Origin of the sequence: Acrocarpospora corrugata (assembly GCF_009687845.1) — a bacterium.
Lineage (GTDB): Bacteria > Actinomycetota > Actinomycetes > Streptosporangiales > Streptosporangiaceae > Acrocarpospora > Acrocarpospora corrugata.
Genome location: NZ_BLAD01000069.1, coordinates 1 through 97195, shown reverse-complemented (window position 1 = coordinate 97195; position 97195 = coordinate 1). Strand labels below are relative to the sequence as shown.

The 97195-nt window shown below is 69.3% G+C and carries 90 protein-coding genes; 56 read left to right on the top strand and 34 right to left on the bottom strand.

Annotation, left to right across the window (positions count from 1 at the left end; translation table 11 throughout):
• Positions 1-410: 410 nt before the first annotated feature.
• The 3 genes from Acor_RS27675 to Acor_RS27665 are packed head-to-tail and all read left to right on the top strand — an operon-like array spanning position 411 to position 2019.
• Complete coding sequence (locus Acor_RS27675) at positions 411-842, top strand: hypothetical protein (protein WP_155339691.1); 432 nt, start codon at positions 411-413, stop codon at positions 840-842.
• Positions 836-1069, top strand: a complete 234-nt coding sequence (locus Acor_RS27670; RefSeq protein WP_155339690.1) for a helix-turn-helix transcriptional regulator — start codon at positions 836-838, stop codon at positions 1067-1069. Before Acor_RS27675 ends, Acor_RS27670 begins: the two co-directional genes overlap by 7 nt.
• Entirely contained in the window at positions 1066-2019 is a 954-nt protein-coding gene (locus Acor_RS27665; RefSeq protein WP_155339689.1) for an NAD(P)-dependent alcohol dehydrogenase, read from the top strand. The genes Acor_RS27670 and Acor_RS27665 overlap by 4 nt, the downstream gene beginning before the upstream one ends.
• A gap of 142 nt (positions 2020-2161) precedes the next feature.
• On the opposite strand, the gene Acor_RS27660 is transcribed toward Acor_RS27665, so the two are convergent.
• Positions 2162-2506, bottom strand: a complete 345-nt coding sequence (locus Acor_RS27660; RefSeq protein ID WP_155339688.1) for a DUF1801 domain-containing protein — start codon at positions 2504-2506, stop codon at positions 2162-2164.
• 163 nt (positions 2507-2669) lie between these two features.
• Between Acor_RS27660 and Acor_RS27655 the strand changes: the two genes are divergently transcribed.
• The 6 genes from Acor_RS27655 (at position 2670) to Acor_RS27630 (ending at position 12119) form a co-directional block, all read left to right on the top strand.
• A complete protein-coding gene (locus Acor_RS27655) occupies positions 2670-3146 on the top strand; it encodes a hypothetical protein (RefSeq protein ID WP_155339687.1) in 477 nt (158 codons plus the stop codon).
• An 89-nt stretch (positions 3147-3235) separates the two neighbouring features.
• Positions 3236-3724, top strand: a complete 489-nt coding sequence (locus Acor_RS27650; protein ID WP_155339686.1) for a GNAT family N-acetyltransferase — start codon at positions 3236-3238, stop codon at positions 3722-3724.
• Positions 3725-3938: 214 nt separating this feature from the next.
• Positions 3939-6002 (top strand): cellulase family glycosylhydrolase, encoded by a 2064-nt coding sequence (locus tag Acor_RS27645; protein ID WP_155339685.1) that lies wholly within the window; start codon positions 3939-3941, stop codon positions 6000-6002.
• 232 nt (positions 6003-6234) lie between these two features.
• Positions 6235-7722, top strand: coding sequence for a condensation domain-containing protein (locus Acor_RS27640; RefSeq protein ID WP_155339684.1), 1488 nt, complete (start codon positions 6235-6237; stop codon positions 7720-7722).
• Between the two features lie 5 nt (positions 7723-7727).
• Positions 7728-8984 carry a condensation domain-containing protein gene (locus Acor_RS27635; protein ID WP_155339683.1) on the top strand — a complete coding sequence of 419 codons (1257 nt, stop codon included), beginning with the start codon at positions 7728-7730 and terminating at the stop codon, positions 8982-8984.
• A 27-nt stretch (positions 8985-9011) separates the two neighbouring features.
• On the top strand, positions 9012-12119 hold the full coding sequence (locus Acor_RS27630; protein WP_155339682.1) for a non-ribosomal peptide synthetase: 3108 nt from the start codon (positions 9012-9014) through the stop codon (positions 12117-12119).
• Positions 12120-12146: 27 nt separating this feature from the next.
• On the opposite strand, the gene Acor_RS27625 is transcribed toward Acor_RS27630, so the two are convergent.
• Together Acor_RS27625 and Acor_RS27620 are read right to left on the bottom strand one after the other, a co-directional pair.
• Entirely contained in the window at positions 12147-13064 is a 918-nt protein-coding gene (locus Acor_RS27625) for a glycosyltransferase (RefSeq protein WP_218034520.1), read from the bottom strand.
• Positions 13065-13170: 106 nt separating this feature from the next.
• Complete coding sequence (locus tag Acor_RS27620) at positions 13171-13701, bottom strand: YbhB/YbcL family Raf kinase inhibitor-like protein (RefSeq protein WP_170317110.1); 531 nt, start codon at positions 13699-13701, stop codon at positions 13171-13173.
• Positions 13702-14167: 466 nt separating this feature from the next.
• Here Acor_RS27620 and Acor_RS27615 point away from each other — a divergent pair, with 466 nt between their 5' ends.
• The gene (locus Acor_RS27615) at positions 14168-14527 is read left to right on the top strand and encodes a YciI family protein (protein WP_155339679.1); all 360 of its coding nucleotides are present in this window, start codon (positions 14168-14170) and stop codon (positions 14525-14527) included.
• Positions 14528-14548: 21 nt separating this feature from the next.
• Here Acor_RS27615 and Acor_RS27610 read toward each other — a convergent pair whose 3' ends face one another.
• The 5 genes from Acor_RS27610 to Acor_RS27590 all read right to left on the bottom strand — a co-directional run bounded on the left by Acor_RS27610 (position 14549) and on the right by Acor_RS27590 (position 18872).
• Positions 14549-15757 carry an RNA polymerase sigma factor gene (locus Acor_RS27610; protein ID WP_155339678.1) on the bottom strand — a complete coding sequence of 403 codons (1209 nt, stop codon included), beginning with the start codon at positions 15755-15757 and terminating at the stop codon, positions 14549-14551.
• 192 nt (positions 15758-15949) lie between these two features.
• Positions 15950-16711 (bottom strand): tetratricopeptide repeat protein, encoded by a 762-nt coding sequence (locus tag Acor_RS27605; protein WP_155339677.1) that lies wholly within the window; start codon positions 16709-16711, stop codon positions 15950-15952.
• Positions 16712-17087: 376 nt separating this feature from the next.
• Complete coding sequence (locus Acor_RS27600) at positions 17088-17435, bottom strand: hypothetical protein (protein WP_155339676.1); 348 nt, start codon at positions 17433-17435, stop codon at positions 17088-17090.
• Positions 17435-17767 (bottom strand): hypothetical protein, encoded by a 333-nt coding sequence (locus Acor_RS27595; protein WP_155339675.1) that lies wholly within the window; start codon positions 17765-17767, stop codon positions 17435-17437. The genes Acor_RS27600 and Acor_RS27595 overlap by 1 nt, the downstream gene beginning before the upstream one ends.
• A 91-nt stretch (positions 17768-17858) precedes the next feature.
• Positions 17859-18872: a questin oxidase family protein gene (locus Acor_RS27590; protein WP_155339674.1), complete on the bottom strand. Its 1014-nt coding sequence runs from the start codon at positions 18870-18872 to the stop codon at positions 17859-17861.
• 51 nt (positions 18873-18923) lie between these two features.
• Between Acor_RS27590 and Acor_RS27585 the strand changes: the two genes are divergently transcribed.
• Positions 18924-19211, top strand: a complete 288-nt coding sequence (locus Acor_RS27585; RefSeq protein WP_155339696.1) for an ArsR/SmtB family transcription factor — start codon at positions 18924-18926, stop codon at positions 19209-19211.
• Between the two features lie 51 nt (positions 19212-19262).
• On the opposite strand, the gene Acor_RS27580 is transcribed toward Acor_RS27585, so the two are convergent.
• The gene (locus tag Acor_RS27580) at positions 19263-19670 is read right to left on the bottom strand and encodes a nuclear transport factor 2 family protein (protein WP_155339673.1); all 408 of its coding nucleotides are present in this window, start codon (positions 19668-19670) and stop codon (positions 19263-19265) included.
• Between the two features lie 106 nt (positions 19671-19776).
• Positions 19777-20934: an erythromycin esterase family protein gene (locus Acor_RS27575; RefSeq protein WP_155339672.1), complete on the bottom strand. Its 1158-nt coding sequence runs from the start codon at positions 20932-20934 to the stop codon at positions 19777-19779.
• Positions 20935-21024: 90 nt separating this feature from the next.
• Here Acor_RS27575 and Acor_RS27570 point away from each other — a divergent pair, with 90 nt between their 5' ends.
• Complete coding sequence (locus Acor_RS27570) at positions 21025-21708, top strand: TioE family transcriptional regulator (protein WP_155339671.1); 684 nt, start codon at positions 21025-21027, stop codon at positions 21706-21708.
• A gap of 22 nt (positions 21709-21730) precedes the next feature.
• Here the strand turns inward: Acor_RS27570 and Acor_RS27565 are convergent, their stop codons facing one another.
• Positions 21731-22924, bottom strand: coding sequence for an FAD-dependent monooxygenase (locus Acor_RS27565; RefSeq protein ID WP_155339670.1), 1194 nt, complete (start codon positions 22922-22924; stop codon positions 21731-21733).
• 84 nt (positions 22925-23008) lie between these two features.
• Between Acor_RS27565 and Acor_RS27560 the strand changes: the two genes are divergently transcribed.
• The gene (locus Acor_RS27560; RefSeq protein ID WP_155339669.1) at positions 23009-23629 is read left to right on the top strand and encodes a TetR/AcrR family transcriptional regulator; all 621 of its coding nucleotides are present in this window, start codon (positions 23009-23011) and stop codon (positions 23627-23629) included.
• Here the strand turns inward: Acor_RS27560 and Acor_RS27555 are convergent.
• The 5 genes from Acor_RS27555 to Acor_RS27535 all read right to left on the bottom strand — a co-directional run bounded on the left by Acor_RS27555 (position 23591) and on the right by Acor_RS27535 (position 27499).
• Positions 23591-23728, bottom strand: coding sequence for a hypothetical protein (locus tag Acor_RS27555; protein WP_155339668.1), 138 nt, complete (start codon positions 23726-23728; stop codon positions 23591-23593). The two genes, Acor_RS27560 and Acor_RS27555, sit on opposite strands and share 39 nt — an antisense overlap.
• The gene (locus Acor_RS27550; protein WP_155339667.1) at positions 23725-24453 is read right to left on the bottom strand and encodes a hypothetical protein; all 729 of its coding nucleotides are present in this window, start codon (positions 24451-24453) and stop codon (positions 23725-23727) included. Before Acor_RS27550 ends, Acor_RS27555 begins: the two co-directional genes overlap by 4 nt.
• A gap of 96 nt (positions 24454-24549) precedes the next feature.
• Positions 24550-26670, bottom strand: coding sequence for a hypothetical protein (locus Acor_RS27545; protein WP_155339666.1), 2121 nt, complete (start codon positions 26668-26670; stop codon positions 24550-24552).
• A gap of 89 nt (positions 26671-26759) precedes the next feature.
• On the bottom strand, positions 26760-27173 hold the full coding sequence (locus tag Acor_RS27540; RefSeq protein WP_155339665.1) for an SRPBCC domain-containing protein: 414 nt from the start codon (positions 27171-27173) through the stop codon (positions 26760-26762).
• Positions 27174-27202: 29 nt separating this feature from the next.
• Positions 27203-27499 carry a hypothetical protein gene (locus tag Acor_RS27535; RefSeq protein WP_155339664.1) on the bottom strand — a complete coding sequence of 99 codons (297 nt, stop codon included), beginning with the start codon at positions 27497-27499 and terminating at the stop codon, positions 27203-27205.
• 103 nt (positions 27500-27602) lie between these two features.
• Between Acor_RS27535 and Acor_RS27530 the strand changes: the two genes are divergently transcribed.
• A complete protein-coding gene (locus tag Acor_RS27530; protein ID WP_155339663.1) occupies positions 27603-28277 on the top strand; it encodes a winged helix-turn-helix transcriptional regulator in 675 nt (224 codons plus the stop codon).
• An 11-nt stretch (positions 28278-28288) separates the two neighbouring features.
• Here Acor_RS27530 and Acor_RS27525 read toward each other — a convergent pair whose 3' ends face one another.
• A complete protein-coding gene (locus tag Acor_RS27525; RefSeq protein ID WP_170317109.1) occupies positions 28289-31252 on the bottom strand; it encodes a hypothetical protein in 2964 nt (987 codons plus the stop codon).
• The gene (locus Acor_RS27520) at positions 31249-31389 is read right to left on the bottom strand and encodes a hypothetical protein (RefSeq protein WP_155339661.1); all 141 of its coding nucleotides are present in this window, start codon (positions 31387-31389) and stop codon (positions 31249-31251) included. The genes Acor_RS27525 and Acor_RS27520 overlap by 4 nt, the downstream gene beginning before the upstream one ends.
• Before the next feature lie 153 nt (positions 31390-31542).
• On the opposite strand from Acor_RS27520, the gene Acor_RS27515 reads away from it, so the two are divergent.
• The gene (locus Acor_RS27515; RefSeq protein ID WP_155339660.1) at positions 31543-32136 is read left to right on the top strand and encodes a neutral zinc metallopeptidase; all 594 of its coding nucleotides are present in this window, start codon (positions 31543-31545) and stop codon (positions 32134-32136) included.
• 73 nt (positions 32137-32209) lie between these two features.
• Here the strand turns inward: Acor_RS27515 and Acor_RS27510 are convergent, their stop codons facing one another.
• The 4 genes from Acor_RS27510 to Acor_RS27495 all read right to left on the bottom strand — a co-directional run bounded on the left by Acor_RS27510 (position 32210) and on the right by Acor_RS27495 (position 37586).
• On the bottom strand, positions 32210-34342 hold the full coding sequence (locus tag Acor_RS27510) for an NACHT domain-containing protein (RefSeq protein ID WP_170317108.1): 2133 nt from the start codon (positions 34340-34342) through the stop codon (positions 32210-32212).
• 112 nt (positions 34343-34454) lie between these two features.
• Positions 34455-35891 (bottom strand): YcaO-like family protein, encoded by a 1437-nt coding sequence (locus Acor_RS27505; protein WP_170317107.1) that lies wholly within the window; start codon positions 35889-35891, stop codon positions 34455-34457.
• 517 nt (positions 35892-36408) lie between these two features.
• Positions 36409-36885, bottom strand: a complete 477-nt coding sequence (locus Acor_RS27500; protein ID WP_155339657.1) for a cupin domain-containing protein — start codon at positions 36883-36885, stop codon at positions 36409-36411.
• Positions 36886-36989: 104 nt separating this feature from the next.
• Positions 36990-37586 carry a CGNR zinc finger domain-containing protein gene (locus tag Acor_RS27495; RefSeq protein WP_155339656.1) on the bottom strand — a complete coding sequence of 199 codons (597 nt, stop codon included), beginning with the start codon at positions 37584-37586 and terminating at the stop codon, positions 36990-36992.
• 630 nt (positions 37587-38216) lie between these two features.
• Here Acor_RS27495 and Acor_RS27490 point away from each other — a divergent pair.
• The 5 genes from Acor_RS27490 to Acor_RS27470 all read left to right on the top strand — a co-directional run bounded on the left by Acor_RS27490 (position 38217) and on the right by Acor_RS27470 (position 41519).
• Positions 38217-38510, top strand: a complete 294-nt coding sequence (locus Acor_RS27490) for an ABC transporter substrate-binding protein (RefSeq protein ID WP_155339695.1) — start codon at positions 38217-38219, stop codon at positions 38508-38510.
• Between the two features lie 160 nt (positions 38511-38670).
• On the top strand, positions 38671-39372 hold the full coding sequence (locus tag Acor_RS27485; protein WP_218034517.1) for an ABC transporter permease: 702 nt from the start codon (positions 38671-38673) through the stop codon (positions 39370-39372).
• A gap of 87 nt (positions 39373-39459) precedes the next feature.
• The gene (locus Acor_RS27480) at positions 39460-40077 is read left to right on the top strand and encodes an ABC transporter ATP-binding protein (RefSeq protein WP_308805693.1); all 618 of its coding nucleotides are present in this window, start codon (positions 39460-39462) and stop codon (positions 40075-40077) included.
• Positions 40047-40976, top strand: a complete 930-nt coding sequence (locus tag Acor_RS27475; RefSeq protein ID WP_155339655.1) for an LLM class flavin-dependent oxidoreductase — start codon at positions 40047-40049, stop codon at positions 40974-40976. The genes Acor_RS27480 and Acor_RS27475 overlap by 31 nt, the downstream gene beginning before the upstream one ends.
• Positions 40977-41051: 75 nt before the next feature.
• A complete protein-coding gene (locus Acor_RS27470) occupies positions 41052-41519 on the top strand; it encodes a YdeI/OmpD-associated family protein (RefSeq protein ID WP_218034516.1) in 468 nt (155 codons plus the stop codon).
• Between the two features lie 93 nt (positions 41520-41612).
• Here the strand turns inward: Acor_RS27470 and Acor_RS27465 are convergent, their stop codons facing one another.
• Together Acor_RS27465 and Acor_RS27460 are read right to left on the bottom strand one after the other, a co-directional pair.
• Complete coding sequence (locus Acor_RS27465; RefSeq protein ID WP_218034515.1) at positions 41613-42596, bottom strand: LLM class flavin-dependent oxidoreductase; 984 nt, start codon at positions 42594-42596, stop codon at positions 41613-41615.
• 75 nt (positions 42597-42671) lie between these two features.
• Positions 42672-43835 carry an FAD-dependent monooxygenase gene (locus Acor_RS27460; protein WP_155339653.1) on the bottom strand — a complete coding sequence of 388 codons (1164 nt, stop codon included), beginning with the start codon at positions 43833-43835 and terminating at the stop codon, positions 42672-42674.
• A gap of 51 nt (positions 43836-43886) precedes the next feature.
• On the opposite strand from Acor_RS27460, the gene Acor_RS27455 reads away from it, so the two are divergent.
• A complete protein-coding gene (locus Acor_RS27455) occupies positions 43887-44573 on the top strand; it encodes a TetR/AcrR family transcriptional regulator (protein WP_155339652.1) in 687 nt (228 codons plus the stop codon).
• Here Acor_RS27455 and Acor_RS27450 read toward each other — a convergent pair.
• The gene (locus Acor_RS27450; RefSeq protein ID WP_155339651.1) at positions 44543-45058 is read right to left on the bottom strand and encodes a hypothetical protein; all 516 of its coding nucleotides are present in this window, start codon (positions 45056-45058) and stop codon (positions 44543-44545) included. The two genes, Acor_RS27455 and Acor_RS27450, sit on opposite strands and share 31 nt — an antisense overlap.
• Before the next feature lie 57 nt (positions 45059-45115).
• On the opposite strand from Acor_RS27450, the gene tnpC reads away from it, so the two are divergent.
• On the top strand, positions 45116-46564 hold the full coding sequence (gene tnpC / locus Acor_RS27445) for an IS66 family transposase (protein WP_155339650.1): 1449 nt from the start codon (positions 45116-45118) through the stop codon (positions 46562-46564).
• Positions 46565-46661: 97 nt separating this feature from the next.
• Here the strand turns inward: tnpC and Acor_RS27440 are convergent, their stop codons facing one another.
• Positions 46662-47792 carry an NAD(P)/FAD-dependent oxidoreductase gene (locus Acor_RS27440; protein ID WP_155339649.1) on the bottom strand — a complete coding sequence of 377 codons (1131 nt, stop codon included), beginning with the start codon at positions 47790-47792 and terminating at the stop codon, positions 46662-46664.
• Between the two features lie 166 nt (positions 47793-47958).
• On the opposite strand from Acor_RS27440, the gene Acor_RS27435 reads away from it, so the two are divergent.
• The 23 genes from Acor_RS27435 to Acor_RS27330 all read left to right on the top strand — a co-directional run bounded on the left by Acor_RS27435 (position 47959) and on the right by Acor_RS27330 (position 71003).
• Positions 47959-48747 carry a S1C family serine protease gene (locus Acor_RS27435; RefSeq protein ID WP_218034514.1) on the top strand — a complete coding sequence of 263 codons (789 nt, stop codon included), beginning with the start codon at positions 47959-47961 and terminating at the stop codon, positions 48745-48747.
• A gap of 20 nt (positions 48748-48767) precedes the next feature.
• Positions 48768-49751, top strand: coding sequence for an AAA family ATPase (locus tag Acor_RS27430; protein ID WP_155339648.1), 984 nt, complete (start codon positions 48768-48770; stop codon positions 49749-49751).
• Between the two features lie 4 nt (positions 49752-49755).
• Positions 49756-50637: a DUF58 domain-containing protein gene (locus tag Acor_RS27425; protein WP_155339647.1), complete on the top strand. Its 882-nt coding sequence runs from the start codon at positions 49756-49758 to the stop codon at positions 50635-50637.
• Positions 50634-51575 (top strand): VWA domain-containing protein, encoded by a 942-nt coding sequence (locus Acor_RS27420; protein ID WP_155339646.1) that lies wholly within the window; start codon positions 50634-50636, stop codon positions 51573-51575. The genes Acor_RS27425 and Acor_RS27420 overlap by 4 nt, the downstream gene beginning before the upstream one ends.
• Positions 51576-52643: a VWA domain-containing protein gene (locus tag Acor_RS27415; RefSeq protein ID WP_155339645.1), complete on the top strand. Its 1068-nt coding sequence runs from the start codon at positions 51576-51578 to the stop codon at positions 52641-52643. It begins immediately after the preceding gene.
• A gap of 189 nt (positions 52644-52832) precedes the next feature.
• Positions 52833-53066 carry a hypothetical protein gene (locus Acor_RS27410; protein WP_155339644.1) on the top strand — a complete coding sequence of 78 codons (234 nt, stop codon included), beginning with the start codon at positions 52833-52835 and terminating at the stop codon, positions 53064-53066.
• A 79-nt stretch (positions 53067-53145) separates the two neighbouring features.
• Positions 53146-54363 carry an acyltransferase family protein gene (locus tag Acor_RS27405; protein ID WP_155339643.1) on the top strand — a complete coding sequence of 406 codons (1218 nt, stop codon included), beginning with the start codon at positions 53146-53148 and terminating at the stop codon, positions 54361-54363.
• 179 nt (positions 54364-54542) lie between these two features.
• Complete coding sequence (locus Acor_RS27400) at positions 54543-56336, top strand: ATP-binding protein (protein ID WP_155339642.1); 1794 nt, start codon at positions 54543-54545, stop codon at positions 56334-56336.
• On the top strand, positions 56336-56917 hold the full coding sequence (locus Acor_RS27395; RefSeq protein ID WP_155339641.1) for a Pvc16 family protein: 582 nt from the start codon (positions 56336-56338) through the stop codon (positions 56915-56917). The genes Acor_RS27400 and Acor_RS27395 overlap by 1 nt, the downstream gene beginning before the upstream one ends.
• Positions 56918-56934: 17 nt before the next feature.
• Positions 56935-58074 carry a phage tail sheath family protein gene (locus Acor_RS27390; protein ID WP_155339640.1) on the top strand — a complete coding sequence of 380 codons (1140 nt, stop codon included), beginning with the start codon at positions 56935-56937 and terminating at the stop codon, positions 58072-58074.
• 5 nt (positions 58075-58079) lie between these two features.
• The gene (locus Acor_RS27385) at positions 58080-58514 is read left to right on the top strand and encodes a phage tail protein (RefSeq protein ID WP_155339639.1); all 435 of its coding nucleotides are present in this window, start codon (positions 58080-58082) and stop codon (positions 58512-58514) included.
• Positions 58511-58879, top strand: coding sequence for a hypothetical protein (locus Acor_RS27380; RefSeq protein ID WP_218034513.1), 369 nt, complete (start codon positions 58511-58513; stop codon positions 58877-58879). The genes Acor_RS27385 and Acor_RS27380 overlap by 4 nt, the downstream gene beginning before the upstream one ends.
• On the top strand, positions 58876-59028 hold the full coding sequence (locus Acor_RS42375; RefSeq protein WP_170317106.1) for a DUF6760 family protein: 153 nt from the start codon (positions 58876-58878) through the stop codon (positions 59026-59028). The genes Acor_RS27380 and Acor_RS42375 overlap by 4 nt, the downstream gene beginning before the upstream one ends.
• Positions 59025-59936, top strand: coding sequence for an eCIS core domain-containing protein (locus tag Acor_RS27375; protein ID WP_155339638.1), 912 nt, complete (start codon positions 59025-59027; stop codon positions 59934-59936). Before Acor_RS42375 ends, Acor_RS27375 begins: the two co-directional genes overlap by 4 nt.
• 1 nt (position 59937) lies before the next feature.
• A complete protein-coding gene (locus Acor_RS27370; RefSeq protein ID WP_155339637.1) occupies positions 59938-60654 on the top strand; it encodes a CIS tube protein in 717 nt (238 codons plus the stop codon).
• The gene (locus tag Acor_RS27365) at positions 60651-62288 is read left to right on the top strand and encodes a phage baseplate assembly protein V (RefSeq protein ID WP_155339636.1); all 1638 of its coding nucleotides are present in this window, start codon (positions 60651-60653) and stop codon (positions 62286-62288) included. The genes Acor_RS27370 and Acor_RS27365 overlap by 4 nt, the downstream gene beginning before the upstream one ends.
• Complete coding sequence (locus Acor_RS27360; protein ID WP_155339635.1) at positions 62285-62632, top strand: hypothetical protein; 348 nt, start codon at positions 62285-62287, stop codon at positions 62630-62632. The genes Acor_RS27365 and Acor_RS27360 overlap by 4 nt, the downstream gene beginning before the upstream one ends.
• Positions 62629-63018 (top strand): GPW/gp25 family protein, encoded by a 390-nt coding sequence (locus Acor_RS27355; protein ID WP_155339634.1) that lies wholly within the window; start codon positions 62629-62631, stop codon positions 63016-63018. The genes Acor_RS27360 and Acor_RS27355 overlap by 4 nt, the downstream gene beginning before the upstream one ends.
• Positions 63015-65153, top strand: coding sequence for a putative baseplate assembly protein (locus tag Acor_RS27350; protein ID WP_155339633.1), 2139 nt, complete (start codon positions 63015-63017; stop codon positions 65151-65153). The genes Acor_RS27355 and Acor_RS27350 overlap by 4 nt, the downstream gene beginning before the upstream one ends.
• Entirely contained in the window at positions 65150-66781 is a 1632-nt protein-coding gene (locus tag Acor_RS27345) for a phage tail protein (protein WP_155339632.1), read from the top strand. Before Acor_RS27350 ends, Acor_RS27345 begins: the two co-directional genes overlap by 4 nt.
• A gap of 8 nt (positions 66782-66789) precedes the next feature.
• On the top strand, positions 66790-68790 hold the full coding sequence (locus tag Acor_RS27340; RefSeq protein WP_155339631.1) for an acyl-CoA synthetase family protein: 2001 nt from the start codon (positions 66790-66792) through the stop codon (positions 68788-68790).
• Complete coding sequence (locus Acor_RS27335; RefSeq protein ID WP_155339630.1) at positions 68783-68995, top strand: hypothetical protein; 213 nt, start codon at positions 68783-68785, stop codon at positions 68993-68995. The genes Acor_RS27340 and Acor_RS27335 overlap by 8 nt, the downstream gene beginning before the upstream one ends.
• A 7-nt stretch (positions 68996-69002) precedes the next feature.
• Positions 69003-71003, top strand: coding sequence for a DNA/RNA non-specific endonuclease (locus Acor_RS27330; protein WP_155339629.1), 2001 nt, complete (start codon positions 69003-69005; stop codon positions 71001-71003).
• 21 nt (positions 71004-71024) lie between these two features.
• Here Acor_RS27330 and Acor_RS27325 read toward each other — a convergent pair whose 3' ends face one another.
• From Acor_RS27325 to Acor_RS27310, 4 genes are all read right to left on the bottom strand, one after another.
• Complete coding sequence (locus Acor_RS27325; protein WP_155339628.1) at positions 71025-72041, bottom strand: DUF2515 family protein; 1017 nt, start codon at positions 72039-72041, stop codon at positions 71025-71027.
• Complete coding sequence (locus Acor_RS27320; protein ID WP_155339627.1) at positions 72031-72882, bottom strand: alpha/beta fold hydrolase; 852 nt, start codon at positions 72880-72882, stop codon at positions 72031-72033. The genes Acor_RS27325 and Acor_RS27320 overlap by 11 nt, the downstream gene beginning before the upstream one ends.
• Positions 72883-72919: 37 nt before the next feature.
• Entirely contained in the window at positions 72920-73375 is a 456-nt protein-coding gene (locus tag Acor_RS27315) for a nuclear transport factor 2 family protein (RefSeq protein WP_155339626.1), read from the bottom strand.
• Positions 73376-73457: 82 nt separating this feature from the next.
• Complete coding sequence (locus Acor_RS27310; RefSeq protein WP_170317105.1) at positions 73458-76223, bottom strand: ATP-binding protein; 2766 nt, start codon at positions 76221-76223, stop codon at positions 73458-73460.
• 672 nt (positions 76224-76895) lie between these two features.
• Here Acor_RS27310 and Acor_RS27305 point away from each other — a divergent pair.
• Both Acor_RS27305 and Acor_RS27300 read left to right on the top strand, forming a co-directional pair.
• A complete protein-coding gene (locus Acor_RS27305; protein WP_155339624.1) occupies positions 76896-77171 on the top strand; it encodes a hypothetical protein in 276 nt (91 codons plus the stop codon).
• Positions 77168-77596 (top strand): BRCT domain-containing protein, encoded by a 429-nt coding sequence (locus Acor_RS27300; RefSeq protein ID WP_155339623.1) that lies wholly within the window; start codon positions 77168-77170, stop codon positions 77594-77596. Before Acor_RS27305 ends, Acor_RS27300 begins: the two co-directional genes overlap by 4 nt.
• A 772-nt stretch (positions 77597-78368) precedes the next feature.
• On the opposite strand, the gene Acor_RS27295 is transcribed toward Acor_RS27300, so the two are convergent.
• The 3 genes from Acor_RS27295 to Acor_RS27285 all read right to left on the bottom strand — a co-directional run bounded on the left by Acor_RS27295 (position 78369) and on the right by Acor_RS27285 (position 82962).
• Entirely contained in the window at positions 78369-78785 is a 417-nt protein-coding gene (locus Acor_RS27295) for a hypothetical protein (protein WP_155339622.1), read from the bottom strand.
• A gap of 764 nt (positions 78786-79549) precedes the next feature.
• Entirely contained in the window at positions 79550-80098 is a 549-nt protein-coding gene (locus Acor_RS27290; RefSeq protein WP_155339621.1) for a GNAT family N-acetyltransferase, read from the bottom strand.
• 1538 nt (positions 80099-81636) lie between these two features.
• Positions 81637-82962, bottom strand: a complete 1326-nt coding sequence (locus Acor_RS27285) for an AfsR/SARP family transcriptional regulator (RefSeq protein WP_155339620.1) — start codon at positions 82960-82962, stop codon at positions 81637-81639.
• A 169-nt stretch (positions 82963-83131) separates the two neighbouring features.
• On the opposite strand from Acor_RS27285, the gene Acor_RS27280 reads away from it, so the two are divergent.
• The 9 genes from Acor_RS27280 to Acor_RS27240 all read left to right on the top strand — a co-directional run bounded on the left by Acor_RS27280 (position 83132) and on the right by Acor_RS27240 (position 96834).
• Positions 83132-83464, top strand: a complete 333-nt coding sequence (locus Acor_RS27280; RefSeq protein WP_155339619.1) for a CATRA system-associated protein — start codon at positions 83132-83134, stop codon at positions 83462-83464.
• On the top strand, positions 83454-83651 hold the full coding sequence (locus Acor_RS27275) for a hypothetical protein (protein ID WP_155339618.1): 198 nt from the start codon (positions 83454-83456) through the stop codon (positions 83649-83651). The genes Acor_RS27280 and Acor_RS27275 overlap by 11 nt, the downstream gene beginning before the upstream one ends.
• Positions 83652-83684: 33 nt before the next feature.
• Positions 83685-83948, top strand: a complete 264-nt coding sequence (locus Acor_RS27270) for a hypothetical protein (protein WP_155339617.1) — start codon at positions 83685-83687, stop codon at positions 83946-83948.
• A 3-nt stretch (positions 83949-83951) separates the two neighbouring features.
• Positions 83952-87575: a CHAT domain-containing protein gene (locus Acor_RS27265; protein ID WP_155339616.1), complete on the top strand. Its 3624-nt coding sequence runs from the start codon at positions 83952-83954 to the stop codon at positions 87573-87575.
• A gap of 117 nt (positions 87576-87692) precedes the next feature.
• Positions 87693-92450, top strand: a complete 4758-nt coding sequence (locus tag Acor_RS27260; protein WP_155339615.1) for a tetratricopeptide repeat protein — start codon at positions 87693-87695, stop codon at positions 92448-92450.
• Between the two features lie 16 nt (positions 92451-92466).
• Entirely contained in the window at positions 92467-92886 is a 420-nt protein-coding gene (locus Acor_RS27255; protein ID WP_155339614.1) for a J domain-containing protein, read from the top strand.
• 13 nt (positions 92887-92899) lie between these two features.
• Positions 92900-93424: a nucleotide exchange factor GrpE gene (grpE, locus tag Acor_RS27250; protein WP_155339613.1), complete on the top strand. Its 525-nt coding sequence runs from the start codon at positions 92900-92902 to the stop codon at positions 93422-93424.
• Positions 93348-95975: an Hsp70 family protein gene (locus tag Acor_RS27245; RefSeq protein WP_281353269.1), complete on the top strand. Its 2628-nt coding sequence runs from the start codon at positions 93348-93350 to the stop codon at positions 95973-95975. The genes grpE and Acor_RS27245 overlap by 77 nt, the downstream gene beginning before the upstream one ends.
• 1 nt (position 95976) lies before the next feature.
• Positions 95977-96834: an ATP-binding protein gene (locus tag Acor_RS27240; RefSeq protein ID WP_155339611.1), complete on the top strand. Its 858-nt coding sequence runs from the start codon at positions 95977-95979 to the stop codon at positions 96832-96834.
• Positions 96835-96936: 102 nt separating this feature from the next.
• Here Acor_RS27240 and Acor_RS27235 read toward each other — a convergent pair.
• Positions 96937-97195, bottom strand: a 259-nt coding sequence (locus tag Acor_RS27235; protein ID WP_155339610.1) for a CHAT domain-containing protein, incomplete at its 5' end; no start/stop codon positions are given.

Sequence of the window (97195 nt, the reverse complement as noted above, 5' to 3'; positions counted from 1 at the left end):
CACCCGCCGACGCGCTCGATTGCGCCTGCACCGTTCATCTCGCAGACCCAGCCGATCACGTTTAGTGACGCACTGAACCCTTCAAGGATCTCCGCGGCGCTGCACTAGCCCTCGCCAGGAGATACCGAAGCGAGCCATTCGGTTTCGGAGGGTAGGGCAACGTGTACTCGTTACCTTTCGTGCGGAACACGAACCTTCTCCTCTACGGGCTTGCGTTGTCGATTCTCGGGCTCGTCGGCTGTGGCGGTGCCGAGACAGCACCCGAACCTCCGCCTCAACCGTCGGCCGTCAAGACATCGCCCGAACGTCCGCCATGGCGTCGCCGACCATGTATGTAAATAAACTTTGACACAGTGTCTAGGGTGCTTTACATTGGTTGATGTCAGCTTTATTTTACATGGGGAGCGGGCATGGCCTTAGAGGAAAAGCGCGCCTGGGTGCTGATCGTGGTCTCCCTCGGCGCATACACGATCTACGTGGTGACCATCCTGGGCCGGGCCGGTGACGGCCCGCTCGCCGACGTCGCCTACGCGGGAGCTCTGCTGTGGACCATCGGTGGCGCCATCGTCGCCGCGATCGTGGCCCACATCGCGATGGCCATCGCGGGCGGCCACGGCGCCGACCGCACTGACGAGCGCGACCGTGAGATCAACCAGGTCACTGAGCGCATCGGGCAGTCGTTCGTCGTCATCGGCGCGCTCGCCGCACTGGTCATGGCCATCGCCGAGCTGCGCCACTTCTGGATCGCCAACGCCGTCTACCTGGCGTTCGTGCTGTCCTCGGTGCTCAGCTCGTTTGCCAAGATCGTGGCGTACCGCAGGGGCGGCTTCCAGACGTGGTGAAGCCGACACAGGTCACCAACGCGATCCGGGCTCTGCGGTTCGCGCACGACGAGATGACCCAGGCCGAGCTGGCCGACCGGATCGGCGTCACCCGCCAGACCATCATCGCGATCGAACAGGGTCGCTACTCCCCCTCGCTGGAGATGGCGTTCCGCATCGCCCGGGTGTTCAGGGTCGGACTCGACGACGTCTTCCAGTACCCCGGCACCGAAGGAGACCCCTTATGAGGGCGATCGTCCAGGACGAGTACGGCCCGCCGCACGTGCTGAGCCTCGGCGAGGTCCCGATCCCGACGCCCGGCGCCGACGATGTGCTGATCCGGGTGCACGCAGCCGGCGTCGACTACGGCGTGTGGCACGTCATGACCGGGCTGCCGCTCATCGCCCGCCTCGGCTTCGGCCTGCGCCGGCCCCGCAACCGCGTGCCGGGCATGGACGTGGCCGGCGTCGTGGAGTCCGTCGGCGCCAACGTGACCGCGTTTCGCCCCGGCGACGAGGTGTACGGCGAGGCGACCGGCGCGTACGCGCAGTTCGCGCTCGCCCGCCCGGGCAAGCTCGCCCGCAAGCCCGCCAACCTGAGCTTCACCGAAGCGGCGGCCGTACCCGTGTCAGGGGTGACCGCGTTACGGGCCGTCGGCCAGGTCACCGCCGGCGAGAAGGTGCTGGTCATCGGCGCCGGCGGCGGAGTGGGCAGCTTCGCGACGCAACGCGCGGTCGCCGGCGGCGCGCACGTCACCGCCGTGTGCAGCACAGCCAAGGCCGACCTCGTCCGGTCGCTGGGCGCCCAGGCCGTCATCGACTACACGCGCGAGCCGCTCACCGGGACGTACGACCTGATCGTCGACATCGCGGGCATCCGGCCGCTGGCCCTGCTGCGCGGGCTGCTCGCCGAGCGCGGCCGGCTCGTCATCGTCGGCGGCGAGGGCGGCGGTCGGTGGTTCGGCGGGCTCGGCCGCCTGCTGGCCGTCCGGCTGATCACCCCGTTCACGCGCCAGCGCCTGGACGCGCTGCTCTCGCTGACCCGCACCGCCGACCTGGACGCGCTGCGCGACCTCATCGAGGCCGGGGCCGTGCGACCGGCCGTCGGGCGCACGTACTCCCTGGCGGAGGCCTCCACCGCGGTGGGTGACCTGGCGGCGGGCAACGCGCCCGGAAAGCTCGTCATCACGGTTGATTAACCCCGGGGCGCCGGGAACGCACCGGTTGATACATGTACGACTACGCCAACAGCGCCTCCCCAGCATGGAACGCCCCGACGAACTGAACCCGGTGCCGGCGCATCACCCGCTCAGATCGTGCCCGTGCTTCACCCAGCCGCGATCACAGAGTGGCCGAGGTCTTTTCCAGGATGACTGCGAGCTCCCTGTAGTCGACTTCCTGCTCTTCTTTGATGTCGACGGTTTTGCGATCGCCGTTGCCCATCGCCCGGATGAATCCGGGCACCGCGGGAATGTCCGTCGCATTGAACACCATGAACGAGACCTTGGCCTTGGCGACCGCGACCACCGCCGCGTAGTGCCCGTTCTTGAGATAGTGCGGCTTGCCGTACTGAAAGCGTTCCTCGACGGTGGGAACGGTTTCCATGATCATCGCACGCAGCTTCTCGCAAACGGCGATCTGCCAGGGCTTCTTGCCGTTTATATATTGCGTCACTTCGTCGTTCACGTCATCCCCATGCGTCCGTGGACTTCCAATATATGGCTCCGCGAACCGGGGCCGCCCAGCTGGCAGATCTAGGCTCTCTCGCCCGAGCCATGCCGGTTAAGATCATTTCATGTCCCGCGCGAGGAGATCGACAGCGAGGGCCGAACCTTCTTCCCGGGCACGCGTGCGAATCGCCTTGTACGCGGTCGTGGTCCTTTGCAGCACGCTCGCCGGTTTCGCGCTGCTGGCACACGTCCTGGTCCCCAGGTGCTTGTTCGGTCAGGTCGTCAGGCGGGAGGTGCCGGTGCCGCCCGCCTCGGCCGGGCCGCGGGAGGTGGTGGGCGGCTACATCGAGGCCGTACTCGGCAAGGACGAGAGAACCGTGCGTGCCGTCTTGGTACCGGAGACCGATTTCGACAACGAGTTCACTAATTCGATCTATCCGTTCCAGGGCTGGATCTCGGCGAGCGGCCTCAGTATCGGCGAGCCGCGCACATCGACGATTGACTGCCCGGATGGGGTGAGGTGCCAGCGGATGACGGTCGTCATGGATCTCTGTGCGGTCGACAACGGGTCGTACCCCGACGGTGCCTTCGCTCAGAGTTTCGGGGTGCGGTATGTGAAGGACCGGTGGCTGGTGAGCGGGTTCGGGAGCGGCTGACCCTCGCTTTGGTGAACGAGGACGACGGCAGGACGCAGACGCCGGGAAATCGTTCGCGTCCCCGGCGGCCGCCTCGGCATACTGAGCGGATGCTGATCAGGGAAGCCGCCGTGGACGACTGGCCGGCCATCTGGCCGTTCTTCCGCGAGATCGTCGCCGCTGGTGAGACCTTCACCTATCCGCTCGATCTCGGACAGGAGGAGGGTCGCGGCTGGTGGCTGCTGTCGGCCCCGAACCGTACGGTCGTCGCGGTCGACGACGACGGTGTGATCCTCGGCACCGCGAAGATGAACAACAATCAGATGGGCAACGGCTCGCACGTCGCGAGCGCCAGTTACATGGTCGATCCTGCGCATTCCGGACGCGGTGTGGGCCGCGCGCTGTGCGAGTACACGATCGAGTGGGCCCGCGCGGCGGGTTTCCGCTCGATGCAGTTCAACGCGGTCGTGGAGACGAACGAGACGGCGGTGCGGTTGTACCGGCGGCTCGGATTCAAGGTGCTCGGCACCGTGCCGGAGGGCTTCCGGCACCCGGTGAAGGGCTACGTCGGACTGCACATCATGTACTGCGCTCTTTGACGGATTGGCGTCCGGACGCACAGTGAGCACTGAGGGCTGGCCTCCGACCTAGCGCGCCATTCACTCTTCGGGTAGCCGAGGGCGATGAACGATTCACGGGACGAGGAGCGTTTGCCGACGAAAATCCTTCGATCGGTGTGACCGCCTATACATCCCCCCGGCACAGGCGAACCCTGGGAGCGCTCCCACTTTCGAGCTCGCAGAGGAACCCCTGATGAGGACGATGAAACGGCTCCGCCAATGGCGGCGCACAGCGGTCGGGACCGCGGCGGTGTTACTCGCCGCGGCCGGTCTCATGGCCACCTCCACGGCGGCCGAGGCCGCGGTGGCCTGCTCCGTGACCTACACCAAGGCCTGGGACAACGGCAGCGGATTCGGCGCCAACGTCGCGATCACCAACCTCGGCGACCCGGTCAGCCCGTGGACGCTGCGCTACGCGTTCCCCGGCAACCAGCAGGTCAGCAACGGCTGGGGCGGCACCTGGTCGCAGTCCGGTCAGAACGTCACCGTGACCGCCCCCTCGTACGCCCCCAGCCTGGGCACCGGAGCGTCGACCACCATCGGGTTCAACGGCACCTACAGCGGGACGAACACCAGCCCCGCCAGCTTCTCGATCAACAACGTGGCCTGCACCGGCAGCTCCCCACCCCCCAACACGCCGCCCACGGTCTCCCTCACCGCGCCCGCCAGCGGGCAGACCTTCACCGCCCCCGCGACCATCGGCCTGGCGGCGACCGCGAGCGACTCCAACGGTTCCGTCACCAGCGTCGCGTTCCTCAACGGCGGCACCGTGCTCGGCACCGACACCACCTCGCCGTACACCTTCAGCTGGGCCAATGTCCCCGCCGGCAGCTACTCGCTGACCGCCAGGGCGACCGACAACGCGGGCGCGACCACGACCTCCGCGGCGGTCGGCGTCACCGTGGGCACCATCGTCGCCGACCCGCTCGTGCTGGTCAGCCCGGCGACCGTCAACGTGCCGGAAGGCGGCACCGCGACCATGTCCGTACGGCTCTCGCTGGCCCCAACCGCCAACACCACCGTGACCACCACACGGGTCAGCGGCGACACCGACCTCACGGTCACCTCCGGCGGCACGCTCACCTTCACCGCCGCCAGCTGGAACGCGCCGCAGAACGTCACGATCGCCGCCGCCGAGGACGCCGACACCACCAACGGCACGGCGACCTTCGGCTCGGTCTCGCCCAACTACCTGCCGGGCACATTCACCGCGACCGAACTCGACAACGACGGCGCCACCGGCGCCGCCCCGGCCCTGCACGTCTCCGGCAACCGCATCGTGACCAGCGGCGGCGCGACGTACCGCCTGCTCGGCGTCAACCGGTCCGGCGGCGAGTTCGCCTGCATCCAGGGCAACGGCATCTGGGACGGCCCGATGGACCAGGCCTCCATCACCGCGATGCGGACCTGGAAGATCCGGGTCGTCCGGGTGCCGCTGAACGAGCAGTGCTGGCTGGGCGTCGCGCCCGTGCAGGCGCAGTTCGGCGGGACCACGTACCAGAACGCGGTCAAGGCGTACGTGAACCTGCTGATCGCCAACGGCATCACCCCGATCCTGGAGATGCACTGGAGTTACGGCCAGTACACCGGCAACTCCTCCGCCTGCTCCGACGTCAACGCGACCTGCCAGAAGCCCATGCCGGACGCCCAGTACGCCCCGTCGTTCTGGACCGGCGTGGCCAACGCCTTCAAGGGCAACGACGCGGTGATCCTGGACCTGTTCAACGAGCCGTACCCGGAGCGGGCCACCGGCAGCGCGGCCACCGGCTGGGCCTGCTGGAAGAACGGCGGCACCTGCCCGGGCATCTCCTACCAGGTGGCCGGCTTCCAGTCGCTGGTCAGCACGGTACGGGCGACCGGCGCGACCAACATCATCATGATCGGCGGCCTGGCGTACTCCAACGACCTGACCCAGTGGCTGGCCAACAAGCCGGCCGACCCGCTGAACAATCTGGCGGCGTTCGCGCACATCTACAACTTCAACAGCTGCGCCAGCACGGCCTGCTACGACAGCCAGCTCGCCCCGGTCGCCGCCCAGGTGCCGCTGGCCCTCACCGAGATCGGTCAGAACGACTGCGCCCACGGCTTCATCGACACCCTGATGACCTGGGCGGACGCCCACGGCGTCGGCTACCTCGGCTGGACCTGGAACACCTGGCCGTGCACCAGCGGCCCGGCCCTGATCACCGACTACAACGGCACGGCCACGGCCTTCGGCCAGGGCCTGAAGACCCGCCTGGCCACCGTGTCCAACTGATCGCCACCTGGTGGCCACCGCTACGCGCGGCGGTGGCCACCCTAATGAACGACATTTGTCGCCATCGTCCCCTTTCTCGATCCGGCAACCTCACTCGACCCTGAGACAACCTTGACGATGGAGATCCCGGATCCTAACCTCTTGCCGTGGGAGCGTTCCCACGGCACGAGGGCGCAGGTGTTCTCGAAGCTCTGGTTCGGGCGATCCCCTCCCGTCCCGATGGAGGTTATGGATGCCCCGGAACCCCGCCTCACCTTTACAGCGGGGCATGTGGATCAACGAGCTGGCCGGATCCGGCACCGCCTACCAGATGCCGCTGGCGATCACTTTCGAGGGACCGCTCGATGTTCCCGCGCTGCTCGCCGCATGCAGGGCCGTACTGGACCGGCATGAGCTGCTCGGCGCCGCGTTCCAGGAGGACGACGGCGAGCTGCTGATCGTCCGGGCGGACGTCCCGCCGACCGTGACGCACGGCCCGGAGCAGCCGCTGGAGTTCGACGTCCGCTGGGGGCCGCTCGCCCGGTTCACCCTGACGGAGACCGGGCCGGACCGGCACCGCCTGCTGTTCGTCGCCCACCACCTGGTCTTCGACGGCATGTCGAAGGACATCCTGGTCCGGGATCTCGCCGATCTGTACGCCGGACGCCCGTCGTCTCCCGCCGCCCCGCCGTACGGCGAAGTGATCAGCGCGGAACGCGAGCGGGTCGAGCAGGCGCTCGGCGCGGCCGAGACCTTCTGGAAGGCCCGCTGGCACGACCGGTTCGAGGTCTTCACGCCGGGCGGGGAGACCATCGCGTCCCGGCGTCCCGGGCCGGGCGCGAGCGTGCCGGCGCTGACCGGCCTCCCCGACCCCGGCGACCTGGGCGTGACCACGTTCGAGCAGGTCCTGGCCGCGCTGCACGCGGTTCTGCACCGGTACGGCGCCGCCGAGCCGATCGTCTCGGTGGACCTGTCCACCCGCGGCCCGGACACCGCGGAGACGGTGGGCCTGCTGGTCAACGAGCTGCCCGTGGTCGTGCGACCCGTGCCGGGCGGCACCTTCCGCGAGCTCGCCCACCAGGTCCGCGAGGAGCTGCGCGCCGTCTACGCCTTCCGCGAGGTGCCGCTGGCGCGGGCGGTCGGCGGCCTGTCGCCGCGCGGCGCGCTCACCCCGGTCTCGGTGAGTTACCGGCGGCGCGGGCCCGACCCCGGCTTCCCCGGCCTGACGGTCGACGTGGACTACGCGATGTTCAACGGCGGCGCGCGCGGCGCGCTGCACCTGCAGGCCGTCGAAGGGCCGGGCACGCTCGACGCCTGGCTCCGCTACGACCCGAGGGTGCTCACCGGCGAGGACGCGGCGCTGGTCGCGGCCGACCTGCGGGCGGTGCTCGGCCAGCCGCCGGACACCCCCGTGTCGGAGCTCATCCTGCCGTCCTCGACGGCCCGCACCAGTCAGGTGCAGCAGGCGGGGCCCGCCGCCGTCGCCGCGACCGCGCCCCCGGAGATCGTCGAAGCCGTGACCAGGATCTGGTGCGACGTGCTCCGCCTCAAGCACGTCGGCCCGGACGAGGATCTGTTCGACCTGGGCGGCCACTCGATCTCGATCATCAGCATCATCGCCAGGATCAGCAAGCAGTATGACGTGGAGGTGCCCATGGACGTGTTCTTCGACAACCCGACCGTAGTGGGCGTGGCCGACGCCGTCGCCGTCGCCCAAGCCTCGATTCACTCGGTGGCCTGACCCGTATGCACGCCACGTTCGACACCGGCCAGGGCGAGTGGACCGGCCCGCTCGCCTGGGGCCAGCGCTCCATCTGGGAGGCGATCCGGCAGGTCGGCCCGGCCGGGGACCGGTACTTCAACTTCAGCAGGGTGGTGCCGGTTCCGCGCGGTGCTCCGGCCGCGGACGTGGCCACGGTGGTGGCGGCGCTCGGCGTCGTGGTGGCCCGGCATGACTCGCTACGCACGCGGGTACGGCAGGGCGCGGACGGCACGCCGTACCAGGTCGTGGCGGGTGACGGCGCGATACCGATCGAGATCGTCGAATCGGCCGCCGAGGAGGAGCGCCTGGTCGGGGTGCGGTTCGAGTTCAGCTCGGACTGGCCGCTCCGGGTGGCCCTGGTGGTGTCGGACGGCCGGGTGCGCGAAGTGGTGCTGGTCTTCGGCCACGTCGCCGCGGACGGGTACGCGGCCGATCTGGTCGTCAGGGACCTGCGCCTGACCCTGCTGCGCGGCGCCCCGCCCGGTGAGCCTGAGCAGCTTCGCGAGCTGGTCGGCGCGCAGTCGGGGCAGGACGTGTCCCGCAGCGAACGCGCCATGGAGTTCTGGGCGGCGCAGTCCCTCGGCGGGCCGCTGCTCGACCGGCGGCGCGAACCCTCGGAAGGACCGCGCTACCAGCGGGCGGTGCTCTTCTCCCCCGCCATGGACCGGGCCTCGCGGGTGCTGGCGCAGCGTTACGGCGTCAACGGGTCCACCATCCTGCTGGTGGCCGCCTGCGTGCTGGCGGGCCGGGCCGCCGGGCGGCCGAGGTCGGCGATGACGCCGCTGGTCAACAATCGTTTCCTGGCCAGGCACAGCGAGGTGGTGACCTCGCTCGCCCAGCTGGGCCTGCTCGTGGTCGACTCCGGCCTGACCGGCTTCAACGAGGTGATGGCGGGGGCGAGGGCCGCCACGCTGCGCGCGTACCGGCATGCCTACTACGACCAGGCGGCGCTCAACGCGCGGCTCGCCGGAGCCGACCCGCTGTGCTGCTTCAACGATCAGCGGGCGGCGGAGACCACCGGGGTGCCGGTGCCGGGCGGGGCCGAGCCGGGCGAGACCGTGGTGGAGAAGGAGAGCGGCCTGGATGAGCTCAACTGCCGGTTCTGCGTGCACGTGACCGGGAATCCGGGAGAGCTCAGGGTCATGGCCACCGCCGACACCCACTACCTCGGGGCCGGTGATCTGGAGACCCTGCTCCGCGAGATGGAGTCGCTCGTCGTGGCGGGCGCGGCAGCCGGCTAGACGTACGTTCAAGAAGGAGATCCGCCGATGTCCACGGACGCGCCCGCCGAGGTCAATCGGCTCCCGCTCTCCGCCGACCAGGAACGCCTCTGGTTCCTGCACCAGGTCGACCCCGCCGACCCGACCTTCCATCTCTCCCACACCGCCAGGCTCATCGGCCAGCTCGACGAGCCGGCGCTGGCCCGAGCGGTGGCGGAGATCGTCGCCCGGCACGAAGCGCTGCGCGCCAGGTTCCCGGTCGTGGACGGCGCTCCGGTGCAGGTCATCGACCCGCCCGGGAGCTTCGAGCTGGAGGTGCTCAGCGGCGAGGAACCGGTGCACGCGCTGGCCGCGCGGCCGTTCGACCTGGCTGGGGACCGGCTGCTCCGGGTCACCCTGATCAGGACCGGCCCGGAGGAGCACGTCCTGTCGGTGGTCGTGCATCACATCGTCGCTGACGGGCGCTCGATCGGCATCCTCCTGGGCGAACTGGCCGCCCTGTACTCCGCGTTCTGCAAGGGCGAGCCAGGACCGCTGCCGCCGTTGCCGGCGCGGTGGTCGGATTTCGTCCGCGCGGAAAGCGCGGAAGCCGCCGACGCGGAGGCGCTGGCGTACTGGCGGGACCAGCTGGCCGGCGCCCCGCCGCTGCGGTTGCCGACCGACCGTCCCCGGCCGGCCGTCGCGAGCGCCGACAGCGCCCTCGTCCGGCGCATCCTGCGCGGGCCGCTCGTGGCGCGCTTCTCGGCGGTCGCCGCCGCGGCGCGGTGCACGCCGTTCATGGCGCTCATGACCGCCTACCAGGCACTGCTGGCCGCGAAGAGCGGCCAGCACGACTTCTGCGTCGGCTTCCCGACGGCGGGCAGGGACGGCGGGGAAGACGACGAGCTGATCGGCTACTTCGCCAGCGTCTCGGCGCTGCGCGCGGATCTGTCCGGCGACCCGACGTTCCGGGAGCTGATGCACCGGACCAGGGCCCGGCTGCTGGCCGGCCGCCGGCACCGGAAGCTGCCCCTCGAAGGGCTGCTCACCGCGCTGGACATCGAACGCGACCTCAGCCGCCCGCCGTTGTTCCAGACCACGTTCGGGATGACCTACGACGCGAGCGACCAGGCCATCCGGCTGGCCGGGCTGCAGACCGACTGGCTCGAAGTCGGCTTCACCCACTCGCCGTACGAGGTGAAGCTCGACCTGTTCGAGCACGGCGGCGAGTGGCTGATGATGCTCGTCTACAACCGCGACCTGTTCGACGCGGACACCATCGAGCGCTTCGCCCGCGACTACGAAGCCCTGCTGTCCCGCGTCGCCGACGATCCGCTGGTACGGCTGTCGCAGCTCACGGCACCGTCCGGCGGCGAACGCGACCGGTTGATCCACGACTGGAATCGGGTGGCACCACCCGCGCGAGCCTTGTTCCCCGACCTCTTCCTGGAACAGGTCGGGCTCCGGCCGGACGCGATCGCGGTGAGCTGCGGGCCGGAGCGGCTGAGCTACGCCGCCCTCGACCGCCGCGCCGACGAACTGGCCGCCCGCCTGGACGTACGGCCCGGGGAGTGTGTGGCGGTGTGTCTCCCCCGGTCGGTGGAGGCGCTGGTGGCGCTGCTGGCCGTGCAGCGGACCGGCGCCGCGTACGTGCCGCTCGATCCGGCCTACCCGGCCGCGCGGCTGGAGTTCGTGCTGGCCGACTGCGGGGCCACCCTGGTGCTCGCGAGCCGCGAGACCGCCGCCGTCCTGCCCGCCCATAACGTGCGAACTGTACTGGTGGACGAACCGGCGAGCGCGCCGGAGTTCCGCCGGGTCCGGGTGCGCGGCGAGGACACCGCGTACGTGCTCTACACGTCCGGATCGACCGGCCGCCCCAAGGGCGTCGCGGTGCCGCATTCCGCGCTCGGCAACCTGCTCGCCGCGATGGCCGACCTGGTCGGTGCGACACCGCAGGACGTTTGGCTGGCGCTCACCTCCCTGTCGTTCGACATCTCCGCCCTGGAGCTCTACCTGCCGCTGGCCACCGGCGGCCGGGTGGAGATCGCCGACGCCGGCACCGCCGCCGACGCGTTCCGGCAGGTCCGGCTGATCCGGGAGGCCGGGGTCACGCACGTCCAGGCCACCCCGTCCGGCTGGCGTGTGCTGCTGGAGGGCGGGATCGGCGATCCGGCGCTGACCGCCCTGGTCGGCGGAGAGGCCCTCGGCGGCGAACTGGCGGGCCGGCTGCGGGCCGCCGTCGGCCGGCTGTTCAACGTGTACGGCCCGACCGAGACCACGATCTGGTCGACCGCCTGGCCGGTCCCTGCCGTCCCTGGCGAGGTGCGCATCGGCGGTCCGATCAGGGGAACCCAGGTGTACGTCGTCGGCGATCACCTCGAACTGGTCCGCCAGGGCGTGCCCGGCGAACTGGTCATCGGCGGCGCGGGAGTGGCGCACGGCTACCTGGCGCGGCCCGCCCTGACGGCCGAGCGATTCGTCCCCGATCCGTACGGCCCGCCCGGTGGCCGCCTGTACCGCACCGGAGACCGGGTGCGCTGGCGGGAGGACGGCCTGGAGTTCCTCGGCCGCGGCGACGGCCAGATCAAGCTGCGCGGCCACCGGATCGAGCTGGGCGAGGTGGAGTCGGCCTGCGAGTCCGTGCCCGGCGTGGTAGCGGCGGTCGCCGCCGTACACGAGGAGAATCTGGTCGCCTACCTCGTGGGGGACGCGGACCCGGACGACGTGCGCGCGGAGCTGGCCGGGCGCCTGCCCGCCTACCTGGTGCCCGCCTGGTTCATCCGGCTTCCCGCGCTGCCGCTGACCCCCAACGGCAAACTCGACCGGCGGGCGCTCCCGGCCCCGCACGCCCCCGAGACGAGGTTCGTCGCCCCGAGCGGGGACGCCGAGGAACTGGTCGCCCACATCTGGTGCGAGCTGCTCGGCCTGGAGCGGGTCAGCGCGGCGGACGACTTCTTCCGGCTCGGCGGGCACTCCCTGCTCGCCGTGCGGGTCGGCGCCCGGCTGTGGGCGACGACGGGGGTGGAGATCCCGATCCTCACCATATTCACCCGTCGCACGGTGGCCGGACTCGCCGCGGAACTGGAGGAGCGGCTGATGTCGGAACTATCGGAACTGTCCGAAGAGGAGGCCGAACGCCTCCTCAACCGCCCTAATAATTCTTCTGAAAAATCCTGAATTCGCCGTCCGTGGCTGAAAGTTTCATCACCGTGGCGCCGACTGCGCCGCCAGATAGTCGGCGCACCGCGGCAGCCCGCGCTCCCGGATCACGTCGTTGAGCGTGAAAAAGTCGAGATTCCCGTCGGCGTCCCCCACCGACAGCAGCAGCTCGATGATCGGCGTCTTGTACTTCTCCGCCATGTACTTGTAGTTCTCCGTCACCTGGACGAGATTGTCGTCGAAGTCCTTCTCGTGCGGGCAGTGCACGGCCGCGGCCTGCCGGTTCAGCACGAAGCGGGCGCCGTCCCGGTGCAGGCGGTAGCCGAGGTCGATGTCCTCGGCCCCCCAGCGCCGGAACTCCTCGTCGAACATCCCGACCGCGCGCAGCTGCTCGGTGCGGGCCGACACGTTGCAGGTCCAGAAGTTCAGCCAGGGGGCGGGCAGTGCGTCGATGTCGTCGCCGTACTTGCCGTAGAAGGTCTCGCGCACGTCCAGCCACAGCTTCCTGGCCTTCAGCTTCGCGATGGTGACGTCGGGATCGTCGTAGTCGATCACCTGGTTCATCAGCCTGGCGAAGTCGTTGTTCACGTGGAAGCAGTAGACGTACCCGCAGACGGCGAGCGGGACGTCGGAGCTCTCGTGGCTGCCGAGATGCGCCCGCAGCAGGTCGGAGTGGGCGAGCACCCCGCAGTCCAGCAGGACGCACACCTCACCCTCGGCGTTGGCGATGCCCAGGTTGCGGGCCTTCGCGACCTGGAAACCGTCACGCTCCTGGAAGAAGTAGCGCAGGTTGAGACTCCCCCGGAACGTCTCCACCATCTCGGCGGTGGCGTCGTCGGAACCGTCATCGGCGACCAGCACCTCGAACTGCTCCTTCGGCAGGCTCTGCCAGACGAGCGAGTTGAGCGTGTGCCGGAGCAATTCCACCCGGTTGTACGTCGGAATCACCACACTGCACTTCAACGAGCCATTCCCTTCCGCGGTCCCGTCTCCCCCGCCGGAATTCTGCACCAGAACTGATCAAGGCGGAACCCCGGGCCCGGTCCTGGGCGTTCGCCCGGCCCGCGAGTCAGTTCTTCCAGGTGCCGACGGTCTCGCCCGAGGTGATCGCCGCCTCCTTGAGCTGCTCGTGTACCGCTTTCGCGCTGCCATTCGGCGTGATCGGGCTCCGCAGGGCGTACACGATGAATTGATAGCGGTGCGCGTCGCCGGACGGGCAAGGGCCCGCATAGGCGGCCTTGCTGTTGGTGCCCGGCAGCACCTGGCCAGGGGGCTGGCCCTCGCTCGCACTCGTCGCGGAGACCGGGATGCCGGTAACCATCCAGTGAATGTACGACCCGCCGCGCGCGTCGGAATCGTTCACCACGATCGCCAGCTCACTCGCGGAGTCCGGCACACCGCTCCAGGTCAGCGGGGGCGAGACGTCCTGACCCTCCTGCTTGGCACACACGTACTTCTGCGGGATCGCGGCGCCTTCGGCGAACGCCGGACTGCTCACCTTCAGAGCATCCGTGGCCGCGCCGCCCTCAGCCGAGCACCCCGGCAGAACGTTCGCCAGAAACAGCACACCGCCGACAACACCAAGCTTGCCGATCTTCATGCGGACAGGATAAGCGGCTGGATATGTAATGGCGATGCCAGATATCGGCCCAACGTGATCTTCTGGCGGTGTCCCGATGGCGTGCCGGTAAGGGCGATCAACGCCGGGGAACCACGGGCAATCGCGGCGATGCTGTGCGGCCTCGGACATGCTCCCCACCACTTCACGCGATCAGGGGCCGAAGCTTCCCGACGACGCCATCCACGAGTCACTCGCTACCATCGCTGCTGCCTACCGAAACTCCGACCCGTACCCATCTTCGGAACGAACGGTAGCCACCGATCCGCGCTTGAGTCACGCGGTCGGCCAGGGGCTGCCGCAACAGAGGGACGCCCCGGATCCCCCGCCGCCTGGTAGTCCGTTGGCCGCCGGAAATTCGGCGAGAAACTCGGCGGGACCTGTCGAGGATCGGTGGCGGCCGTTCGTCACACGGATGACGTATCCCTTCCAACCACGAGGAGCAACGATGAAGTACGCGATGCTGATCTGCGGCGACGACCGTGAGTGGGCCGCGCTGTCCCCGGCCGACGAGCAGGACGTGATGAAGCAGGTCTACGCGTGGTTCGAGCGGTGGCAGCCGACTGGCAAGATCGCCGACGGCGGGGCCGAGTTGCAGCCCCGGGACACGGCGAAGACGGTGCGCGCCGGCGCGAACGGAGAGCCGGTGATCACCGACGGGCCGTACCTGGAGCTGAAGGAGGTCATCGGCGCGATCGTCATGCTGGAGTGCGACGACATCGACGAGGCCGCGCGGATCGCGGCCACCTGGCCGCTCGCCGCCGGGATGAGCGCGCTGGAGGTCCGTCCGGTGATGAGCCACGAATAGCGGTGACGCTGGGCGCCGGTCTCACAGCCGGCGCCTGAGCTCACCCACCCGACGCGACATCAGCTCCCGTTCGGCCGGGTTCGTCGCCAGCTCCAGAGCGCGCTCCGCCGCCGTCAGCGCCTCGGCCGGACGGTCGAGCGTGGCCAGCAGGTCGGCCTGGGCGGCGTGCCACAGGTGGTAGCCGGCAAGCCGGTCCCCGAGCGCGTCCACCTCATCCAGCGCCGGGGCCGGGCCCACCGCGAACCGCGTGGCCACTGCCCGGTTCAGCAGCACTACCGGCGACGGGTCCAACGCGTACAGCCGGTCGTACAGAGCCCGCACGTCGGCCCAGTTCGTGGCCTGGTACGAGGCGGCCAGGGCGTGTAGCGCGGCGATGCCGGCCTGCAGCTGGTACGGCCCGGGCCGGCCCTGGCGCACCGCCGCCCGCAGCCGCAGCGCCGCCTGTTCGATCGCCGCCTTGTCCCACAGCCGCCGGTCCTGCTGTTCGAGCAGGACGATGCGGCCCCACGAGTCGAACCGCGCGGCGGCGCGGGCGTGGTGCAGTTCGAGCAACGCGGCCAGGCCGGCGGCCTCCGGCTCATGGGGCAGCAGCGCGGCGAGCTGGCGTGCCAGCTCGACCCCCTCGCGGGCCAGTTCGCGCCGCTGGGCGGACCGGCCGCTGGACAGGTACCCCTCGTTGAACACGAGGTAGATCACCGCGAGCACGGCCGGTAGCCGGTCGGCGTACTCATGCGGCTGTGGCGCCTCGAACCGGATGCCGCGCTCCCGCAGCCGGCGCTTGGCCCGGGAAAGCCGCTGCGCCATCGTCGGCAGCGGCACCAGGAACGCGGCGGCGATCTCGGCCGTGCGCAGGCCGCTGGCGGCGTACAGCGTGAGCGCGACCAGGGCCGGCTCGGCGAGGTCTGGATGGCAGCACGCGAAAACCATGGCCAGCCGATCGTCCACGCCCGGTTCCTGCGGCGGTTCCGCGGCCACCTGTGCCACCTTCTTGCGGCCGACGGCGTCGCGGCGCAGCCGGTCCAGCGCCTTGCGCCAGCCCGTGGTGACCAGCCAACCGGTGGGGCTCTCCGGCACGCCCTCATCGGGCCAGCGCTTGAGCGCCTCGGCCAGCGCGTCCGACAGCGCCTCCTCGGCCCAGCCGAAGTCGCCGAGCCGCCGGCTGAGCGCGCCGAGCATGCCGGCCGCGTCCGTCCGCCAGATCCGGTCCAGCAGTTCCGCTACGTCATCCACCGCACCAGGGTGCAATACCTGCGGGACCGAGGCATCCCCTTCCGTTTCGCGCGAGCTCCGAGGCGGGCGGCCAATCCCAGCGTCTTCCCAGGTAGCCCCCTGAAAGCTAAGACTCGACCTCGGGAGGCAGTGCCTGAGCCAGTGAGCGGAGGTTGGCGGCCTCGCTGTCGCTGTCGCCGGCCTGCTTGAAGATCACGTCCGCCGCCCGGAACGCGGCACCGCCTCCTCGGCCCGGCCCAGCCGCGCGAGGGACAGGCCCAGGTGATTTAGGGCGTAGCCCTCATCTTCGGCACCGCGCAGAAGCTCTACGGCGTGGGCGAGGACGGCCGCCGCTTGGGCGTGGTCCTCCACCGTCATCAGCAGCACGCCCGCCTCCAAGGCGGCCGACGCCTCTTCCGCCTCCTCCCCGCAGGTATGGAACGCCTCCACGGCGGCTTGCAGGCAGCCGGCCGCCTCACGGGGCGCGCCGAGCTTCTTGTAGACGTAGGCGAGGTTGCGCAGGCTGTCGCCCTCGTCGTAGCGGCGGCCGAGCTCGCGCCGCAGCCGGACGGCGGTCCCGTACGCGTCGCGGGCCTGTTCGAAGCGTCCCAGGCTGCACAGCGTGTAGCCCATGTTGTGTAAGGCGAAGGACCGGCCCTGGCGGTCGCCCATGTCACCAAACATCGCCTCCGCCCGGCGCAAATACTTCAGGCTGTCCTTGAGGTGGCCCAGGTTGTCCATGACGTTGCCGAGCCCGATGAGCGCCACGGCCTGCCCGTGAACGTCGCCCAGCCGCTCCCGGATCTCCAGGTCGTCGCGGTGGGCGGCGGCGCTCTCCACGAAGCGTCCCAGGTCCCTCAGGGCAAAACCGAGATTGTTGTACGCGCGGGCCTGGGTGGGCAGGTCCCCCGCGTTCCCGCTGACCTGGATCGCCTGACCACAGACTTCGACCGACTCCTCGCCCCGGCGCAGCATCTGCAGGGCCAGGCCCCAGGTTGGTCAGGGCGCGGCCCTCGCCGACCCGGTCCGCCAGTCGTCGGGAGGCGTCGACCGCGTCGGCGCAGAGTGTGGCCAGCGCGGTGTAGCGGCGGCGGATCACCAGGTAGTTGACCAGCTTGCGGGCCAGATCCCGGGTGACCGGCAGCCGCTTGCCGCCGCGCACGGCGGCGTACAGGTTGGGATATTCGAGGTTCAGCCACGCCAGCGCAGCAGCCAGGTCGGGGAATCCCCCGGCGGCGGGGTCGGCGACCGTCGGGTCCAGGTGCTGGTTCGCACCCGAGGTTGCCTCCAGGTAGTGGTCCAGGATGTGGGTGGGCGCGGCCTCTTTGTCCGGGCCTTCGGAGATGGCGGATCAGGTCATGCATGCGCCAGCGGCCGTAGGCGCTGCCCGGCTCGACCAGGTGCGCGCGGGCAAGCGACTGCAGAGTGCGGCGAACCTGGGGCTCCGGCAGGCCCACCAGGGCGGCCGCCGCGGCCGTGGACAGCCCGGGACCCGGGTCGCCGACGCCGCGCCCGGGTCCCACAACCCCAGCAAGGCCCGCATGCCCTCCTGCCGGCCGACGAATCCGGGCGCCTCGGGCGGCAACCCGCTCAGCGCCGGCGGCACCTCGGCAGGCAACTGCACGGTGATGTCACGGCCCTGCACCACCGAGGCCAGGAACACCCCGCCCTGGATCTGGTTGCGGACCTGCTCGGCCATCACACGTCGCCGCCCAGGTCATGGCGGACCTGGCCGAATTCGCGGCCCTGGATCACCGGGCCGTGAAAGGTGCCGCCGCTGATCTCGTTGTGTACCCCGTCCCGCTGCTCGGGTTCCGCCGCGCCAGGCGTCTGCGCCTGTTCCCGGCTGGTACGGGAGACGATTGTCCCGTAACACGTCAATGCCAGCCCGACCAGGCCGAGGAACGCGCTCAGCACGCTGGCCCACTGGTCAGCCTCGGCCAGATCGACTTGGGTGAGGTAGAGCGCCATCCCGACTACGGCGACGACGAGAATGCCGACGCCCAGCCATTTCACAGCACGTCCTGACATGGTTCCATCATCCGTCATTGGAAGAGCACGCGCTGTGAATTCGGGCTACGCCCGGCGGGCGTTCCAGGTGTTCCTCAACCCCGGTACGCGTTTACGTGCCCAGGACTTCGATCGCGCGGGCCGCGACGTGAAGGAAGACCGGGTCTTCGGTGATGGCGTGCCGGCGGAGTGCCGCCTCGGTCAGCTTGATCGCGTGTTCCTCTCCCGTCTCCGCGGCCCGCCCGGCGAGTTCGTCGGGGGCGGGTGGGTCGGCCGAGGGTGGGGGCTCCACGGCGCCCTGGTAGGCGTAGCCGCTGTACAGGGCGGCCGACATCTGCCAGACCCGGTCGTAGGTGGGGCGCCATGTCTCCTGCGGGAGAAGGTGGAGGATCGAGGAGACGGCTACGGGCATGGTCACCGCGTGGGTGAAGGCGATCGGCGCGTGCCGGGCATGCGCGAGGAACACCCCGGAAAACACCCGCGACAGTTCGGACAGGTCGGCCTGGACGTCTGAGGGCGGACGTAACGCGGAGACGGCGTTCGCGAACTCCGGCAGGTCTTTCAGGTTGCCGAGATGGGCAACGATGCGGCCCTTGGGGGCCAGTTCCAGGATGGGCAGTACGGCGGCCGCCTGTTCCATCGTCCGCACTCCAGTGGTGAGCGGCCTGCCGGGAAGCTCGGCATAGGCGGCGGCCCAGTAGGCCAGGGCATGGGCCAGCTCCGCCTGTCTCGGGTCGGTCTCCTGGTCGGCGACGGCTCGTACCGCGTGTGCCGTACGGATCACGCCGTGGGTGGCGCCGGCCGCCAGCCCGGGGCTGAGCCGGGGCCACCACAGGGCCAGCACGTCACGCCAGGAGGATTCGGTCAGCGCGGCCGTGAAGTACGCGGTCCAGTCGCCGATCCTGCGCTTGTCACCGAGCGCGTCCCGCCAGTCGGTGATCCGATCCCGGGTGCCCGGTTGGTCGTCAAGCTTGGGCAGGTACGCGGAGATCCACCCTGGCACCATCTCCGGTGCGCCCAGCCGCACCAGGGCCTCGGCCACCATGGGGCCGTGGTTGGACAGTCCGCCGTCGAACTCGGGACCGGTTTCTGCCAGTCGTACGAGTGCTTCGTCCAAGTGATCCATATCGCCTCTTCGCTATATAGAAGACTCACTATATAGCGAAGAGGCGATATGATGTCCAGTGTGGAGATCGAGGTTCTGCGGGCGCTCGCCCATCCGGTACGGCTCGGCATCGTGCGCAAACTGGCCGTCGTGCCCGACATCTGCGCATGCGACTTCACCGACGAGTTCGAGGTGAGCCAGCCGACGATCTCGGCGCATCTCAAGGTGCTGCGCGAAGCGGGCCTGGTCACCACGAAACGGCGGGGCACCACCATCTGTTATTCACTGGTCCGCGAGCCGCTGGGCGCACTCGCCGCCGATCTGGGAGCACTGTCCGTCGGAGAAGGGGCCCTGGCCTGACACCGCTCCGCACCGAGATGTCGCGGACTCACCCACCGGGATCGGAAGGGCCTACTGGTCGCGGACCGGAATCGGCTCGGCCAGGGCAGCGCGGCCGGGAGGCGCGGGGAAGGGGTCGGCGAAGTACTGGGTCTCGTGGGTTACGAGGCCATCGGTGAACTCCATGACGCTGAGCGAGTAGGTGGGGACGCCGTCATAGGTCATCACGCACTCGCTCACCCAGAGGTCGCCGCCGCCCAGGATCCGGCGGATGGTGAAGTGGCGTTCGGCGGGGTGCCCGCCGCGTTGCGCCTGGATCCTTGAGCGGCCTTTGAAGCGCTCGCCCGACTGCGGGTAGTCCAGGATCGCGTGCGCAGCGTAGATCGCGTGCTCAGCGTCGACGTCCCCGCGTTCGGAGGCTTCCCAGTGACGCTGGAGCCGAGCCCGGGTATCGGCTTCAGGATCACTGGCGCTGTTCACTCGTTAGCCCCTCATGACCAGGAGGAATGTCGCTGACTCGCACGGCAGATGTTACCCGAGGGGTCTCCAGGCAGTTCTGAGGATTGATGCGTGCGCGTGTCGGCTGTCAATCCAGCCTGACAGCCTGCTTGAGGAAGACGACGCCATCGATCAGGTCGAGCTGGGCCGGGTCCAGCGGGAAATAGCGGAAATCCTGGGAGACGCGCGGGGCGGGCTTCGTGATGGCCTCGGCCAGGCGGCGGGCGTCGATGAGCGAGTGGTCCCACGGGAGTGCCGACAGAATGCCCTCGACGGTGTCCGGGGGCGGGACGTCGGCGCCGACCGTGCCGAGGGCCGAGGCCAGGAAGGCGTACCGGTCACCCAAATGCGTTCCGGTGATCGCCCCCGCGCTCCACCACTCCAGCGTCTGGTCGCCGAACCGCATGAAGCTCTGGTTCCGCTGCAGGTGGAGGTTGTGGGCGAAGACCAGGGCGGGGCCCTGCTCGGCGACGGCGCGCAGGTTGGCGGCCATCATCGCGTCCCGCTGGGCCGACAGCCGGGTCCACCGTGCCGGCGACGTGTCGGCCATCCAGGAGTGGTAGCGGAGCAGGCCGACGGCGGTACGCCCGTACAGTGCCGCCCGCTCACGGTCTTTCGCGCTCAGCCGCGGCGCCTGAGTGTCGAGCAGCGCCACCAGGTCGTCGGCGAGCAGCCGCAGCCGCTGGGCGTCGGCGGACTGGCCGATCGACTGGGACGGATCCATGGCCGTGGCCTCGTTCGCCCACCGGTCGTCCGGGCCGAGCAGTTCGTCGAGGGTTTCCCCGGTGCAGGGGAGCGGGCCGTCGAGGAAGGTGCAGAGGGCGGTGAGCGCCTGGCGCGGGCTCTCGGCCCAGTACTCCAGCGGGCCGTCGAAGCCGTAGAACCGGAGCTTTTCGTCATGTTCCTCGTTGTACGCGCGCATCCAGCGCACAAGCTCGCGGTTGCCCGGCGACGCGCCGAAGCCGTGGCTGAAGCCGCGTTCCATGACGTCATCGAGCGTGCCCGCGCCCATCGTGACGTAGTCGTCCACCACGACGCCCCGCAGACAGTCGCTCTCGACGGCGAACGACCGGTAGCCCTCGTGCTCGACCAGATGCCGGAAGATCTCGTTGCGCAACTCGCCCAGCTCCCCCACGAAGTGCCTGGCCTCGCCCAGGCCGAGCAGCAGAGGCTTGGCGGGAAGCGACCGGAGGAACGCCGAGACTCCCGCGCCATCGAGCTGCCGGGCCGTGTTCTTGATTTCCATACCTTCAACGGTATCGTTGAACTTTCGATGTAAACTTTGCCGTGAAATCCCTGCTTTTCTCGCGACAGACCTTCAATCGGTGGTGCATCCATGAGGCCGGTGGACCTGGCGCGCGAGCACGGCCTGTCCACTCAGGCGATCAGGAACTACGAGGAGGCCGGCATCCTGCCCGCCGCCGAACGCACCGTCCACGGCTATCGCACCTACACGCCGCTGCACGCGCAAGCCCTGCGCGCGTTCCTCGCCCTCCTGCCCGGGCACGGCCACCAGACGGCCACCTCGATCATGCAGGCGGTCAACCGGGGTGCCACCGAGGACGCGCTGCTGCTCATCGACGAGAGCCACGGCCAGCTCCTCGACGACCGCCGCATCCTCCAGGCCGTCGAAGCCGCGCTCCGCGATCTGGCGCCCGTGCCGCAGGAGCGCGGCGACACGTTCATCGGCCCCCTGGCCAGGAGGCTCGGCCTCCGCCCTGCCACCCTGCGCAAATGGGAGAACGCCGGGCTGGTCCGGCCGCGCCGCGATCCGCAGACGGGCTACCGGATCTACAGTTCGGCCGACGTACGGGATGTCCGGCTGGCCCATCAGCTCAGGCGGGGCGGCTACCTGCTGGAGCAGATCGCCCCGCTGATCGCTCAGGTCCGCTCCGCCGGAGGCGTCGCCCCGCTGGAGTCGACCCTGCGCGACTGGCAGACCCGCCTGTCCGGCCGGGGCCGCGCCATGCTCAAGGGCGCCGCCGACCTGGACGCGTATCTCCGAGCCCGCCAGCCCTGAGGCCGATTCTTGCCGGAGCTTCCTAGTAGTCCTTGAGCGTGATCGCGGTCGCGGCCTTGCGGATCGGCTCGGTGATCTGCTTGATCATTCTGTTCTTCCCCGGCAGATGCGGCATCAGTCGCAGCATGAACATCTGGAACCGGATCTGTCCCGCCGTTTTCAGCACCATGCCCTTGAGGTTGTTCGCGGCGAGCTTCTGGTTCTCCTCGACGAAGTGGCGCAGGTCGCTCTCGTACGCGGCGAACCCGGCCCGATGGTCGCCCCCCGCGGCGGCGAGGGAGCCCGCCAGGACGTAGGCGCCGACCAGAGCCAGGCTGGTGCCCTGGCCGGAGGCGGGTGAGGGCCCGTACGCGGCGTCACCGACGAGGACCACCCGGCCGGAGGACCAGCCATCCATGCGCACCTGGCTGATCGAGTCGAGATAGAAGTCCGGCGCGTCCGCCATGGCGTCGAGGAGCCTCGGGACCTCCCAGCCCTGGCCGGCGAACACCTCGGCGAGCAGCTTCTTCTGCTGGGCGACGTCCCGGCGGTCGTAAGCGAGCGGAGCCGAAGAGAAGAGGAACATCGCCTTGGCGTCGGCGCTCTGCCGGGTGCTGTACATCCCCATGCTCTTGCCCGGGGCCGGGTGCATCATCTCGGTACGGTCGAGACCGAGATGGTTCGGAACCGTGAAAATCGAGATGTAGTGCCCCAGGTCATGAATGAACGGGGACTCCTCACCGAAGGCCAGCGCCCGGACATTGGAGTGCAGCCCGTCGGCGCCCACCACGAGGTCGAACATCCGCGGGGGACTGTTCTCGAAGGTGACCCGTACCCCGTCGGCCGTCTCCTCCAGCGCGGTGATGGAGTCGTCGAAGACGTACTCGACGTCGTTCTTGGTCGCGTCATACAGGATCCGGGCCAGGTCCCCGCGCATGATCTCGACGTCGTCACCCTCACGGCCGCCGAACAGCTGGGCGCTCATGGTCCCCACCTGCTTGCCGTTCACGTCGACGAACCGCGCGATCCGCATGTCGGTGCCGCACCGCTCCACCTCGTCCCGAAGCCCCATGCGTTCGACGACCTCAAGGGCAGCCCCTCGAATGTCGATCTTGTAGCCGCCGTCCCTCAGTGCGGGCGCGCGCTCCACGACGGTCGGGTTGAACCCGTACTTCCGCAACCAGAAGGCCAGCGCCGGCCCGGCGACGCTCCCACCGGAGATCAGGATGTCTGCCATGCCACCGACTGTACAAACGTCTCAATCGTTTGTCTAGGACGTTTGTCCAAGACATTTGTACTGCTATCCGCTAGGCTTGTGAGCATGGGAAATCGGGAAGATCTGCTCGCCGGAGCGAAGCGCTGCCTGATGGAGAAGGGATACGCGGGAACCACCGCTCGCGATATCGCCGCCGCGTCGGGCACCAGCCTCGCCTCCATCGGCTACCACTTCAGATCGACGAAGGCGCTGCTCAACGCGGCCCTCATCGAGGCGATGGAGGAATGGGGCACGGAGATCGAGCGCGCCCTCGTCGCCGAGGCGCCACCCGGCGCGACCCCCCTGCAGCGGTTCGAGGCGACCTGGGCGCGGATCATCGAGTCCTACATCACGCTCAGACCCCTCTGGGCGATCCAGTTCGAGCTCATCGCGCAGATGGACCGCCTGCCGGAACTGCGCGAGTCCTTCGCGGGCGCGAACCGGCAGGCCCGGCTGGGGCTGGCGGCGCTCTTGGAGAACCTGGACCCGGCCGCCGACGAGAAGAAGGCGATGGCCGTCGGCGCGTTCTACCAGGCGCTACTGGGCGGGCTGGCAACCCAGTGGCTGGTCGATCCGGAAAACGCCCCTTCCGCCCAGGACCTCGTCCAGGCGCTGCACACGATCACGGCCGGGCGGGGGCCTGACGGTCTAAACGGCGGTCTTGGTCACGTAGGTGACGAAGATTAGGCGGGTCGTGCCAATTCGGCCGGTGACCTCCCAGCAGCCTTCCGCCGGGAAGTAGAGGCCGGTGGCGGGCACGTCCGCGCGCAGGTTCGGGCCCCTCATTTCTCTATCTTGCCGGGGGGCGGGGGAACCAGGTTGACCTGCTTTCCCCAGAACGTGAAGACGATCTCGCTGTTTCTATTGGTATAGCCCAGGTCGTTCTCGGGGTCGGCCAGTTTGGTGACCAGGAGGGTCGGCAGGCCGACTTTGTTCGTGTGCATCATCCAGTTGACGGTCAACTCGGCTTCTCGCGCGTCGGGCCGGTTGGCGGTGTCGCCTCGATAGGACGGCGACACGGCGTACAACTTGCCGAGAGAGATGGTGCCCCGGTAGACGCCGCTCTGGAAATGCGTGGTCGTCGCGAGCACAGCCTTGAGCGTGGCGGGTTCGACAATCATCATCTGGGTGAGGAATGGACTGCGGCGGCCCGGCTTACTGGCGGTTCGACGCCAAGTCTTACCTTTGGTGACAGCTCCCCCGGACTGATAAGCGTAAGGCCCGATGGCGATCGTACGGATCCGCCCTGCCTGCGGCCCCGACTTGACCCTGACCTCATATCCGGCGACGCCGCCACGGTTGAACTGGAGCACACCCTCGATCCAGTCAATGTGCCGGGACAACTTGTGGTCGATGTACGTCCACCGCCGCTCCACGACTTTGACGCCATGCCCGCTGACCAATTGTTTCTTGAGCGCCGCAACGGGATCCGGCCGTCGCTCCGTCGCCGAGGCGGCTGCCGGTGTCAATACGACCGACATGGCCGTGACCAGAGGGACGAGCCATCGCATGGCCAAATCTCCTTACCGACAAGGCGACAGAGCGCCCCACGGTGCCGTAGTGATCAACAAGCGAAGGAGGAGCCTATCCATCAGGCCCGCACGCGGCTAGCGCTTCGGCGTCACGACGTGCACGCGCCTTTCCTTGTTCAGGACCGTCGCGCAAGGCAGTGCCCCCAGCAGGATCGCCGCCTTCCCGCTGGCCACCGTGTCCTCGTCGGACCGCGGGTCCCAGCGAGTCCACCCCCCGCCCGCCGAGGACGTCACCCAGACCTGCTGGTCGTAGCCGATGACCGCGACCAGGCAACCGGCGGGGTCGGGCATGGTGCCGACGGCGTCGCGGATGCGGGCGTCGGCGGGACGGCCGAGCGCCGTCCACCGCGGCGCCGCCCCGGGTGTCCACCGCAGGCTCCACGCCTGCCCGCTGGGCGAGCCGACGGCCACGATGTCCAGCGCGGAAGAGCCGGGGAGGACGTCGACGCCGATCCCGGCGGCGATCCTCTCGTTGGCGGTCGGGGTGCCCAGGTCGGTCCACCGGAACAGGTCGCCGTCGGGGACGTTGACCCAGAGGTGGCCGTCTCCGGTGACGGCGGCTGCCACCGGCAGCCGGCCCGTCGGCAGTACGGCCGCGCCCAGAACCGCGAAGATCAGCTGGCCCGCCGGGGTCTCCCGGTCGGTCCAGCGCCACTCGCCTCCGACCCGGGAGCGCATCCAGAGCCGCCCGTCGTCGGCCAGCACGTGCACGATCGGCTCCTCCCCCCGGGCCGCGACCGGCGGCACGCCGGTCTTGATCGACCGGCCGGCCGGAGCGCCGTGGTCGACCCAGGTCCAGCCGCCCGCGGCAGCCGTACTCGCCCATAACCGCCCGTCGCTGCCGACCACGAACGCCCAGGCGGGCTGCCGGCTTCCCCCGCGAATGGTGTGCACCCCGACACCTTTGGCGCAGGTGACGCCCGGGGCGGGTATGCCGTGATAAATCCAGGAACTGGAGGTGTCGTAGAAGCCCTCGGCCGGGTTTCCCCACACCCGGCAGTGCCACAGCCCGCCGTGCTCGTCGATGACGTGCGCCGCGATCGGGAGGTCCCAGGTCTCAGGCTCGGGCGCGTCCGTGTAGGAGCCGACCACCGAGACCACTGCGCCGGGGCAGCCGTGAGCTTCCCACCGCACGCCGCCGCTGTCGGATTCGAAGGTCCACAGGTCGGAGTCCCACGACACGCCGGTGCTCCACACCCGTCGCTGGCCGTCCACGGCGATCTCGTACGCGGCGGTCGGGCTGACCACCGCCGCGTCGCCCGGCGTCGTGCCGAGATCCCTCCAGGCGCCGGTCAGCGCACGCGTCCAGATGTTGTGGCCACTGCGGGCCACGACGACGGGCTCGTCACCGGGCTGAGGGTCGGGGCTCTTGGCCGCGAGTACGGCGGCGCCGACTCCGCCAGAGCCGGGCGGCGCCCCGAGTTCGGCCCACCGCCAGTCACGCCCCGAGCCGATGACCATGCTGATGGTGGTCGGATCTCCCGTGCCCAGGATGGCGCACGCCTGAAGCCGCCCGCCGCCGTCGCGGAAGCCGCCCGCCGAGACGACGACGATGTTCTGGCCGTTGGGCGCCGGCCCGCCCGGATCGACCCAGGTCCAGACCGAGTTCTCCAGCACGCCGATCCGGAGCAGGTTCTGGAAGGTCTCCCGGTCCTGGACCCGGGCGAAGATGTGCTGCAGCGCCGCCGCCCCTGGCGCGACGGACGCGAACGCCGTGTCCAGTTCCAGCGCGATCCAGTCGTCGTCGGACGTGATCCGGAACCAGATGCCGTCGGGGTCCACGCCCTGGCGCATCCACGGCCGCCCGGCCGCGCTGCCGACCACGAGCGTGTGCCGGAGTTGGCCGTTGGTGCTCGCGACGATCTCGCCACCCGCCACGATGGGGGGCGCACCCGGCTCCGGGGCCGGGCCGGCCAGGCCGATCCACTCCCCCGTCCGGTACAGCCAGGCTTTCAGGTCGCCGCCGAGCACCACCGGAAAGAGACCCTCAGCGGTGGTGATCAGGGCCGCGTCGAGCACCTCCTCGGCGGTCGGCGTCGCGCCGACACGCTCCCACCGCCACCCTCCGTCCGTACGCCGGCGAAGATAAAGGTGGCCGCCGGCGGTGCCGACGGCGATGACGGTGGCGTCGCGGGTCGCCCCCGCCCACCGGACCTCACCAGGACTGCCGAGTCCGGTCCACGCGACGGCCGCCATCAGGATCCCCCTGCGTGCCGAGAATATGAGACCGCCCGAGCCTCCCACCCAAGCCCGAGGACATCAATGGGGCTGGCCCGCCACCGCGTCTATTCGGCTTGCCGCTTGAGCCCTTCGGCGAACTGGCGGAATGACGGGCCCAGGTCGGGAATCGATTTGAAGATCAGGCCGGCCAGTGGTCCGGTGTATTCCTCGCGCATGGTGAACCGGGTTCCCGCGCCCTCGGGCACGAGCGTGTACGTGCGCCGCCCCGTGAACAGGCCGAATGGCATGCCGCCGGCGAACACCATCCGCTCGGGCGCGGTCAGTTCCACCACTTTGACGGGAAACGCACGGCCGGGGTTGGCCTCAACCGCGATGGACAGTTTCTCCCCCAGCGCGAGTCGGCCGTCGACCTTCGTGACACCCGAGTCCCAGCCGGGCCAGGCGGCGATGTCGGTGAGCAGGGTCCAGACTTTCTCAGGCGTCGCTCCGATGAGGGAGCTCGCTTCGTACGAGCGCATGTCGATTCCTACGTCCCGACCGGACCGGCTCAGGAGGTCCACCCGTACGAACCGACGATAGTCGCCGGACTGGGCGCCGGCGGTTCGACGCACCGCTGGGCCAGGTCGCGCTGGAACTCGGCGAACTCGGGCAGCGCCGCGAGCGGGTTGTCGCCTCCCTCATGATGCGCGACGTGCACGAAGGTGACGTCGTCGGCGAGGCGGTAGGCCGTGTACCGGAAGTCACTCGGCGCGATCTTGGCGAGCGCGGTGAAGACCTCCTCGATCAGGCGAGCGTTCTCCTCGGCCGCGTCGGGCCGGGTTCGGTAGCGGACGACCACGTTCATATGCGATCTCACATCCCAGTCAGAGGTTCACACAAAATCTAGCAGTAGACTTGCGTTTCGCAAGGGAAATTGCCTTTGTTAAGCGCAATGTTATGATCGCAGCATGTCTTCGCACGTCACGATGGCGCGCAGCTACGCCCAGCTGTGCGGCATCGCCACCGCCCTCGACGTGGTCGGTGACCGCTGGACGCTGCTGGTCCTGCGCGACCTGCTGCTCGGCCCGCTGCGGTTCGGCCACCTCGCCGAGGGGCTGCCGGGCATCGGCACCAACACGCTGACGGCCCGCCTCAAGCATCTGGAGGCGTTGGGCGTCCTCCATCGGCGGCTGCTGCCCCTGCCGGACCGAGCTACGGTGTACGAACTCACCGCGTACGGCCGCGAGCTTGAGCCGATCCTGCTGGCGTTGGGCCGGTGGGGGACCAAGAGCATGGGCAGCCTGCCCCCCGACGTCGCCTCCCGCTCGCGCTGGCTCGTCTCCGGGATGCTCGCCTTCCACGACGACACCCAGCGGGTCGCCCGGCCGACGACATGGGAACTACGCCTGAGCGACGGCCCTTTCACGGTCCGGGCCGAGGGCACAAGCCTCGCCATCACCGCCGGCGCACCCGACCACGCCGACCTCGTCCTCACCACCGACGACGAAACCCTGCACCAGCTCCTGACGCGCCGCCTCACCCCCGCCGAGGCGGTCACGACCGGCGCGGTCACCCTCGATGGCGACGCCTCCGGGCTGCCGCGCCTGATCAGGCTGTTCGCCTTTCCCACGCTGGAGGCGTGACTGGACGCCCTTTACGCGTGCTCGACGGGTGGCCATGTCCGATGCGAAGCCGCCACGACCACGTAGTTGTCGCCGGTGCTGGCCACCCGAAAGTCCCAGGCTCCCCCGGCGTTCTGGACCACGCAGTACAGGAACGGCTGTTCGACCCGCCGGATCCGCTGCGCGCAGGCGGCTGGGGTCTCCGATGCCTCGGCGAGAGCCGAGGCGTTCTGGTGCAGTACGGTCCACACGCCAAGGCTGTACGCGTCGAATCCGGGCACCGGCAGGATCCCGCCGAGAAGGGCGGCCGCTTGACCGGCGTCACCCGCGTACGCCGCGTCGATGAGCATCTCGACCGCGCGGGCGGCCTGCAGTTCATGGTGGAGCGGCCCGCCGCTGTCAGGAGCCATCGCGATGGGCAGCCTGACGTGGGGTACCTGTTCCTGAGCGCAGTCCACCCCCTGGAACCGTCCCGGCTGGCCGGTGTAGGCGCCGTTGTAGTTGACCATCCGCAGCGTCAGGTCACCCGAATCGAGGGCATAGTAGAAGGACGCCACACGCGCTCCGGATGGTTTCGCGGGATTGGTGATCGTCGTCACGAGCAGCCGCCTCGTTCCATCCGAGACACACCCGGTGTGATGCGCGTCGTGCGCGGGCGGAATCCCGAAGACCCTGCCCTGGTTGTGGCCGTCGCCGTAACGGATCGCCTGCAGGGCGCCCTCGCGAGTGAGGCCCACCAGCACCGCCGCGCCGCCCATGTCGACGCTGACCTGCTGTCGCGGCGAATCGTCCAACCGTCTGACGGCCGCCGAGAGCCGGCCCGCCCCCGGCAGGGAAGGCGACGCCAGAGCCCAGGCGCGGATGCGCCCGTCGGCCAGGTACGCGGCTCCGCCCATCGGAGCGCCGGCGTCACTCCACAGGACCAGCCGCTCAGGGACACGATCACCGTCTAGATCAGCGTCCACGGGCAGCAGGCAGGCGGGGAGCCTCACCGCGTTCACGGGAAGCGCGGCACCAGACGCCGGCGGAACGCAAGTCCCCACCGGAAGCGCCGACGCCTCCTCCCCCGTCATATAACTCGGCCACGAGACATATGCCGGATACGAGCCGACCTTCGACAGGCGGACAAGGCTGATGACCATTTCGACCGAGTTCGACACCAAGCCCACCACCTGCGCCGCCAGGTCTATGTACCCGAGAACGGGCAGTTTCTTGAGATAGCCGAAGGTCCTGCGCAGCCACCTGACCGCGTCCGTCCCTCCGGTCACCAAGGACGGCAAGAAGACGACGACGAACTTGGCCAGCAACTCCGGGTTCGTCAGAATCGTTTTCGCCATGTTCACGACGAACTCCAGATCGTTGCCCTCCGCGGCCGAGACATGCCCCGCGAGCTGGTCGAGCAGCACCTGCTTTTCCGGGCTGTCGATCGAGGACAGGTCGAGAACGACGTCACGATTCAGGACCATGCCGAGGACCGGCAGAACGGCGTAATTGAGAAACGTCAGCGCGTGACTGTACGCCTCAGGTCTCCTGATATCGAGTCCCGCCGGGACACCCGCCGCATCGCCCCAGGCGACCGAGTAGTAGCGCGGTGGTCCGGTGAACTTCGCACCGCCTGGGCGGATGATCTCAAACAGCTTCGCGACCTGACTTTCGGTGAGCGCGTCGGGATTCTGGCACGGCGCGAAAGATATGCCGAACCAGCCGAGCACTGTGCAACCCACCGCCTTCACGCCGCGCACCACCAACCGGCCGACATCGACGAGGATGGCCAAGGCGATCTTTTCGAGATTCGGCACAGAAATGACCTCCCCCGGCACCGCACCGAGCGGCTTGGCCGGAGGTTTTCCGCTTTCGTAGAAGAACGCCACTGCGGGACTTCGATTGACGACCCTGTTGGTGACGCCGTCGGAACACACAATGAACGGTGAGGTCCCCGCCGGGTTCGTGTCATTGAACCGCCACATGGGGAGATCACACGCTTCGATATCCGGTTCCCTCGTCACGGAGTGCGTCGCGGCGTCGCGGTTCGGCTCGCTCAGGGCGCCTCCGCGCGACTGGATCGCCGGGCACTCGGTGCTGGTCCCGGTCGTCGCCGGTCGCTCCCCGGAGTCGATCGCGGCCCTGATGTCCGCCATCCGCCCATCCAGCGCGCAGAGGAGTTTGGCCTGGGCTCTGAGTTCGGCGGGGGGTGGCGGCGTGCCGTCGGCGTCTGGGTTCAGGGCGATGCGCGTACACAACCGTTCGGCATGGTCGAGCAGCACCGACGACGTGGGCTCACTACGGGCCAGCGTGTTGATGAAACTGACCGACAGCGCGTCCGGCCTGGCCGCCCAGGGACTCAGCAGCGTCTGACCGATACTGGCCGCACCACAGTCCGCGACGAAACTCTGCGGGGTGAGACCCGGCAGCGACCAGACCGGTACGGTGGCGAACGGATTACCGGACTGGGTGAGGATTACCGCGAGGCCCCCGGTGTTCTGGGCGATGTCGATGTCAGCCCACGGATGCCCCGACGTTCCGGCGGCAGGTTCGGTGGACAGATCCTCGACCACACCGCCGACCATGATTTTGGCCGCGTGCTTGGTGGCCTCCCCCAGGTCGATGATTATCCTCCGGCGTTCCGTGGGAACCGCCACCAAGCCGCCCACCGAGGCAGCCGGCCCAAGGCCGTTCGCGGAGACGTCATTCGTGGAATCGCCACCCCCGTCGTTCCCTACGACCACGCCGAGGCCCGCGATGACCGCGAGCCCAAGCACGACCACGAGGATCCCTTTCGACCGGCGCCACCGCCAATCCTCCTTTTGGGAAGGCGGGGCTGGCCGCAGGGTTTCAAGATCTACGGGAGACAGAGAAGGGTTTTTGCGGCCATTTCCAGAGCCACCCGCCAATCCTTCCAGATGAAGTACGACGGTGGCCTGTTCGGATAACCTGGTTCGCCTCTTCCTGCGCGGCGAATCCCGTCTCATACGCCACCCTCCCTGCACACGACTCACCACTCAAACGCGCCAAATCCGGAAACCGTTCCTGCAATTCTCACACCAAGCTGAATGAGCTGAGATTTCCAACGCGCGATAAAGACGATCACACCACAGACGGACATACCGTTGCCTGCCGGCGGCACGACCGTCACGCTATTCTCCGATCTCATGATCACGCGATTACTGGGCACCGCTGTGGCAGGCCTCGTCCTGGTCTCCGGCGCGGCCCACGCCTCTCCCGTCAAAGGCGCGCCCGAACTGACCCACAACAAGCTCTACAAGAAGGGCGTGCTACCCAAGGTCCGGTGCGACGCCGTCAAGAACCCACCAAGTCCTCGGCCGAGAAATACGTCAAGAAGCTCATCTCCTGCCTGAATTCGGCCTGGAAGGGCACGATCGACGACTTCCAGCCAGTGGCGGTCAAGTTCAAAACGGACAAGGAGTCCTGTGCCACCGGAGAGGAGATCGCCGGCTCCTTCGCCGAGATCTGCGGCCGGACCATCGAAGTACGGCTGGCCGCCGACTGGATCAAGTCCAAGACCGACCTGAAGGCGTTCGCGGCTGTCACGCGGGCGTGGAGCGGCCTCGTCCAGGGCCAGACGGGCATCGGCCAAGCCTGGTGGGCACTGCCCAACGACAGAACCGGCAACGACACGGAGGAGCAGACGCGCCGCTTCTACCTGCAGGCCGACTGCCTGGCCGGAGTCTCCGCCAAAAGCCTGGGACGGAAAATCAAGGACTTCACGCCGCTGATCGCCGGCATGGAGCCACGCGAGTACTCCAGGTTCAAGTGGAACGGCAAACCCGCCAACCGCCTGTACTGGACCAAGAAGGGCTACCAGGCCAGCAAGCCCGGCGCCTGCAACACCTGGACGGCGGCTTCGGCGAAGGTCGCCTAGTTTCCGGATAGTCCGAGCGGCTGACGCCGGCAGCGGGAAAGCGTCAGCCGCTCCAACTGCTTTCAGGCTGATCTCATGACGGCGGCCGTGGCTCCTCCCCGTGCGTCTCATAGCGCCCGCGCGCGAGATGGTGCTGCAACTCGATGTGCCGGAACTGGTAGTACGGCCCCTCGGTGCGCAGCAAGCCCAGGCGGTGTGCGTCGTCCAGGAAGTCCATCGCCCGCAGCGGCATCCTCCCCCTGGTGGCCAGGCGGGGGATCGTCAGCGTGTAGGCCAGCCAGGCGTGGTGGCGCCCCAGCATCAGCCCGAACAGCAGTCCCAGCAGCAGTCCGCCCACGATCGCCAGGCTCGGGCTGAGCTGTGCCTTCAGCCCGATGGCTCCCCCCATGAGCCCGACCACGAGCCCGCTGACGATCCGGATGACGGTCAGGTTCCGGTCGGCCTGCCAGGTCGAGCGCGGGGATCTCGCGGTCGCGGCGGTGGTGGGGCGCTCGACCCAGCGGATCAGGCTGAGCACGACGACGAACCCGACGCCGGACAGCAGGCCGATGTCCCTCGCGGCCTCCAGGCCGACCTTCGTGCCTCCCAGCGGGCTCGCCATGAGCCAGCCGACGATCGCACCCAGGGCTCCGACGATCAGCCCGTCCCTGAGGACGGGGAGGAGCTCGGTGAGCCTGCCGCGAAGCTGGAAGTCGGCGTGCCCCGGCGACTCGGTGAACCAGGATCCAATCATGATCATGACCACGAGCGCGGACAGCAGGCCGGTCCACACGCCGGCGAGCGGCATCCCGGTCAGCAGCGTGAAGGCCAGCCCGACCACGACCCCGATCGCGACGCTGGCCCACAGCCGGACCGGGCGGCAGGGCGTGTGCCGGGCCAGATGCCACCACGCCATGTCCCGGGGGTCCTCCACGCTGCGCGTGAGCTGTTGGGACAGGTACGTGAGCCAGCGGCCGACCTGTTCCGCGCTCCAGGCGTGCTGCGGCCGGAAGGGGTGGGCCTCGGCGGGCGGGCGCGCGCTGATCAGGGCGGGGATGAGCTGGTCGCACAGATGGTCGTGCAGCTCGGCCGCGCTGCCGCGCCCCAGCTCCAGCAGCGGCGTCGGATTCGCCCGCGGCGCGATATAGGTGGCGCGAACCAGCCAGAGCCCCAGGGATGTCGAAGTGACCTCGGACAGGGCCGGGACGGTGCCCGCGCGCAGCGCCTCCAGGACGCGGGGCCAGCGGGCGTGGGGCACGGGAGGCAGGCACGCCGTCAGGTAGTCGGCCGCCGCGGCGGGAGTCATGGGCTGCGGTTCGATGACCGCCGTCGCCGTCAGGACGTCGCTGATCTCCCGGACGGACTCGGCGAACTGCGCCGTACGGCAGGTGAGGATGAGCTGGTCGGTGTCGTACATCGACCGGTTCAGCCCGGCGAGCATGTCCGCGCGGGCGTGGGCGGGCAGCTCGTCCAGCCCGTCGATGACGGGCAGCACCTCGCCGCGGGCCACCAGCGTCTCCGGGATGTCGGGGCCGAGCCCCTCCGCGCGCAGCGCGGGATAGTCCATCGCCAGGCTCGCCGCCAGCCAGTCCTGCAACTGCGGACAGGTACGGTCGTCCCAGCGCGCGGCCGACACCAGCACCGGGACGGGCTCCTCCGGCTGCCGCGTCCGCAGCAGTTCGAGCACCAGCTGCACGGCCAGGGTCGTCTTCCCGGTGCCCGGCCCGCCCAGCACGACCAGCCGGCGGCAGCGGAGCGCGCGGAAGTTGTGCGCCATGTCCGCGATGTGCACGTCCAGGCCCGGGAAGGCCACCGTGCCCTTGGCGATGATCTCGGGATGATCGACGAGCTCGCGGCGCTCGGTCGAGCGCCAGGGCAGCGGCATGGGCTCGGGATCGCACAGCGAGCGCAGGATCGTCTCGTCGCGCCACTGCTGGGTCACCATGCCCGCGAGAATGTCCTTCGCTTTGCCGATATCGGCGGATGTCGGCGCGGGCGCGGGCGCGCCGCGCTTGCGCCACCAGGACAGAAACTGGATCAGGCTGTTCCCCAGCGCCATCGCGCTGCCCGCCGCCGCTACGAACGTGGCGGTTCCGACCGTTTTTCCCAGGCCCTGCTGCAATTGCGGAGCCACGATCAGGAACACGGTGGACAGGCCGAGGAGCAAAACCCCCAGCGCCACCGACGCCTTGGCCTTGCGATTCTGCCGCCAATATCGTGAAGACATGAGCCCATTGTGCGCATATTTCATATCAAAACAGGGCAGAGAATTCTAAATGCAAGGTCGGTAAATCGGAAAACTGGCCGCCTTATTGAAGGGGCCGCCAATTGGGTGGCATCTATTCGGAAACTCTCCCGGGCGCGGGCAAGGCGCGTGCCCGCCTGGCCGCGGCGGCCTGCCCTCTGCGACCGGGGACCACAAGGTTGCCGTCGGTGATCAGGATGAACCGCTCCAGGGCCGGCACGATCACATGCACGGCGGTGATTCCCCCGGGGAGGGCGCGCACTGTCCGGCCATAGGCCGTGTGCCCCCGCGCGGCCAGCATCGCGACCACCTTCCGCAACTGAGCGCCCGGGCGCCCGGCCGTCTTGGTCGTGTGCGGGAAGGGGATCACACACGCCTCGCGCAGGCGATCCGTGAGGTCGAACCGTCCGCAGGCGAGCAGCGCGGGATGCGCCGCCAGCCCGGTCAGATCACGGTGCGCCGGAGCTCCGGAGGGCGGCAGGCTCTCGCCGTGAGTGACCTGGACGAGCTCGGTGAGAGCGCGCCAGGCGGCGTAGGCCGGGCTCAGCGAGGTCCCCGCACCGCGCCGATGCGGATGACGCGATGTGGGGGCCGTGTACGCGAGCATGGTCGGCACCCCGATGCCACTGGTGATATCCAGCAGGTGCACCGATGATCCGGTCAGCTCTTCCGCCGTCGTGTACGCCCGCGCGAGGCCGGGCGGAAGCGTGTCCGGGTCGACCAGCCTAAGCTGGAACCCGCCTCCCCCCAGGTCCGGCTCGGTCAGCCTGGGCTGACCTCCACCCCTGCCCAGGCCCGGATCGATCAGCCTGGGCTGACCTCCATCCCCGCCCGGATCGGGATCGGTCAGCCTGAGCCGACCTCCTCCGTCGCCCAGGAAGGCTCGTATCAGGAGCAGGGACAGTGCGTCGCGCTCGATCGCCTCGTTGAGAGCATGCAGCAGCGCCTCTGCGGCGGTGACCCCGGCGGCCGAGCCGCTGTTGCAGCTGTAGCGCATCAGATGGGCGTAGTCGCAGTCGTCCCCAGCCAGGTCACGCAGCCGCGCGGCGCCGGTCTCGACGTACCAAGGGGCGGACAAGAACAGCGGAACCAGCACCTCCCGTCCCCCGCCGAGGGCGCGATAGCGCAGGCAGGCCATCCGTCGGCCGGGCATCCGGGCCAGCAGCAGCGCGTAGGCGTCCTCGCTCAGCGGCCCAGCGGCGATCCCGGCGGGCGGGGCATGCTCCACGGCGGCGGGGTCGAACCCGGCCGGGCCGGTGAGGTGGTGCTCGAGGGCCTCGAACAGGGCGCCCACGCGGGCCTCCTCCGGGCGCCCCTTCCCCATCCCGCACGCGACCGGCGAGGCGTCCCCCGCTCCGTCGTGCAGCCCGCACCACCAGGCGGTCGGATCGCGACCCCCGCCGACGTCCACGAGCTCCGCCCGCAGGCCCAGCGCGGCCACAGCCGTCTCCGCCCGCCTCCGGGCCTCGCCCACCGGCACCGTCCGCTCCACTTCACAGAACGCGCGGACCTCCTCCACCCGGCGCGGCACGCCCTGCGCATGAGGATGAGGATGAGGATGGTGAGCATCGGCACCCTCGGCATTGGAGCCCGAATCATCAGACCTGCCAGCGCTGGAGTCCCGAGCACGAGAGCCCTGCCCATGGGTGCTCGAGGCACCCCCCCAAGCCCACGACCGAGATTCCGGGCCTCTATCATCCCGATGCGGTCTACCGCGCGCCATCGTCGGTCTGCATGAACAACAGTTCATTCAGTCGCTCGAGCTCGGCCCGGGTCAGGCGTTGCGTCCGCCTGTCCAGCGACTCCGCCGAGACAAAGTCCACGTGATTTCCCACGACAACTCCCCCTTCGATTTGCCCCTAATTCTAGCGGCACCCCGATAAATAACAAGAAGAGCGGATTAATCGTCATTTGATGACATATTTGCATATTTAAGGGATTGGTGCCGAGTCCTTCGCGGGAGGAGATCGAGCTGCCACGATGGCGTCAGAGCCGTCGAATGCGCGCCGCGGCCGAAGGTCGTTCGTAGCCCTCGGTCAGTAAGTGTGTCAGCCACCGTGCGGGTCCGGCCGGGCGCTGGTGGCGACGGGGCCGATCCACCGCAGGTCGGGCAGGTTCACCACGATGGCTTCCTGGGTGGTACGGGCGATCACGACAACCGCCTCCTCGTCGGGGTCGGGATTCTCCTCGCGGTGAGGCACCCACGGAGGCACGTAGATGTAGTCGCCGGGGCCGGTGCGCAGGCGTCGCTCGACCGCTCCCTGCTCGGTCTCGTCGAGGAAGACGAACTCCGGGTGGCCGCTGACCACGTAGATCCCGGTCTCGGAGACGCCGTGGTGGTGGTTGGCGGAGCCCGTCGCCGCCTCGACATGGGTCTGGCCCATCCACAGGTTCGTCGAGCCGACCGTGCGGCCGGCGATCGCCTCCACCCGGCGCATGCCCTCGGTCTGGGCCGTGTGACCGGAGAGGCCGGCGGGGACGATGTGGTGCAGCCGCCGATGGAATCCATCGTCTGGAGTGGTCATGGACGCTCCTCTTGGTCGCCTTGGGTGGTCGCCTTGGGTGGTGGCCTTGGGTGGTGGCCTTGGGTGGTGGTGGCCTTGGTGGTGCCGGGACGGTGGCGGCCGTCTCAGCCGGTGGTCGGTGGGGTCACTTTCTCGGCGCGTCGCTGCCGATAACTGGCGGCGGCGACCATCTCGCCGCAGCCCTTCATGGCGCACCATCGCCGCCGCCCGGCGGGTGAACGGTCGTAGAAGAGCCGGCCGCATCCGGCGCGGGCGCATTCGCGCAGCCTTGTCGGGTTCGCGCCGGTGAGCAGTTGGATGGTGTCGCGGGCGATCACCGAGAGGGTGCCGAGGAGGTCGGCCTCTTCGACCAGCGCGCGCTGGCGACCGCCGGGGCGAAGCAGGAACACCGGCGTGCGGTGACCCGCGAAGGTGTTGACGCATCGGACGTCGTCGGCGTCGGCGTCCTCGCCGGCGACGCGGGCGCGGCTCGCCGCCTCCACCGAGGCTCGCAGCCGACGGGCCGCCTGGAGGTCCTCGCTCGTCAGCCCACCGGCCGGAGTGGGGAGGCCGGTGGCGGCGAGCCACGCGCCGAGCAGGTCCGGTGAGTCCAGCGCGTCGTCTTCTGCGTGAACAGCCACGAAATCGAGGCAGAGCGAGCCGGCGCCGGTGTGGGGCTTGTTCTCGCCGGCCGGCCCGTCGGCGAGGTCCGGGGTTCGCATGCGCCGCAGCGGGCGAGGGCCTGCGGCGAGGTCCGTACCGCCCTCCGGGGAGCCTGAACTGTTCGTGCTTCGTTGCCACGTCATGATCTTTACCCCTGACTCGTCGTCATGGCCTCAGGCTACTCTGCCGGGCCATGCACCGGGCTATCTGGGCTCACACATGTGAAGTTTATCCCAGAACCCATTTTTCCTACCTGTTGACTAGAATATTAAGTCAATAGATGATGGCATGACCGTATAGTTCAAGGAGTTCTCATGCTTCGCACCGTGTGCGGACGTTCGGTCGTCCGTGGGCTTGCCATGCTGGCCGCCCTTGTCGTCGGACTCGCCGCGTGCGGCTCAGTCGGTGAGGAGTCCCCGGCCCTTCCTCTGGGGCGGCGGACCTCTCAAGCGTGACGCTGAGGGTGGCCACCTATCCGGCCGCCATCGGCAGTGACGAGACCCTGCTCAAAGCGGCCGGGCTGGACAATCCGCCGTACCAGCTGAGCTTCCAGAGCTACCCGGACGCCGGTTCGCAGACCTCCGCCGTCAACTCGGGCGCGGCCGACCTCAGCCGGGGCAGCGGCGTCGGGAACGCGTTGCTGGCCGGCGGCGGCGCCAAGCAGAACTTCCTGTCAGCGCACGCTCAAAATCTCTCCCGGCCCGCAGCGTACGGTCGCGAAGCCCGGCCTCACCTCGGTGGCGCAGTTGCGAGGGCGGAAGGTCGCCTTCACCCCGAACACCACCTCGCAGTACTTCCTGCTCAAGCAGCTGGAGAGCACCGGTCTGACGTTCCGGGACATCGAGCCGGTGCCGCTGGCGCCCGCGGAGGGCCTGACCGCCCTCATCGGCGGCAGCGTCGACGCGCTCGCCGGCTTCGGGACGACCGTGCAGGTCGCCGAGTCGAAGGGTTTCCCGGTCCTGGCCGACGGGGCCCCATCCTGAAAGGCGCGCTCGTCGCTTCCTTCAACATCTCCACGGCGGCCCCGCGAAAGCGACGACGGATCACGTTCAGCGCGGCGGCCGGCGGGCCGCGCCGGCGGTTCCCGGTCCGAGTCCCCGGCGTGCTCCGGCGGTCTGCCGTGCCGCTGCTGCTCCTCATTCTTTGGCAGTCCGGCGGCTCAGCCGGCTGGTGGTCCACCGATGTCCTGCCCTCTCCGCTCTCGGTCGCCAAGCAGTTCCGGAACCTGACCTCGAACGGACAACTGGCCTCGAACCTCGGCGTCTCGCTACGGCGGGTGGTGACCGGAGCCGCCTCGGCCTCGGCACCGGCCTCCTGCTCGGCGTCGCCGTCGGGCTGTCCCGGCTGGTCGAGGAGGCCATCGACGCCACCCTCCAGATGATCCGGACGATTCCCTTCCTGATCACCCTGCCGCTGTTCGTGCTCTGGTTCGGAGTCGACGAACTACCCAAGATCCTGATCATCACGATCGGCACGGCACTGCCCATGTATCTCAACACCATGTCGGGCGTACGCTCCGTCGACCCAAGACTGATCGAGATGGGCGAACAGTTCGGGCTGAGCCGGGCGCGGCTGATCGGCACCGTGATCCTGCCCGGCGCGATGCCCGCCGTCCTGACCGGGCTGCGCTACTCGCTCGGCATCGGCTGGCTGGCGCTCATCGTCGCCGAGCAGATCAACGCCCAAGAAGGTCTCGGCCACCTGATCAGCAACGCGCAGGCGCTCTTCCAGACCGACACGATCATGGTGGTCGTGGTGGTGTACGCCACGCTCGGGCTCCTCACCGACGTGGTCGTCCGGCTCACCGAATCCCGCCTCCTGGCCTGGCGGAAGGTGCCGCGATGACGGCGGTGGGCGTGCGCGGGCTGAGCCGCGCCTTCGACTCCCACCTGGTCCTGGACAACCTGGCTCACCATCGGCGACGCCGAGTTCGTGGCCCTCGTCGGGCGCGGCGGCGGCGGCAAGACCACCCTGCTGCGCACACTCTCCGGCCTGGACTCCGTGACCGAAGGCTCGGTCGAAGTGCCGGAACGGCGCTCCATCGTCTTCCAGGAACCGCGCCTGCTGCCCTGGCGCCGAGTCTGGCAGAACGTCTCGGTCGGGCTGCCACGCCGGCAGCGCCACGCCCAAGCGCTCGCCATCCTCGGCGAGGTCAAGCTGGCCGGCCACGCGGACGCCTGGCCGCTGACCCTCTCCGGCGGCGAGGCCCAGCGCGTCGCCCTCGCCCGTGCCCTCGTCCGCGAACCCGAACTACTCCTGCTCGACGAGCCGTTCGGAGCTCTGGACGCCCTCACCCGCATCCACATGCACGAACTGGTACGCGAACTGCACCGCCGCCACCATCCGGCGGTCCTGCTGGTCACCCACGACGTCGACGAGGCCCTCGAACTGGCCGACCGGGTGGTCGTGCTTCGCGATGGCCGCCTCGACGAGCACCTGGAGACCCGCGAGATCGCCCATGACCGCCAGGACCCCCGCTTCTGGCGTGCCCGCGCCCACCTTCTCGGGCTGCTCGGCGTGTGCCACCCCACCACCTCATCGACCCGGTAGGAACCCTCCTGCCCGCACCACACCGCGACCTGACCTTCGGCACCTTCCTGTTCCCCAAGTCAAGCGAAGGCCCCGCCCTCCTCTCCCAGGCCCGAGTGGCGGAGGAACTCGGCTACGACCTGATCGGCGTGCCCGACCACCCCAACTGGGGTCACTACCTCGACCAGTGGAGCCTGATGTCCGCGATCATCGGGCACACCTCCCGCATCGAGGTGTTCTCCGCGGTGTCGTCGCTGGCGCTGCGCCAGCCCCCGGCCGTCTTGGCCAAGGCGGCGCTCACCCTGGACGCGCTGGCGCCCGGACGCTTCCATCTCGGCCTCGGCGTCGGCGCCGAACCTGGCATCGCCTCCATCGGGGGGCCGCAGTGGACGCCCGGGGAATCGGTGGACCGGATCCGTGAGGCCATCGAATTGACCCGAGTGTTCTGGTCCGGCCAATCCACCGGCAACTACCGGGGCGCCTACTACCAGCTGACTGAGGCGAGCCTGCCCCCCGCGCCCTCCCCCGGCCTCGACATCTGGATCGGCGCCATCAAGCCACGCCTGCGCCGCCTCACCGCGCACGCCGCCGACGGCTGGCTGCCCGGCATGCTCTCCATCGACCCCGACGTGATCAAGCCGGAAGTCGATCATCTCGACGCCGAAATACGGGCCGCCGGACGGCCGCCAGGTTCGGTACGCCGTATCTACAACACGATCGCCGAGAAGCTGCAACCCGAATCCGACGGTTTACTCATCGGCCCCGCCGACCAGTGGATCGACCAGCTCACCCACGTCGCCCTCGAGTTCGGCTTCGACACCTTCGTCTTTGGCGACCGCCAGACCACTGTCGAACACCTGCACCGTTTCGCCGAGGAGGTCATCCCCGGCGTCCGCGCCGATGTCGCCGCCGCCCGCTGACCCGTGCTGCGGCCAGCTACCGAACTCGCGGCAGGCCTGCTCGATCGCCGCGTGACGCCGTGACAGTATCGGGGAGTGCGGGAGCAGGAATACACCGTCGACAGCCGGTCGGGCGGGCGGGGACGCATGTTCGTCCCGGTGCCGTTCGATCCGGATGCGGTCTGGGCGCCCAAGCCTGTGCATCGGGTGACGGGCACGCTGAACGGGCTGGGTATCCGCGCGGTGATCACCGAACACGAAGGGCAGCGTGGTTTCCTGCTCGGTCCCGCCTGGCTGCGGTGCGGGCCGGAGCCGGGTGCGCGGGTGACCGTGGTGCTGGCGCCGGAAGGACCGCAGCGGGCGGACCTCGCCGAGGATATGGCCGCGGCGCTGGCGGCCAGCCCGGTGGGGGGCGATTTCTTCGACTCGCTCGCCCAGTTCTACCAGCGGGCCTATCTGCGCTGGATCGATGCCACCAAAGGCCGCCCCGAGAGGCGGGTGCAGCGGATCGCCGAAGTGGTCGCGCTGCTGGAGGCGGGGGTTAAACAGCGTCCCAGGACCTGAGTCCGTCGGCCGCGACACGGTAACGCAGGCGCTGGCCAGCTGAGGCCGAGCGGGTCTACAGAACGCCGGGATGCCAACCGAGTGCCGGCGGGTCTACAGGACGCCGGGGCGCCAACCGAGTGCCGGGCCGAGTTTGGTGGCGATGTCGGTGAGGATCTGCACGTAGTCGTCGTGGTCGAAGGTGAACGGCAGCGCGAACGCGACCTCGTCGATCTCCCGGAAAGCGGCGTGGGCGTAGAGCCGTTCGGCGATCTCATCGGAGGTTCCGACGAGATCGAGCGCGAACATCAGTCGCGCCGGGCCCTGAGGCGTCGCGGTACGCGGCGTGCGCTTCTCCGCGTACTCCTGGTATTTGGCGCGTTGCTCCGGAGTGGCGGTGTCGGTGGGGATGACGACGAGTCCCTGGGAGACGCGGGCGCGGTCGCCGTCCGGGTGGTGGGCGCGGAAGGCGCGGACGTGCGAGAGCTGGATCTCGGCGAAGTCCTCTGATTCCTCGGCCTTGACGACGCTGCTGGTGAGGAAGTTCATGGAGTGCTCGCCCGCCCACTCGGCCGAACGCAGGCTGGCGCCGCCGTACCAGAGGCGGCTGCCCAGACCGGGTGAATGCGGCTGGACCCGGTCGGAGAACACCTCGAAACCCTCGACGCCGCTGAAATCGGTGGCTGTTTCGCCGCGTACGAAATCCAGCAGGCGCCGTACCCGCTCGTAGCTGAAGTCTTCCGTGTCCGAGCTGGTGGGGTAGAGCGCGTCTTTGACCTGGTCGTAGTGGAGCGGGGGGCCGATGCTGACACCTGGGTTGAGGCGTCCTCCGGTCAGGATGTCCAGGGTCGCCAGGTCTTCGGCCAGGCGCAGCGGGTTCTCCCACCCCAGGGGGATGACGGCGGTGCCCAGCTCGATACGGCTGGTCCGCTGGGAGGCTGCCGCCAGGACGGCGACCGGGGAGGAGATGCCGTACTGCAGATGACGGTGCCGCACCCAGGCGCTGTCGAAACCCAGTCGTTCGCCCAGCTCGATGGTTTCAAGCGTTGACTCGTGACCCCGGCGAGGATCGGCCCCGTCGAACAGGCCGATGGTCAAGAAGCCCAGCTTTCGCAAAGGTTGCGAGGTCAGCGGCACAGCTACCCCCTACTCCGCACGGCAACACGGTCACCATCATTGCAGGGCCATGACCGGCTTGCCGACCGCGCGCCTCAATCGTGCGACGGCGGATACGGCAGGCCACAGGCGGGTGGCCAGGTTCCGCGCCAGGATGCCCCGTCGGGTCGCGGGGACGATGAGCGAGGCGGCCTGTCCGATGTTGCGCTGCTTGGGGTCCACCAGGCGCCGGTGCGCGATCTCGTACCGGTGGAAGGCCGCTTGGGGGTCGTGCGGGCTGGCGGCCAGTTCCTCGGCGAGGGTGAAGGCGCCCGCCATGGCCAGGGTGGAGCCGTCCCCGAACAGGGACACGCAGGACGCGGCGTCGCCGAGGAGCGCGACGCGGCCGTTCCACCAGCGGGGCAGGCGCACCTGGCTCACCGAGTCGAAGTAGAGGTCGTCGGCGGCGCGTACGTGGGCCAGCAGTTCGGGGGCCCGCCAGGACACGTCCGCGAACGCGCGGGTCAGCATGCGCTTGTGCTGCCCGGTGTCGCGGTGGTCGAAGCCGGGCTCTGCCTGGCTGCGGTAGAGGAAGAACGCCAGGTCGCCGCTGGGTGTGGGGCTGACGGCGACCGCTTTGCCCGGCGTGTTGTGCATGACGACGTCTCTGCCGGGCCGGGACGGGACGCCGAGCGGTGTGGTGGCGACGTAGAGGCCCATGTGGCTGACGAGCCCGGCTTCCGTCCCGAAGGCCAGCTTCCGCGTCACCGAGTGCAGGCCGTCCGCCCCGATCACCAGGTCGAAGCGGCGGGGCGCGGCGTTGAGGAAGGTGACCTCGACCCCGCGCTCGTCCTGGCCGAGGGTCACGATGGAGTCGTCGAAGAGGTACTCGGCGTGGTCGCGGCCGGCCTGGTACAGAATCGAGGCCAGGTCGCCGCGCGGCAGTTCGACCTCGCCCTGCCGCTGCGCGGCGCGCATGTCCATCCGGGCGACCCGCCGTCCCGCCGCGTCGACGAAGCTGAGCCCCGTGTTGCCGGTGGCGGCCTCGCGCAACCGGGGCAGGACCCCCATTCGCTCGGCGACGTTCACGGCGCTTCCCCTGACGTCCACCGGGTTCCCGCTGGAGCGCGGCGTCTCGGCGCGCTCGACGACCGTCACCTCGAAGCCGTGCCGGGCCAGCCAGTAGGCCAGGGTCGGACCGCCGACACCGGCTCCGGAGATCAGCACTGTCTGCTTGCTCATGACACCTCACTAACCGGACGAATTTCCTCCACTTATTGCACGGTACCCTAAGTGGAGGAAAATCGTCCAATTTCTTTGGGGGTGGCCGTGGACCAGGAGACGGCGGGGCTGCGGGCCGACGCGCGCCGCAACCGGGACCTGATCGTGGCGGCCGCCCAGAAGCTGTTCCTGGAACAGGGCATCGACGTGCCCCTGGAGGACGTGGCACGCCGGGCGGGCGTCGGTATCGGCACCCTGTACCGCCGCTTCCCCGATCGGGACGCGCTGCTCCGCGCCGTCGGCGAGGAGAGCCTGCGACGCCTGGCCGACATGGCGGAGACCGCCGAGCGCGAAGAGCCCGACGCCTGGCACGCGCTGTGCCGATTCCTGCGCGCCTGCACCGAACTACGCCTGGGCGTGCTCCCGGCCAAGCTCGAACCGCACCTGCACCAGCGACTCCGGGCGGGCCCCGACTTGCACGAGATACGGCAGCGGGTGATCGCCGCCGTCCTCCGGATGACCGAGACGGCGCACGCGGAAGGCGCGTTGCGCGGCGACATCGGCCCCGGTGACGTGGCTTTGCTGATGACCCTGCACGTCTACACGCCGCCGAGCATGCCCGACGAGCAGGCCAGGGCCCGGGTGGTGGAGATCATGCTGAACGGCCTGCGCGCGGGTTCTGGGTCCCCCCTTCCCGGCGCCCCGTACACCGCCGACGATCTGCACCGCTACACGGCCGTGGAGAAACCTCCCGCTTGATGGGAGTTCTCTTCCAGGCGGGAGACGATGGCTTCGGCGATGACGAGGTCCTGCCAGGACATGCCCGCGCTCTTGAACAGGACGGGCCGGTCCGGCGTGAGCCTCACCTCGCCGGAGACGACCGAACGCATCGGGATCAGCTGGTCCGGGGTGATGGCGTTCTCTTCGATGGCGTTCTCTTCGATGGCCATCACCACGTCGCCGCATTCGCGCAGCGCCGTCGTCACGTCTTCGACGATGATCTGCGCACGCTGGAACAGGGCCGCGTCGACCTCCCGGACGGTGGGCTCGTGGGAGCCCACGGCGATCACGATCGCGTCATCGCGTACCAGCGCCGAATCGAAAACGGGCGCGCGGAAGCTGGTGGCGCACACCACCACGTCCGCGTCGCGGACGGCGTTCGCGGCCTGGCGACCGCCGGTCGCCAGGACCGCGACGTCAGCGTGGCGTAGTGCGGCGTACGCCTTGGGATGGTAAGCATTCATCAGGGGTCGAGATCAGGTACGGCGTGAGCAGCCCGCCGCTCGTGGGATGATCTTCGGGTGCAGGCTGGGGATGGGCGTCCGTCGTATGACGAGCTTGCCGCCCTGGTCGTGGAGCAGGCGCGGGTCATCGCCGAGTTGCGGGCCGAGAACGAGAGACTTCACGGCGAAGTGGTGCGCTTGGAGGCCCGGGTGGCCGAGTTGGAGCGGCGACTGGGCCGCAACTCGGGGAACTCCTCACTGCCGCCGTCGGCCGATACCTTCACCCGGCCGGAGAAGAAGGCCACGCCCAAGAGCGGACGGCGGCGGGGAGGCCAGCCGGGATCGGCGGGTGGCGGGCTGGCCCTGGTCGAGCAGCCGGACTCGGTCGAGGCTCACCTGCCCGAGTCCTGCGCTGGGTGCGGGGCCGGGTTGGGACTGATCGACAGCGCCGGCTACGAGCGCCGCCAGGTGTGGGACATTCCCCTGGTCACCGTGTCGGTGATTGAGCACCGCGCGCACCGGTGCCGGTGCGCGTGCGGGGCGACGACCCGGGCGGCGATGCCCGCCACGGTGGCCGGTTCCGCGTCCTCCTATGGGCCGGACCTGCGCGCGCTGGCGGTCTATCTGCTGGTCTTCCAGCACATCCCGGTTGAGCGGACGGCTCGGTTGATCGCCGACCTGACCGGCGCGAACGTCTCGACCGGCTGGGTCTCAGGCGTGCTCGGCCAGGCCGCCGGCGCGGTGAGCGACAGCCTGAAGCTGATCCGTGCCCTGTTGACGCTGGGGCATGTGCTGCACGCCGATGAGACCACTACCCGGATCGGGAGCGGGCGGCGGTGGCTGCATGTGGCCTGCACCGAGCGGTTGACCCTGCTCGGGCTGGGGCCGCGTTCACGCCGGGGCGCCAACGCGCTGGGCGTGCTGCCGGACTTTCGTGGTGTGGTGGTCCATTCCCTCGCCTCGTATGACGGCTACCCGCAGGCTCGGCACCAACTGTGTGGGGCGCACTTGATCAGGGAGTTGACCGCCGCCGTCGAAGACCATCCCACCCAGCGCTGGCCGATCCAGGTGCGCTGGGCGTTGGCGGAGTTGAACAAGCAGGCCAAGAAGGCCGCCGGCCAAGGGCTGAGCGACATCCCGCCGGAGCGGGCGCTGGTCTACCTGGAGTCCTTCCACCACGGCGTGGCGGTCGGATTGTCGCTGCACCCTCGTGCCCCGGGCCGCAAGCAGAGCCCGGCCCGTAACCTGCTGGAGCGTTTACGCGACCGCAGTGGCGACGTGCTGCGCTTTGCCGACGGTCCCGGCCCGGTGCCCTTCACCAACAACACCGGGGAGCGTGCGCTGCGCCCGGTCAAGACCCAGGTGAAGATCTCCGGCTGCCACCAGTCCGAGACCGGGGCCGCTGCCTGGCTGGCCGTTCGCTCCTATCTCGACTCGGCCCGCAAACACGGCCTGAACGCCCTGGACGCGATCCGCCGTGCCTTCACCGGCAATCTCTGGATGCCTCCGGTCGCCCTGGCCGACTGACCAGCAGACATCACACGGCGTCACAGAGCTGATGAATGCTTACCCTGCTCGTGAGTCTTACGATGCGACGATCACACACTGCACCCGACGCCAGCGGTTATCTGTAGCTGGAGAAGCGCTCGAGACGTGGGTTGACATCGGGAAACGAGCCGTCGCCGAACAGGATCCGCGCCGCCAAGGCACGACCGGCACGAGCGCGTAGCAAGGTCACCGCCGCCTCTACCGCGGCGGGGGACCGGATGCCGGCGAACGCGCGGCGCAGCAACAGCCGGCCGCGGAACCGGGTCCGCAACGCGCTCCCGTCGTACTGGCGGAGCACGCGCTGGTCGCCGGTACACAGGTACCCGGCGACGACCGCCGCGGCCAGCTCGGACATGCGCAAACAGGGGTCCAAACCGCCGGCCGTCAGCGGCGACACCGCGCCGGCCGCGTCCCCGACCAGCAGCCCGGCAGGACACGCCAACCTCCGCAGCACACCGCCGACCGGGATCGGACCGCCTCGACGCTCGACCGGACCGGCCGGCGCCGCCCGACCGGGCGCGTCCGCGGCGAAGGCGTCCAGCAGGTGGCGGACGCCCGTGCGCATCGCGTCCGGATAACCCGCGACGCCCACATGCGCATGCCGGCCGTCGTTGATGACCCACCCCAGGTACCCCGGAGCGATCCGAGGGTCCAGCACGCAGTGGAACTCCGGGGCGGTCGTGCCCGGCACGATCGGGTGAACGATCTCGGCGCCGACGAGAAAACGCCGGTTGACATCAAGGCCGAGATCACGAGCCACCCGGGAGCGGGCTCCGTCCGCGCCGACGATGAACCGGGCCGTCACCGGCTCCGCACCATCGAACCGCACGAAACCCATCGACACGTCGACATACCGCACGCCCAAGAGGACCCGTGCCCCGGCCGACTCCGCGGCGCGGCGCGCGTGCTCGTACACAGCCGCCATGTCGGCCACGCGGTACTCGTCCCGGTCACTGGTGAGCCGGATCGGCGCCCGCCGCGACGGCGGATACAACAGCACGTCCCGGACGCCGGGCCCGAGCAGGTGGTCCGGCAGGTCGAAGTCATCGAGGGTGCGGCGAACGAAGATCCCCGTCGTGCGGATGCCCGCCGACAACGACCTGCGGCGGTCGACGACCATCACACTCAGGTCCCGTTGCGCCAGCAGGCGGGCGGTGTGCAGGCCAGCCAGGCCCGCACCCACGACCAGTACGTCCACTGTCTGCATACTCTGCGACGGTAGAGGCGATACCCCACCCGTACGGCGGTTTGCACGCTACCCGCACCGTACCTCCACAGCGCCGCCACACGATGACTTTCCGTACTCCACAGGCCCAAGCGGACAAGCGTGACTATTTAATCCTCTTTTCACCCAAGCCTTGTACGGTGAAGCCGTGGAACGCGAGCCCGAGAGGGCGAACGCTGATGGGTCGCGGCGGGTCATGGCCGGAGTCCCAGGTCGCCTGCTGATCGTAGGTGCGGTCGCCCTGATGGCGGCGCTCGCATTCCTGCTCGGCCGGACGACCAGCACGCAGAGCGCACCGTCTCCCACCCGGAGTCCCACCCCGACGGCGACCACCAGTCCCACCGTGTCGGAGATCTTCCAGCAGGTCGGGCCCTCCGTCGTCGTCATACGCACCGACGACGCGATCGGCACCGGCGTGATCGCAGCGGATAACGGAACCATCCTGACCGCGAACCACGTCATCGCCGGCGCCAAGGCCATCACCGTGATCTTCGCGGACGGCACCAAGGCGCAGGCACGGGTCGCATCAGCCGATCCGGACCAGGACATCGCACTGCTCACCCCGGCGTCGCTGCCCGAAATCCTCGTTCCCGCGGTTCTCGGCGGCGGCGCGGAAGTGGGCGCCCCGGTCGTCGCCATCGGCAATCCGCTGGGGCTGACCTTCAGCGTCTCCTCCGGCGTCGTCTCGGGCCTGAACCGGGCATCGAAATCCGACGGCGGCGACCTGGAGGGACTCATCCAGTTCGACGCGTCCGTCAACCCGGGCAGCTCCGGCGGCCCGCTTCTCGACGCGCGAGGGCTCGTCATCGGCATCGTCGTCTCGATCGCCGACCCGGGCAAAGACGAGGCCTTCGCCGGAATCGCCTTCGCGGTGCCCATCGGCACGGCTCTGTCCGGAGGAGACGGAGACGGAGACGGAAACGGACCACAGATCTGAGCGAAGAAGGAACCCCCCCGATGACCTTTCCCGCGAAGTCCACCAACCCGCTCGAACGGGTGCTGTTCGAGGTCAAGCGCACGATCGTCGGCCAGGATGTGCTGCTGGAACGCATGGCCGTCGCCCTGCTGTCCGGCGGCCATCTGCTCGTCGAGGGCGTACCCGGCCTGGCCAAGACGCTCGCCGTCAAGTCGCTCGCCGCCGCGATAGCGGGGCAGTTCCAGCGGATCCAGTTCACTCCCGACCTCGTCCCCGCCGACCTCATCGGCACCCGGATCTACCATCAGCACTCCGGCGAGTTCCGGACCGAGCTGGGGCCGGTCTTCGCGAACCTGCTGCTGGCCGACGAGATCAACCGCGCTCCGGCCAAGGTGCAGAGCGCGCTGCTCGAAGTGATGCAGGAGCACCAGGTCACCATCGGCCGCGAGACGTTCCGGGTGCCTGAGCCGTTCCTGGTCATGGCGACCGAGAACCCGATCGAGTCGGAGGGCACCTACCCGCTGCCCGAAGCGCAGGTGGACCGGTTCATGATGAAAGTCGTCGTCGACTACCCCGGCGGCGCCGAGGAGCACGCCATCGTCGACCGTGCGCTCAGGCCGCCGGATCCGACGCAGGCGATACTCAGCACCGACGATCTGATCGGGATGCAGGCCCGAGTGCGGGAGGTGTACGTCGACCCGTCCATCGTCGACTACGCCGTGCGCCTGGTCACCGTGACCCGCGCCCTGGGCAACGCCGGGCTCGGCCAGCTCGAACGATACGTCAACTACGGCGCCAGTCCCCGCGCCTCGATCGCGCTCGTGATCGGCGCACGCGCCCTCGCGTTCCTGCGCGGCCGTGGCTACGTGCTCCCCCACGACGTCACCGAACTCGCCCTCGACGTGCTGCGCCATCGGATCATGCTCTCCTACGAGGCTCTCGCCGACGACGTCGACGCCGACACGATCGTGACGAGCGTGCTCGGGGCCGTACGCGTACCGGCTGCCGTCCTTCAGGACCGCTGATCCGATGCGAGCCCCCGAGAAACTCCTGCTCCGCCTGGAATGGCGGGTCGTCCGCCGTCTCGACGGGCGGCTTCAGGGCGGCCACCGTACCGTGCACCGAGGGGCGGGGACCGACTTCGCCGGGCTGCGCGCCTACGTGGAGGGCGACGACGCGCGCCACATCGACTGGAACGTCACCGCCCGGCTGAACGAGCCGCACCTCAGGCAGTTCAACGAGGATCGCGAGATGACGGTCTGGCTCGTGCTCGACCGGTCGGCGTCGATGGCGGCGGGCCGGCCGGGACGCGGTAAGCACGAGGTCCTCGCGGAGCTCGCGCTCGTACTCGCCCGGCTGTTCTGCCGTGGCGGGAACCGCGTCGGCGCGCTGCTCTTCGACATGGGCGTGCCGCGGGTCGTGCCGCCCGGCGCGACCCGCAGGCACGTGCTGCGCATCGGCGCCGAGCTGGACCGCACCGCCGCCGCGGTCAGCGGCCAGACGACCGACCTGGCCGCGATGCTCGACGCGGTCGCGCGCCTGGCCCGGCGCCGCAGCCTGATCGTCGTCGTCTCCGACTTCATCGGCGAAGGCGACTGGGAACGCTCGCTGCTGGGCCTGGCGCGACGGCACGAGGTCGTCGCCCTCCGCGTAGTGGACACCACGGACGACGAGTTGCCGGAGGCCGGGCTCATCGTGGTGGAGGACGCGGAGACCGGCGAGCAGCTCATCGTCGATTCCGGCGATCCGCTGTTCCGGGTCCGCTTCCGTGCGGCCGTCGACGCGCGCGACGCCCGGCTGACGAACGGCATGCGCGAGGCGGGGGTGCCGGTCCACCGCGTCGACACCGATCGCGATCTCGCCGAGGCGCTCGTCGAGGTCGTCGCCCGGACCCGGGACCGGCGCACGTGAACCTCTATCTTCTCGCCCTCGGCCTGCTCGTCACCGCGGCGCTCGCCGCCGTGGCCGTCGTCTTCGCGCGCCGCCGGTCGGCCGAATGGGCCGCCGCCGGGATCACCGCGCCGAACCGCCGCCGTACCCAGCTCGGCACCGGGTTCACCATCGGCGGCCTCGCGGTTCTCGCGGTGGCCATCGCCGGTCCGACCGCGTCCGTGCCCGTGCCACGCGCCTCGGGTACGGTCATCCTGGCCATGGACGTCTCCGCGAGCATGGGCGCCGACGACATCGCTCCCAGCCGGCTCGCGGCCGCGCAGCAGGCGGCACGGTCGTTCATCCGGGCGCAGCCGGACAGCGTCGACATCGGCGTCGTCGCGTTCGAGCGGGGCGCCCTCACCACCGCGCGGCCGGACGCCGACCACTCCGCCGCCCTGGCGGCGATCGATCGGCTGAGGGTCACCGGCGGCACCTCGCTGGGGACCGCCATCCTCGCCTCGCTCTCCGCGATCACCGGCGAGAAGGTCGCCCTCGGACGCGACGGCGCCGCCCCCGACGTCGGGTACTGGCCTTCGGCGACCATCGTGATGTTCTCCGACGGCCAGGACCTGGGTGAGAACACCGAAAGCGCCGTGGCGGTGGCCGGGCAGGCGGGTGTGCGCGTCCACACCGTCGGCATCGGCACCACTGCGGGGACGGCGGTGAAGGTGGACGGATACAGCCTGCAGACCGCGCTCGACGAGGACGCGCTCGCATCGATCGCGGAGGCCACCCGCGGCACGTACTATCCCGGCTCCGACGCGGACCGGCTCGACGGGATCGCCTCGACGATCGACCTGCGGCTCACCGTCAGCGACGAGCCGCTTCCCCTCGCGGGCGCGTTCATCGCGGTCGCCCTCGCCCTGCTCACCGCGGGGTCGGCGCTCACCGTCTTCCGGACCGGACGGGTGGTCTGAATGTCCTTCACCTGGCCCTGGGCGCTCGCCGCCCTCCTGGCCGCCCCGCTGGTGTTCGCGATCTGGTGGCTGACGCGGCGGCGACGCCGGCGCGCCGCGATCCGGGTCACCTCCGTCGCGCTGGTACGGCTGGCGCTGCCCGGACGGGTCCGCTGGCGGCGCTGGATCCCCGCGGCGCTGCTGGCGGCGGGGCTCGTCGTGCTCGGTCTCGGCGCCGCGCGCCCGCAGGCGACCGTACCGGTCCCGATGGCCTCGGCGACGATCCTGCTCGCGCTCGACATCTCGGGCTCCATGTGCTCCACCGACGTGGACCCGAACCGCATCACCGCCGCCACGGAAGCCGCCGCGGACTTCATCCGCTCCCAGCAGGGCGGGCCGCGCATCGGCCTGGTCACCTTCGCGGGCACCGCCGGCCTCATCGTCCCCCCGACCGATGACACGCAGGCGCTGCTCGACGCGCTGGAGGGCCTGGTCACCTCCCGTGGCACCGTGATCGGCCAGGCCATCCTCACCTCGCTCGACGCCATCGCGGAGGTCGATCCCTCGGTCGCCCCGACCGGCGCCGAGCCCGCGGACCGTGGCCAGGGTTTTGCGAGCAGTGTGATCGTCGTGCTCACCGACGGCGCGAACACCCAAGGCGTCGACCCGCAGACCGCCGCCCAGGAAGCCGCTCTCCGCCGCGTACGGGTCTTCACCATCGGGTTCGGCACCACCACGCCCGTGCCCAGGGTGTGCGACAGCACGCAGTTCGACGGCGGCTTCGGCCCTCCCGGCCGCGGCGGCTTCGACCGGGGGCGCGGCCGGCTGGCCATCGACGAGAACGCGCTCCGGCAGGTCGCCGACACCACCGGCGGGTCGTACTACCGCGCGCAGAACGCCGACCAGCTCCAGGAGGCCCTGGGCAAGCTGTCAGGCACCTTCACCTTCGTGAACGAGCAGGCCGACATCGCCGCCTGGTTCGCCGGCGCCGGCGGGCTCCTCATCGCGGCCGCGGTCGCGCTCTCCCTCTGGTGGAACAACCGGCCCTCCGGGCGGCTCAGGAGCGGACGGGCGGCAGGCGGAGGATGATCGCTAAGCGGCGAGAAGACGATAGACCTCGCCCTTCAGTCCGGACGGGCAGACGCCGGGCGTATCGGATGCGTCTACCCTGACGGTCCGTACCCCTACGGCCCGCCCGGTGGTTACGTGGTTCTTACCGTGGCGAATCAGTGGTCGTCCCGGATGTCCTCAGCCCGGTGTCGGGCGCACAGTGAAGGCATGTTGACCACATCAGACCTGGCCCAGGTGTTGTTCACATCCCCGCTGCAGCCCTCAGACGACCTCTCGCCCGACAAGATCCGGACGGCCATCGACGACAGGCTGTGCTCCTGCGACGGCGACGCCGCGGGGTGTGCCGCCTTCGTCGCCCAGGAGGCCGGTGACCATCCCGAGTCTTTCGCCAGCCGCATGCGCTGGGCGCTCACCGCCGTGGCCACCGCCTACGGGCGGTGACATGCGCTGGTAGCAAGATCTGGCCGACAGCGCCGGGAAAGCTCAGACTGGGCTTGTCACACACCATGGCGGAGGCCAGATGACAGACGCGCACGTCGAGTCGGCTCACGTGGGCCGCCCGGAGCGGCGGACCGAACTGGACGCGATTCGTGCGCTCGTGGTGGTCGGGCTGGTGCTCTTCCATTCGGCGCTGGTGTTCGACGCGCACGACGACTACTACGTGAAGAACGCCGAGACCACCGACGCGACCATGATCGCGGCCGGGCTGGGCGCGGTGTGGGCGATGCCGACGCTCTTCCTCATCGCCGGCCTCGGCGCGTGGCACTCGCTGCGCAGGCGTGGCGCGGCCGGATTCGCGACGGAGCGGCTGCTGCGGCTCGGCGTCCCGCTGCTCTTCGCGACAGTCACGATCATCCCGGTGCCGCAGTGGCTCCGGCTGCGGGCCGACCCCGCCTACCACGAGTCGTACCTGCGGTTCCTGCCGCGATTCTTCGACGTTCGCCTGGAGCTGTCCAGCTTCCCGTTCATCGTGCAGGGCAAGCACTTCGAGAGCGGCCACCTGTGGTTCGTGGTGATGCTGCTCGCGTACGCGCTGCTGCTCGCCCTGGTGCTCCGCTGGCTGCCCCGCGACCGCGGTCGCCGGATCCGCGACCGGCTGGCCGTCGCCGTCCAGCGGCGCGGGGCGGTGCTGCTGCTGCCTGCCCTCCCGATCGCGCTGGTCACCGCGCTTCACGGCATGGAGGAGGCCTACGCGGGCTGGAGCCGCTGGGCGTACCTGCTCTTCTTCCTGTACGGATTCGTCCTCGCCGCCGACGAACGATTCCGGACGGCGATGCGCCGCGACGCGACCCTCGCCCTCGCCACCGCCGTGCTCCTCCTGGCCATCGGCATGCCGACCGCCCTGGCCATGAGCGGGACGCCGGGCGCGGATCCCTTCACCGACATGACCGCGCTCGCGATCGGCGTCCGCGTCCTGTACGGCGCGGCGGGATGGTGCTGCGTGGTCGCGATCCTGGGCCTGCTGGACCGCCGAGCGGCACGGACCCGAACACCGGATCCGCAGGGCGGCCTGGGGAAACGGCTGTACGGCTACCTAGCCCCCGCCGTGCTGCCGCTGTACATCCTGCACCAGCCGATCGTCGTCGGCGTCGCGTACGGCGTGGTCGGCTGGGACGCGCCGATGGTCGTCAAGTACCTCGCGATCGCCGGCGCCTCGCTCGCCCTGACCGTCGCCGCGTACGACCTGCTGGTGCGCCGCACCCGGCCGACCCGGTTCCTGTTCGGCATGCGTGACTAAAAGTCGTAGATATTTCCCTTGCTTGCTTAATTAAGGGAATAGGACGTTAGCGACAAATATTCGAGAAGTTCTTGAAGAGCTTGATATCTCCTTACCAGCGCTGGACAAGCGGCCCATTGACGGTTCCTGACCCGATTCTTACGATGGCGGGCACGGGGATGTTGAACACGGGGGCACACGTGTCGGATACCGCACCAGCTGTTCGATTTCCTCTTGCCGGTAGGGCCGTATTAGGTACGGCCACCGCCGAAGGCCGCAGCTGGCTGCGTGACACCTACGGCCTGTCCGACACCGAACTCGGAATCATCGCGCTGGCGCTCGAAGCCGAGTTCGGAGGCGAGCGACCGACCGTCGGCGACGCTCTCACCCGAATCCCCGGCGCCACCCGGTCAGATTTCCGCGTCCAAGGCCCGCTGCTGGCCGAGCGCCTTCTCGTGCTCGTCCAGGATCCCGGGGCGATCCGGCCGCCACTCGTCGCCCATCGCCTCGCGCTCGACGACCAGATCGTCGACGTCCTCCTCGGCGAAAGCGGTCTCGACCGGCGGCTGTCCGGCTGCTGCACGCTCACCGCGGCGTCCCCGAGATCCTGGGACGCCGTTCCGCTCGCCGAGGCGCGCCGCGTCGCCCTGCTGGACACCGTCCGCGCCGCCTGGCCGTACCGGCCGCTCGTCCTGCACTTCCACGGCCCGGCCGACTCGGGCCGTGGCACCACCGCCAGGGCTCTGGCGGCCGAGCTTGGCGCACCCCTGCTCACTCTGTACGACCTCCCGACCCCCGACACGATGGCCCGCGCCCTCCGCGAGGCCACCCTTCAGGGCGCGCTCCTCTACGTCACCGCCCCCGGCCCGCCGTTGACCGGACTCCCGGCCCATCCGGGCATCGTGATCCTCAGCGGCGCCGTCCCGTGGACGGCCCCGCCCGGAGCGCCCACGCTCGGCGTCCACGAGGTCTCCTTCACCCGTCCCGGCTACGAGGTCCGTCACCGCGTCTGGACCGCCCGCCTCTCCGAGGCGGGCCTTGACCCGGCCCACGCCCGGGAACTGGCCGCCCGCTTCACCTTCGGCCCCGGCCAGATCGCCGCGGCCGTCGCCGCCGTCGCCGCGTCCGACCCGGGCGTCGTGGTCCGGGACGGGCTGTTCGCCGCCGCCCGGGCACAGACCGGGCACGGGTTGGGCGCACTGGCGCGGCGGACGGAGCCGACCCGGACCTGGGACGACCTGGTGCTGCCCGATGACGCGCTGGCACAGCTGGAAGAGCTGTGCGATCACGTGATCCATCAGCGGAAGGTCTGGCAGGAATGGGGGTTCGCTGAGCGGATCGGCTACGGACGCGGCACCACCGCGCTGTTCAGCGGGCCGCCGGGAACGGGGAAGACCCTCGCCGCCGAGGTGGTCGCGGCACGGCTGGGACTCGATCTCTACACCGTCGAACTGTCCCGGATGCTCTCCAAGTACGTCGGGGAGACCGAGAAGAACCTGGAGCGGATCTTCACCGAGGCGGCCGGCACCGACGCCGTTCTGCTGTTCGACGAGGCCGACGCGCTGTTCGGCAAACGTTCCGAGGTCCGGGACGCACACGATCGCTACGCCAACATCCAGATCTCCTACCTTCTGCAGCGGATGGAACGGTACGAGGGGGTGGCCCTGCTCGCCACCAACCTGCGGCAGCATCTCGATCCCGCCTTCACCCGCAGGCTGACCTTCCTCATCGACTTCCCGCTGCCCGGGGAGGAGGAACGGCGCGGACTCTGGGAGCGGGCGCTGCCGCCGCGTACTCCACGCGAGGAGGGGCTCGACCTGAGCGAGTTCGCCCGCGCCTACCAGCTGTCCGGTGGCGGCATCCGGAACATCGCCCTCCGGGCGGCGTTCCTCGCCGCGGCCGCGGGCCGTCCGGTCGGGGCCGGGGACCTGCGGGCCGCCGCCGCTCGCGAGCACCAGAAGATGGGCCTGGTTCTTCCCGGCGGGACGGGCTGATGTTCCAGGACCTCGACGCCACGATCGGCGCCATGCTCCAGGACCCCGCCGCGCCCCAGCAGCTGCGCGGCGCCCAGATCGCCTTCGACACGCCCGACCGGAACTTCCAGCCCGCGCACGCGACGCTGAACCTGTTCCTGCACGAACTCAGCGAGAACCGGGAGCTCCGCGACGACGCCCGGGTCATGGAGCTGTCCGGCACCACCTACACCAGCCGGTTGCCGTCGATCCGGATCGACTGCGTCTACCTGCTCACCGCCTGGTCCACCCAGTCGGCCGCGCTGAAGACCGCCGAGGAGCACCAGTTGCTCGGCGCCGCGCTGGTCTGGCTGGCCCGGTTCCCGACCCTGGAGACCCGCTTCCTCAGGGGCGTGCTGCAGAACCAGCCCTACCCCGTCCCTGCCACGGTCGCGCAGACCCGGGAGGGCCAGCAGATGGGGCACTTCTGGAGCGCGCTCGGCATCGCGCCGAGGCCGGCCTTCTCGCTGACCGTCACCGTAGCGGCCGATCCCTTCGACCAGACCGAGCAGTTCCGGACGCACACCGGCGTCATCGTCAAGACCGTTCTCGAACACCCCTGAGCGCTAAGGAGCAGACCATGGTCGACTACGAGACCAAGGCCCCCGGGGTCTACGTCGAGGAGGTCACGCCGGCCGGGCCGATCACCGGGGCCGGAACCTCCGTCGCGGCGTTCATCGGCACCACCACCAGGCTCCCCGCCGACGCCCAGCTCGGCCTGCCCGTCCCGGTCACCACGTGGACCGCCTACACCTCGGCCTTCGACGACTACAAGAGCGGGCTCCAGCTGCCCTACGCGGTGCGCGGGTTCTACGACAACGGCGGCGGCCTGGCCTACATCGTGCCGGTCAAGGATCCGGTCGCCGGGCTCGACGGCGCGCTCGACCAGCTCACCCGGCTCCCCGACATCAGCCTGGTGTGCCTGCCCGGGGTCATCGACCCGGCGGTCCAGGCCAAGGTCCTCACGCACTGCGACACGATGGGCGACCGCATCGCGATCCTCGACGGCGCGCCCGACAAGACCCCGATCACTCCTACGGGCGCGCTGCAGAAACAGCGGAGCGCCCTCAAGTCCGCGAACGGGTTCGGCGCGCTGTACTGGCCGTGGATCGTGATCCTCGACCCGGACGACCCCGCGAGCAAGATCTCGGTCCCGCCGTCCGGCCATGTCGCGGGGATCATGGTCCGCTGCGACGACAAGGTCGGGGTGCACCGGGCCCCCGCCAACGAGATGATCCGCGGCGCGGTCGACCTGGACTACCTGCTCAACGATGTCGAGCAGGGCGTGCTCAACCACAACAAGATCAACGCCATCCGCCGCTTCCCCGGCGGTCCCCCGCTGGTCTGGGGCGCGCGGACGCTGACCGACAGCGTGCCCTGGCAGTACGTCAACGTCCGGCGGCTGGTCTGCTACATCGAGGACTCGATCCGCGAAGGCGTGCGCTGGGCGGTGTTCGCCCCCAACAACATCGCCCTCTGGAAGGGCCTGGAACGGTCGATCACCGACTTCCTCACCCGGGTCTGGGAGGCGGGGGCGCTGTTCGGCGCCAGCGCCAAGGAGGCCTTCTACGTCAAGATCACCGAAGAGCTGAACCCGCCTGACATCCAGGCGAAGGGCCAGGTCGTCATCGAGATCGGGGTGGCGCCGACCCGGCCCGCCGAGTTCATCGTGCTGCAGATCGGCCTCTGGGACGGCGGCACGACCGTCAGCGAAGGGTAGGAGCCATGCCCCCAGGACAGCGGGTCGATCCGTACCGCAACTTCAACTTCCTCGTCGAGATCGAGGGGCTCGCCGTCGGCAGCTTCGTCGAGTGCAGCGGCCTCGGCTCGACGACCGAGGTCATCGAGAACCCCGAGGGCGGCGTCACGACCATCCTCAAGATGCCCGGCCGTACCAGCTACTCCGACATCACGCTCAAGTGGGGGCTCACCGACTCGCAGGTGCTGTGGGAGTGGCGGCAGCAGATCATCGACGGGAACGTGGTCCGTAAGAGCGGCTCCGTCGTCGTCTTCGACCTGGCCGGGAGCAGGGAGGTCGCGCGGTGGAACTTCACCGGCGCGTGGCCGTCGAAGTGGGAGGGCGCGGCGTACTCGGCCAAGGGCAACGACATCGCGATCGAGACCCTGGTGCTCACCCTCGAGAAGCTCAGCCGGGTGTGAGCGTGCTGGTCACCGAGATCGAGTTCGAACTGCCCAAGGGCTATGTCGACGCCGAGGGCACCCTGCACCGGGTCGGGGTGATGCGGCTGGCGACGGCCGCCGACGAGCTGTACCCGCTGAAGGACCCTCGGGTCCGCAACTGGCCCGCCTATCTGATCGTCATCCTGCTGGCCAGGGTCGTGGTCAAGCTCGGCGGGCTGCCCGAGGTCAACGCCGGGGTGATCGAGGGCCTGTTCTCCGAGGATCTGGCCTACCTTCAGGACCTCTACAACCGGGTCAACGGCCTGACACCGCACACCGTCACCGTGACGTGCCCGCACTGCGAGCGATCGCACGAGGCGGAGGTGCCGCTGCTGGGGGGATGACCGGCTACCCCCTGGACCGGGTCCGCCAGGAGGTGGCCTTTCTCGGACGGCATGTGCACTGGACCCTCAGCGAAGTGCTCGACCTCGACCACGCCTCCCGCCGCCGGTGGGTGCGTGAGGTGCTCGACCAGACGCGGGAGGCGCGATGAAGACGCTCGGCGAGCGGCTCGACCTGGCCGGACGGCGGCTGGCCGCGCGGCATGTCACGAGCTTCCCCTGGGAGAGCGCGCTGCTGCCCGCCCTGAACCGGGCCGCCGCGCTGGACGCGCCGCTGGCCGGCCGGTTCGACCGGGTCGAACCCGACCTCGCCCACCAGGACCATGCCGACGCCAGGGACGCCGCGCCGCTCTCCCCCGAGGTGCGCGGCCGGATCCGCGACCTGGCGGGACCGGGGGCCGACACGCTGCGGCCCCATGTCGGAGGGGCCGCCGATGCGCTGGCGCGGCGGCACCGCGCGGACGCGGTCACGCTCGGGGCCGACGTCTACTTCCGCGACGACCGCTTCCACCCCGAGGAACCGGCGGGCCTCGGCCTGATCGCCCACGAGGCGGCACACGTCACCGACTGGCTCTCCTCGCCCCGCCCGGCACCGTACGGAACCGGCCCCTCCGGCCGCGCGGCGCCACCCGAGATCGCGTCCCCCGAAAGCCCGGCCGAACGCGCCTTCACCTCCTGGCCCGGCCCCGCGCCCCCCGGGTGGCCACCGCCCGGCGCCCGGCAGGACGGTCCGAGCGAGGCCGGGCAGCCGCCGTACACTCCGGGACCCCCGGCGACCGCCTCGCACGGCGCGGACGACCACGCGCTCGCGGTGGAGAACGCGACCAGGCTGGCCGGAACGGCCGGGCCGGGCTTCGTGATCGGCCCGGCCGTTCCCGATGTCCCCGCCGGTCCGGTTCCCCGGCCGCCCGGGCCGCAGGCCGGTCCGGCGCCGATGGCCGCCGGCGTCGGCCGCGACCTCGCGACGCCCCCGCCGCCGGTCGACCTGGAGCAGCTCCGCCATGACCTGGTCTCCGACCTGATGCGGCAGCTCAGGTCCGAGTTCGAACGAGGAGGGTGAGATGGCGCTGCCCGGATCCGACCGCCCGGCCACCCGTCGGGCCGGAAGCGAGCTGGCCAAGGCCACGCTGATCGACACGACCACCGGGACCGCCCACCGGGTGATGTACAACCCCGACGAGCTGAAGTTCGAGCAGGGCAACACTTTCGCCGAGGTCGGGATCCCCGGGCTCGACACCCCGCCGATCCAGTACATCCGGGGCAAGGCGCGGACCCTGTCGATGGAACTGTTCTTCGACACCTACGAGTCCGGCCAGGACGTGCGCGCCTTCACCGGGCCGATCGTCGCCCTCCTGGACCGCAGGCGGCAGACTATGGCCCCGCCCGTCCTGCTGTTCTCCCTCGGCCAGGTGCAGCTCCGGTGCGTGCTGGTGGAGGCGGGCCAGCGGTACACGATGTTCCTGCGGGACGGCACCCCGGTGCGTTCGACGATGTCGGTGCGCCTGCAGGAGTACGCCGAGGTCGCGGTGGAGATCCGGCACGGTCTGTTCGCCGGCTCGCCGACCGTCACCGCGGTCGCCGATCTCGCGGCCGCGGCGGTCACCGGCCGGGACGCCACCGTCCATCTGACCGTGCTCGGCGAGACCCTGAGCTCGATCGCCGCCGCCTATCTCGGCGATCCCGGTCAGTGGCGGCGGATCGCCGACGCCAACCGCGTCCTCGACCCGTTCGACGTTCCGCCCGGCACCCGGCTCGTCATCCCTGGGGGACGCCCGTGAACACGTTCGCGCCGCGGTGCGAGGTCCGCATCTCCGGGCTCACGATGGCCGCCGACCTGGCCGCCCAGGTCCTGTCCGTCACCGTCGAGACCGATCTGGATCTGGCGGGCTCCTTCAGCCTGCTGCTATACAACGCCGACAACACCCTGCTGGACTCCGCGCTGCTGGACCCGGGCAAGACCGTGGAGATCCATCTCGGCTACGGCACCGAGCTGTCCCCCGCCTTCCTCGGCGAGATCGCCGCCATCGAGCCGTCCTTCCCCTCGGACGGCCCGCCCACGATCCGCGTCACCGGCTACGACAAGTCCTACAAGATGCGCCGCGGCCAGCCCGCGCCGACCGAGTACAACTTCCTCAACGACAGCCTCATCGCCGCGCGGATCGCGGTGATGAACGGACTGATCCCGGTCGTGGACCCGACCCCCGGCCTGAAACCGAAGGTCATCCAGGTGGAGAGCGACTTCGCGTTCCTGAAGACGCTGGCCGCCCGCTACCACTTCGACGTCTATGTGGAGTGGGACCGGCTGCACTTCCAGTTCCCCCGGCCGAAGACCGCCGCGCACGTCCTGGAGTGGGGCGTCAACCTCAGGTCGTTCGAGCCGAGGATCTCGGCGGCCGGGCTCGCCGGGCTGCAGGAGATCCGCGGCTACAACCAGGAACTCGCCCAGGCCATCACGGCGACCGTCGTCGCCACCGAGTTCGACCCCGCCGACCTGGTCGAACGGCTGGGCGACACGGCGCTCGACCTGCTGACGTCGCTGGCCCGCAAGGGGATCAGGCAGCAGACCGTCGACAACCCGCTGGACGCGATGGTGCTGGCCCGATCGCTGCTGGCCAACCTCCTGGAGGGCCTGTACGAGGGGTCGGGGTCGTGCGCCGGGCTGCCGTCCCTGCGGGCCGGCGACTATCTGGAGATCCGCGGGGTGGGCCGGCGGTTCTCCGGCGCCTACCGGGTCCGCAAGGTCACCCACCGGCTGAGCGGCAGCGGGCTCAGCACCGAGTTCTCGATCAGCCAGCGCGGGCATTCCAGCCTCCTCGGGATGCTGCGCAAGAAGATCGTCGAGGAGCCGTCGCCCAACGAGGCGACCAAGTTCTACGGGGTGGTCGTCGGCACGGTCGAGAACAACGACGAGCTGCGGTCGGTGCCGCCCGAGATCCCGACCGGCAAGGTGAAGGTGTCCTTTCCCGGGCTGTCGGACTCCTTCACCACCACCTGGGCGCCGGTCGCCGCCGCCATGACCGGCGGCGACATGGGCTTCTACGCGCTGCCGGAACCCGGCGACCAGGTGCTGGTGGGTTTCGAGCACGGCGACCTGTCCCAGCCGTACGTGCTGGGCAGCCTGTGGAACGCCAACGCCCTCCCGCCCGCCTCGAACCTCGACGGCACCAACAGCAGACGGGTGCTCAAGAGCAAGGCCGGGCACACCATCACCTTCGACGACACCCCGGGCGTCGGGAAGCTCACCGTCAAGGACGCCATGGGCAGCTCGATCGAATTCGACTCGGCCACCGGTGCGATCACCATCAGCTCCCTCGGCGACCTCACGATCAAGGCGCTGGGCAAGCTCACGCTGGAGGCCGCCGCGGGGACCACGAAGATCGAGATGACCGCGACGGAGGTGAACGTCTCGTGAAGGTGCTCACCACCGGCTCGGCCGTCAACTGCACGCACCCGCCACCGGCCGTGCCCGCCGGCACCGTGACCCTGTCCAGCACCGCGAAACTCAAGGTCTCCGGCAAGCCGGTCCTGGTCGAGCCGGGCCTGGGTTCGATCACCGGCTGCCTGAAGAAGGACCCGCAGAACGACATCCCCTGCTCCTCGATCGTCCCGCCGATCACGGGCAAGGCGCTGAAACTGAAGGCTTCCGGCCTGTCGGTGCTCCTTGCCGGCCTCAAGGGTTCCACCAGCGGCGTCATCCTCACCGTCATGGGCACGCTGACGGCCCAGGCGAACCAGACGAAGCTGGGGGCGCGGTGACCGAGCAGTTCCACGGCCGGGGCGCGGCCCACCCGCTGCGGCTCGACAACGCCGGAATCGGCCAGTCCGCCGGGGCCGCCAAGGTCGCCGAGTCGATCCGGATCATCCTCGGCACCCAGCACGGCGAGCGGGTGATGCGCCCGACCTTCGGCACGAACCTGCGCAGCCTCGCCTTCGCGCCCAACAACGGCGCCACCGCCGACCTGGCCCGTTACTACGTCACCGAGGCGCTGGCCCGCTGGGAGCCGCGCATCGAGCTTCTCGACGTCACGGTCACCAGCGACAACTCCGGTGGCCGGCTGGACATCGCGATCCGCTACGAGCTGCGCGCCACCCGGGAGACGCACAACCTCGTCTATCCGTTCTACCTGGAGGGCGGTCGATGAGCTTCGACTCAGAACGCGGGAGGATCCTGCCGCCGAATCTGGACGACCGGACCTGGCAGGACCTCGTCGACCAGATGCGCGCGCTCATCCCGACGTATGCGCCGCAGTGGACCGACCACAACCCCAGCGATCTCGGCATCTCGCTCATCGAGCTGTTCGCCTGGCTGGCCGAGGGCATCATCTACCGGCTCAACCAGGTGCCGGACAAGAACTATCTCGCCTTCCTCGGGCTGCTGGGCATCACCCTGCGGCCCGCCGTGCCCGCCCGTACCTACCTCACCTTCTCCGCGGGCGCGGGGGCACCCGTGATCGTCCCGGCCGGGACGCAGGCGCAGACCCAGGGCGGGACAGAACCGGTGGTCTTCGAGACCGACGAGGCGGTCACCGTCCTGCCGACGATGCTCAAGGCGGCGGTGCTGGCCGGGCCGTATCCGAAGGACGCCGTCTCGGCCACGTACGTCAATCTGTCGGCCCCGCTGACGGGCCAGCCCTCGGCGCCCGAGACGCTGAACGTCCCCGCCGGGCAGAGCCTCCTGCTCTGCCTGGGGTTCGACCGCAAGGTGGCCGACCCGATGACGCTGGGCCTGCGCCTGTTCCAGGGTGCGGACGCCCCGCTCGCCGTGACGCTCGTCTGCTCCCGCTCGACCACCCCGCCGCTCGGCTGGACCGCGGTGCCCGGCGCGGCCGACGGCACCGGCGGCCTCACTCACGACGGCATGCTCCGGCTGACCCCGCCGGCTGACTGGTCCGCCCAGTCCGGCTGGCCGAGCGTCACCCCGAGGACCCCGCAGGACGCCGTCCCCGACGCGTTGTTCTGGCTGGGGGTGACGGTCACCAACAAGGGCACGGTGGCCGCAGGAGTGGGACTGAACCGGCTGCTGTTCAACGCCGCCCCGGCCACGACGGCGCTGACCATCCGCGCCCCCGCGCGGCTCGGCACCAGCACCGGACTGCCCGGCCAGGTGTTCGCGCTGCCCCATCGCCCGCTGGCCCGCCGGCCCGACCTCGACGATCCGTACCCGGACCTGGCCGTGCAGGTGGGCACCGGCACCCCGGCGGTGTGGCAGGACTGGAACCGGGTCGAGGAACTGCCGCCCGGCCCCGGGAACCTCTACCGGGCCGACCCGGCGACCGGTGAGATCCACTTCGGCTCCTTCGACGCGCAGACCGGGTCGGGCCGGCTGGGGCACGGCACGATCCCCCCGGCGGGCAGCGAGATCAGGGCGCTGCGCTACCGGTACGTCGGGACCGGCGCGGCGGGGAACGTCGCGGCGGGCCAGGTGACGGTGCGTGGATCCACCCCCGACGGCTCCATGCCGCTCGGCATCGCGACGGTCACCAATCTCGGCCCCGGCGAGGACGGCGCCGACGAGGAGCCGATCGAGCAGGCGCTGGCCCGCGCACCGCAGGAGCTGAAGTCACGGGACCGCGCCGTGACAGCCGAGGACTACGAGTTCCTCGCCGAGGAAGCGGGCGGCCACGTCATCCGGCGCTGCCTCGGCCCCCGGATCCATGAGGAGCCCAGCGCCGGACGCTGGGCCAAGGGCGATCCGTGGTCGTACGGCGGGCTGACCCGGGCGCCCGGGTCGGTGTTCCTGATAATCGTCTCGGACCAGGACCAGGTAGCCCGGCCGGTCCCGACCGCCGAGCAGATCCAGCGGGTCAGCGCCTACCTGGAGCCGCGGCGCGAACTGACGGCCAAGCTGAACGTCGTCGGCCCGCGCTATCTGCCCGTCATCACCACGGTCACCGTGACGATCTGGCAGCAGGCGATCGACGCCGGTGTCGTCGAGGCGCAGGTGAAGGCCGAGACGCTGCGCCGGATCCAGGAGTTCCTGCACCCCACCCGGGGCGGCCCCGCCGGGCGCGGCTGGCAGGTCGGCCAGGCGGTGTTCAGCTCCGACCTGTTCCGGGCGATCGCGCCGCCGCCCGACGTCGGCTACCTGGCCGAGCTGCTGATCCGGCCCGATCTGCCCGCCTACGTCGATCCGCCCGCCCCCGGCCAGGCCCTCGACATGCTCAAGGAGCGGCCGTTCGACCTGTCCCCCAACGGGGCGTCGGTCCGGGTGGCCGACTACGAGTTGATCTGCGCGGCCGCGACCCAGCAGATCACGACCATCAGGTCGCCGCGATGAGCGACAAGAGCGGCTACCTGCGCCATCTGCCCCCGGTCCTGTGGCAGGACGAGCCCGAACCCCCGGAGTTCTCGCTCGGCGCCATGCTGCGGATCTTCGAGAAGGTGCTGACCGGGATCGACGACGGGGTGCCGCTGCCCAAGGAGGCGCTCGCCCGCCAGGTGGCCGCGGTCCCCCGGCTGTTCGACCCGCGCACCACGCCCGAGGAGATGCTGCCGTGGCTGGCGTCCTGGGTCGCGCTGCGCTTCCCCACGTTGCAGGGCGAATACCACTGGGACGTCGCGCAGCGGCGCCGGGTGACCGGGCAGATCGCCGGCGTCTACCGGTGGCGGGGACGCCATGGCGGGCTCACCCGCTACCTCGACCTGTACGCCGCGGGCCGGATCCGGCCGAGGGTCGCCCTCGACACCGGCGCCCGGCTGCTGGCCCTGACCGTGCCCCGGCCCGGCGTACCCGCCCTGGTGTCCGGGCTGGTCACCCAAGGGCCCGTCGTGATCGGGACGAAGGTCCACGCCGAGGGGGTGACCCGGCCGTGGACGATCGCCACCGCCTCGGACGGCACGCTCTTCGCCGGAGACCTCGGACTCCCCGCCGCCAGCCCGGTCGGCGTGCGCGGCCGGGTCTGGCGTCTGGACGCGGGCGGCGGGCCCGACCAGGCCGGACGGCCACCGCTGCCGGCCCCGGTGGCGCTGCCCGTCCAGCCGACCAGGATCGTCGCGGTGGCGGTGGTCCCGGCCAGAGGCGCGCGTCCCGAGACCCTGTACGTGCTCGACCGGCCGGGGAAGCTGTACGCGCTGCCCGCCCCGTTCCGGGCGACGGCCACTGAGGTGGCCACCCTGTCGGCCGCCGGCACCGCCTTCGACCCGGTGGCGATGACCGTCGACCCCGGCAACGGCGACCTGCTGGTGCTCGACCGGGGCAGCGGAGCGGGCACCGCCAACGGACCGAAGATCATCACCGTCAGGTTCGACCCGGTCGCGACCACCCGGACGGCCCTACCTGCCGTCCAGGAGCCGCTGTCGCTGTTCGCCGAACGGGACGGCAGCCTGCTCATCGGGGACGGCGGGCCGCAGGAGCCGACCGGCCCCGCCGACCTGCCCGGCGGCCTGCTGCGGGTGGTCCGCGCCGCGACACCGTGGACGGTCACCCCGGTCCTGTCCGCGCCGCTCACCGCGCCGACCGGCATCGCCCGTGGCCGCGACGGAGAGCTGTACGTCCTGGACGTGGGGCTGAAGCCGTTCGCGCCGTCGACCACCGACCCGTTCATCGGACCGGTCTCCCGCGACGCCTGCGTGCTGCGGGTCGATCCGGCCGCCGGCAAGGCGGTCCAGATCACCGAGCGGGGCCAGTTCGTCTACCCGACCGGGATGGTGGCCGTCGGCGACCGGCTGATCGTCTGCGACCCCGGCCAGCCGACCACCCCCACCGACGTGGCGGGCCACGAGCCCTACTGGTGCCGAGTCCAGCCGCATCTGTTCAACGTCGTCCTGCACTTCACCGCCGACCGGCTGCCCGAGGATCCGGACGAGCGGCACCGAGCCCTGGTCCAGGTGGTCGGCGACATCCGCGGCATCGTCGACGCACAGAAGCCCGCCCACACCATCTGGAACCTGATCACCGCAGTCTAGGAGCCCCGATGAGCGCAGGTGCGATCAAGCGCACGCAGTACTGGAACGTCAACACCGGCAGCGTGCGTACCGGCGCCACGGGCCACGGCGAGAGCTACACCGACATCGAGCACTACCTGCTCCCGCTGGAGCGGATCCGCGGATCCGCGCTGCACTCCTGGGGTGTCACCGAGGGCCTGGAGGTGACCGTGGCCGCCGGGACGCCGGGCCTGACCGTCATGACCGGCAGCACGCTCGACGCGTCCGGCCGGCTGGCCGTGCTGTCGGAGGGCGGCACCGTGATCGTCGACCAGACCGTCGACGCGGACGACCTGGAGAACATCCCGACCGTCGTGGTCGGCGCCGACGGCGTGACGATCCCGACCACCGGGCCGGACGACTCCTACCTGCTGACGTTGAGCTGGCGTGAGGTTCTCGACCCGAGCGCGCCCGCGGCCGGTCCGGTCCTGATGCACGCTCCGTGGCTGCGGATCGTCAAGCTCGCGGGCTTCACCGACGACGGCGAGCAGGTGGTACTGGCCGGGTTCCACGCGCAGGACGACGGCCAGGTCACCGCGCTGTCCCCGGGGCCGCGGCGGATGTCGGGCGTGACCGCGGGACGGCTGGAGCTCCGGGTGCCGACCGCCGGGACGATCGGCCAGCGGCTCGCCGCCGTACTGGCCCCGGAGCCCAACGGCGACCTCGCCTTCACGGTGGGCGCCGGCACTCCCCCGCTCCGGATCTCCGCGGCGACCGGCGGGCTGCGGTTCCCGTCCTCCGACCAGCCGTACGAGATCTACACCCCCGCCGATGGCACGCTGCGGATCGGTACTCCCACGGCGGGCACCGACCAGGTGATCCTCGACAGGGCGGGCAACCTGACCATGGGTGTCCCGGCCGGGACTGCCCGCCGCCAGCTCCACGTCGAGGGCACGGAGATCCACACCGGCGGGAACGGCGGCGGGTTCTCCTTCGCCGACCGGAACGTGAGCTCCTTCATGGAGACTCCGGGAACCGGGGAGCGCTGGGTCTGGTACAGCGTCGGCGGCGCCGCCCGGCTCTGGTCCGGCTGGGACCGGTTGACCTTCTCCGCCTCCAGCCCCGACGGCGTCGGCCTCGAAACGCACGGCCGGATGCGGATCAGGCAGGCCGGCAGCTCTTCGGCGGGAGTCTGGCTCCACCAGGACGTCGCGGCATCCGACCGGGGCTTCATGGGCATGGCATCCGACGATCTCATCGGGTTCTACGGGATCAACTGCGGCTGGGGCATGCTCCTCGATGTCAAGACCGGCGAGGTGACCCTCGGCTCCTCGTTCGGCAGGCGGTGGGGCGCGGCCACCCTGAACCTGTGGGGCTCACAGCTCAGCGACGTCGGCGAGGGCACTCTCAGCATCCGCAGCGGCGGCAGCATCGTCGCCTTCGACGGCGGTGACGGCGTCGTCATCGGTTCCTCGGTCCCGGCCGCGGGGACGGCCCTCCACGTCGTGGGGACCAGCTACCTCCAGGGCTTCACCAGGGTCAACGGCGACCTCGTCATCAGCGGCAACGTCCACTGCCGCGGCTTCATCAACAAGAGCGGCGGAGGCTTCCGCATCGACCATCCGCTCGACCCCGCCAACCGCTACCTGAACCATTCGTTCGTCGAGTCGCCTGACATGCTCAACGTCTATGTCGGCACCGCCGTCACCGACGAGCACGGACGGGCGACCGTCGAGCTGCCCGGCTACTTCGGGGCTCTCAACCGCGACCACCACTTCCAGCTCACCCCGGTCGGCACACTGGCGCTGACGGCGATCGACACGGAGGTCGAGGGCAACTCCTTCACGATCCGGACCGACCGCCCCGGTGTGAAGGTCTGCTGGCAGGTCACCGGCGTCCGCCAGGACGACCTCGCCGAGCAGAACCGGCTCGTGGTCGAGGAGGAAAAGGCCGCGACACTACGGGGCCGCTACCTCCATCCAGAGCAACACGGCGAGTCCGCCGAGCTCAGCCTGTTCGCCGCCCTCGAAGGAGGCCACCCCGATGCATGACCAGATCGCCGCCCGCCTCACCGACCTGCGCCGAGAGTTCGCCATCGGCGAAGAACGCCTCCGCGAGCTGATCCGCGAAGAGGGGACCGTGCGCGAAACGCTGCTGCGGATCAGCGGCGCCATTCAGGTCCTTGAGGAGCTCACCACCGACGTCCCGCCCAACGGCACCCGCTCCGCGCCCGACGACGCCCTGAAACTTCCGTGAACCGCCGATGACAGAGCTGGCGCTCCACATACCGGCGAAAGCACCCGGCCTCGCCGGCCCGGCGATCGCGCCGCCGGATCGGCAGGAAACATCGGCTGCGCGGCTGACGCTGCCGCCGGGCGGCACCCGGGAGGCGATCGGCGCGGTCATGGCGGCGGTCGACGCGATGGCGCCGGGGATCGATGGCCGGTTCCACACGGTGTACCGGGGAGAGCGGCTCAGCCTCACGTTCGAGCAGGCGGCGCGGGTCAGGGCCACCGCGCGGGAGTCGCTGTCCAACGCGCTCGCGTACTGCGCCGGGCGGGCCGGACGGGCGACGGGCCTGTACCAGGAGACCGAGCGGGTCAACGCCGAGAGCCCGATCACCTCGGGCGTCGTCAAGGGCGTTCGGTACGTCACGACGTGGGGCGACTACGAGAATCCGGGCGAGAAGCTCGTCGCGCCGACGGCGAAAGCCGAGCGGGAGATCGCCGAGGCCCGCGCGGCGATCGCCGCGGGAAGGTTCGCCGAGGCCGCCCAGCACGTCGCCGCGGCCGAGGCCACGACCCGCGAGATGAGCACCATGGTCGCCCAGTACCGCGACCACCTCATCTCGGGTGGTGAGACGACCGCCAAGGCCCTGGGGTACACCGCCACGGCGGCCTTCATCACCCTCGGGGCGCTGGCGGTGGCGGTCAGCGGCGGCGCGGCTCTCGGACTCGCCCCCGAGGTGATCGGCGCCGGGATCGGCGGCCTCAGCGCGGCCGGCACGGCGACCGTCGTCAGCGTCGGGGCGCCCATCGTCGCCAACGTCGGCACCGGGGCGATCAAGGCCGCCCACGGCGAGCAGGTCGACTGGGCCAAGATCACCACGGACGCCGCCGTCCAGGTGATCCTGGCCCGCTTCGGCGGCAAGGCCGGCTCCGCGATGTTCGCGAAGATCGCGGGCAGGCCGGAAGTCCAGGCCCTGACCCGTCAGGCCGTCGCCGCCCTGCTCAGCGGGGTGGCCACGCACGAGCTCTCCCAGGCTTTCACCGTCGCCGTCGAACACACCCTGGCGGCCTGGCGCGGCCGCTTCTCCTGGGACGGCTTCCGCGACGACCTCATCGGCCGGCTCCTCGACCCGGTGGGCCTCTTCATGGCCGTCGTCATGAGCGGCGCCCATCTCGGCATCAACCGCAAGATCGCCGCCGCCTCCGCGAAGTCCCGCCCCGCGCCGGGGGCGAATCCGGCCGCGGCCACGAGCCCGCCACCGGCAGCCGCCCCGCCGCAACCCACGGGGGCATCGGCCGGGCACGCGCCGACCGTCACGGCGACCGCGCCGCCGACGGCCGTCAAGCCCGGCGCCGCCACCTCCGCGTCACCGCAGTCCGGTGCGGCCAAGGCGGCGTCCGCGGCGAAGAATCCCGTGTCCGCCGCGGCTACAGGTGGAACGAAGAAGGCGGCGGGGAAAGGCCCCAGCCGGGATGAGGTCCGGCGTGCGGAGGTGCATCGGGAACTGCACGGGGAGATGCCGGAGAACATTCGATCGCAGGTCGCGGGCAAGAGACTGACCGTCGTCGACGAGCGCCCGGTGAGCCGGGGCGGCGGAAAGCCGCAGCCGCCGCCCAAGGGGGTCAAGCCGTTCGAGGAGCGGGTGCTGGTGGGCGACCTGGACGAGCATGGCCATCCGACCGGCATCGTCGGGGAACTCCACCCGTCCGACATCAGGACGGGCACCAGCGCGAGCAACGACCCGACGGGCGTGTACGCGGCGGGCGACCACCGCGGCCACCTGCTGGGAAAGGCATCCGGCGGCTCGGGCAGCGACCGGGGCAACCTCGCCTGGATGGACGAGGCCTTCAACAAGTCCCGGTACCGGACCCAGTTCGAGATCCCCGTGGAGAATGCCCTGGCAAAAGGCCAGTCGGTGGCCTTCGACATCCAGCCGAGGTTCAAGAATGGGCGGCTGACAGGAGTTCAGGTCTGGGCTCGGACCGGCTCTGGCGAACTGATCGTTCCCCCACAGACGATCTTCGTGCCACCCTGACGGCGGATGAGCGTGGCAAGGCTAGCGGTGGCGACGCCGGGAGGGCAGGAGTTGGAACGGACGCCGGGTGCCTTGGGCGCCAGGCGTCCGGCGCGGAATCTCCGTTCGCGGTGGCACGCAGGGCGTCGACGCGAGGACACGAGCCGCAGCCAGAATGCGTCGCATGCTGGCGTCACTCAGGGACGGGTCGGCATCGAATCTCCGGAAGCGGGGCACGACGCTCGCCACGAGCCAACCCCAGCGGTCGTCGTAGCGGGTGATCCTCGGCCACGGCCGCGCGCGTAGGGCTCGGGTGACCGAGTAGAGGTAGAAGGACGTGAAGTACACGACTTCCCGCCGCAGGCCGTGCACCTCGAAGCTCGTCGCCGCGCCAATCGAGACGAGCCTGGCGAACGCGCAGGAAAGGCTATCGAAGTTGGGTTGCACCAAGGTGCGCTGCTCGTGCTCCAGGAGCTGGATGTTGCCGTCCCAGATGAGATTCTCGGCCGAGCGCCGGGCGTCCGCGGACGAGGCCCCGTCCTCCAGGATTCGGCGTCCTCGGTCGATCGCCTCGAAGCCCGCGAGAACGGGCGCGTAGTGGCGCTCCGCTCCCAGCAGCGTTCGCAGGCAGGCGATCCCGTCGTCGGCGGTGACGTAGGCGAGATGGACCCAGAAGATGTCGTTGAAGATGGCGTTGTTCGTCTCCCGGATGGTGTTCACGTCCTGCGTCAGGAGCAGTCTCTGGCGGCCCAGGCTGTGCGGGATGTCCACGTAGCCGGTGCGGTTGGCGTCCAGCCTCAGCGGAAAGAGGGCGAGCCGGACGTGGTGCGACGCGATCGCGGCCATGCCGGCCCACTTCAAGGATGCGGGCTGGAGCGTGTAGAGCCAGGCATAGCGTGACGAGATCTCGACGTTACGATGGAACGCGCAGCACTTACCGGTCAGCAGATCGTCGGCCACCGCCTTCCATCCTTCGACCGTTTCCGGCATCCCGTCCCGGCGGATGAGCTCGTGCGGCTCGCCCCGGCCTTCGCCGGAGATGTACGGCTCAGCGGGCATGGCCGGCGACCGCGTGGACGAACTCGAGCAGAGCCCGGTTCACCTCGTCCGGATGCGTCCAGGCGATGTTGTGCGGGCCTCCCTCGATCGCGACCAGCTTGATGTCGTCGAGCAGCGCCGGCAGACGCGCCGCGGTCGCCTCGAAGGGAAGGATCCTGTCCTCCGTGCCATGAACGACGAGCACCGGCACGTCGATCTTCGGCAGATCGCGCCGGAAGTCGGTGAGCCAGGCGTCCACGCACGCGTACGTCGCGAACGGCGAGCTTCCGGCGGCGACAGCGAAACTCGCCTGCCAGGCGGGCTCGCTGATCCGGTCGGGCATGAACTTGTCCACGTTGTAGAAGTTATCGAAGAATTCCTTGAAGTACGCGTAGCGGTCCTTCACGATCGCCGCCTTGATGTCCTCGAACACCTGACGGCCGACGCCTTCGGGATTGTCGTCGGTCTTCAGCAGGAACGGCGGGATCGCGCCGAGCAGCGCGGCCCTCCGCACCCGGCTGGAGCCGTACGTCCCGAGGTAGCGCGTCACCTCGCCCGACCCCATCGAGAAGCCGACCAGAACGACCTCCCGGAGATCAAGCTGCTCGAGCAGGTCGTTCAGATCGGCCGCGAAGGTGTTGTAGTCGTAACCGACCGAGGGCCGGCTCGACCGTCCGAACCCCCGGCGGTCGTAGGTGATGACGCGGAAACCCTGGGCCAGCAGCACCCGCTCCTGGCGCTCCCACGAGTTCCCGTCCAGCGGATACCCGTGCACCATCACCACGGGCATTCCACTGCCGTGGTCCTCGTAGTGGATCTCGATGGGTACGTCGTTCTCCGTTCCGACGATGATCCGCGGCACTGTCACTCTCCTATCGCGAGGTCTTGTTGACGAGGCTCTAGCTCAGGATCGGTTCGGCGACCGCCTCATCGAGGCCAGCGGCCGCCTGGGCGGCCAGCGCACGGTCGACGGCTTGCGAATCCTCGAAGACGTCGAGCGCGGTGATCTTGCCCCACCGCAGGGTGATCACGTGCACGGCATGCTGGGAGTAGCCGTCACCGTTCAGCAGCGTCGCGGTGCCGTCCCATCGCACGAACACCATGGTGTGCCACGGCCAGCCCTGCACCCAGATGTCGTTGATCTTCAGATGGAGGCTGGGCAGGACCCGGGCCAGGCGCTCGAACCACCGGCGCAGCGCCTCCCGGTCGTGCCGCTCACCGCCGATCGCGTGGACGCCGCCGAAGCGGTGGTGCACTGTCGGGCTGATCGAGGTCATCAGCTCATCCCAGCGACGGTTGTTGACGTGGTCGAAGGACTGCCGGATTCTCATCTTGACGATCGAGCGGTACAGCACGAGGTCCCCTCCAGGTCACGGGAATGGACCCGAACCTAGCCATCCGCCCGCACCGTCGTGTACGTCACACGACGGTGGTTCGTTACGAACCGTCCGGCGGCCGGAGGGCGTCCCGGAGCTGTGCGCGCGAGGTGATGCCGAGCTTCGGGAAGAGCCGATGCAAGTGCGTGCTCACCGTCCGGTGGGAGAGATAGAGCCGTTCGCCGATGTCCCGGTTCGAAAGGCCCTCGGCCGCCAGCTGCGCGATCTGGAGCTCCTGAGGGCTCAGCTCCGCCCACGCCGCGGGAACCCGCCGGCGCGCACGCTCTCCGGACGCGCGCAACTCGCGACGCGCCCGGTCGGCGAAACACAGCAAGCCGAGCGCGTCGAAGACCCGCGCCGCCTCGCGCAGCGGTGTACGCGATTCCGCGCCTCGCCGTCGCCGGCGCAGCCAGCCACCGTACGCGAGCTGCGTACGGGCGGTGTAGAAAGGCCAGCCCGCGGTCCTCGACGTCATCGCGGCCTGGAATCGCCGCTCAGCGGTCTCGTCGTCGGCCAGCAGCGCACCGGCGTAGGCGACCTGAACCTCAAGGTGCGGAGCGCCCGTGGCCACCGCGATCCCCTCCCACTCGGTCAGCAGACCGCGAACCAAATCGAGGTCGCCGTCGCCGCGTACAGCCGCATCCACGAGATCGGCCAGCGCCCAGCCGCAGACGTAGGGCTGGTGGGAAGCATCCGCGGGATCGTAAATGCGGGCGAGATGATGGTACGCCTCGGCCGGGCGATCGGCTGCGAGCGCCGCCCTGCCGCGAGCGAACGAGATCAGCGAGAGCTGCGGGCTGGCGCCCATCGGCACAAGCGCCCCCTCGGCGTCGGTGATCAAATGATCCGCCGTTTCCTCCTCGCGGAGTTCGGCGACGGCGATGGCGTGCGCCAGGCTGGCGGCGCGCCCGAAACGGACCTGGCCCACCTCCCCGGCCAGCCTCGCCGCTTCGTCCGCGCTGGTGATCGCGTTGCGAACCGCGCCGCAGTTGACGTCGGCCCAGGCCTCGTACATGAGGCACTGGGCGAGCCGCGCCAACCGGCCGTCGGCCCGATATCCCGCCACCGCGGAACGAAGGAACGGAAGAGCGAGGTTGTCGGCCCATACAGCCATCGCGGCCCGGCCGACGGCCATCGACTCGTCCGGACCGGGCAAACCGGCCTGCGACATCCGCGCGACCCGGGCGATGACCTCCGGGCCGCGCCGGATCGGATCGATGAGTCCGAGCGCCGCCAGACGCTGCGGGTCGTCGGCCGGGACGGCGAGCCGCTCGACGAACACCGACACGTGCCGCCTCGTCTTGTCGTCCAGCTGGTCCCAGTAGGCCCGGACCGACACCGCGCCCAGGGCTTCGAGGGCTCGCCGGCCGTCCCCCCGGTCGGCGAAGTCTTCGGCGATCCGGGCGAAGCGCCGGATCGTGGACGCCCCGGACCAGGCCCTCGTCAGGGTCTCGAGATCGAACGCGGCCATCGCGGCCTCGTGGGCCGGAAGCCGTCCGATCTGGAGCGCCGCGCGAAGGAGCCGCACCGCCTCCGCCGAGCGGCCGAGCTGGTTCGCGAGATTGCCCGCCCGCGCGAGCCGCAGCGCGCGAAGCCTCGGATCGGCGGACAGCCCGGCCGCCCGCTCCAGCGCGGCGAACGCGATGTCGAGGCCGCCGCGGTCGGTCGCCCGATCCGCCGCGGCGACGAGGGCCGAGGCGATCTCCTCGACCGGGCCTGGTGCGGCCGCCGCCCGGTGCCAGACCGCCCGATCCGGGTTGCCGGCCAGCGTCCGGGCGAGCGCCCTGTGCGCCGACCGGCGCTGCTCGCCCGTCGCCGCCTGATAGACAGCCGACCTGATCAACGGGTGCCGGAACCGGAACTCGCCGTCATCGAGCGTTCCGAGGCCGGCCGCGGCGACCACAGCCCAGTAGCCGGCGCCCAACCGGCCGCCGAGGAGTTCTTCAGCCGCTTGATTCAGCTCGGCGAGATTGCCGTCATGGAGGGCCGCCAGCAGCACCAGCGCCCGCACGTCGGCGTCGAGACCGGCGAGCCTCGTCGCGAACGTCGCCTCAAGCCGGGCCGTCAGCGGCAGCGGCTCCCAGCCCCGGGTCAGGTCGAGATCGACCGCCGCGGCGGGCAGTTCGATCAGGGCCAGCGGATTGCCGGCCGCCTCCGCGAGGATCCGCCGTTTCAGGTCCTCGGACAGCCCGGTCTCGTTCACGTCGATGAGCGTGCGCGACGCGTCGGCGTCCAGCCCGACGAGGGTGAGATCGGGGAGGCCGGCCTCGTCGAGAGCACTGGGCACACCGTCGCGAACCGCGAAGAGCAGGATCACCGGCTCCATCTCGAGCCGCCGCGCCACGAACGCCAGCACCTCGGCCGACGACCGATCGAGCCAGTGCGCGTCCTCGACCACGAGCAGCAGCGGTGCCTGCGCCTCCCGCTCAGTGATCACGCCGAGCGTGGCCAGGCCGATCAGGAAGAGATCGGGCGCGTCACCCTCGGTGGCCCCGAACGCCACGTCGAGGGCCTTGCGCTGTGGATCAGGACGGTGACCCACCCGGTCAAGGAAGGGAAGCAACAGCTGATGAAGCCCGCCGAAGGCCAGCCGTGCCTCGGACTGCGTACCCGTCGTCGTCACCACCGCCGCGCCGCGCTCGCGCGCTCGCTCCCCGGCCGCCGCGAGCAACGCCGATTTGCCGATACCCGCCTCGCCCCGGACGACGAGGGCGCCCCCACGCGTCGCGATCTGATCGACCATTCCGAAGAGGCGGTCCAGTTCCTGATCACGCCCTACGAGCAGCCGCCGGGCAGGCCCTCCGGCCTTCGGACCGGCAACACCCATGCCCATCCTCCCGGGTCTCGGCGATAACAGCCGCCGCGCCGCGATCGCCCGGCCCGCACGCCCAGGGCTTCGTGAAACCTGGTCGTGCGCGCCGGTAACCATCAGGACGCATCGCTGACCTGATTGTGGCCTACGAATGAACCGCTTTCGCGAAGTTGGCGCTCCAGCGGATGCGCCTCAGCTAAGCCCGAGCACCCCCGGCAACAGATGCAGGGTTGCCTCCACGGAGGTGGTGTACGAGTCTCCGCTGGTAGCAGGCATGGCGTCATTGAATTGAGAACAGCCCATCGCGTGACCTTCGGTGGTCCAAATCATGAGCCCGCGGTCAACGTCCTGCGGCTCAACCTGGCCCTGGACGGCGCCGGGAGCTGAGCCGCCGATCGGCCTCCGGCCGCACGGCCGCCGTGGGCCGACCGGACCGCCCGCGGCGGCGAGGGAGACGCTCGGCGGCAATTCCACCTCGCGTCCGGCCGCCGGCTCCGCGTGCTCTGCTCAGCGGCGCCCGCGGCGGGCGGTGCCGAAGATGGATCTGATGATCTCCCGGCCGAGGGTGGAGGCCGCCGACCGCACCATGGAGCGGAACTCCTTGTTGGGCCAGCACGTCCTTAGGCGTCTGTCTGTTCGTGTCCACCAACTGTCCCTCCGGCGAAGCAAAATGAGTATGATCAGGGTATGAGCGAGAAGAAGGCGCGGATCACCATCACCGTGGACCCGTATCTGGCCGCCTACGCCGAGCAGCTCGTCGAAGCCGGGAAAGCGGCCTCAGTATCCGCCGCGTTCAACGACGCCCTGGCCGAGCACGCCCACCGCAGCCGGCGGGCCCGGCGCTGGTGGCAGGCCAAGGCGGCCGCGGCCGCGGCCGATCCTCCCACCGCCGCACGAGTGGCCAGGACCCGCGCCCATATCGACGAGCAACTGCGCGCCTTCCAGGAACGCGGGCAGCAGTGACCGACTTCACCCCCGTCCCCCTGATCCTCGACTCGACCGTGCTGCACGAACTCGCGCGCGGCGAATTTGGCACGATCAGCCTCATCCAGGGCTACGACGCCGATGGCCAGCCAATGGTGGTCTCCGCGCTGGCGATCACTCGGGCACTGGTGGACACTCACACAGAAGAAGCCACCGACGCCATGCACGGACTGACCTCGCTGGAGTATGTGACCGTCGCACCCCTGCGGGACACCGAACAAGCCGAACTCCTGGCCGAGGTCGTGGTGACCACAGGGCTGGAGGTGTACGAGGCACACACCGCCGCCATCGCCGACATCTCGGTCTGCCCCATCCTCACTATGGACGCCAGCCGGTGGATCGACGCCTCAACCCGTCTTGACGAGCCCCTTCACATCATCGAGATCAGAGACCCCGAGGGCTAGATTCCGTCTTCGGCCAGTAGTCACGGCGCAGGCGGCCAAGGGGAGCGCACCGCAGATGCCTGAGGTCGCGATGGGGCAGATACCGGTCCTATTCCGCGCGCGTCAGGGACTGCCCCGCCGCCGCGCACACAGCCACAGAACCTTCCCGCTGCTGCGTGACGACCAGCGTGTTGTCTTGAACGTCGAAATGCGTACGCGTCGTCCCTCTCACCAGAGCGAGAAGAAGCTCCGTAGCGGGTGGGGATGGTAGGAGTCGAACAGCGCAAATTGATAAAGGCAGAGGCAACTCCGAGCAGGGCGAAGGTACGATTGAGCTTGGTCACCTTCTGCAGGTAACGATGGCTGCTGTCGGCGTCGACGGCTGCGTCAGGCGATGGCTCCTCGCCGGAGGCGGACCCGTCGGCTGGAGGTTCGCGTCGCGTGACCGCCTTGCCGACCAAGGCCGCGGCGCCGGTGAGAACCGTACCGGCGACAAGCACGTCCTTGACGGTCACCATGACCTTCGCGTCCTTGTCGAGGGACCGGCCGAGCAGAGTTCTCCGCTCACTCAGCCATCCGGTCGCGATGGCGGCGTTGACGAGCAGTTCGTACAAGGAGGCGCTCATGCTGAGCCGAGCGCCGGTAGCCGTCTCCGCGGGCGTAACGGTAGCTCCGGGCGGCTCGTCGGCACGGGCGAACACAGGTCTGCCGAACACGGCAGCGGCCAAGCCGAGGCGGCCGATCGAAGCGGCCGTGGTCTGCACAATCGTCATAATCGTCACCGCCGGTTTCGTCAGGTGAACAACCGAAAGATCGTTCCGGGCCGGTAAGAGCGCAAGATGTTGAAGTTCACGCGAGGAGTGAACCCGATCGAACCGGCCGCGAAGACGCGATTCAGCATCCTCATCATCGTGAAGCAACGGTAGTAACGTTTCCCGCGCAGGGAAGCGTCGGATGCGAGGTTGCCCTCCGCATCCAGCGGCAGCCCCTGTGGGAACTCACGCTTGAGAAGTTGACCCGCGGCGATGGTGGCGATGTTCGTGAACGCGGACCCGATGACGGCGAGATCTTTCAGCCTGACCGCGTCGTCGGTCGCTTGATCGAGGTGGCGTTGCGTCCTCAGGGTGTGCTGCTCGATCAGCCAGCCCCCCGGCAAGCATCGTGTTCGCCGCGACGTCGTACCTGCTCCACAGCCGTCTGGCTCCAGCACGATCTGTTGCGCTGGTTCGCGGTGGTTGTGGACCGTCGACGAGAGCAGCGGCGGCGCCCAGTTGGTGGATGGATGCCGCAGAAGTTGTGAGCAAACTCATCAGCGACCCCCGTGTCGGATGCGGCTCCCAGGGCTTCCCATGGCGAGCCGTGATCTTGACTGGTCGTTGTTGCGCCCTCCATCAAGTCTGTGACCTGCTGTTTCTCGTGTCAAGCGAACGTCCGGGCGCCGCACTGGGTGGAAACGTCTTGACGGGGCCGCGGGCCGTGTCGTGACCGTCGGCGGCGCCGGGGCTCCGCCTTCTTCGGCGTGGTGGGCGTGCGCCGCCTCATGACAGACGAGGCACGGCAGTCAGCCTACGCCCAACCCTGAACTCGAACTTGGGGTGTGAGCCGGAACTTTGGCAGCCAGTGCGTGAGCCCATCCAAGAGCCCTGCAAGGCGCGGTTACGCCTCTGCACCTGCCGAAAACTCATCTGCGCAGTTCAAGCGGCATGCAGGTACTCGTGGAGGATTCCGCCGAGCCGGTCTCTCGGCGTACGGTGAGGGCGCGAAGCTGTCCAGGATCGGAGCTGAGACGGCGCGCAGTGGAGCGGCCTGTGCGAGGCTCTGGTGGGCCCGGTGCCGGTTGTAGAGGCGGGCGGCCGCCCAAGATCGACTACTGCGAACGGCACGCCGTCAAGTGCGGGATCAACCGGCTGAAACGCCACCGCGCCGTCGCGACCGCCGCCATTCAACGAATGGCGGTGACCACTGAAGAAATGCCTAGATCTCGGGAAGAGAAGGATCGGGCGTCCAGGGTGACGGTGCGGTAATGGACCAGCGTTCGTGGTCGCACCAGGCCCCGTCGATATAGAGATAGGCGGGCGACAGGCCTTCGTAACGGAAGCCCAAGCGCTGGACCAATGCCAAAGACGCCCTGTTCGCTGGCTGAATGTTCGCCTCCAGCCGGTGGAGCCGCAGGTCGTTGAAGGCATGCTGCAGAGCGACGGTAAGCCCTTCAGTCATGTAACCCCGCCCTGCGGACGGGGCGAAAGCCGCATAGCCGAGGGACGCGCCCTGGTAGCGGCCCCGGATGATCGAGTTGATGTTGACCACGCCGACGGCGATACCGGTCTCCTGAGCGCGAATCACATAGCCCCGGTTGGTGCCGTCGGCAAAGCGGCGCATCCAAGCCTGGAACTCCTCCGCAGTCGCGGGCAACTGCACCCACGGCATGTGGAGCTCGATGCTGACCTTAACGAGCGTGCAGAACTCGTCCTGGTCGGCGAGGGTGAGCGGGCACAGTTCGACCCGTGAGGGCATCTCGGACATGAACCGACCTTAGGGCCTCTTTCTGAGCAGAAGATCACACGAGTGATCTACCGCTCAAACACGCCCTAGATCGTCGGTTAGAGGGGCTGGAATGCACGGCTCCGCCATGATCGAGACCGCTATCCGAATCGGTAGTAGTCACCGGTAGTGCTCTTGGGAGCAGTGGAGAACCATGAGGAAACCTGGCTCGTCCGCAGGTTGGCGGCTGATCGTCTGGGCGGTGCGCGGGCGGATCTGTTTCTTGCGGGGTCGGCCGACCAGTTCCGGGATACCGTCTCGGATGCTCCCACTGACCCATAGGTTCAGGCAAGGTCAGGCCGCTGTACCCGGTCGGCCACGATCGCATCTGAATCCGCCCGCCACAAGCGCAAACAGCCGCCGATATTGGGCGCAGGCGGCAGCTCTACGGCACGACCATGACGGACCAGCATGATCGAATCATCGGCCGGGAGTCAGCACCAAGTCAGCACCGGGCCCCCCTCGGGGCAATCGCAATACTTGAGAAAGTCGCCACCGCGGTTCACCCCTCCCGGTCCTTCAGCCGGTCTTCGGCCTGCCGCTGCCGGAACTTCAGGGTGGCGCCCGACCTTGTAGGTGTGAAGCCCCCACCACCGGCTTGGCTCCGACCTGCCGAAACCACTGACACCTGCAAAGACCATAAACAACCTGCCCAAGGCCGAAGATAAGATCACCGAGTCGATCCGTGCGCTGCACACGGTCCGCGCGGGTGCGGTCAAGTCGCGCACCGCCTACACCAAGGGGTTACACGCGCTGCTGATCACCGCTCCGGCGCGGCTGCGCGAAACACTGGCCGGCCGCCGAGGCGCCAAGCTCGTACAGGCATGTGCCGACTTACCGGCCATCTCCACACTGATCGCCAGAATCAGAACCAACTCGGCCTGCCACACGACAGCGACGCGGAAACCCATTGACCCGGACAGCGTCGAAAGGATCTTCGGCTCCGGCGGTCGCGACGTAGCATCGAATGTGTATTCCACCATGCACGGGAGCGTCGATGAAGTTCCGGGTGTTTGGCGATCTGACCGTCCTCACCGCGGGACGAGTGCTGCCGCTCGCCTCCCGGCGGAGGAGCAGTTGCTGGCGCTGCTCATCAGCCGGGGCGCCGGGTAGGTCCAGTGCCGCTTGACCAGTCTGCGGTGCCAGGCCAGCAGGGTGCCCGGCGTAACGATCGGATGCGGCTAAGCCAACGCGGAAGGTGCCGGGTGAGCGCGGCAAGGATCGCCCCGGTCGGCCCAGTCCGGCCGCGGATGAGCGACCTGGCGGCGCAGTACCACCACATCATGCCGCAGTATGAGAATTTCCACTTCTTTGGAGGCGTCGCTGCGGACCAGCAGCATCAGCCAGCCAGAACCCGGACGAATAACCGCAGGTCAACCGCCGTACACACATACTGGCACACCACAGGAGTCGCGAACCTTGTCGATCATTCCGATGACGTCCATGTATTCCCTTCATCGCGGCGGCGGGGCCACGGGCCGGGTGCCATTCTGGTGATTCGACGTCCCCGTTTCACTCGATTATCCGATCCCGGAATCCAGCTCGCCCGCCAGTTTGCCGAGGAACAATATGTCGACCTTGCCGAGTTCCGCGGGCAGAATGACGACACGCAGTTCCGGGCAAACGAATTGGACGCGTGATCGGGTCAGGAAGGAATTCAGGATGACCGAAAGAAGCTCTTCCCGGCCTACGTCGATTCGCGCCAGACCGGCACCGAGCAAGGGCAGCGCCACCGGCTTCCGCTGCCCGTGGAGATAGACGGCGTCCCAGAGACGTTCCAGGCTGAGCCGAAGATGCTCCATGCTCGACTCGGCCACGAGGTTGTTGCCCATCCGACTGTACGCGAGCGCGAAGACGCGACGCCCCGAATGGCGGAGGGCGACCACCGTTCCCACGGGATACCGGATCAGTCTCCCGTGCCGCTTGACCGATCGGCTCTCGGCGGCCGCGGGTGTGACGCTGCGCAGCGCCGCTTTCAACTCACGGTCGAGTTTCGCGCGGTCGCCTCCGTAAATTCGCCGCAGCAGTTGGCCCTGCACACTGTGCTCGCTGATAACCAGATCCTGATCGGTGGCGGTGTCGAAGGTGTCGGTGAAGCCGACCACCAGATGGGCGTCGTCCTGCGCGAACAGGTCGCCGCGAGAAACGACCAGAGAGGTGCTCAGATCGGCGAAGTCCTGCCGGAACACCTCGCCGCCGAATTTGGTGCGCAACTGCCGCCGGAGTTCCGCGAGGAAGCTGACCAACTCCTGGTCGTCGGGGAGATCACGCAGCAGCCCTTCCCCGACCTTCAACGCCCGGTCGGGCAGCTCCAGGTCCGAGTACGCGTACATCAGCGTCCGCCGGGCCGCATGATGATAGTCGGTCAGCCTACGTACGATCTGGGCCGCGAACGGACGGTCATCGACGTCGCCCAGGGGACGGCCGCGCCACAGTCCCAGCGCCTGAGTGAGCAACTTGACCGCGGAAGCGGGCACGGCCTGGTGGGCTCTCAGAGTCAGATCCTGGAACTGCAGGAGATCGACCTGATCGCGCTGCAGGGCAAGCCGGTACGCAGAGACCCGTCCCCGCTCCGTGCGCAGTACCTGGGAGCTCTCGCCCGGGCCGTGCGGGTCAAGTATCCGCCGCAGTTCGAGGATGCGCTTCTGGACGCTAGTCCGGTCTTCGCGTTGGATCGTGCCAATCCGACCCCAGACGTCATGGGAGATCTCGTGCACGGTGACCGGTTCGTTCTCCGCGATGATCAGCCGGGCGAGCACCGCGGCCGTGATCGGCCGGAGCAGGGTTTCCGCACCGCCGATCTCGACGCGAGCTGGGCCGAGCAGTCTCACGTAGGGCCGACTCACGTCACCTCCTGAGCGCAACCCGGGCCCCGGCGGAAGCAGCGTGGAAGCAACGGGGTTGCGGAAAATCTCTGTTGGCGGAAGCAGGATCGCGTGTCTACTCGACGATGAAGTTCATCGCGGCGAATACGGATATGTACGAAACGCGATCCTAGCGCGGGGAGCGCCGACTATGAGTGACAACATCGTAACGGCCGAGCTGCGGGTGGAAGTGTCGGCCGTTCTCGACGCGGTCCTGAATTGGCGGCTTTTCCCAGCGGGATGGAATGACGTGGAACGCTGCCTGGACGAAATGATCGAATCGTGCGCTGCCGGCCCAATGGTGCGGCTCTCGGCGGCGACGACCAGGCTGATGTTGCTGACGCCTCGCCGTCAGGTCCGGACAAATCCGCTTGAATTGCCGGAAAGGGCGCCCGCACCCGTTCGGGATCGCATCAATACGTTGCGGAGCTGGTTGAGCGGCGATGAGCTGGAGGCGGCGCGAGGAGAGCGTGATGACAGCTGAGAGCCGCGCGATATCGGCCGGACTACTCAGCGCGGCCACCGCCTGGCTGATCATCACCCTGGTGGCTGAAGGTCTCTCCGGCCTCCCGGCCGCTCCGGTGCTGACATGGGCCGTCGCCATCCCGGCCTTCGCCGGGGGCTTCGCCCCCATGCCCCGCGCCGTGGTCTCAACGGGTCACACCCCTTAGGAGCTGACATTGGCCCAAGACAAGGCTGCCGAGATGCTGCGGAACCTCGTGTCCTTCCTGCGCGCAAGGTCGTGGAACGATTCACGTCGCATCCTCGACGAGCACCCGGAGCTGCTCTACTCCGCCGCGTCGGACATGCTCGCGATCATGATCCAGGATCCGCAGACCACCGCCATGGTCTATCCGGGCTTGTCCCAGGCCAAGCGGGACCCGCTGCTGCGGGAGCACCTGGGGCTGCTGCGCCGCTGCCGGGAGGTCGGCGTCGGCCGCGCCTTCGCCGAACTGGAAGGCCGGTAGCCCGTGAGTGAGAACCTCGACCGCCTGAGGCCCGCCTTCACGATGAAGGCGCAGGACGCGCTAGACGAGGCGGCGCGACGACGTGATCCCGGTCTGCCCATGGACACGCGGGACGTCCTGATCGCGCTGATGCGGGTGGACACCGCCGGGGAGTGGGAGCGGCTCGCCTTGGACTTCGGGGGCATCGACACCGTCGTGGCCGCCGATATTCCCGACCCCGACCCATCCGCCGCGGGCCTGTGGGCCGGCGCACCGGTGACCCGGACCTGTACGAGGGCCATCAAAGCCGCGGTGGCGCTTGCGACAGAGGCCGAGATGGTCCCGGCGCCGACCGGCGCGCTGGCGCTGTGCGTCCTGGGCGAGCCGGACACCGCGGCCGCCCGAGCTCTCACGGGAAACGCCCCGGCCACCTACTCCGGACTGATCGAACTGGCCCAGGTGGCGTTACTCGGCGGAACGTGGCACGACATCCATGCCGTCCTGCTCGCGAGCTTCGCGGCAGTCTCGGCTCATCAGGACACGGGCCACGACGAGGACCTGGAACGCCACGCGCTGATGGAAACGCTCGCCACCCGCCACGAAACGGCCGCATGGCGGGGCTCGCAGGTGATTCTCGAAGCGGATGCCCGGCGGGAGGCCGAGAAACTGGCCGAACTGGTAGGCGGGCGGTACAGCTGCGACCTACCGGCGGCGATGCTCCTGGCCACCTTCCACATGCACCGCTACCGCAGGCTCCCGGAAGGCGAGGACGCCTGGGACCACCAGCAGGTGACGACATGGATGGGCGTCATCAACCGGATCAACCCCGGGATGCTGCCACCGCCGTTCTCCGCGTTGCCGAATCCCCGGGACGACGACGTCGACCTGATGACGCTCAACGTCACGGCCGTGGAGCATTCGATTCGCTTCGAGCGGACCGGAGATCACGGTTCCCTCGAACACGCGATCGCCCTGTTGCGGCGCGGACTCGACGTCGCCGACTGCGCGCAAACCGGCGCCCGCGCCGTCATGCTCAGCAACCTCTGCGGTGCGCTCGCGACGTACGCCGAAGACCGCAAGGACCTCGACGCGGCCGACGAGGCCGTGACCGCGGGCCGGGCCGCCGTCCGCGTCATCCCACCGGGTAACAGCGATCGTGCGGTCGCCATGGCCCACCTCGGGGTCGCGCTTCAGCATCGTTTCGGCCTGCGCGACGACCTCGCCGATCTCGAGGAGGCGATCCGGTACGGCAGAGCGTCGATCGCCGGCGAACACACGGCCCACCCCGGACGATCGAAATTCCTCGCGAGCCTCGCGCTGACCCTGAGACTGAGTTACCAGCGCACCACTGAACTCACCCAGCTGGACGAGTCCGTGCAGCTCTGTCGCCAGGCGGACGCCCTGGAAGCAGATCCGGAATCGAAGGCGCTGATTCGCAGCAATCTGGTCGGCAGCCTCATGCTGCGTTTCGAGCACGTCCATGAGCTGGACGACATCGACGAGGCGATCCGAATCGGCCGGGAGACCGTCGCACTCGTGCCGGAGAACCATCCCCAGCTCGCGGGACGCCTGCTGAACCTGAGCGTCGCCTTGCAGAGCAGGGGATCCCGGGGCGCGAGGACCCGCAACGAGATGCTGACGGACATCGCCGACTCGGTCACCGTCGCGAGGCGGGCGGTCTCCTGTACGGACGAGCAGCATCCAACCCGAGCACTGTGCCTAGGCAGCCTCGCAGTGATGCTGCAGACACAGATCTTCGTGCTGTCGTCAGGCCCGAATCCGGATCCCGTTCACCACGAGTCCGACATCACCGAGGCGATAACGGCACTTCGCGCGGCCCTGAAGGCCACCCCCGCCACGCATCCGGACAGAGCCGGTTTTCTGAACAACCTCGGGCTCGTACTCAGGAGGCGCGGCTGGCCGGGGGATCTGGACGACGCGGTCCGCGACGGTCGTGCGGCGGTCGAGCTGACCCCGTCAGGTCATCAGAACATGGCACCTCATCTATCCAATCTGGGCAGCGCACTCGAAGCACGATTCCGCAGCACCCAGAACCGCGCGGATCTCCGGGAAGCCTTCACCGTGTGGCGGGAGGCCGCCACATCCGCGGCCGGCTCCGCGCCGGCACGCATCGCCTCCGCCATCAAATGGGGCGAACTCGCGGCGGCTCAGAACGACCCGCACCTCGCCGCTGAGGGCTACCAGGCCGCCGTGGCGCTGCTGCCCATCGTGGCCTGGCGCGGCCTCCACCGATCGGCCCAGGAGAGACTACTCGGGATGTGGAGCGGGCTCGCGAGCGACGCGGCGGTCTGGGCGATCCGCGACCAACGGCCCGAACTCGCGGTGGAACTCCTCGAACAGGGTCGTTCCATTCTCTGGGCGCAGAAGCTGCACATCCGGACCGACCTGACCCGGCTTGCCGAGCGCGACCGCGACCTGGCCGGCGAACTCGACCGCGTACGGAACGCGCTCGACGCCCCCCGTGCCTTCCCCGAATTGACCGCCGGCACCGCATTCACGGTTGGCGACCAGGAGCGGGCGCGCAGGCTCGCCGAGGAGTGGGACCGCCTGGTGGCCATGGCACGCCAGCTGGAAGGCTTCGCGAACTTCCTTCGCCCGGCCCCGTTCGAGGAACTGCGCGGGGCGTCCGTGAACGGTCCGGTCGTGATCGTGAACGTCAGCGCCTACGGCTGCGACGCGCTCCTGATCGACCGGCTGAAGGTGCGAGCGGTGCCATTGCCGAGACTCGCGCACGATGAGGTGGGCGAACGAGCCCGTGCCATGCTCACCGCCCTGGACCCCGACCAGGACACCCCGACGCGCGCCATGGACAAGATCCTCACGGAGATCACAGACTGGCTGCGCGAAACCGTAGTGAACCCGGTGCTCGATCGACTGGAGTCTGAGAGCCCGCGCATCTGGTGGTGCCCGACGGGAAAGCTCGCGCTGCTCCCCCTCCACGCGGCGGTCCCCCCGCACCTGATCTCGTCCTACACGACCACCCTCGGCGCGCTGGTCCCATCAGAGGCAAAGCCAGAGCACCGGGCCGAGCGGGCTTTGGTGGTCGGCATCCCCGAAACGCCCGGGCAACCCCCCCTACCGTCGGTCGGCGAGGAACTCGACCACATCAAGCGGCACCTGGCCCACAAGCACATGACCGTCAGCACCATGCTGCAGGAGAAGGCCACCCGGGCGGACGTACCCCAGGCACTGGGCTCCTACGATTGGGTGCATTTCGCCTGTCACGGCAGCCAGGACAGCAGCGACCCAGGCTCCGGGCACATCATGCTGCACGACGGCCCGCTCTCGATCTCGGAGATCGCCGAACTCCGTCTCGCCCGCGCGGACCTGGCGTATCTCTCCGCATGCGAGACGTTCACCGGAGATCCCGGTCTCCCAGACGAGGCCATCCATCTCGCGTCGGCATTCCAATTCGCCGGATATCGACACGTCATAGCGACCCTTTGGGGGATCAGCGACTATTTTGCGCCCAAGGTGACCGACTGGGTGTACGAGAAGCTCTCCCCCAACGCGGACGTCCCATCCGCGCACGCCGCGGAAGCGCTCCACGGTGCCATCGCCAGACTCCGCGAGAGGTATCCCAGTCACCCGCACGTGTGGGCCCCCTATGTCCACCTCGGTCCCTGAGCGAGAGACGATCATGTCCGAGTTCACTCCGGAGCAACTCGCGCGCATCCGCCGGGAGCGATATTGGACGTCGCCCGCGGAATTCCCCGGCAGGTATGAGTTCGGGGACGGTCGGCGATGAGCACGGTGACGTTGGTATTGGCCACGGCGACCCTGGTCGTTGTGACGGTTGTCATCTTCGGGGTCATCCTGGCGGTGAGCGACAACCGGCGCACCAGTGATCCGGCTGTGTACGCTCGGCTCATCGAGCGTGGCAACCAGTTACGTGAGCGTGACAGGCTGGCCAGAGCCAACCGCCTCTTCACCAAGATCGCGTCAAAGATAAAGTTCCTGCGCGCCCCGTCCAAAGAACTACGGGAAATGCGTGGCCAGGCGCTGTTGGCGATTGGCGACATCGCCGTCCGGCAAGGCAAATTGCCGGACGCCCGCGTGGCATATCGCGACGCATTTCCGCTGATCACATTGCCGCCTGAACCGGTCGCGCTGCTCGCGGCCGATGTCGCCGCGCGGGCGGACTCATCGCCGACCGGGCTCGACATCGCCATCAAGCACCTCGAGTACGCGGGGAGACTTCCTGATGACGACCTCGTGATCGATCTCCTGCGCAAGCGCTGCCAGGTGGCCCCGGACATAAGCGTCCCCGGACTCCGGGCAGTTCGGTCCCTGGCCACGAATGTGCTGCGGGTCGCGCCGCACCTGGAATGGGCGGCGTTCGCGCAGGGCTGCGCGCTGCGGGGCCTCGGCCGCAGGGGCGACGCCATCGACGCGTTCCTTCGCGCCGAGCAACTCGGCCCAGCACGGGCGGCCACACCGTACTTCCTGGGGCTGCTATATAGAGCCGCAGGTTCCGACGACCGCGCCGCCGCGGCCTTCGAACGCTCGCTCGCGATCGATGCCGACCAGGCACCCGTACTGTATGAACTCGCCGAGATCCACCTCGCCAGAGGGCGGGACGGCGAACCGGCGGCTCGGCTGGACGAACTCGACGATGCGCTGGCCTGCCTGGCCCGTGCCTGCGAACTGCAACCTGGGCGGGCTGACTACTGGTACACCCGCGGCCTGGCCGAACTCGAACGCGGCCGACGATCATCTGGCATCGGCTCCCTGCGACGGGCGGCCACCACCGGCTCCCGGCACCTGCCGGCGAATCGGCGTCTGGTGGAACTGCTTCTGGAAGAGGAGGACTGGGGCCAGGCCGAGACGTTCAGCCGTGGGGTGCTGCAGCTCGACCCTGACGACATCACGGCCCGATCCGGGCTGGGGCAGAGCCTGTACCAGCAGCACCGCTACCCGGAGGCGATCGCGGTCCTGTCCGCCATCGCCCAGCCCACCGGCGCCGACCTCTACTTTCTCGGCCTCGCCGAGGGACGTGCCGGCTATCTGGAGCGGGCCGCGAGCGATTTCGAACGCTGCCTCGGCAAGGGCGATCATCCCGACGCGGCGTTCTGTCTCGGCTCTGTGCGATCCCGGCTTGCCGACTGGGCGGGAGCGGTCGACGCGTTCGACCAGGCGGAGGCCACGGGCACGGATCAGGGGCGCACCCGCCAGGAGCGTTGGAGCGAGATCGCGCTCTTCCGTGGCCAGGCGCGGCAACGGCTTGGGGACATCATGGGTGCCGCCGCCGATCTCGGCCGGGCCGTGACCCTGGCGCCGGACGATCCGCGTGCGCAGTACGCGCTGGGAGTGCTGGTCGCCGGCATACAGGACTGGAAAGGCGCGGCGGCGGCGTTCGCTCGCGCGGCGGCGCTGGACCCGTCCTTCGCTCCGGCCAGATTCGGGCTCGGTCTGCTGTCAGAGCGCGCCGCGGATCCGCATGGCGCGGCCGAGCAGTACGCCGCCGGGCTAGACCAATGCGGTGACTGGGTGCCGGGGTGGGTCCGGCTGGGGGCGGCGCAGGTCGCGGCCGGCGCCCTTGAACAAGGGGTGGGCACCCTGAAGACGGTGCTTGCCCGGGAATCCGGCGACGCCGATGCTCGACCGCACGCGGGCTCCTGGGACAGTGCTCGCTTCCACTGCGCTTTGGGACACGCTCGTCTCGGCGACATGGCCACCGCCGTCTCCCTGTGGGCACGGCTCCACGCCAACGCTTCGGGCGGCGAACGGGATGCCGTTCTGCGTGGAAACCTGGTGGCAGCGTGGGATCTGCAGGCGCGCGCCGATCTGGAAGCGGGAGCCTACGGCTCGGCTCGTCGCTACTGGGAACTGTGCCATTCGATGGATCCGGATCGGGAGACATTCCGGATCGCCCTGGTCGAGGCATGCCTGCGGGATGGAACTGTCCAGCTCTGCGCGCACCGGACAAGTGGCGGCCATCGCGGCGCGCTGGCCCGCGCACGGGAGCTGGGCGCCGGGGACAACAGGCCCGGGCACTACCTGGCGGTGGCGGCCCTTCTCGACGGTGCCGCCGACGCCGTGTCCGCCTTGCTGTCGCCGCTGCCGGGAGAGGCGCTTCGGCAGCGGGCGAAATATCATCTCGCGCTCGCCCAGTTGGCCCTTGGCTGGACCACGGAGGCCGGGTCGCTCTTGGATGATCTGGAGACTCACGCCGCCGTCATCGGGCCCGCGTATCACGTCGCACGTGGCGAACTGGCCGCCCGGCGAGGGCAGTGGGCGCAGGCGCTGGGCGCGTACTGCCGCTCCCTCGAAGCCAACGCCCCCACGGCCGGGACATCGCGGCTCGCCTGCCACTCCCAGGAGTGCGGGGAAGTCTCGGCCCGGTCCTGCGGTCAGTGCGGTCGGGCTTTCTGCGCCACCCATGGGATGACCGATGATCACGGTTGCGCCCGCTGCGGCCCTTGCCTGACCGCCTCGTTCACGGCGATTGCCAGCTGGGCCGGCAAGACCGGCAGGCTGGACACGGCGGCCGACGCGCTGAAGGGATGGGTGGCCAGGCAACACCGGAACGCGGGCATGGGAAGCGCCCGCCATCTAGGCCTCATTCTGGCGGAACAGGGAGATTTCGACGGAGCGCTGCACATACTGACACCCCTGCGAAACCTCCCGGTCTTTGATGCGCCGTTGCGCGGCGCGGTAGCCCGGATGCATGTACATCGTGCCGCGATCCGCGTTCGCGAACCCGATGTGGAAGCGGTCTCCGATGACATCACCGAGGTCCTGCGGCTCGATCCGGCGTCCGACCACGGTCAGCGGGCGAGCTTGCTGTTGCGGGACTGGCGCGCGATGGAAGATGCGCGGCTCGGCCGCCACGAGGAGTCGCTGACGATCTGGCGAGAGGAGTGGCGGCGACGTCCGGCCGACCTCCGGCTCATCCGGCGCATCGCCATTACCGCCTACCACCACGTCCTCGCCAGGGAAAGCGCCGACGACGCATGGCACCTGCTGCTCGCGTGCTGGGCGGCGGTCCTGCACAGCCCGGCCTTCTGGATGGGACTCGCCGCGCGGACGGGCCGGGAGAACACCGACGAGACCGTCGCGGCGGTGCGCCAGGCAGTGGTCGAGCGCGTTGTTCAGGATCTGCGGGACCGGGCTATGGCAGAGGGTGTCACAGTCGAACGCGCCACACGTTACCGCGATCTTGAGATCCGCTGGGGAGTGGAACTGCGTGTCGCGGCGTTGGTCGCGGAAAGCGCTCCGGCGCGGCACACACGCGAGTGGCCGGCCGGGTTCGCCTGCGGCCCGATGCTGCTTGAGCGGCTGGCCGAGACAGCGTTCGGCCAGGATATGGCCGAGAGCCTGGGGGCGGTCGCGGAAAAGCTCGCCGACCCGTTGGGTGAGCGACTGAGAACGGCGTTGTCGCCGCTCGGCCGCTACCGCTATCTCATCGACGAGCGCCGGCTGGATGACGCGATCAAGGAACTCGAGGACCGTGACCCATGGCCGCCGGGCCGCCCGTTGCTGATCGAAGCCTTGATCGCCAGGGCGGGCGTGCTTCACAAGGACGAGCTCTGGGGGGAGGCGCTCTCGTGCGCCGAACGGGCCGGCGAATTGGGCGCCGACCTCACCGGACACGTCGACATGATCGCGGACTCGAGTGTCCGGCATTCCAAGATGATCGCCAACGTCGACAGTGACTACGCGGCGGCGCTCGCCGTGCTGGAAAGAGGACTTCGGCTGGCCCCGGACCACCCGGACGTACGGAGCAATCTCGGGGCGACGTATGTGCGGCGCGCCAGGGAACTCAACAACAACAGCGAATTCAAGGAGGCGGTGGAGCATGCGCGCATCGCGCTGAAGTACACCACCGACGACCAGACCAGGCACCTCGCGCGCGTCGCGGCCGGCAACCGCGGGATGCAACTGTTCTCAGCCGGAACCGATGAGGACCTGGATCAAGCCATCGTATTGCTGCGTGATGCGCTGCGCTGGGAGGCCGACGACGACACGGCGCTCCTCCTGGCCGCGGCTCTTGTCAAGCGAGGGAGCGCTGAGGCGGTCGCGGGCCATCGTGCACGGGCGATCGCGCTGATACGCGAGGAGATCGAACACAACCCGAAATCCACCGCGGAGCCCACCGAGGCCGAGGCCAAGCGGCGCATCGGGCTGATCCTCTTCAACAAGGCCATGGAACACGCCAAGAAAGACCAGCAAGCGAAGGCGATCAAATCGTTCCAGGAGGCGCGCTGGTACGACGACGACGCACCCACCCGCCGCGCACTCGCCACCGCCCATCACAACCATGCTGTCCAGCTGACCAATGGCGACCGCTACGACGAGGCGATCGGTCACTTCGAAAAGGCGCTGGGGCTTAGTGGCTCCGCCACGACGCGCAAGATGCTGGCGCAATGCCTGGCTCTGCGCGGGGTGAACAAAAGTAAGCGCGGTGACTTCTACGGGGCCAAACAGGACCTGACAGTGGCGCTGCGGCACGATCCCGGCAATGCCCAGATCCGGCAGATTCTGGGCCGGATGCCATGACGATGGGAGATCGCTAATGCCCCTGCCCGACTCATCGCCCTACGAGATCCTGGGGCTCTCCGCATCGGCATCCGCCGGGGATGTGAAACGAGCCTACCAGCGCGCGGCCCGCGAGAAGCGCCACCCGCAGCAGCTCCTCACCCACGCGTTCAACGAGCTCCGCAACCCGCGTCGGCGGCTGGAGGCGGACGTGCTGTCCCACGATTCGGCCGAGGTGGTCGACGAACTGCGCCGAACCCTGGCCGATCTACCCGAGGGCGGTTTCCTGGCCGCCGAGCCGGTGGCACCATACCCCATGTCGTCGCTGGTCGTACTGCGGATGGAGCAGATCCGCGCGGACTGGCTCGAGGCGCCGCCGCTGGCCCTTCCGTTTCGGGTGAGCCCGCGCTTCGAGGTCACCCTCGACGTTCTCCCACCGCTTGACCCGCCGCTGTAGCCGAGGAGCACTCATGAAACGAGCCTTCGCCATCACCGAGCAGGAGATCCAAGTGCCGGATGAAATATCCGGCGTCGATCCGATCGATTCCTTCTCCAAGCTCTTGATCAGGTGCGGGATGCTGGAAAACAGCCTCCAGGGGGAGCGGAGACGGGCGGATGTGGCCCAGCGAGAGCTCCTTCTCGGCATGCTCGAGGTCAGCGACGCGCTCGACCGGATCCACCGGCGTACGGTCGAAGGCGCGTCATCCCCAGAGCTGCTCAAGCTGCTCAGCGACGGGGTGGCCGCCACACGGCGTCTGCTGCTGCAAAAACTGGCCCGTGCGAGCGTGACGCCCATGCGCCTCGCCGGCATGTCCCCAGCTCCGGACCTGGCCGACATCGTTGGCTACGTGGACCATGTCCATCTGCCCGATGAGACGGTCTTCGAGCAGCCGGTCGAGGGTTTCATGTGGAGATCAGATGTCTTGCGACGAGCCCACGTCGTCGTTGTCCGCCATCCGACCAGTGAAACCGAACCAGACGAGATCGGAGACTGACGTGCAGCGTACGCTCGGCATCGATTTAGGCACTACCAACTCGGTCATGGCCTACATGCGGCGCGGAGAGCCGCAAATCGTGATCAACCGGCAGAGCGGCGATTCCACGCCAACTGTAGTGGGGCGTGGCAAAAGGGGCGAACTTCTGGTCGGCGCGTCCGCGCGGGGCAGGTCCGTGGCCGATCCCGCGAACGTCATCTATTCGATCAAACGTTTCATGGGCAGGAAGTTCGCCGACCCCGAGGTCCAGGCGGTCCTTCGAGGAATTCCCTACCAGGTGACGGCGGGGCAGGACGGGGATGTCAACGTCTGGTTCGGGGGGCGCGCCTACACACCGATCGAGATCTCCGCGCTCGTCCTCCGGCGGCTGCGGGAGGACGCCGAGGATCGATGCCGGGAACGGTTCACCAGGGCAGTGATCACTGTTCCGGCGTACTTCGGTGAGCGCCAGGTGGCGGCGACCCGGGAAGCCGGGCGGCTGGCCGGATTCCAGGTGCTCCGGATCATCAACGAGCCGACGGCCGCCTCTCTCGCCTACGGCCTCGTCCGCGAGCATCGAAACGATGGCCGGACCATTCTCGTGTACGACCTGGGTGGGGGAACATTCGACATCTCGATCCTGCTGCTCATGGAGGGCGCGTTCACCGTCCTGGGCGTTGAAGGCGACAACCTCCTGGGCGGCGACGACTTCGACCGGCTCCTGGCCGGGCACCTTCTCCAGATTCTGCGCACGGAGCACGGTGCCGATCTGACCGGGGACCACCAGGGGATGGAACGAATTCGGGCGAGCGCGGAGGAGCTCAAGATAACTCTGTCCAGCCAGCTGACGGCCGAGATCAACGTGCCCGTGATCGGCAAGGACCTGGTCAATTTCAACCCCGAGGTGTCCCGCGAGAAATTCGAGGAGATGATCCGGCCGCACATCGACCGGACCCTGGAGCTGACCCGCAAGGCCATCCAGGAGGCCGATCTCACGGTGGCCGACATCGATCATGTGCTGCTGGTGGGCGGATCCACCGCGATCCCGCTGGTCGAGCGGCTACTCACCGAGATGTTCGGACCCGACAGCATCCGCAAGGACGTCAACCCCATGCAGTGCGTCGGTCTCGGCGCTGCGGTCCAGGCGGCGCTCATCGGCGAGGTCGACTGCCCTGCCTGCGGTATCCGGAACCCGGTGGAGTCACTGCGCTGCGCCAACTGCGCGACCGCGCTCGATGGCCACGAGAAGATCGCCTGCCCGGCGTGCCATCTGCTGTCCGACAACGGCGAGACAGCCTGCTGGAAATGCGGTCACGAACTCTCCTCCGCCGGCGATGCGGGCGCGGTATCCCCCAGCGCGGCACCAGAGGCCCCGGCGGTGCGGGCCACTGAAGCGGGGGCGCTCCAGGCCTGCCCACGCTGCGGCAAGGCCAACCAGGCCAACGCGACGTCCTGCTCGATCTGCAACGAGATCCTCATCGACGAAGGCGGCTTGAAATGTGACAAATGCGGGGCCAGGAACCTGCAAGGAGCCGTGTCGTGCGGCACCTGCCATGAGGACTTCTCCGTCGCCCCGCCGACCGAGGTGACCCCGCAGAACCTGGGCATCGAACTCAACGACGGGCGAATGGCCGTCATCATCCCCAAGAACACGCCATGCCCCACGCTTGAACCCAACAGGCGTGACTTCTCAACCGCTGTGACCGGGCAGCGCCGACTGGAGATCCCGGTTTATGAAGGCCCGCACGACACCGCGCAGCGGAACCAGCTGTGCGGCTACGTGACACTGCCGCTGCCGGAAGGCTTACCCAGAGCCACACCGGTCAACGTATCCTTCGGCCTGTCGGCGGATCGCATCCTGACCATAGCCGTGAAGGTGCGCGTCGCGGGCGCGGAAACAAAGGTCGTGGAACTGCAGCACTTCGGGCGATTGGATCCCGAGCACCAGCAGCGTATCGAGGCGCATCGCCAGAAGGTCACCGCCTTCGTCGACCGCTGGGCGCAGGAACTGACCGAGGCCGAGTCCCAGGTGTTCTACCGGTTGCTCGACGATCTCGACCAGGTACTCATCAAGGGACCAGGCCCGAAATCGGTGGACATGCTGGTCACCGAGGCCGAGCAGCTGGTGGGCACGGTGTCGGAGATCCGAGGTTCCGACGCATTCATCACTGCGGTCATCAACGGCGCAGGAAAGTACATCGGCCAGGAGAACATCGTCAAACTGGCCCGCTACAGCGAAGAACTGGGCGTGGCGCGAGAGCGAGCCGACTGGACGTCCGCGAAGGCCAGCGCAGCCAGCGCGGATGCGTTGATCGACGGATTCGGCGAAGTCGTCCGTATCCTCGTCTTCTGCCGCACTCTCGCGCGCCAGGGGCAGCTCACACCGGCGCTCACGCATCGCGTTCAGGGCGCGCTGCGAGAAGTGGACCAGAAGCTTGACGCCGGTGCGGACGACGACGTCCGCGCAGCGTTGGGGATCCTGCTCACGCTGTGGGCTGAGATCCGGGAAGAAGTTCAAGGGCTTGACTTCTCCTCCAAGATGCCGACCAAGCTGGAGTCGGGGGGCGCGTAAAATGAGTGATTTCGAGGTCTCGTGTCCGCTCTGCCGTATCACAGTGACCGCGCCGTCGACCCTTTGCCCCGGCTGCGATCAGGACCTGGCCATTCTCGCCTATCTTCGCCAGCGGGCCATCCTGTACTACAATGAGGGCCTCCGACTGGCGAGGTCAGGGGACACCAAAGCGGCCGCGTTTGCCTTGCAGCAGGTCATGGCAATCGATTCAGGCTGCGCCGACGCCATGGTCGTACTGGGGAAGATCCACGCCCAGAACAGGTCGTTCGCGAGCGCGCGCGACGTTTGGGAACGCGCGATCCGGACGGAAAAGGAACATCCAGAAGCCACTAGGTGCCTCGCGGCGCTAGATGACCGTGAAGCGGCCATGAAGAAGCGGTCCGCCCGCCTTCGAGCGCCTTTGGCGTTGGTCTCCCGGAGCTGGAACATGTTCGCGAACAGGACGTCCGAAGCCGACGGCAAAGGTCTCGTAACCTCGCCTGATGCCGACCCCGACCGTCTGCCGCGCGTCCTGGACCCGGCCGCCGAGCTGGCCACGCTGGCCGGCCGAGTCCACGCCACCGGTCGCGACCTGCGGCTGGACACCACCGACATCGCGCTGACGACCAACCGCTACCGCATCATCCACGAGGCGGTCACCAACGCCCTGCGGCACACCGCCGAAGGTCGCATCACAGTGATTGTGAGCCGGAGCGACAGCGTGGTCACCATCGACGTCACCAACGAGGGACGATTCTCCGAGCCGGTCCCCGGGCGCGGGCTGGGCGACATGCGGGCCCGGGCCGAGGCCGAGCGCGGCACCTTCGAAGCGGGCCCGACCGGCGACGGCTTCCGGGTACGGGCGGTGCTCCCTGCATGATCAGAATGGTCATCGCCGACAACGACCGATGTTGGGGAGGTGCTGCGGGTGCTGCTGGCGGCCGAGCCGGGCATCGCCGTCGTCGGGCGGTGAGGGGGGTTGTTATGGCCCTGTATGGATGTGCGCCGCCCAGAGGGAAGGGCGGGCTGGATAGTCAGTGCGCACTCCCTGGATGGCGTGGTGCAGTGCATAGGCGGCTTGTCCGGTGTTTGGCCGTGTCCTCCCGCCATCGGTAAGTCGAGTGTAGAAGTCGTCGGCTATTTGCGCGGCGGTGGCGTCGGTGATGGGCCACAGGGTGCCAATGACATGTTGGTAGCCGGCGAGTTGGAAGGCCGCGGTAATATGCACCGCTTGATCGGCG

What these genes read in the sequence shown, in the direction of transcription:
- Acor_RS27275 (WP_155339618.1), top strand. Translation starts at nt 83,454, where the DNA reads ATGACAGCTGAGAGCCGCGCGATATCGGCCGGACTACTCAGCGCGGCC.
- Acor_RS27570 (WP_155339671.1), top strand. Translation starts at nt 21,025, where the DNA reads ATGAGGCCGGTGGACCTGGCGCGCGAGCACGGCCTGTCCACTCAGGCG.
- Acor_RS27650 (WP_155339686.1), top strand. Translation starts at nt 3,236, where the DNA reads ATGCTGATCAGGGAAGCCGCCGTGGACGACTGGCCGGCCATCTGGCCG.
- Acor_RS27305 (WP_155339624.1), top strand. Translation starts at nt 76,896, where the DNA reads ATGAGCGAGAAGAAGGCGCGGATCACCATCACCGTGGACCCGTATCTG.
- Acor_RS27595 (WP_155339675.1), bottom strand. Translation starts at nt 17,767, where the DNA reads ATGTCAGGACGTGCTGTGAAATGGCTGGGCGTCGGCATTCTCGTCGTC.
- Acor_RS27600 (WP_155339676.1), bottom strand. Translation starts at nt 17,435, where the DNA reads ATGGCCGAGCAGGTCCGCAACCAGATCCAGGGCGGGGTGTTCCTGGCC.
- Acor_RS27425 (WP_155339647.1), top strand. Translation starts at nt 49,756, where the DNA reads ATGCGAGCCCCCGAGAAACTCCTGCTCCGCCTGGAATGGCGGGTCGTC.
- Acor_RS27535 (WP_155339664.1), bottom strand. Translation starts at nt 27,499, where the DNA reads ATGAACGTGGTCGTCCGCTACCGAACCCGGCCCGACGCGGCCGAGGAG.
- Acor_RS27585 (WP_155339696.1), top strand. Translation starts at nt 18,924, where the DNA reads ATGTCCAGTGTGGAGATCGAGGTTCTGCGGGCGCTCGCCCATCCGGTA.
- Acor_RS27350 (WP_155339633.1), top strand. Translation starts at nt 63,015, where the DNA reads ATGAGCTTCGACTCAGAACGCGGGAGGATCCTGCCGCCGAATCTGGAC.
- Acor_RS27430 (WP_155339648.1), top strand. Translation starts at nt 48,768, where the DNA reads ATGACCTTTCCCGCGAAGTCCACCAACCCGCTCGAACGGGTGCTGTTC.
- Acor_RS27290 (WP_155339621.1), bottom strand. Translation starts at nt 80,098, where the DNA reads ATGTCCGAGATGCCCTCACGGGTCGAACTGTGCCCGCTCACCCTCGCC.
- Acor_RS27460 (WP_155339653.1), bottom strand. Translation starts at nt 43,835, where the DNA reads ATGAGCAAGCAGACAGTGCTGATCTCCGGAGCCGGTGTCGGCGGTCCG.
- Acor_RS27280 (WP_155339619.1), top strand. Translation starts at nt 83,132, where the DNA reads ATGAGTGACAACATCGTAACGGCCGAGCTGCGGGTGGAAGTGTCGGCC.
- Acor_RS27385 (WP_155339639.1), top strand. Translation starts at nt 58,080, where the DNA reads ATGCCCCCAGGACAGCGGGTCGATCCGTACCGCAACTTCAACTTCCTC.
- Acor_RS27590 (WP_155339674.1), bottom strand. Translation starts at nt 18,872, where the DNA reads ATGGATCACTTGGACGAAGCACTCGTACGACTGGCAGAAACCGGTCCC.
- Acor_RS27620 (WP_170317110.1), bottom strand. Translation starts at nt 13,701, where the DNA reads ATGAAGATCGGCAAGCTTGGTGTTGTCGGCGGTGTGCTGTTTCTGGCG.
- Acor_RS27510 (WP_170317108.1), bottom strand. Translation starts at nt 34,342, where the DNA reads ATGTCTTCACGATATTGGCGGCAGAATCGCAAGGCCAAGGCGTCGGTG.
- Acor_RS27640 (WP_155339684.1), top strand. Translation starts at nt 6,235, where the DNA reads ATGCCCCGGAACCCCGCCTCACCTTTACAGCGGGGCATGTGGATCAAC.
- Acor_RS27345 (WP_155339632.1), top strand. Translation starts at nt 65,150, where the DNA reads ATGAGCGACAAGAGCGGCTACCTGCGCCATCTGCCCCCGGTCCTGTGG.
- Acor_RS27370 (WP_155339637.1), top strand. Translation starts at nt 59,938, where the DNA reads ATGGCGCTGCCCGGATCCGACCGCCCGGCCACCCGTCGGGCCGGAAGC.
- Acor_RS27495 (WP_155339656.1), bottom strand. Translation starts at nt 37,586, where the DNA reads ATGCGAACCCCGGACCTCGCCGACGGGCCGGCCGGCGAGAACAAGCCC.
- Acor_RS27340 (WP_155339631.1), top strand. Translation starts at nt 66,790, where the DNA reads ATGAGCGCAGGTGCGATCAAGCGCACGCAGTACTGGAACGTCAACACC.
- Acor_RS27335 (WP_155339630.1), top strand. Translation starts at nt 68,783, where the DNA reads ATGCATGACCAGATCGCCGCCCGCCTCACCGACCTGCGCCGAGAGTTC.
- Acor_RS42375 (WP_170317106.1), top strand. Translation starts at nt 58,876, where the DNA reads ATGACCGGCTACCCCCTGGACCGGGTCCGCCAGGAGGTGGCCTTTCTC.
- Acor_RS27540 (WP_155339665.1), bottom strand. Translation starts at nt 27,173, where the DNA reads ATGCGCTCGTACGAAGCGAGCTCCCTCATCGGAGCGACGCCTGAGAAA.
- Acor_RS27555 (WP_155339668.1), bottom strand. Translation starts at nt 23,728, where the DNA reads ATGAGGGGCCCGAACCTGCGCGCGGACGTGCCCGCCACCGGCCTCTAC.
- Acor_RS27410 (WP_155339644.1), top strand. Translation starts at nt 52,833, where the DNA reads ATGTTGACCACATCAGACCTGGCCCAGGTGTTGTTCACATCCCCGCTG.
- Acor_RS27325 (WP_155339628.1), bottom strand. Translation starts at nt 72,041, where the DNA reads ATGCCCGCTGAGCCGTACATCTCCGGCGAAGGCCGGGGCGAGCCGCAC.
- Acor_RS27330 (WP_155339629.1), top strand. Translation starts at nt 69,003, where the DNA reads ATGACAGAGCTGGCGCTCCACATACCGGCGAAAGCACCCGGCCTCGCC.
- Acor_RS27415 (WP_155339645.1), top strand. Translation starts at nt 51,576, where the DNA reads ATGTCCTTCACCTGGCCCTGGGCGCTCGCCGCCCTCCTGGCCGCCCCG.
- Acor_RS27550 (WP_155339667.1), bottom strand. Translation starts at nt 24,453, where the DNA reads ATGCGATGGCTCGTCCCTCTGGTCACGGCCATGTCGGTCGTATTGACA.
- Acor_RS27255 (WP_155339614.1), top strand. Translation starts at nt 92,467, where the DNA reads ATGCCCCTGCCCGACTCATCGCCCTACGAGATCCTGGGGCTCTCCGCA.
- grpE (WP_155339613.1), top strand. Translation starts at nt 92,900, where the DNA reads ATGAAACGAGCCTTCGCCATCACCGAGCAGGAGATCCAAGTGCCGGAT.
- Acor_RS27390 (WP_155339640.1), top strand. Translation starts at nt 56,935, where the DNA reads ATGGTCGACTACGAGACCAAGGCCCCCGGGGTCTACGTCGAGGAGGTC.
- Acor_RS27260 (WP_155339615.1), top strand. Translation starts at nt 87,693, where the DNA reads ATGAGCACGGTGACGTTGGTATTGGCCACGGCGACCCTGGTCGTTGTG.
- Acor_RS27565 (WP_155339670.1), bottom strand. Translation starts at nt 22,924, where the DNA reads ATGGCAGACATCCTGATCTCCGGTGGGAGCGTCGCCGGGCCGGCGCTG.
- Acor_RS27635 (WP_155339683.1), top strand. Translation starts at nt 7,728, where the DNA reads ATGCACGCCACGTTCGACACCGGCCAGGGCGAGTGGACCGGCCCGCTC.
- Acor_RS27395 (WP_155339641.1), top strand. Translation starts at nt 56,336, where the DNA reads ATGTTCCAGGACCTCGACGCCACGATCGGCGCCATGCTCCAGGACCCC.
- Acor_RS27645 (WP_155339685.1), top strand. Translation starts at nt 3,939, where the DNA reads ATGAGGACGATGAAACGGCTCCGCCAATGGCGGCGCACAGCGGTCGGG.
- Acor_RS27545 (WP_155339666.1), bottom strand. Translation starts at nt 26,670, where the DNA reads ATGGCGGCCGTCGCGTGGACCGGACTCGGCAGTCCTGGTGAGGTCCGG.
- Acor_RS27630 (WP_155339682.1), top strand. Translation starts at nt 9,012, where the DNA reads ATGTCCACGGACGCGCCCGCCGAGGTCAATCGGCTCCCGCTCTCCGCC.
- Acor_RS27240 (WP_155339611.1), top strand. Translation starts at nt 95,977, where the DNA reads ATGAGTGATTTCGAGGTCTCGTGTCCGCTCTGCCGTATCACAGTGACC.
- Acor_RS27605 (WP_155339677.1), bottom strand. Translation starts at nt 16,711, where the DNA reads ATGCTGCGCCGGGGCGAGGAGTCGGTCGAAGTCTGTGGTCAGGCGATC.
- Acor_RS27500 (WP_155339657.1), bottom strand. Translation starts at nt 36,885, where the DNA reads ATGACCACTCCAGACGATGGATTCCATCGGCGGCTGCACCACATCGTC.
- Acor_RS27310 (WP_170317105.1), bottom strand. Translation starts at nt 76,223, where the DNA reads ATGGGTGTTGCCGGTCCGAAGGCCGGAGGGCCTGCCCGGCGGCTGCTC.
- Acor_RS27405 (WP_155339643.1), top strand. Translation starts at nt 53,146, where the DNA reads ATGACAGACGCGCACGTCGAGTCGGCTCACGTGGGCCGCCCGGAGCGG.
- Acor_RS27245 (WP_281353269.1), top strand. Translation starts at nt 93,348, where the DNA reads ATGTCTTGCGACGAGCCCACGTCGTCGTTGTCCGCCATCCGACCAGTG.
- Acor_RS27440 (WP_155339649.1), bottom strand. Translation starts at nt 47,792, where the DNA reads ATGCAGACAGTGGACGTACTGGTCGTGGGTGCGGGCCTGGCTGGCCTG.
- Acor_RS27375 (WP_155339638.1), top strand. Translation starts at nt 59,025, where the DNA reads ATGAAGACGCTCGGCGAGCGGCTCGACCTGGCCGGACGGCGGCTGGCC.
- Acor_RS27270 (WP_155339617.1), top strand. Translation starts at nt 83,685, where the DNA reads ATGCTGCGGAACCTCGTGTCCTTCCTGCGCGCAAGGTCGTGGAACGAT.
- Acor_RS27575 (WP_155339672.1), bottom strand. Translation starts at nt 20,934, where the DNA reads ATGGAAATCAAGAACACGGCCCGGCAGCTCGATGGCGCGGGAGTCTCG.
- Acor_RS27665 (WP_155339689.1), top strand. Translation starts at nt 1,066, where the DNA reads ATGAGGGCGATCGTCCAGGACGAGTACGGCCCGCCGCACGTGCTGAGC.
- Acor_RS27615 (WP_155339679.1), top strand. Translation starts at nt 14,168, where the DNA reads ATGAAGTACGCGATGCTGATCTGCGGCGACGACCGTGAGTGGGCCGCG.
- Acor_RS27560 (WP_155339669.1), top strand. Translation starts at nt 23,009, where the DNA reads ATGGGAAATCGGGAAGATCTGCTCGCCGGAGCGAAGCGCTGCCTGATG.
- Acor_RS27530 (WP_155339663.1), top strand. Translation starts at nt 27,603, where the DNA reads ATGTCTTCGCACGTCACGATGGCGCGCAGCTACGCCCAGCTGTGCGGC.
- Acor_RS27450 (WP_155339651.1), bottom strand. Translation starts at nt 45,058, where the DNA reads ATGAATGCTTACCATCCCAAGGCGTACGCCGCACTACGCCACGCTGAC.
- Acor_RS27675 (WP_155339691.1), top strand. Translation starts at nt 411, where the DNA reads ATGGCCTTAGAGGAAAAGCGCGCCTGGGTGCTGATCGTGGTCTCCCTC.